This window comes from Streptomyces sp. NPDC127038, assembly GCF_042725875.1.
Lineage (GTDB): Bacteria > Actinomycetota > Actinomycetes > Streptomycetales > Streptomycetaceae > Streptomyces.
Genome location: NZ_JBHXDQ010000019.1, coordinates 1 through 115,343, shown reverse-complemented (window position 1 = coordinate 115,343; position 115,343 = coordinate 1). Strand labels below are relative to the sequence as shown.

The 115,343-nt window shown below is 72.4% G+C and carries 87 protein-coding genes and 2 pseudogenes (1 of these 89 running past the window's edge); 44 read left to right on the top strand and 45 right to left on the bottom strand.

From position 1 onward, the window contains the following. Window positions 1–2,245, bottom strand: the 5' portion of a protein-coding gene (locus ACFWI4_RS16500; RefSeq protein ID WP_387196241.1) for an MMPL family transporter. The gene continues 29 nt to the left of window position 1, outside the view; 2,245 of the gene's 2,274 nt are visible here — the first part of the coding sequence; it begins with the start codon at window positions 2,243–2,245; its stop codon lies beyond the left edge, outside the window. Window positions 2,246–2,543: 298 nt separating this feature from the next. Between ACFWI4_RS16500 and ACFWI4_RS16495 the strand changes: the two genes are divergently transcribed. The 3 genes from ACFWI4_RS16495 (at window position 2,544) to ACFWI4_RS16485 (ending at window position 4,236) form a co-directional block, all read left to right on the top strand. Further along, window positions 2,544–3,092, top strand: coding sequence for a DUF1697 domain-containing protein (locus tag ACFWI4_RS16495; protein ID WP_387196239.1), 549 nt, complete (start codon window positions 2,544–2,546; stop codon window positions 3,090–3,092). Beyond that, complete coding sequence (locus ACFWI4_RS16490) at window positions 3,085–3,492, top strand: DUF4440 domain-containing protein (protein ID WP_387196236.1); 408 nt, start codon at window positions 3,085–3,087, stop codon at window positions 3,490–3,492. The genes ACFWI4_RS16495 and ACFWI4_RS16490 overlap by 8 nt, the downstream gene beginning before the upstream one ends. Window positions 3,493–3,618: 126 nt before the next feature. Further along, window positions 3,619–4,236: a DsbA family protein gene (locus ACFWI4_RS16485; RefSeq protein WP_387196233.1), complete on the top strand. Its 618-nt coding sequence runs from the start codon at window positions 3,619–3,621 to the stop codon at window positions 4,234–4,236. Window positions 4,237–4,260: 24 nt separating this feature from the next. Here the strand turns inward: ACFWI4_RS16485 and ACFWI4_RS16480 are convergent, their stop codons facing one another. The 16 genes and pseudogenes from ACFWI4_RS16480 to ACFWI4_RS16405 form a co-directional block, all read right to left on the bottom strand. Continuing rightward, a complete protein-coding gene (locus ACFWI4_RS16480; RefSeq protein ID WP_385394483.1) occupies window positions 4,261–5,007 on the bottom strand; it encodes a sirohydrochlorin chelatase in 747 nt (248 codons plus the stop codon). A 7-nt stretch (window positions 5,008–5,014) separates the two neighbouring features. Further along, window positions 5,015–5,917 carry an ABC transporter permease gene (locus tag ACFWI4_RS16475; RefSeq protein ID WP_387196229.1) on the bottom strand — a complete coding sequence of 301 codons (903 nt, stop codon included), beginning with the start codon at window positions 5,915–5,917 and terminating at the stop codon, window positions 5,015–5,017. Continuing rightward, window positions 5,904–6,692: an ABC transporter ATP-binding protein gene (locus tag ACFWI4_RS16470; RefSeq protein ID WP_385394488.1), complete on the bottom strand. Its 789-nt coding sequence runs from the start codon at window positions 6,690–6,692 to the stop codon at window positions 5,904–5,906. The genes ACFWI4_RS16475 and ACFWI4_RS16470 overlap by 14 nt, the downstream gene beginning before the upstream one ends. Window positions 6,693–6,728: 36 nt before the next feature. Beyond that, entirely contained in the window at window positions 6,729–7,850 is a 1,122-nt protein-coding gene (locus tag ACFWI4_RS16465; protein WP_387196226.1) for an aliphatic sulfonate ABC transporter substrate-binding protein, read from the bottom strand. Between the two features lie 232 nt (window positions 7,851–8,082). Further along, the gene (locus tag ACFWI4_RS16460) at window positions 8,083–9,438 is read right to left on the bottom strand and encodes a GTP-binding protein (protein ID WP_339132176.1); all 1,356 of its coding nucleotides are present in this window, start codon (window positions 9,436–9,438) and stop codon (window positions 8,083–8,085) included. A 2-nt stretch (window positions 9,439–9,440) separates the two neighbouring features. Next, a complete protein-coding gene (gene cysD, locus ACFWI4_RS16455; RefSeq protein WP_339132177.1) occupies window positions 9,441–10,379 on the bottom strand; it encodes a sulfate adenylyltransferase subunit CysD in 939 nt (312 codons plus the stop codon). Further along, on the bottom strand, window positions 10,376–10,966 hold the full coding sequence (gene cysC, locus ACFWI4_RS16450) for an adenylyl-sulfate kinase (protein ID WP_387196221.1): 591 nt from the start codon (window positions 10,964–10,966) through the stop codon (window positions 10,376–10,378). Before cysC ends, cysD begins: the two co-directional genes overlap by 4 nt. After that, window positions 10,963–11,673: a phosphoadenylyl-sulfate reductase gene (locus ACFWI4_RS16445; RefSeq protein ID WP_387196218.1), complete on the bottom strand. Its 711-nt coding sequence runs from the start codon at window positions 11,671–11,673 to the stop codon at window positions 10,963–10,965. The genes cysC and ACFWI4_RS16445 overlap by 4 nt, the downstream gene beginning before the upstream one ends. After that, the gene (locus ACFWI4_RS16440; protein WP_339132180.1) at window positions 11,670–11,849 is read right to left on the bottom strand and encodes a hypothetical protein; all 180 of its coding nucleotides are present in this window, start codon (window positions 11,847–11,849) and stop codon (window positions 11,670–11,672) included. The genes ACFWI4_RS16445 and ACFWI4_RS16440 overlap by 4 nt, the downstream gene beginning before the upstream one ends. Further along, window positions 11,846–13,540, bottom strand: a complete 1,695-nt coding sequence (locus tag ACFWI4_RS16435; protein WP_387196215.1) for a nitrite/sulfite reductase — start codon at window positions 13,538–13,540, stop codon at window positions 11,846–11,848. Before ACFWI4_RS16435 ends, ACFWI4_RS16440 begins: the two co-directional genes overlap by 4 nt. A 136-nt stretch (window positions 13,541–13,676) precedes the next feature. Next, a complete protein-coding gene (locus ACFWI4_RS16430) occupies window positions 13,677–13,760 on the bottom strand; it encodes a putative leader peptide (RefSeq protein ID WP_309486338.1) in 84 nt (27 codons plus the stop codon). Between the two features lie 163 nt (window positions 13,761–13,923). Continuing rightward, on the bottom strand, window positions 13,924–14,496 hold the full coding sequence (locus ACFWI4_RS16425) for a GNAT family N-acetyltransferase (protein WP_387196212.1): 573 nt from the start codon (window positions 14,494–14,496) through the stop codon (window positions 13,924–13,926). A 160-nt stretch (window positions 14,497–14,656) separates the two neighbouring features. Beyond that, the gene (locus tag ACFWI4_RS16420) at window positions 14,657–16,003 is read right to left on the bottom strand and encodes a hypothetical protein (RefSeq protein ID WP_387196209.1); all 1,347 of its coding nucleotides are present in this window, start codon (window positions 16,001–16,003) and stop codon (window positions 14,657–14,659) included. A 160-nt stretch (window positions 16,004–16,163) separates the two neighbouring features. Next, window positions 16,164–17,459 (bottom strand): GAF domain-containing protein, encoded by a 1,296-nt coding sequence (locus ACFWI4_RS16415; protein ID WP_387196206.1) that lies wholly within the window; start codon window positions 17,457–17,459, stop codon window positions 16,164–16,166. 257 nt (window positions 17,460–17,716) lie between these two features. Continuing rightward, complete coding sequence (locus ACFWI4_RS16410; RefSeq protein WP_387196203.1) at window positions 17,717–19,351, bottom strand: acyl-CoA dehydrogenase family protein; 1,635 nt, start codon at window positions 19,349–19,351, stop codon at window positions 17,717–17,719. 677 nt (window positions 19,352–20,028) lie between these two features. Then, window positions 20,029–20,479: pseudogene (locus ACFWI4_RS16405) on the bottom strand (signal peptidase II). 266 nt (window positions 20,480–20,745) lie between these two features. Here ACFWI4_RS16405 and ACFWI4_RS16400 point away from each other — a divergent pair. After that, a complete protein-coding gene (locus ACFWI4_RS16400; protein WP_387196200.1) occupies window positions 20,746–21,192 on the top strand; it encodes a trypco2 family protein in 447 nt (148 codons plus the stop codon). After that, window positions 21,189–24,200, top strand: coding sequence for an FxSxx-COOH system tetratricopeptide repeat protein (gene fxsT, locus ACFWI4_RS16395; protein ID WP_387196198.1), 3,012 nt, complete (start codon window positions 21,189–21,191; stop codon window positions 24,198–24,200). Before ACFWI4_RS16400 ends, fxsT begins: the two co-directional genes overlap by 4 nt. A gap of 277 nt (window positions 24,201–24,477) precedes the next feature. Here the strand turns inward: fxsT and ACFWI4_RS16390 are convergent. From ACFWI4_RS16390 to ACFWI4_RS16380, 3 genes and pseudogenes are all read right to left on the bottom strand, one after another. Further along, window positions 24,478–25,223: pseudogene (locus tag ACFWI4_RS16390) on the bottom strand (IS5 family transposase); the annotation flags it as partial. 329 nt (window positions 25,224–25,552) lie between these two features. After that, entirely contained in the window at window positions 25,553–26,119 is a 567-nt protein-coding gene (locus tag ACFWI4_RS16385) for a hypothetical protein (RefSeq protein ID WP_387196196.1), read from the bottom strand. A gap of 671 nt (window positions 26,120–26,790) precedes the next feature. Next, complete coding sequence (locus ACFWI4_RS16380) at window positions 26,791–26,961, bottom strand: hypothetical protein (protein ID WP_387196193.1); 171 nt, start codon at window positions 26,959–26,961, stop codon at window positions 26,791–26,793. Window positions 26,962–27,141: 180 nt separating this feature from the next. Between ACFWI4_RS16380 and ACFWI4_RS16375 the strand changes: the two genes are divergently transcribed. From ACFWI4_RS16375 to ACFWI4_RS16360, 4 genes are all read left to right on the top strand, one after another. Then, window positions 27,142–30,078, top strand: a complete 2,937-nt coding sequence (locus ACFWI4_RS16375) for an NACHT domain-containing protein (protein ID WP_387196190.1) — start codon at window positions 27,142–27,144, stop codon at window positions 30,076–30,078. A gap of 737 nt (window positions 30,079–30,815) precedes the next feature. Further along, the gene (locus tag ACFWI4_RS16370) at window positions 30,816–32,030 is read left to right on the top strand and encodes an RNA-guided endonuclease InsQ/TnpB family protein (RefSeq protein ID WP_387196187.1); all 1,215 of its coding nucleotides are present in this window, start codon (window positions 30,816–30,818) and stop codon (window positions 32,028–32,030) included. A 54-nt stretch (window positions 32,031–32,084) separates the two neighbouring features. Then, complete coding sequence (locus ACFWI4_RS16365; RefSeq protein WP_385394514.1) at window positions 32,085–33,254, top strand: YihY/virulence factor BrkB family protein; 1,170 nt, start codon at window positions 32,085–32,087, stop codon at window positions 33,252–33,254. A gap of 51 nt (window positions 33,255–33,305) precedes the next feature. Further along, the gene (locus tag ACFWI4_RS16360) at window positions 33,306–34,022 is read left to right on the top strand and encodes a helix-turn-helix domain-containing protein (RefSeq protein ID WP_387196184.1); all 717 of its coding nucleotides are present in this window, start codon (window positions 33,306–33,308) and stop codon (window positions 34,020–34,022) included. A gap of 18 nt (window positions 34,023–34,040) precedes the next feature. Here the strand turns inward: ACFWI4_RS16360 and ACFWI4_RS16355 are convergent, their stop codons facing one another. Then, window positions 34,041–34,454, bottom strand: coding sequence for a VOC family protein (locus ACFWI4_RS16355; protein ID WP_387196182.1), 414 nt, complete (start codon window positions 34,452–34,454; stop codon window positions 34,041–34,043). A gap of 178 nt (window positions 34,455–34,632) precedes the next feature. Between ACFWI4_RS16355 and ACFWI4_RS16350 the strand changes: the two genes are divergently transcribed. Together ACFWI4_RS16350 and ACFWI4_RS16345 are read left to right on the top strand one after the other, a co-directional pair. Further along, window positions 34,633–35,346 (top strand): ThuA domain-containing protein, encoded by a 714-nt coding sequence (locus ACFWI4_RS16350; protein WP_387196179.1) that lies wholly within the window; start codon window positions 34,633–34,635, stop codon window positions 35,344–35,346. A 118-nt stretch (window positions 35,347–35,464) separates the two neighbouring features. After that, window positions 35,465–37,330 carry a carboxylesterase/lipase family protein gene (locus ACFWI4_RS16345; protein WP_387196176.1) on the top strand — a complete coding sequence of 622 codons (1,866 nt, stop codon included), beginning with the start codon at window positions 35,465–35,467 and terminating at the stop codon, window positions 37,328–37,330. 118 nt (window positions 37,331–37,448) lie between these two features. Here ACFWI4_RS16345 and mmuM read toward each other — a convergent pair whose 3' ends face one another. The 3 genes from mmuM to ACFWI4_RS16330 form a co-directional block, all read right to left on the bottom strand. Further along, a complete protein-coding gene (mmuM, locus tag ACFWI4_RS16340) occupies window positions 37,449–38,375 on the bottom strand; it encodes a homocysteine S-methyltransferase (protein WP_387196173.1) in 927 nt (308 codons plus the stop codon). Window positions 38,376–38,473: 98 nt separating this feature from the next. After that, on the bottom strand, window positions 38,474–41,020 hold the full coding sequence (locus ACFWI4_RS16335; RefSeq protein WP_387196170.1) for an Hsp70 family protein: 2,547 nt from the start codon (window positions 41,018–41,020) through the stop codon (window positions 38,474–38,476). Next, complete coding sequence (locus ACFWI4_RS16330) at window positions 41,013–41,411, bottom strand: hypothetical protein (protein WP_387196167.1); 399 nt, start codon at window positions 41,409–41,411, stop codon at window positions 41,013–41,015. The genes ACFWI4_RS16335 and ACFWI4_RS16330 overlap by 8 nt, the downstream gene beginning before the upstream one ends. A gap of 209 nt (window positions 41,412–41,620) precedes the next feature. On the opposite strand from ACFWI4_RS16330, the gene ACFWI4_RS16325 reads away from it, so the two are divergent. The 3 genes from ACFWI4_RS16325 to ACFWI4_RS16315 all read left to right on the top strand — a co-directional run bounded on the left by ACFWI4_RS16325 (window position 41,621) and on the right by ACFWI4_RS16315 (window position 44,903). Continuing rightward, window positions 41,621–43,444: a DUF2264 domain-containing protein gene (locus tag ACFWI4_RS16325; RefSeq protein WP_387196164.1), complete on the top strand. Its 1,824-nt coding sequence runs from the start codon at window positions 41,621–41,623 to the stop codon at window positions 43,442–43,444. A gap of 36 nt (window positions 43,445–43,480) precedes the next feature. After that, on the top strand, window positions 43,481–44,248 hold the full coding sequence (locus tag ACFWI4_RS16320; protein ID WP_387196160.1) for a rhomboid family intramembrane serine protease: 768 nt from the start codon (window positions 43,481–43,483) through the stop codon (window positions 44,246–44,248). 67 nt (window positions 44,249–44,315) lie between these two features. Next, window positions 44,316–44,903 carry a hypothetical protein gene (locus ACFWI4_RS16315; RefSeq protein ID WP_387196157.1) on the top strand — a complete coding sequence of 196 codons (588 nt, stop codon included), beginning with the start codon at window positions 44,316–44,318 and terminating at the stop codon, window positions 44,901–44,903. A gap of 29 nt (window positions 44,904–44,932) precedes the next feature. Here the strand turns inward: ACFWI4_RS16315 and ACFWI4_RS16310 are convergent, their stop codons facing one another. Continuing rightward, window positions 44,933–45,532, bottom strand: a complete 600-nt coding sequence (locus ACFWI4_RS16310; protein ID WP_387196154.1) for a TetR/AcrR family transcriptional regulator — start codon at window positions 45,530–45,532, stop codon at window positions 44,933–44,935. 247 nt (window positions 45,533–45,779) lie between these two features. Here ACFWI4_RS16310 and ACFWI4_RS16305 point away from each other — a divergent pair, with 247 nt between their 5' ends. Next, complete coding sequence (locus ACFWI4_RS16305) at window positions 45,780–47,495, top strand: PHP domain-containing protein (RefSeq protein WP_387196151.1); 1,716 nt, start codon at window positions 45,780–45,782, stop codon at window positions 47,493–47,495. Continuing rightward, the gene (locus tag ACFWI4_RS16300) at window positions 47,492–48,085 is read left to right on the top strand and encodes a hypothetical protein (protein WP_387196148.1); all 594 of its coding nucleotides are present in this window, start codon (window positions 47,492–47,494) and stop codon (window positions 48,083–48,085) included. Before ACFWI4_RS16305 ends, ACFWI4_RS16300 begins: the two co-directional genes overlap by 4 nt. A 54-nt stretch (window positions 48,086–48,139) precedes the next feature. On the opposite strand, the gene ACFWI4_RS16295 is transcribed toward ACFWI4_RS16300, so the two are convergent. The 3 genes from ACFWI4_RS16295 to ACFWI4_RS16285 all read right to left on the bottom strand — a co-directional run bounded on the left by ACFWI4_RS16295 (window position 48,140) and on the right by ACFWI4_RS16285 (window position 53,659). Further along, window positions 48,140–51,031 carry a glycoside hydrolase family 2 TIM barrel-domain containing protein gene (locus ACFWI4_RS16295; RefSeq protein ID WP_387196145.1) on the bottom strand — a complete coding sequence of 964 codons (2,892 nt, stop codon included), beginning with the start codon at window positions 51,029–51,031 and terminating at the stop codon, window positions 48,140–48,142. A 15-nt stretch (window positions 51,032–51,046) separates the two neighbouring features. Further along, window positions 51,047–52,294: an ROK family protein gene (locus tag ACFWI4_RS16290; RefSeq protein ID WP_387196142.1), complete on the bottom strand. Its 1,248-nt coding sequence runs from the start codon at window positions 52,292–52,294 to the stop codon at window positions 51,047–51,049. A gap of 114 nt (window positions 52,295–52,408) precedes the next feature. Continuing rightward, window positions 52,409–53,659, bottom strand: coding sequence for an FAD-binding protein (locus tag ACFWI4_RS16285; RefSeq protein WP_387196140.1), 1,251 nt, complete (start codon window positions 53,657–53,659; stop codon window positions 52,409–52,411). A gap of 260 nt (window positions 53,660–53,919) precedes the next feature. On the opposite strand from ACFWI4_RS16285, the gene ACFWI4_RS16280 reads away from it, so the two are divergent. Then, window positions 53,920–54,930: a hydroxyacid dehydrogenase gene (locus tag ACFWI4_RS16280; RefSeq protein ID WP_387196267.1), complete on the top strand. Its 1,011-nt coding sequence runs from the start codon at window positions 53,920–53,922 to the stop codon at window positions 54,928–54,930. Between the two features lie 97 nt (window positions 54,931–55,027). On the opposite strand, the gene ACFWI4_RS16275 is transcribed toward ACFWI4_RS16280, so the two are convergent. Then, window positions 55,028–55,876, bottom strand: coding sequence for an alpha/beta fold hydrolase (locus ACFWI4_RS16275; RefSeq protein WP_387196138.1), 849 nt, complete (start codon window positions 55,874–55,876; stop codon window positions 55,028–55,030). 163 nt (window positions 55,877–56,039) lie between these two features. On the opposite strand from ACFWI4_RS16275, the gene ACFWI4_RS16270 reads away from it, so the two are divergent. From ACFWI4_RS16270 to ACFWI4_RS16260, 3 genes are all read left to right on the top strand, one after another. After that, a complete protein-coding gene (locus ACFWI4_RS16270; RefSeq protein ID WP_387196136.1) occupies window positions 56,040–57,362 on the top strand; it encodes a radical SAM protein in 1,323 nt (440 codons plus the stop codon). Between the two features lie 406 nt (window positions 57,363–57,768). Further along, window positions 57,769–59,280, top strand: a complete 1,512-nt coding sequence (locus tag ACFWI4_RS16265; protein ID WP_387196133.1) for a cellulose binding domain-containing protein — start codon at window positions 57,769–57,771, stop codon at window positions 59,278–59,280. A gap of 209 nt (window positions 59,281–59,489) precedes the next feature. Continuing rightward, a complete protein-coding gene (locus ACFWI4_RS16260) occupies window positions 59,490–64,541 on the top strand; it encodes a hypothetical protein (RefSeq protein ID WP_387196130.1) in 5,052 nt (1,683 codons plus the stop codon). A gap of 10 nt (window positions 64,542–64,551) precedes the next feature. Here ACFWI4_RS16260 and ACFWI4_RS16255 read toward each other — a convergent pair whose 3' ends face one another. Beyond that, entirely contained in the window at window positions 64,552–64,977 is a 426-nt protein-coding gene (locus tag ACFWI4_RS16255) for a hypothetical protein (RefSeq protein ID WP_387196127.1), read from the bottom strand. 187 nt (window positions 64,978–65,164) lie between these two features. Between ACFWI4_RS16255 and ACFWI4_RS16250 the strand changes: the two genes are divergently transcribed. The 5 genes from ACFWI4_RS16250 to ACFWI4_RS16230 all read left to right on the top strand — a co-directional run bounded on the left by ACFWI4_RS16250 (window position 65,165) and on the right by ACFWI4_RS16230 (window position 72,663). Next, window positions 65,165–66,616, top strand: coding sequence for a hypothetical protein (locus ACFWI4_RS16250; RefSeq protein ID WP_387196124.1), 1,452 nt, complete (start codon window positions 65,165–65,167; stop codon window positions 66,614–66,616). Beyond that, window positions 66,613–68,094: an SAV_2336 N-terminal domain-related protein gene (locus ACFWI4_RS16245; RefSeq protein WP_387196121.1), complete on the top strand. Its 1,482-nt coding sequence runs from the start codon at window positions 66,613–66,615 to the stop codon at window positions 68,092–68,094. Before ACFWI4_RS16250 ends, ACFWI4_RS16245 begins: the two co-directional genes overlap by 4 nt. Before the next feature lie 307 nt (window positions 68,095–68,401). Continuing rightward, on the top strand, window positions 68,402–69,517 hold the full coding sequence (rsgA, locus tag ACFWI4_RS16240) for a ribosome small subunit-dependent GTPase A (RefSeq protein WP_387196118.1): 1,116 nt from the start codon (window positions 68,402–68,404) through the stop codon (window positions 69,515–69,517). 162 nt (window positions 69,518–69,679) lie between these two features. After that, window positions 69,680–71,173: a DNA-3-methyladenine glycosylase 2 family protein gene (locus ACFWI4_RS16235; protein WP_387196115.1), complete on the top strand. Its 1,494-nt coding sequence runs from the start codon at window positions 69,680–69,682 to the stop codon at window positions 71,171–71,173. Window positions 71,174–71,367: 194 nt separating this feature from the next. After that, window positions 71,368–72,663, top strand: a complete 1,296-nt coding sequence (locus ACFWI4_RS16230; RefSeq protein ID WP_387196264.1) for an SGNH/GDSL hydrolase family protein — start codon at window positions 71,368–71,370, stop codon at window positions 72,661–72,663. Here the strand turns inward: ACFWI4_RS16230 and ACFWI4_RS16225 are convergent. Together ACFWI4_RS16225 and ACFWI4_RS16220 are read right to left on the bottom strand one after the other, a co-directional pair. Then, on the bottom strand, window positions 72,660–73,142 hold the full coding sequence (locus tag ACFWI4_RS16225) for a DUF456 domain-containing protein (protein WP_385394568.1): 483 nt from the start codon (window positions 73,140–73,142) through the stop codon (window positions 72,660–72,662). The two genes, ACFWI4_RS16230 and ACFWI4_RS16225, sit on opposite strands and share 4 nt — an antisense overlap. Window positions 73,143–73,178: 36 nt before the next feature. Further along, the gene (locus ACFWI4_RS16220) at window positions 73,179–74,159 is read right to left on the bottom strand and encodes a helix-turn-helix transcriptional regulator (RefSeq protein ID WP_387196112.1); all 981 of its coding nucleotides are present in this window, start codon (window positions 74,157–74,159) and stop codon (window positions 73,179–73,181) included. A 1,617-nt stretch (window positions 74,160–75,776) separates the two neighbouring features. Here ACFWI4_RS16220 and ACFWI4_RS16215 point away from each other — a divergent pair. Beyond that, window positions 75,777–77,159 carry a protein phosphatase 2C domain-containing protein gene (locus tag ACFWI4_RS16215; RefSeq protein ID WP_387196261.1) on the top strand — a complete coding sequence of 461 codons (1,383 nt, stop codon included), beginning with the start codon at window positions 75,777–75,779 and terminating at the stop codon, window positions 77,157–77,159. Between the two features lie 100 nt (window positions 77,160–77,259). Beyond that, complete coding sequence (locus ACFWI4_RS16210; protein WP_387196109.1) at window positions 77,260–79,002, top strand: pyruvate dehydrogenase; 1,743 nt, start codon at window positions 77,260–77,262, stop codon at window positions 79,000–79,002. 27 nt (window positions 79,003–79,029) lie between these two features. Here ACFWI4_RS16210 and ACFWI4_RS16205 read toward each other — a convergent pair whose 3' ends face one another. Beyond that, on the bottom strand, window positions 79,030–80,442 hold the full coding sequence (locus ACFWI4_RS16205; RefSeq protein WP_387196106.1) for a helix-turn-helix domain-containing protein: 1,413 nt from the start codon (window positions 80,440–80,442) through the stop codon (window positions 79,030–79,032). A 200-nt stretch (window positions 80,443–80,642) separates the two neighbouring features. Here ACFWI4_RS16205 and ACFWI4_RS16200 point away from each other — a divergent pair, with 200 nt between their 5' ends. After that, window positions 80,643–81,134, top strand: coding sequence for a hypothetical protein (locus ACFWI4_RS16200; RefSeq protein ID WP_385394576.1), 492 nt, complete (start codon window positions 80,643–80,645; stop codon window positions 81,132–81,134). A 30-nt stretch (window positions 81,135–81,164) separates the two neighbouring features. On the opposite strand, the gene ACFWI4_RS16195 is transcribed toward ACFWI4_RS16200, so the two are convergent. Continuing rightward, complete coding sequence (locus tag ACFWI4_RS16195) at window positions 81,165–84,176, bottom strand: alpha-mannosidase (protein WP_387196103.1); 3,012 nt, start codon at window positions 84,174–84,176, stop codon at window positions 81,165–81,167. A 269-nt stretch (window positions 84,177–84,445) separates the two neighbouring features. Between ACFWI4_RS16195 and ACFWI4_RS16190 the strand changes: the two genes are divergently transcribed. Continuing rightward, complete coding sequence (locus tag ACFWI4_RS16190; protein ID WP_387196257.1) at window positions 84,446–84,844, top strand: ATP-binding protein; 399 nt, start codon at window positions 84,446–84,448, stop codon at window positions 84,842–84,844. A 90-nt stretch (window positions 84,845–84,934) separates the two neighbouring features. On the opposite strand, the gene ACFWI4_RS16185 is transcribed toward ACFWI4_RS16190, so the two are convergent. Further along, window positions 84,935–85,975: a DUF2637 domain-containing protein gene (locus tag ACFWI4_RS16185; protein ID WP_385394582.1), complete on the bottom strand. Its 1,041-nt coding sequence runs from the start codon at window positions 85,973–85,975 to the stop codon at window positions 84,935–84,937. Window positions 85,976–86,232: 257 nt separating this feature from the next. Further along, complete coding sequence (locus tag ACFWI4_RS16180; protein ID WP_387196100.1) at window positions 86,233–87,174, bottom strand: (2Fe-2S)-binding protein; 942 nt, start codon at window positions 87,172–87,174, stop codon at window positions 86,233–86,235. Between the two features lie 634 nt (window positions 87,175–87,808). Here ACFWI4_RS16180 and ACFWI4_RS16175 point away from each other — a divergent pair. Continuing rightward, window positions 87,809–88,516 (top strand): GntR family transcriptional regulator, encoded by a 708-nt coding sequence (locus ACFWI4_RS16175; protein ID WP_387196254.1) that lies wholly within the window; start codon window positions 87,809–87,811, stop codon window positions 88,514–88,516. Between the two features lie 31 nt (window positions 88,517–88,547). Here the strand turns inward: ACFWI4_RS16175 and ACFWI4_RS16170 are convergent, their stop codons facing one another. Further along, on the bottom strand, window positions 88,548–89,321 hold the full coding sequence (locus tag ACFWI4_RS16170; protein ID WP_385394587.1) for a hypothetical protein: 774 nt from the start codon (window positions 89,319–89,321) through the stop codon (window positions 88,548–88,550). Between the two features lie 136 nt (window positions 89,322–89,457). Then, window positions 89,458–91,131, bottom strand: coding sequence for a PucR family transcriptional regulator (locus ACFWI4_RS16165; protein ID WP_387196097.1), 1,674 nt, complete (start codon window positions 91,129–91,131; stop codon window positions 89,458–89,460). Between the two features lie 486 nt (window positions 91,132–91,617). Between ACFWI4_RS16165 and ACFWI4_RS16160 the strand changes: the two genes are divergently transcribed. The 6 genes from ACFWI4_RS16160 (at window position 91,618) to ACFWI4_RS16135 (ending at window position 99,807) form a co-directional block, all read left to right on the top strand. Then, window positions 91,618–92,508, top strand: coding sequence for an FAD binding domain-containing protein (locus ACFWI4_RS16160; protein WP_385394592.1), 891 nt, complete (start codon window positions 91,618–91,620; stop codon window positions 92,506–92,508). Further along, complete coding sequence (locus ACFWI4_RS16155; protein WP_387196094.1) at window positions 92,508–93,137, top strand: (2Fe-2S)-binding protein; 630 nt, start codon at window positions 92,508–92,510, stop codon at window positions 93,135–93,137. The genes ACFWI4_RS16160 and ACFWI4_RS16155 overlap by 1 nt, the downstream gene beginning before the upstream one ends. 2 nt (window positions 93,138–93,139) lie before the next feature. After that, window positions 93,140–95,527: a xanthine dehydrogenase family protein molybdopterin-binding subunit gene (locus tag ACFWI4_RS16150; protein WP_387196092.1), complete on the top strand. Its 2,388-nt coding sequence runs from the start codon at window positions 93,140–93,142 to the stop codon at window positions 95,525–95,527. A 199-nt stretch (window positions 95,528–95,726) separates the two neighbouring features. After that, on the top strand, window positions 95,727–97,184 hold the full coding sequence (locus ACFWI4_RS16145) for an NCS2 family permease (RefSeq protein ID WP_387196089.1): 1,458 nt from the start codon (window positions 95,727–95,729) through the stop codon (window positions 97,182–97,184). Window positions 97,185–97,227: 43 nt separating this feature from the next. Then, the gene (locus ACFWI4_RS16140; RefSeq protein ID WP_387196086.1) at window positions 97,228–98,382 is read left to right on the top strand and encodes an XdhC family protein; all 1,155 of its coding nucleotides are present in this window, start codon (window positions 97,228–97,230) and stop codon (window positions 98,380–98,382) included. A gap of 249 nt (window positions 98,383–98,631) precedes the next feature. Beyond that, window positions 98,632–99,807: a glycoside hydrolase family 6 protein gene (locus tag ACFWI4_RS16135; protein WP_387196083.1), complete on the top strand. Its 1,176-nt coding sequence runs from the start codon at window positions 98,632–98,634 to the stop codon at window positions 99,805–99,807. 25 nt (window positions 99,808–99,832) lie between these two features. On the opposite strand, the gene ACFWI4_RS16130 is transcribed toward ACFWI4_RS16135, so the two are convergent. The 3 genes from ACFWI4_RS16130 to ACFWI4_RS16120 all read right to left on the bottom strand — a co-directional run bounded on the left by ACFWI4_RS16130 (window position 99,833) and on the right by ACFWI4_RS16120 (window position 102,557). Then, window positions 99,833–100,270, bottom strand: coding sequence for an SRPBCC family protein (locus ACFWI4_RS16130; RefSeq protein WP_387196080.1), 438 nt, complete (start codon window positions 100,268–100,270; stop codon window positions 99,833–99,835). A gap of 174 nt (window positions 100,271–100,444) precedes the next feature. After that, window positions 100,445–101,830, bottom strand: a complete 1,386-nt coding sequence (locus ACFWI4_RS16125; protein ID WP_387196077.1) for a diacylglycerol/lipid kinase family protein — start codon at window positions 101,828–101,830, stop codon at window positions 100,445–100,447. 250 nt (window positions 101,831–102,080) lie between these two features. After that, window positions 102,081–102,557 (bottom strand): winged helix-turn-helix transcriptional regulator, encoded by a 477-nt coding sequence (locus ACFWI4_RS16120; RefSeq protein ID WP_387196074.1) that lies wholly within the window; start codon window positions 102,555–102,557, stop codon window positions 102,081–102,083. A gap of 101 nt (window positions 102,558–102,658) precedes the next feature. Here ACFWI4_RS16120 and ACFWI4_RS16115 point away from each other — a divergent pair, with 101 nt between their 5' ends. The 6 genes from ACFWI4_RS16115 (at window position 102,659) to ACFWI4_RS16090 (ending at window position 109,049) form a co-directional block, all read left to right on the top strand. Then, window positions 102,659–103,144, top strand: coding sequence for a PaaI family thioesterase (locus tag ACFWI4_RS16115; protein WP_387196071.1), 486 nt, complete (start codon window positions 102,659–102,661; stop codon window positions 103,142–103,144). A 55-nt stretch (window positions 103,145–103,199) separates the two neighbouring features. Next, window positions 103,200–103,847 carry a DUF1345 domain-containing protein gene (locus ACFWI4_RS16110; protein ID WP_387196068.1) on the top strand — a complete coding sequence of 216 codons (648 nt, stop codon included), beginning with the start codon at window positions 103,200–103,202 and terminating at the stop codon, window positions 103,845–103,847. Between the two features lie 119 nt (window positions 103,848–103,966). Then, window positions 103,967–105,007, top strand: a complete 1,041-nt coding sequence (locus ACFWI4_RS16105; RefSeq protein WP_387196065.1) for a Dyp-type peroxidase — start codon at window positions 103,967–103,969, stop codon at window positions 105,005–105,007. Beyond that, a complete protein-coding gene (locus ACFWI4_RS16100) occupies window positions 105,004–105,870 on the top strand; it encodes a family 1 encapsulin nanocompartment shell protein (protein ID WP_387196062.1) in 867 nt (288 codons plus the stop codon). The genes ACFWI4_RS16105 and ACFWI4_RS16100 overlap by 4 nt, the downstream gene beginning before the upstream one ends. A gap of 247 nt (window positions 105,871–106,117) precedes the next feature. Then, a complete protein-coding gene (locus tag ACFWI4_RS16095) occupies window positions 106,118–108,634 on the top strand; it encodes an ATP-dependent Clp protease ATP-binding subunit (protein ID WP_387196059.1) in 2,517 nt (838 codons plus the stop codon). Window positions 108,635–108,770: 136 nt separating this feature from the next. After that, complete coding sequence (locus ACFWI4_RS16090; protein ID WP_387196056.1) at window positions 108,771–109,049, top strand: hypothetical protein; 279 nt, start codon at window positions 108,771–108,773, stop codon at window positions 109,047–109,049. A gap of 60 nt (window positions 109,050–109,109) precedes the next feature. Here ACFWI4_RS16090 and ACFWI4_RS16085 read toward each other — a convergent pair whose 3' ends face one another. After that, on the bottom strand, window positions 109,110–109,574 hold the full coding sequence (locus ACFWI4_RS16085; RefSeq protein WP_387196053.1) for a GreA/GreB family elongation factor: 465 nt from the start codon (window positions 109,572–109,574) through the stop codon (window positions 109,110–109,112). A gap of 263 nt (window positions 109,575–109,837) precedes the next feature. Between ACFWI4_RS16085 and ACFWI4_RS16080 the strand changes: the two genes are divergently transcribed. After that, window positions 109,838–112,168 carry an FdhF/YdeP family oxidoreductase gene (locus ACFWI4_RS16080; protein WP_387196050.1) on the top strand — a complete coding sequence of 777 codons (2,331 nt, stop codon included), beginning with the start codon at window positions 109,838–109,840 and terminating at the stop codon, window positions 112,166–112,168. A 117-nt stretch (window positions 112,169–112,285) separates the two neighbouring features. Beyond that, the gene (locus ACFWI4_RS16075; protein WP_387196047.1) at window positions 112,286–113,044 is read left to right on the top strand and encodes a phosphatase PAP2 family protein; all 759 of its coding nucleotides are present in this window, start codon (window positions 112,286–112,288) and stop codon (window positions 113,042–113,044) included. A gap of 7 nt (window positions 113,045–113,051) precedes the next feature. Here the strand turns inward: ACFWI4_RS16075 and ACFWI4_RS16070 are convergent, their stop codons facing one another. From ACFWI4_RS16070 to ACFWI4_RS16060, 3 genes are all read right to left on the bottom strand, one after another. Beyond that, entirely contained in the window at window positions 113,052–114,377 is a 1,326-nt protein-coding gene (locus tag ACFWI4_RS16070; protein WP_387196044.1) for a glutamate-1-semialdehyde 2,1-aminomutase, read from the bottom strand. Window positions 114,378–114,384: 7 nt separating this feature from the next. Continuing rightward, window positions 114,385–114,936, bottom strand: a complete 552-nt coding sequence (locus tag ACFWI4_RS16065; RefSeq protein WP_385394640.1) for a dTDP-4-dehydrorhamnose 3,5-epimerase family protein — start codon at window positions 114,934–114,936, stop codon at window positions 114,385–114,387. Continuing rightward, window positions 114,933–115,343: polysaccharide pyruvyl transferase family protein (locus tag ACFWI4_RS16060; RefSeq protein WP_387196041.1), on the bottom strand; the 411-nt coding region annotated here is incomplete at its 5' end. The genes ACFWI4_RS16060 and ACFWI4_RS16065, both read right to left, overlap by 4 nt.

Here is a 115,343-nt window from a genome sequence, read left to right as displayed (position 1 = left end):
GCGGCGCGGACTCGGCCTCGGGGGCCTCGTCGTGCGTGAGGTCGGGCATCCGGTCCAGCCACTTCGGCAGGTACCAGTTGCGCTCGCCGAGCAGGGCCATCACGGCGGGGAGCAGGACGCCCCGGATGACCGTCGCGTCGATGAGCACCGCGGCCGCCAGGCCCACACCCATCTGCTTCATGGACTGCATGGACAGCGTGCCGAAGATCGCGAAGACGGCGACCATGATGACGGCGGCGCTGGTGACCACACCGGCCGTGGTGACCACCCCGTGCCGGATCGCGTCCTTGGTGCTGCGGCCCCGCATCCGCGCCTCACGGATCCGGGACACCACGAACACGTGGTAGTCCATCGAGAGCCCGAAGAGGATCACGAACAGGAACAGCGGCAGCCAGGTGACGATGGCGCCGACGCCCGCCGCGCCCACCAGGGACGCGCCCCAGCCGTGCTGGAAGACCGCGACCAGGATGCCGTAGGCGGCCGCGACCGAGAGGAGGTTGAGCAGGATGGAGGTGACCGCGATCGTCAGGGAGCGGAAGGAGAGCAGCATCAGGACGAAGGCGAACACGACCACGAAGGCGAACACCGGGGCCACCGAGCCGATGAGCTGGTCGTTGAAGTCGTGCGACCCCGCGACCTGGCCGGTGATGGGCGCCTGGAGACCGTCGACCTTGCCCAGGGTCCGCGGGCGCACCGTGTCGCGCAGCAGTTCCAGGCTCTTCTCCGCCTTGGCCTGGTCGGAACCGCCGACCAGCGGGACGAAGACGAACGCGACGTTGTCCTGCGCGTGCACCTTGATGTCGACCGGGCCGCGCGAGGCACCCGAAGTGACCGCCTCCGTGCGGAAGTCGGCGAGCGCGCTCTTGACCTCGGCGGCGTTGATGTCCCGCGCCCTGACGACCACCTCGGCCGGCTCGGAGCCGCCGGGGAAGGCCTGGTTGACCCGGTTGTAGGTGCCGACGATCGACAGCGAGTTGCCGAACTCCTTGTCCAGGGTGAGCTGCTGGGTCTTCATGCCGAGCGCCGGTGCGGCGATGGCGAGCAGTGCTCCGGTCGCGACGACCAGGGAGACGGCGGGGCGGGCGAGCACCACCCGCAGGACGGCGCCCCAGAACCGGCTGCCCTCGTCGGCCCGCCGGCGCTCGACCCCGCCCTCGCTCGCGGCACGCCGCTTGGACCGGTGCAGGAACGGAACGCGGCCCTTCTCCACCCGGTCGCCGAGCAGCGACAGCAGCGCGGGCAGCACGGTGACCGAGCCGACCATCGCGACGGCCACGACCATCAGCGAGGCCAGGCCCATCGCCTCGAACTGGGCGAGCCCGGTGAACAGCATGCCCGCCATCGCCACGCACACCGTGACCCCGGAGACGATGATCGCGCGGCCACTGGTCGCGGCGGCGATCCGCAGCGCCGTACCGGCGTCACGGCCCGCCTCGCGCTCCTCGCGCTCGCGCCGCAGATAGAACAGGCAGTAGTCGACGCCGACGGCCAGACCCACCAGCAGCATCACCGAGTTGGCCGTGTCGCTCATCGGCATCAGATGGCTGACCAGACCCATCAGGCCCATCGTCGCCATGATGGCCGTGACCGCGAGCGCCACCGGAAGCAGCGCCGCCACCAGCGCGCCGAACGCGATCAGCAGGATGCCCAGCGCCACGGGGACGGCGGACAGCTCGGCCTTCTGGAAGTCGTCGCCGAACGCGTCGTCGTACTGCTTCTTCATGCTCGCGCCGCCGATCTCCTCGATCCGCAGCCCGGCGTGGTCCTTCTGCACCCCCTTGACGGCGTCCAGCACGGGCGCGACGCGGTCGCCGGCCGTGTCCGCGTCGCCGCGCATGTCGAACTGGACGAGCGCGCTGCGCCCGTCCTTCGAGATCGTCCTCGTGTCGTAGGGCGAGGTCACGTCGGTGACCCTGCCGGTGGCGCCGACCGCGTCGACGACCGCCGAGACCGCGCTCCTGAACTCGGCGTCCGTGGCCTTGACGCCCGCGCCCCTCGCCTGGATCAGGACCGTCTCACTGGCCGGCTCCTTGATGCCGGCATCCTCGATGATCTTGGCGGCGGTGTGCGTCTCGCCCTTGAGCTGGTCGCTCTCGTTGACGTCGACACGGGCCGCCGCGGAGCCGGCGCCCATCGCCAGGACGACGAACAGCACCCAGATCCCGACGGCCGCCCATCGGTGGCGGGCGCTCCAGCCGCCTGCTCGCGCGGCGATGCCGCGCACCCGTGTGTTCGCTTTCCCCATGACGGGCCTGCCCCCTTGAGCACGGTGACAGCCCCCTGCCGCCACCTTCCGTATCGAAGGTAGGGGCCCGACGAGCCCGTCTCCTCGTACTGTCCGGTGAACCGTCGCGCCTCCCGCTCCTCCCCGCGGACCCCGCCTCCTCCGCACTGGGGAGGACAGAAGCCCCTTACACCTAACGGCACTTCTCGGGGACGGCGCTCAGGGGCCGGCCCGGACCTGGGCACCGGCCGGCGGCTCCCCGCGATACGGCCGTCGCGCCCACACCCTGGGGCACGGCGGCCCGGCCTATGGTGGGCGGATGACGACGACGTACGCGGCGCTGTTGCGCGGCATCAACGTGGGCGGCGCGAAGAAGGTGCCGATGGCCGAGCTGCGCACCCTGATGGAAGGGCTCGGGTACGGCGACGTCCGAACCTATCTCCAGAGCGGCAACGCGGTGTTCAGCAGCGCCGCCGGCGACGAGGAGTCCCTCGCGGAGGAGCTGTCCGCGGCCGTCGCCGGGCACTTCGGCTTCGAGGTCGGCGTACTGGTCCGCGACCACGCCTATCTGCGGGCCGTCCGGGAGGCCTGTCCGTTCCCGGCCGCCGAGCTGGAGGGCCGACAGCTGCACGTCACGTACTTCTCGCACCCCGTCGACGCCGAGCGCTTCGCCTCCGTCGAGCCCGCCGCCTTCCTGCCCGAGGAGTTCCGCCTCGGGGACCGCGCCCTCTACCTCTACGCGCCCGACGGCCTCGGCCGTTCCAGGCTGGCGGAGACCCTGGGCAAGGCCAGGCTGGTCAAGGGGCTCCTCGCCACCACACGGAACTGGAACACCGTCGTCAAACTGGAGGAGCTGACCGGTGCTTGAGCGCAATGCCGCCGTCGAGGCCGCCATCGAGGGCGAGCTGCGGCTGCTCGACCCGGCGGTGCGCCGTTCGGCCGACCTCGTCGCCGCGCTGCTGCACCCCGACTTCTACGAGTTCGGCGCGTCCGGCCGGATCTGGGACCGCGAGGCGACGGTCGCCCTGCTCGCCGCCGGGACGGAGGACGGCAGCCGCACCACGACCTCCCGTGTGAAGGGGGTGCAGCTCGCCCCCGACCTGGTCCATCTGACCTTCGACACCGACAACAACGGCCGCCGGGCGCATCGGAGTTCGCTGTGGCGGCTCCTCGGGGACGAGTGGCTCCTCTACTTCCACCAGGGCACCCCGTACGGTCCCGCCGACGCGGTGGCGTTCGTCCAGGAACCGTCCACCCCGGGCCCGTAGCGTGGACGCCGTGGACGAGGGGCGCGAGAACGTCGCGCGCCGGGTCCGAGCCACCCGAATTGGCCCACGTTTCCGGTGCGGAATTGGGCCGGGTTTCCGTGCCACCTCGCGACTAGCCTCGACGGTATGACAACCACCTCGCCCACCCGGGTCGACTTCTGGTTCGACCCCGCCTGCCCCTTCGCCTGGATCACCTCGCGCTGGATCCTGGAGGTCGAGCGGAGCCGCCCGCTCGACCTCCGGTTCCACGCCATGAGCCTGTACCTGCACAACATCGGCAACGAACTGCCCGACTGGTACCGGGATCTGGTCGACCGGTCCATCGGTCCGGTACGGGTCGCGGTGGCCGCGGCCGAGGCGCACGGCGAGAAGGTGCTGCGCGACCTCTACACCGCCTTCGGCACCCGCATCCACGAGCGCGGGGCGAAGGACTTCGACGCGGTGATCGCCGAGGGGCTCGCCGAGCTCGGACTCCCCGCCGCGCTCGCCGGCGCGGCCCACGACCCCGCGTACGACGAGGCGGTGCGTCGCAGCCATGACGCCGGGACCGAGGCGGACACGGGAACCTATGTCGGCACCCCCACCGTCCACGTCGACGGAACGGTGTGGTTCGGACCCGTGCTCCGGGCCGTCCCGCGCGGCGAGAAGGCCGCCGAACTCTTCGACAGCTTCCGTGTCCTCGCCGCCCACCCCGACTTCTTCGAGCTCAAGCGGACCCGCACCGGCGGACTCGCCTTCGACTGAGACCCTCGGGGTGCCGTGCGAAGGTCAGGCGCCGACCGCGGCGAGCGACGGCGTCCGCGCCTCGTCGTAGCGGTCCAGCAGGACCCGGGCGACCTCCGGCGCGGGACCGAGGACGTCGCCGAGCACGTCCGCGCCGGCGGCGCCCCGGGCGATGCGGTCCGGCAGGAAACCGGGGGCCAGGACGTAGGGGGCGACGGCGACGCGTTCGCAGCCGAGGGCCCGCAGCTCGTGGACGGCGTCCTCGGTGCGGGGAAGGGATGCGGAGGCGAACGCAGGCCGCACGGCGCACCAACCGGTGTGCCGCCACTCCCGCGCGATTTCTGCGATCACTGCGATCGCCTCCGGGTCGGTGGACCCGGCCGAGGCCAGTACGACCCCGGTCCGGGACTTGTCGGCGGGCGCGAGCCCGGCCTCGTACAGCCGCCGTTCGAGCGCGGCCGTCAGCAGCGGGGACGGACCGAGCACCTCCGCCTGCCGGATCCGCAGCCGCGACGGCGCCTCGCGCAGCACCGCCGGGATGTCCGACTTGGCGTGGAAGGCGCGGGTCAGCAGCAGCGGCAGCGCCACCACGTCACGCACCCCCTCGGCCGCGAGCGACGACAGCACCCCCTGCACGGAGGGGACGTTGAAGTCGAGGAACCCGGTCTCCACGCGCAGGCCCGGGCGCTGGGAACGCACCCTCCGCACCAGGGCGTGCACCGTCGCGGCGTGCCGCGGATCGCGGCTGCCGTGGGCGATGACGACGAGGACGGGACGCTCGGGCCTGTTCATGACGGGGTCAGCCCTTCACCAGGAGTCCGCGGCTGCGCAGCACCCACCGCTCCACCGGGCTGAAGACGATCAGGTCGATGGCGATGCCGACGAACAGGATGAGGAAGATGGCGAGGAAGACCATCGACATGGAGCTGGCGTTGCGGCCGTTCTCCAGCAGCTGGCCGAGGCCCACGCCGAGGTCGGGGGAGGAGGCGATGATCTCCGCGGCCATCAGGGAGCGCCAGGAGAACGCCCAGCCCTGCTTGAGACCGGCCAGATAGCCGGGCAGGGCGGCCGGCATCACGATGTGCCAGGTCCCCCTCAGGCCCGTCGCGCCCATCGTGCGGCCGGCCCGCAGGAACAGCGGCGGCACCTGGTCGACGCCCGACACCAGCCCGTTGGCGATCGAGGGGACCGCGCCGAGCAGGATCACGGCGTACATCATCGAGTTGTCCAGGCCGAGCCAGATCACGGCCGGCGGCACCCAGGCCACCGACGGCAGGGACTGGAGACCCGACAGGATCGGGCCGATCGCGGCGCGCACGAACTTGACCCGGGCCACGAGCAGGCCCAGCGGGGTCCCGATCACCAGGGCGAACAGGAAGCCGAGCAGACCGCGCGAGACGCTCGTCCAGATGTAGTCGAGCAGGGTGCCCTGGAGCCAGGCGTTCTTCACCTCGCCCCAGACGTCCGACGGCGAGGGCAGCTTGGTCGGGTCGTCGACGATCTTGAAGGTGATCAGTGCCTGCCAGGCGGCCAGGACGATCACGAACGCGACGAGCGGGGGCAGCACCTTCTGCCGGAACGTCGTGCCGAAGGAGCGCCGGCCGGCGACGGAGGACTCCAGAGCGTCGAGTCCCGCCTCCAGTCCGCCGAGCCCGTCGTTGTCCCGGACGGCCGCGTCGGACTTCGTCTCAGTGCTGGCCATGACGGCGGATCTCCCCACGCAGTTCTTCGGTGATCTCGATGGACAGTTCCGCCACGGGGGCGTCCTCGATGCGCCGCGGCTGCGGGATGTCCACCCTCCACTCGCGGGCGACCCGCCCCGGGCGGGAGGACAGCAGGACCACCCGCTGGGCGAGCCTGACGGCCTCGCGGACGTTGTGCGTGACGAACAGGACCGACAGTCCCGTCTCCCGCCAGATCCGCGTGAGTTCGTCGTGCAGCACGTCCCGGGTGATGGCGTCCAGCGCCGCGAACGGCTCGTCCATCAGCAGGATCTGGCTGTCCTGGGCGAGCGCCCTGGCCATCGCCACCCGCTGGCGCATACCGCCGGACAGCTCGTGCACCCGCTTGCCGTACGCGCCCTTGAGCCGGACGAGTTCGAGCAGTTCCTCGGCCCGTTCGCGCCGCTCCGCCTTCGGAACTCCCCTGAGCCTCAGGGCGAGTTCGATGTTCTTGCCCGCGGTCAGCCACGGGAAGAGGGCGTGCTCCTGGAACATCAGGGCCGGACGCCCGTGGGTCGTGATGGTGCCGGCCGAGGGCTTGTCGAGCCCCGCGACCAGGTTCAGCAGTGTGGACTTGCCGCACCCCGAGGCCCCCAGGAGGGTGACGAACTCGCCCGGCGCGACATCGAGGGTGATGTCGTCGAGGACGAGCTGGGGTCCCGCGGGTCCGGCGAAGGACTTCGAGACGTGCTCGATGCGGGCGGCGTACTCGGTCGTGGCGGCGCCGTCGGCGGCCTTGGCGAGCGTCGTTGCCATGGTCGTCACCTCCTGGGAACTCATCGGGATCGGGGGTTACTTGACGCCGAGACCGGCGTCGTCGACCTTGCTCTCACCCGCGGCGGCCAGGACCTTGTTCAGGAGCGTCAGGTCGTAGATGCCGGTCAGGTTCGGCTTGTCCAGGAGACCGGCCTTCACCGCGTGGTCCGCCTCGGTGGTCAGCGTGGAGGCCAGCGGGTCGTCGGTGATCTGGATGGACTTCCACGCCGGGTCGAGGACGTTCGCCGGCAGCGCCTTGCCCGAGTCGGCCTCCAGCTGCTTGTTCGCGGCGGCCTTGGCGTCGTCCGGGTTGGCGTTGATCCACTTGTTCGTCTCGACGGAGCCCTTCAGGACCGCCTCGACGACCTTCGGGTGTTCCTTGAGGAACTTCTGCGACACGATGATGTTCGTGATCACGAACTTCTTGCCGGGCCACAGGTCCGACTCGTCCAGGAGCACCTTGCCGCCCTCGGCGACAAGCTTGGACGCGGTCGGCTCCGGCACCCAGGCGCCGTCGATGGAACCGGACTTGTAGGCGTCCGGGGTGATCTTGTTGTCGGTGCGGACGACCGACACGTCACCCTTGCCGCTCTGCGCGTCGACCTTCCAGCCCTGCTCCGCGGCCCAGTTGAGGAACGCGACGTCCTGCGTGTTGCCGAGCTGCGGCGTCGCGATCTTCTTGCCCTTGACGTCCTTCAGGGACGTGATCTTCTTGGGGTTCACCACGAGCTTGACGCCGCCCGAGGCCGAACCGCCGATGATCCGCAGGTTCTTGCCGCCCGACTTGGTGAAGCCGTTGATGGACGGCGAGGGGCCGATCCAGCCGATGTCGATGGACCCCGAGTTGAGTGCCTCGATCTCGGAGGGCCCGGCGTTGAAGATCTGGTACTTCGCCTGGGTGGCGCCGAGCTCCTTCTGGAAGAAGCCCTTCTGGTTGCCGACCAGCGCGGTGGCGTGCGTCAGGTTGCCGAAGTAGCCGATCTTCACGGAGTCGAGTCCGTCGATCTTCTTCGAGCCGGCGGCGACCTTGGCCGCCGCGTTGTCGTCCTTGGCCTCGGAACCGTAGCTGCACGCGGCGAGCGCGAGCAGGGGGAGAGCGGTGACGAGGGCTATACCGCGGCCGAGCAGCTTGGTGCGCGTGGAGCGGATGGCAGGCACGGGAGGTTTTCCTCTCGGTGGCCCGGCGGTCACGCCTTTCTCAGGTCGTGGCCGGGAGGTCGGCAGGTCTTCGTCGTAACGGGGACGTCCGGTGGGGGGACGGGGCGCGCAAGCGGTGCGCGTACGTCATCGCGCACATCGCGCCACTCCGCCCTGCCCGCTGCCGAGGGCGCCGCTGCCGACGCGGCCGCCCTCCTTCGCGAACGTGGAGTAGATGTCGATGGGGTTCATGTCAGAAGTCCCAGCCGTCGTCGTCGGACTCGTCCTTGACCGGCTGCGGCGCGGCGAAGGACTCGCCGACCATGCCCGCGGTCAGCGTGGTGCCGTCGGCCGGGTCGATCAGGATGAACGCGCCGGTGCGGCGGGAGTCGGCGTAGGAGTCGACCGGGAGCGGCTCCGCGGTGCGGATCTTGACCCGGCCGATGTCGTTGGCGACCAGCCGGCCCGGGTGCGGGTGCAGCGAGAGGTCGTCGAGGGTCAGGCGGGAGGGGATGTCCTTGACGATCGCCTTGACGGTGCGGGTGCCGTGCTTGAGCAGCACCCGGTGGCCGACGGTGAGCGGCTCGTCGGCGACGTGGCAGACGGTCGCCTCGACGTCCTGCGTGGTCGCGGGCGCGTCCTTGCTCGGCACGAGCAGATCGCCGCGGGAGACGTCGATGTCGTCGGCCAGCAGGACGGTCACCGACTGGGTCGTCCAGGCCGCGTCGACCGGCTTGCCGAGCAGGTCGATGCCGGAGATCGTCGTCGTCCGTCCGGAGGGCAGCACCGTCACCTGCTCGCCGACGCGGAAGGTTCCGGCGGCGATCTGGCCCGCGTAGCCGCGGTAGTCGGGGTGCTCGGCGGTCTGCGGGCGGATCACGTACTGCACGGGCAGCCGCGCGTGGCAGTGCGCCAGGTCGTGGCTGACCGGCACCGTCTCCAGGTGCTCAAGGACGGTCGGGCCGCCGTACCAGTCCATGTTCGCGGACGGCTCCACCACGTTGTCGCCGGCCAGCGCGGAGATCGGGATCGCGGTGATCTCGGGGACGCCCAGCTCCGAGGCGTACGCCGTGAACTCCTCGGCGATCGCGGCGAACACCGACTCCTCGTACGCGACGAGGTCCATCTTGTTCACGGCGAGCACGACGTGCGGGACGCGCAGCAGCGCGGCGACGGCGGCGTGCCTGCGGGTCTGCTCGATGACGCCGTTGCGGGCGTCGACGAGCACGACGGCGAGGTCGGCGGTGGAGGCGCCGGTCACCATGTTGCGCGTGTACTGCACATGGCCGGGGGTGTCGGCGAGGATGAACCGGCGGCGCGCGGTGGCGAAGTAGCGGTACGCGACGTCGATGGTGATGCCCTGCTCGCGCTCGGCCCGCAGGCCGTCGGTGAGCAGCGCGAGGTCGGGGGTCTCCTGGCCGCGGCTGCGGGAGGCGTGCTCGACGGCCTCCAGCTGGTCGGTCAGGATCGACTTCGAGTCGTGCAGCAGTCGCCCGACGAGCGTGGACTTGCCGTCGTCGACGGAACCCGCGGTCGCGAAACGCAGCAGCGTGGTCGCCGAGAGCTGTTCGACCGACAGGGGCTCGGTGGGTTCGGTGGTGCTGGTCATGTCTAGAAGTACCCCTCGCGCTTGCGGTCTTCCATCGCGGCCTCGGACATCTTGTCGTCGGCGCGGGTCGCGCCGCGCTCGGTGAGCCGGGAGGCGGCGATCTCGGTGATGACGGCGTCCAGCGTGGTCGCGTCCGAGTCGACGGCGCCGGTGCAGGACATGTCACCCACGGTGCGGTAGCGGACGAGCCGCTTCTCGACGGTCTCGCCGTCCTTCGGGCCGCCCCACTCGCCGGCGGTCAGCCACATGTTCGACCGCTGGAAGACCTCACGCTCGTGCGCGAAGTAGATCTCGGGCAGCTCGATGCCCTCGCGGGCGATGTACTGCCACACGTCGAGCTCGGTCCAGTTGGACAGCGGGAACACCCGGACGTGCTCGCCGGGCGCGTGCCGGCCGTTGTACAGGTTCCACAGCTCGGGCCGCTGGCGGCGCGGGTCCCACTGCGAGAACTCGTCGCGCAGCGAGAACACCCGCTCCTTGGCCCGGGCCTTCTCCTCGTCACGGCGTCCGCCGCCGAACACGGCGTCGAAGCGCTCGGACTGGATCTTCTCCGTCAGCGGCAGCGTCTGGAGCGGATTGCGGGTGCCGTCGGGACGCTCGCGCAGCACACCGCGGTCGATGTAGTCCTGCACCGAGGCCACGTGCAGCCGCAGCCCGTGGCGCTCCACGGTCCGGTCGCGGTAGTCGAGGACCTCGGGGAAGTTGTGCCCGGTGTCCACGTGCAGCAGCGTGAAGGGCACCGCGGCCGGCGCGAACGCCTTCAGCGCCAGGTGCAGCATGACGATGGAGTCCTTGCCGCCGGAGAAGAGGATCACCGGCCGCTCGAACTCACCCGCCACCTCGCGGAAGATGTGGACGGCCTCGGACTCCAGGGCGTCCAGGTGCGACAGCGTGTAGGGGCTGCTCCCGGTCTCCTCGGAGACACTGGCGACGGTCGTCATGCGAGACCCTTCTCGGTGAGCAGCGCGTGCAGCGCGGCGGCGGACTCCTGGACGGTCTGGGTGTGCGACTCGATGCGCAGGTCGGGCGACTCGGGCGCCTCGTAGGGGTCGTCGACCCCGGTGAGCCCGGTCAGTTCGCCCGCGGCCTGCTTGGCGTACAGACCCTTCACATCGCGTACGGAGCACACCTCGACCGGGGTCGCCACGTGCACCTCCAGATACGTCGTGCCGTTCTCCCGGTGGCGCCCGCGCACGGCCTCGCGGCTGTCGGCGTAGGGCGCGATGACCGGGACGAGCGTCTTGACGCCGTTGCGGGCGAGCAGTTCGGCCAGGAAGCCGATGCGCTGCACGTTGGTGTGCCGGTCCTCGCGGCTGAAGCCGAGGCCCGCGGAGATGAACTCGCGGATCTCGTCGCCGTCGAGCACCTCGACGCGGTGGCCCTGCTCACGCAGCCGGCCCGCCAGCTCGTAGGCGATGGTCGTCTTGCCGGCGCTCGGCAGACCGGTGAGCCAGACGGTGGCTCCGCTCGTCACTTGCCGCTCCTGGGAGATCGTGGGGTCCGCGGCGGGCGCGGTGTTCGTCGTCATCCGTGCAGTCCGCACTCGGTCTTCGCGCGGCCCGCCCAGCGGCCGGCGCGCGCGTCCTCGCCCTCCAGCACCCGGCGGGTGCAGGGGGCGCAGCCGACGGAGGCGTAGCCGTCCGTCAGCAACGGGTTGGTCAGGACGCCGTGTTCGGCGACGTACGCGTCCACGTCGTCCTGCGTCCAGCGGGCGATCGGGGAGACCTTGACCTTGCGGCGCTTCTCGTCCCAGCCCACGACCGGGGTGTTCGCCCGGGTGGGGGACTCGTCGCGGCGCAGACCGGTCGCCCAGGCCTGATAGTCCGTCAGGCCCTCTTCCAGCGGCTGGACCTTGCGGAGCTTGCAGCACAGGTCCGGGTCGCGGTCGTGGAGCCGCGGCCCGTGCTCGGCGTCCTGCTCGGCGACGCTCCGACGCGGGGTCAGGGTGATGACGTTGACGTCCATCACCGCCTCGACCGCGTCCCGCGTGCCGATGGTCTCCGGGAAGTGGTAGCCGGTGTCGAGGAACACCACGTCCACACCGGGGCGGGCCCGCGAGGCGAGATGCGCGACCACGGCGTCCTCCATGGAGGAGGTCACGCAGAACTTCGCGCCGAAGGTGTCCGCGGCCCAGCGCAGGATCTCCAGCGCGGAGGCGTCCTCCAGGTCGCGCCCGGCCTGCTCGGCCAGGACCTTCAAGTCGTCGTCGGTGCGCTCGTGCTGAATGACCGTCATATCTCCGCCCCTCCACGCTCTTCCTGCTGCACGCCCCGGGACAGCAGTCCCAGGAACTTCAGCTGGAAGGCTCGGTTGCAGGCCGCGCATTCCCATGCGCCGTGGCCCTGTTCGCTGGGTCGCAGGTCCTCGTCCCCGCAGTAGGGGCAGTAGAACGGTGCCGCGCGCTCGCTCACGACAGGGCCTCCTCGGAGGCGCGCGTGGCCCAGACGGCGAAGCGCTCGCCGTCCTCGCGCTCCTCCTGGAAGCGCTTGAGGACACGCTCGATGTAGTCGGGCAGCTCGTCCGAAGTGACCTTCAGACCACGGACCTTGCGGCCGAACCCGGCCTCCAGGCCGAGCGCTCCGCCCAGGTGCACCTGGAAGCCCTCGACCTGCTCGCCCGCGTCGTTCAGCACCAGCTGGCCCTTGAGACCGATGTCCGCGACCTGGATACGGGCGCAGGCGTTGGGGCAGCCGTTGATGTTGATGGTGATGGGCTCGTCGAACTCGGGGATGCGGCGCTCGAGTTCGTCGATCAGCGAGGCACCGCGCGCCTTGGTCTCGACGATCGCGAGCTTGCAGTACTCGATGCCGGTGCAGGCCATCGTGCCGCGCCGGAACGTGGAGGGACGGGCGGTGAGGTCCAGCGCCTCCAGGCCCTCGACGAGCGAGTCGACCTGTCCCTCCTCGACGTCGAGGACGATCATCTTCTGCTCGACGGTGGTGCGCACCCGGCCCGAGCCGTGCGCCTCGGCCAGCTCGGCGATCTTCGTCAGGGTGGCGCCGTCGATGCGGCCGACGCGCGGGGCGAAGCCGACGTAGAAGCGGCCGTCCTGCTGCCGGTGCACGCCGACGTGGTCGCGCCAGCGGGCGACGGGCTGGTCGGGGGCGGGGCCGTCGACCAGCTTGCGCTCCAGGTACTCGTCCTCCAGGACCTGGCGGAACTTCTCCACGCCCCAGTCGGCGACCAGGAACTTCAGCCGGGCGCGGTTGCGCAGGCGCCGGTAGCCGTAGTCGCGGAAGATCGAGATGACGCCCTCGTAGACGTCCGCGACCTCGTCGAGCGGGACCCAGGCGCCCAGGCGCTGGCCGATCTTCGGGTTGGTGGACAGACCGCCGCCGACCCACAGGTCGAAGCCGGGCCCGTGCTCGGGGTGGTTCACCCCGACGAAGGCGACGTCGTTGATCTCGTGCGCCACGTCCAGCAGCGGCGAGCCGGAGATCGCCGACTTGAACTTGCGGGGCAGGTTCGAGAAGTCCTTGTTGCCGATGATCCGGCGCTGGATCTCCTCGACGGCCGGGGTGCCGTCGATGATCTCGTCCTCGGCGATGCCGGCGACGGGGGAGCCGAGGATGACACGGGGGGTGTCGCCGCAGGCCTCGGTCGTGGACAGACCCACGGCCTCCAGGCGCTCCCAGATCTCCGGGACGTCCTCGATGCGGATCCAGTGGTACTGGACGTTCTGACGGTCGGTGAGGTCGGCGGTGCCGCGCGCGAACTCCTGCGAGATCTCGCCGATCACGCGCAGCTGCTCGGTGGTCAGCCGGCCACCGTCGATGCGCACCCGCAGCATGAAGAACTTGTCGTCCAGCTCCTCCGGCTCCAGGATCGCGGTCTTGCCGCCGTCGATCCCGGGCTTGCGCTGGGTGTACAGACCCCACCAGCGCATCCGGCCGCGCAGGTCGTTGGGGTCGATCGAGTCGAATCCCCGCTTCGAGTAGATCGTCTCAATGCGTGTCCGCACATTGAGACCGTCGTCGTCCTTCTTGAACTGCTCGTTGCCGTTCAGCGGGGTGAAGTGACCTACGGCCCACTGGCCCTCACCGCGGTGACGGCTCACCTTGCGGCGGGGCGCGACGGCTGGATCCTGCGGGGTGGCGGCCATGGTTGTTACGTCCTTCGAGACTGCGGGGCAGGTCTGATCTGCGGCTCTGACCTGCGCATACGGGTGCATACGGAAGAATGGGCGCAGCACTGCGCAAGGGTCGCAAAAAGAGAGAGGGTCGGCGCTGCTGGGCTGGTCAGCTCGCCGGACAGATGGCGCTGGACATGCGGCCGAGGTCGACGTGCCGCCGACTCACCAAGGCAATTCCAGTTCCAGACATGACGGAAGCGTGTCACGGGGATCTGAGGGCAGTCCACCGTCATCCATCATGTGGACACCCTGGTCTCGAATCCCGAGACGAGGGTGTTGTCGATCACATGACCGGCCCTCCCGCGGTGCCGCCGGGAGGGCCGGGAGCCGTGGTCACCACGGTGCAAAACGGGTCAGACGGCGTACGCGCCCGGCCAGGGGCCCGGGGTGACGGCCTCCGCCTCCTCCTCGACCTTGGTGTCGAAGAGCCGGAAGCCGCGGCGCAGGTAGTTAACCATCGCGTGCTCGCCGTCCTTGCTGCACGTGTGCAGCCAGACCCGCTTGGTCTCGGCCCGCCCCGGCCAGCGTCCGGCCAGGTCCCAGGCGCGCGCGACACCGTACGACAGGAGGTGTCCGCCGATCCGGCGCCCGCGGAACGCGGGGACGAGCCCGAAGTAGGCGACCTCCACGACCCCGTCGTCCTGGGCGTCGAGTTCGATGTAGCCCGCGGGGGTGCCCCGGTCGTAGGCGACCCAGGTCTCCGCGCCCGGCCTGCCGAGGACCTCCTGCCACTGCGCGTACGTCCAGCCGAGCCGGTCCGTCCAGAGGATGTCCCCGCCGACCGAGGCGTAGAGGAAGCGGCTGAACTCGGGCGAGGGGATCTCGGCGCGGACGATCCGCAGCTCCCCCTCGGGCGCGCTCGCGGGGATCAGGTCGGCCGGGGCGGTCTGCTCCAGGGACCAGGTGGTCACACTGATGTTGCTCATGACGGCCAGGGAATCACGTGGCCGGGCGCCTCTCCAAAGGCGTCCACGCTTCGACCGCCGGACCCGCGAGCGGCCGGGGAGCCCGGCGGGCCGTCCGGGAAGCCCCGCACGGACCGCGCCGCCCGTGTCGCACCGCCCGGACCGCGCCCGGCGCCCCGCGCTAGCCGAGCGTGCCGTCGACCGAGGACAGCGGTACCGCGTAGAGCACCCTGCGGTCCGTCGCGTCGCTGAGGCTCCACAGTTCGCCGGTCCGCTGCCAGTAGGACAGCGACCCGCTGCCGAGGCCCCAGCAGGCGTGCGACTGGTCGGCGGTGCAGGTGGCGGCCCCCGATCCGTGCCCGCTCTGGCGCCACAGGGACCCGTGCCCGTCCCGGCTGTCGGACGGCCGTCCGATGTACCACTGGGCCTCGCGGGCGCCGGCGGACCGGTGCGAGAGGGCGCCGGAGATCGCGGATCCCCTGGTCGTGTAGGCCTCGGTCGCGTCCACGTGCCCCTGGGCGTCGGCCAGCAGCCCGGTGCGGTAGGCGGCGGTGCTGAACGCGTACCGCCAGACACGGGTGTGCTCGGGACGGCCGGAGGCGGCCTCCGTCGCCACCAGGCTGTCGGGAGCGGTCGTACGGTCCAGGGAGAGCGAGCCGAAACAGGGGACCGCGTCGTCGCGGCCGCGGGTGCACGAGCCGCCCTCCGGGTCGTACGAGCCGATCGCGGGGAGCACGTAGCGGTAGCCGGCCGCCGAGTACCCGCGGCCCACCCGGCCCACGGCGGGGCTGTCCACGTCGGTGCGCAGCAGCCGGTGCAGGTCGAACACGAGCAGGCCGTCGCCGTGCTCCGCGGTGACGATCAGCTTGTCCCGGTACCAGACCATGCCCCCGAGGCCGGTGCGGACCGGCGCGAAGTCCCGGCCGCCGGCGCGCGGGGCGACGAGCAGGACCCAGCGGTAGCGCAGGGCGTCCGGGTCGGTGGCGTCGACGAAGGCGATCCGGGCCAGTCCCTCGTCCCGGTCCTGCGCGGCCGCCCGCCCGTCGCGGTGGGTCCAGCCGGCCAGGATCACCTGGCGGGTGCCCCACGCGCCCTCGTCCTCGGCGTCGCCCGAGGTGGTCACCGAACGCGGACGCCAGCGCGCGCTCCGGGCGTCGGCGTCGCTCCAGCAGTAGGCACGGGTGGCCGTCGGCTCGACCGGCAGCGCGGACCGCTCGTCCCCCGTGCAGTCGGCGGTGTTGCGCATGGAGTGGTCGGTGTCGCTCAGGACCCCGTCGACGCCGACGTTGCCGCCCATGTTCCCGCTGAGCGTGTCGAGCGTCTCGCGGGAGGTGAGGTTCTCGTGGAGGCGCAGCTGTGAGGAGGCGCCGGCGCGCAGCGCGGTGAGCTCGCCGGGGCTGTTGGCTCCGGTGGCCTGGGAGGTGCTGATCAGCGTGGCGGCCGCGGTGAGCGCGAGCGCGGTTCCGGCCAGGGTGGCGCGCAGCGCCTGGCCCCTTCTTCGGCGACGGTGTCTGCCACGCTGCTTCATGCGTCCTCCCGGATAGGCCAACTGCCTCCCCCGCCGAGGGCGTTGACGGAGAGACGGGTGGGGTGGCCCGTGGAGGGGATGCTACGGCAGTGACCCCCCTGCCAGGACAAAGACCGCGGAAGACGCCCCCGAAATACGCTCGCTCCACCCGGCCCCGCCGTCACGAGGGCGCCGGTTCGGCCGGTGTGCGGGCTCCGAGCAGCGCGGGCGCGGTGGAGTGCGGCAGCAGGTCCCGGGGGTCGTCGGGCAGCAGCACCTCGACCTCCACCTCCTCGCGGAAGCGGTACGGCCGGTGGTCGAGCAGCCCGATGAGCCGGCGGCGTACGCGGGACAGTTCGGCGCGGACCGTCACCGTGCGGGTGGGGTCGCCGAAGAGGTCGACCGCGAGCTGGGCCGCGCTGCGTCCCTGCCGGTGCACGGCGAGGACGTAGAGCAGTTCCGCGTGCCGCGGGCTCAGGTCCTGGGCCCAGCTGCCGGCCGTACCCGAGACGGTGATGTGCGGGCGCCGGGGCTCGCCGAGGTCGAGGACGATCCGGCCGGCGCTGCCCAGGTCGTCGGCGCCGGTGACGCGCAGCAGCCAGCCGCCGGGCATCGGCTCGACGGCACAGGTGCCGAGGGAGGGCAGCCAGCTGTGGCCCGCGCCGAAGGAGTCGGGCAGCGGGACCCGGTCCACGGGCGGCATCCCGGTGACGGCGGCGAGCCAGCCGTGGGAGTCCACCACCAGCGCCGGACCGTCCAGCCGGGCCAGCAGGGGAGCGGCCACCGCGCGCAGCCGCTCGATGGCCGTCAGATGCGCGGCCCGCAGTTCGCTTTCGGCCAGTCTTGACACGGTGTCGACGAGGGCCAGGGTGGCCGGGTGGAAGGTGTTGCCGGGGCCGCTCACGTCGATGATCCCGAGCAGCCGTCCGTCGCGCGGGTCGTGGACGGGGGCGGCCGCGCAGGTCCAGTCGTGCAGGGCGCGCACGAAGTGCTCGGCGGAGTGCACCTGGAGGGGGACGTCCGCCGACAGGGCGGTGCCGATGGCGTTGGTGCCTGTCGTCTCCTCGCTCCAGGCGGCGCCTTCCTCCAGGCAGATGGCGTCGGCCCGGCGCAGCACGCCGGGGTTCCCCGAGCGCCACAGGACCCGGCCCTCGGCGTCGGTGACCACCATGATCTGGAGCGAGGCGTCGGCGACCGTCCCGAGTCCGCCGTGCAGGGTCGGCATCACATCGGCAAGTGCGGTGGACGTCCGGCGGTGTTCGAGTTCGTCCGGCTGGAGCAGGATGCTGTCCGTTCCCTGTTCGGGTTTGACGCCGAAACGTTTCACTCTTTGCCAGGACCGGTCGATCAGCGGACGCGGGGCGAAGACGCCCCGCTCGCCCCCGGCCGCCGCGGTCCAGGTCTCCTTGAGGTGCCCGGCCTTCTCGGACGCGTCGGACGGTGCGAAACGGGCTGGGTCGAACGATGTGGTCTTCACAGAGCACTCCCGAAACAAGGACCTCGTACGGGCCGCGGCACCGCCGTCATCACACATCGTGCCTGCTCTCCGGGCCCTCCGCCGGGGCTTCGCACAAGGTGCACAAGGAATGCAACGGTCTGCAACTCTCGCCAACGGTCACAAGGTTCCTCGAAACTGACAGCGACGCCGCCCGTGCGGTGTCCGAGCTCCTGAACGGGGCGAGCGGCGGGGGTGGTGCCGTGTCGGCGCAGCACCACCCCCGCGTCAGCGCTTCCTCAGGCGACCGGCCGGGCCCGCTCCACCACCGTGGCCAGATCCAGACTGTGCGGCAGAGTGCCGAACCCCGTGCCCCAGTCACCGCCCAGGCGCGAGGCGCAGAACGCGTCGGCGACCTCGGGGGGCGCGTACCGCACGAGCAGGGATCCCTGGAGCACCAGCGCGATCCGCTCGACCAGCCGGCGGGCGCGGGCCTCGATCCCGTCCAGGTCGGCGAGTTCGGTCAGCAGGTTCTTGATGGCCCCGTCCAGCCGGTGATCCGCGCCGCGCGCCAGGCCCACCTCCCGCAGATACGCGTCCAGGGCCCCGGGCTCCCGCTGGAGGGCGCGCAGGACGTCCAGCGCCTGCACGTTGCCGGCGCCCTCCCAGATGGAGTTGAGCGGAGACTCCCGCAGCAGTCGAGGCATGCCCGACTCCTCGACGTAGCCGTTGCCGCCCAGACACTCCAGCGCTTCCACCGCGACCGGCGTACACCGCTTGGTCACCCAGTACTTGGCGGCGGGCACCGCGAGCCGCAGGAACGCCCGCTCCTGCTCGCTCCCGTCGTCGTACGCCGCCGCCAGCCGCATCGCCAGCGTCGTCGCCGCCTCCGACTCCAGCGCCAGATCGGCGAGGACGTTGCGCATCAGCGGCTTGTCGACCAGACGGCCGCCGAACGCCTCGCGGTACGTGGAGTGGTGGATCGCCTGCGCGACCGCCTGCCGCATCAGCGACGCCGAGCCGAGCACGCAGTCGAGCCGGGTCGCCGCGACCATCTCGATGATGGTGCGCACCCCGCGCCCCTCGTCGCCCACCCGGCGCGCCCAGGTCCCGTCGAACTCGACCTCGCTCGACGCGTTGGACCTGTTGCCGAGCTTGTCCTTGAGCCGCTGGATCCGGAAGACGTTACGGGTGCCGTCCTCCAGGACCCGCGGCACCAGGAAGCAGGTCAGCCCGCCCGGGGCCTGAGCGAGCACGAGGAAACCGTCCGACATCGGCGCCGAGCAGAACCACTTGTGCCCGGTGAGCGCGTACGTCCCGTCCTCCGCGAGGGGCCTCGCCTCGGTCGTGTTGGCGCGGACGTCGCTGCCGCCCTGCTTCTCCGTCATGCCCATGCCGAAGAGCGCGCCAGCCTTCTGGGACGCGGGACGCAGTTCCTGGTCGTAGACGGCGGACGTCAGCCGCGGCACCCACTCGGCGGCGAGCGCCGGGTCGGTGCGCAGCGCGGGCACCGCCGCGTGGGTCATCGACAGCGGGCATCCGTTGCCCGCCTCGGCCTGCGTCCAGATCACGAAGCCCGCCGCGCGCCTGAGGTGTCCGCCGGGCCGGGTCCACGCCGAGGTCAGCCCCGCCGACACGCCCTTGCCGAGGAGCCGGTGCCAGGCCGGGTGGAACTCGACCTCGTCGATCCGGTTGCCGTAGCGGTCGTGGGTGCGCAGCTTCGGCGGGTTCTCGTTGGCCAGCGCACCCCATTCCTGAACCTGGGCGGAACCCGTCGTCCGCCCGAGCGAGGACAGTTCCTCACGCGCCTCCTGGAGAAGCTCCGGATCGAGATGCCGGTCGACCGCCTCGACGAGGGCCCGGTCGGCGGCGAATACGTCATATCCCACCAGGGGCGGAGCCTGGTTGGTCACGGTGTGGGTGCTGGCTGCCATGCCCTGATCCTCGCAGGGAATCCGGCCTTCAGGCCGGGCGGGAACGCGATCCTCTCGTGTCAGGCGTCACTCAGTCGTTCAGCATCTCATTCAGTATTTCAGTGGATGGGTGTCGGGCGTCAGAGGGTCTCCAGTGGAAGCCAGCTGCCTCCTTGACCTGTGGGTCCCATGTGAAGCAGGTCAGCCTGCGCAGGTCGTCTGAGTTCGGTGGCTCGCGAGACCTGTGTCGTCGTGCCCGATGGCGGCGCGCGCCCCGGTCCGCGATCCTGGCGGCGCTGATGGCCCCGTGGAAGGCAGGTTTGGGTTACCTCCTGGAACGAGGACGGAGGCCCTCCGAGGTCTGGGAACCCTGCGATCGGAACGAGAGGCCATAGGCCCTGTCCGACGTTCCCGACGGTGTCCGCGTCACCCAGGGCGGCCCCGGCGCCTCGCCGGACTGCTGGACGCCGCCTGGGCGCAGTCGGAGCGGCTCGGCGAACCGGCCCGTGTACGACTACGGCATGACCGTCACCCCGGAGCGGCAGTGGATCGGGCACGCCGACCCTGAGGACGACCCGCGCTGGCCCGTCGGGGACTGAAGTCCGTTCGGGCCGAAGGTGGTTCGGGGTTCGGGCTCGTTCAGGAGCCGTTGCCGGCGGTTTCGGCCTCCGGGGCGGTGTCGGTGGCGGTGGCAGGGGTCAGGCTCGGGAGGTGCCGCGGAAGGACAGGACGACGGCGAGGGCGCAGCCGCAGGTGATCGCCCAGTCAGCGAGGTTCATCATGCTGAAGTCGCGGACCGCGATGAAGTCGACCACCGCGCCCTGCGCGCCGCCGAGGAGCGGAACAGCCGGTCGGTGCGGTTGCCGAGGGCGCCGCCGAGCAGCAGGCCGAGCGAGAGCGCCCACGAGGTGCTGGCCAGACGGCGGGAGAGCCGGACCACCACGACGACGGCCGAGGCGACCAGGTGAAGACGATCGTCGCCGCCTCACCGATGGAACGCGGGTTGCGCTGCACCCGCAGTTCCAGCCAGCTGCCGATCAACTGCACGGACGAACGTCCCTCCAGTCGGGCGACCACCGCCAGCTTGCTGCCCAGGTTGACGACGTACGCGGCGGCGACCGCCCGTAGCAGCAACACCCACCGGAGCACGGTGGAGGCGTGGCCCTTCGTCGTGTCGTCCGGCGTCGGGTCGCTGGCGCGCTCTCCTCGCGCTCTCGGTCCCCGTGGGCTGCAGGCGGGGCCCTCCCCACAGGAACGTACCCGGAGCGATTTCCGCCCGTTGCCCCGGGCCGTTCGGTGTTCCGCGCGGTCCGTGCGGATCCGGGCGTTCCGGGTATGTCGGACGGGCGAGAAGGGCATGATCGGGTCCGGATGTGCCGGTTCGTCAGATGATCGGCTTGATCGGTGGGGGAGCAGTGGACCACAAGGACGACGTGGCGAGCGCGTTGGAGGACCTGCGGCTGCAGCTGTACCGGGCCCAGGACGAGGGCCGGCGGGAGCAGTTCCGGTTCGAGGTGGAGAAGGCCGAACTGCACCTGGAGGTGCAGGTCCGCAAGGACGCCACGGGCAAGGCGCAGCTGTCCATCGGCGCGGCCGGGGCCGAGGCTGGCGGGGCCGCAGGGCAGAGCCGCACTCACAAGCTGGTGCTCGTGCTGAACGTGCGGGACGACGCGGTGAACGGCCCGGTTGAGATCGATCGGGAGGAGTACCGGCCCGGCTCCGACTGGAACCTTGGCGGCGCGGGGGGCAACGACGCGGAGGGGGCGGCAGCACGGAACACCGAATGGGACGATCCCGCCGCACGCCGCCCGGGAGCGACGCGGAGTCGCGCACTGCCTGGTGAAGGTGACGCGCCCCGATGAACCTGACCGAGCAGGACCTGGCCCGGCTGACCCTGGTGAAGGTCAGCCGCAGGACCGGGTACGTGAGGTACGGCTCCGGTTGGCTCCTCGGGCCGTGCCTGGTGCTGACAGCACGCCACGTCGTCACCGACTCGGACGGCACCCCGCTGCCGGAGATCCAGGTGCAGGTGGGTGATCCGCGCACCGGCGCGCCCTCGCCGCCGCCTGTCCGGCGCAAGGCCCGGGTCTGCTGGTCCCGGCCCGGCCCCGTGCCCGGGGACGCCCCCGACGTGGCCCTGCTCCTGCTGGACGAGCCCGTGCCCACGGAAACCGCACCGCCGGTGCGCTGGGGCCGGATCAAAGGCATCACCACACTCCCGTACCAGGGCTTCGGGTTCCCCCGGTTCGCCGACCCCCGGGACCTGACGGGGCGCAGCCCGGTGAAGAACCCGGTCGAGCACCTCCGCGGGAAGCTCTCACCGGTTGCTACCGACGGCCTGGACGCCTTGGTCCTGGACACCAGCACCTGGCCACCCGAGTCGGCTGCCCCGAAGCAGCAGTGGTCGGGCGCCTCCGGCACCGCCGTGTTCTGCTACGGCCGCCTGGTCGGCGTCGTCAACGAGGCCTACGGCGGGCGCCGCCAGTACGCCTACCCCGTCCGCTTCCTGCTGGCGGACGACGGGTTCCTCGGGCTTGTCACGAAACACGGCGGCGGAGAGCCGTTCCTCGAAGACGTCAGCGACCGCCACCGGGATCCGCTGGCCCCGGAGGCGTCCTGGCCGGTGGTACTCGGACGCGCACCCGCCCTGGTGACCGCCTTCCAGCCGCGCGCCATCCTGCAGAAGCAGATCAACGAGGCCCGCTCGCGCACGAGGACGGTGGTGCTCACCCAGGTGCTCTCCGGTGGCGGCGGCGTCGGCAAGAGCCAACTGGCCGCCTCCTACGCAACCCACGCCATCAAAGAGGGCACCGACCTGGTGATGTGGGTGGACGCCACCGGACTGCAACAGGTTGTCACCCAGTACGCGCAGGCCGCGAAACGCCTCAAGCTTCCAGGTGCGCAGGGCGAGGACCCCGAGCACAACGCCCGGGTGTTCCTGGAATGGCTGGCCGCCACATCCAGCCGCTGGCTGCTGGTGCTCGACGACATCACCGACCCCGACGCGCTGCGCCCCTGGTGGCCGGTCAGCCTCACCGGCGCCGGCTGGGTGCTGGCCACCACCCGGCGGCGCGACGCCGAGGTCAACGAGAATGGCCGCACCGTCGTCTCCGTCGACGTCTACGAACCCGACGAGTCGGCCGCCTACCTCGACGCCCGGCTGGCCGCCGCCGACCGGGCCTACTTCCTCGACGGCCGGGCCCCCGCGCTCGCCGAGGCGCTGGGCCACCTCCCGCTCGCGCTGAGCCATGCCACCGCGTACATGATCCACGAAGAGCTCGGCTGCACCGCCTACCTGGAGGTCCTCGCCGCGCGACAGGCCCTCCTCGACCAGGTCCTCCCGCCCGCCCCGGACGACGAGGGCAACCTCCGCCGAATCACTGCCACCCTCCTGCTCTCCCTCGACGCCGTCCAGGCCCTCGACCCGCTGGCCACCCCCGTCTTGCGCCTGACCGCTCTCCTCGACCCGGCCGGCCACCCCCGGAGCCTGTGGGACACCGCACCGATCGCGGACGGACTCGTCGACCGCAGGCGCTGGGTGTTTCGCCGCCGCCCGCCCGCTCCCACCCCCGCCCAGGCCAACAGCGCCCTGAACCTCCTGCACCGCTACGCGCTGATCACCCGGGACGGGCGCGACGAGGCCCGCGCGGTGCGCATCCACGCCCTCACCGCCCGCGCGGTGCGCGAGAGCACCCCTCCCGCGGACCTGCCCCGCCTGGCCACCGCGGCCGCCGACGCCCTGACCGACGTCTGGCCCGACGCCGACCAGCCCCACCCCGAGCTCGCCGACGCACTGCGCACCAACACCGACACCCTCGCCCGCCACGTCGGCAACCATCTGTGGACGCCCCTTCCGCACCCAGTCCTGCAGCGGGCCGGAAACAGTCTCCTCGACAACGGCCTGGCCAGGCTCGCGATCCCCTACTGGCAGGCCCTGGCCGAGGACTGCGCCCGGCGGATCGGCCCCGGACACCGCCGCACACTCACCGCCCGGATCAACATCGCCACCGCCCACCAGCGGGCGGGGTTCCTCTACGAATCCATTGCGCTTCACCAGCACGCGGTGACCGACTGCGAACGGAACCTCCGCCCCGGCGACCCCTTCACCCTCACCGCCTACGCCAACCTTGCCACCACGCTCTACGAGGCGGGCCGCACCGACGAGGCGATCGCCATCGAAGAGCAGGTGCTCGCCCACTTCGAGCAGACCAAGGGCCCAGGACACCCCGACACCGTCAAAGCGCGCAGTCAACTCGCAGCCTCCTACGCTCAGGCTGGGCGCACCGCGGAGGCCGCCGCCCTCAACCGACGAACGGTGCCCGACCTCGAACGGATCAACGGCACGGACCACCCCGACACCCTCAACGCCCTCGGCAACGCCGCGTCCGATCTCTGGCGTAAGGGGGAGACCGAGAAAGCCCTCGAACTCCACCAGAAAGTCATGCTGAAGAGCGAGCAGATCCTCGGCCGGGACCACCCCGACACCCTCCGCCACCGAGAGAACGTCGCCACCTGCTACTGGCAGCTCGGACGCGCAGCCGAAGTCATCCCCCTCCAGGAAAAGATCCTCTCGGACAGTGAGCGGATCCTCGGCCCGACCCACCAAGCCACCAACACCACCCGCACCAACCTCGCCCTCTTCTACCACCAGGTGGGCCGCCTCGCCGAAGCCATAGCCCTGGCCGAACGGGCGCTCGCCGACGACGAACAAATCCGACCCAACCACCCCGTTACGACCAGCACTCGCAAATTTCTCGGTGTCCTGCTCGAACAAGCGGTCATCGAGCACACGCGGATCCACGGCCCCGACCATCCCGAGACCATCACCCTCCGTCGGAAGCTGGACGCCTGGCGGCGCTCCAGTTGGTGACTCGGAGCGGAGTAGTTTCGCCTGACCGGTAGGAGGATTCTTGAAACGTCAACAGACTGTTTAGGATCCTGGGATCGCATACTGCCTGATCAGGGAACCTCCGCATGTCCGTCACCGCCAAGCCGCCACGCTGGGAAGCCGCGCCTGGCACGCGACGCGCGCCGGTCGCCCTGCCATTGGGGCACTGCTGGTGCTGGTCGCGGTCGGCGTGGCCGTGCACCAGCCGGTGCTGATCCCGCCGCTGGCGGCCAGCGCCGCCCTGGCGCACGGCGCGCCCGTTGATGCACCGCTCGACGGTGTTGCGCTGCTTGTAGGCCTGGCGGTCGAAGGCGGGCGGCCTGCCTCCGCGGCTGCCGCGCCGCAGCCGGTTCGCCCGTTGGTCCGCCGGGACGGGGATCACTGTGCGGATGCGCCGTCTGCGCAGGTGGTCGCGGATGGCGTGCGAGGAGTACGCCTTGTCGGTCAGGACGACGTCGGGCCTGGTGCGCGGCCGTCCACGCGGCCGGGGGACGTGCAGACGGGCCGTCACCGTGGTGAAGGCGGGAGCGTCGCCCGGCTGGCCCGCGGTCAGCACGAAGGCCAACGGTCGGCACCGGCCGTCCGCGGCGAGGTGGATCTTCGTGGTCAGCCCGCTGCGGGAGCGTCCGATGGCGTGGTCGGCGGGCTCGCCGGCCGCGGCCCCTTTTTGCGGGCCCCTGCCGGGTGCTGGTGCGCGCGGACGATCGTGGAGTCCACCGACACGGCCCAGTCGAGGTCCTCGTCAGGGTTTGCCTGGGCCATGAGCGAGGTGAACACTCGCTCCCACGTGCCGTCGACGGCCCACATCCGCAGCCGGTTGTAGATACCCCGCCAGTTGCCGTACTTCGCCGGCAGGTGCACCCACTGCGAACCGGTCTGGAACTTGAAGGCGATCGCGTCGATCACCTCACGGTGATCACGCCACCGGCCACCGCGCTTAGGCGTCCGGTCCGGCAGCGACGGCTCAATCCGCACCCACTGCGCGTCAGTCAACGACACATCCAGACCAACGAGCAGAAGATCCAAACGAAACCGCCTAGCGGAACTCCGTCACCAAAGCCGTATGAATCGGCAGGACCGCGAAAGGTCAGTCGCACATCAGGCGGAGGCGCAGTCGGCAGCGTAGACAATGGGCGACCGGGTCGATGCTCGGACCCGCGTCACGGCATCACTGAGCCAGGTGCGACTGGAGGCCTTCGTCCTGGAAGCTGTACAGGGATCCTTCCTGGCGCAGGATGCCGCAGGTGTGCAGTACGTCGAGGCAGTTCCGTTCAGCAGTTCGAGCTTCAGGGGCTGTGAGCCTGGAAGTGACAGCAGTGCGGGATCGCCGCGTGTCAGCAGCAGGACGGTGGCATGTCATCGTCGATAGACTTGTCGATCTCTTCAAGAGCGGTGTCTTGGGCCTGACCGTCTCGCAACTCGTCGAGGCCATCGAGGATGAGGAACACCTCGTCACTGATCAGAAACTCGCGCAGCAGAGACTCGGGTGTAGGCAGGAGCTCGCGCAGACGCGGGAAGGTGGTGACGACTTGCCGTTCATGCCACTCGGGGAACGCCTCGTCGCGCGGGCTCCAGGATGCCAACGATAAGTGCAGGGGTACGCACCCGTCGCGCTTAGCGAGTCCGTAGTTGAGCACAATGGCGAAGGTTGTTTTGCCCGTCCCTCCCTCGTCGAAAATTATGGTTTTGCCGGGGGTCTGGCCACTCGTGAAGAGATCGGCGACCTTCTTGGCGTAGTCCTTTACCTCCCATACGCCGTAGTCCAACACCAGCGACGTGGTAGGAGTCGGCCCTGATGCGTGGGTCAACGTGACGGATGCGAGGGGTCTGCGATGCAGGCCGCGCTGCTTGCGCTCGCTGGACCAGTACCGCCTGACATCTGTATGGAGCTCGGGCAGCACATCCTTAAGCGTCTTTTGAGTCGGAGGGTTCTGGATCAGAGGTGATAAGAGGGTGATGACGAGCGCAAGTACCGAGGCCCAAGAATCGGCGCTAGGCAACCCCTGGGTGACGAAAGCCCGTGTCAGCCAGCCGCCGGCGGTCAGTTGGATCGCCCTCCTCAGTCAGTCCCGCCACGTAGCGTTCTGCAGCTTGTTCATGACACTCACGACGCGTCCACCTCCCGCATGCCATACATGTGGACGCCCCACATTGGGGCCTAAGTTCCTCGCACAGCTCAGCATCGGAAGCGCGCAGCACGCAAAGGGGCGCGCGTTGGAGGTCTACGCCCCCGATTGGCAATGATTCGTATGAACCAACGAAATAAGCCGCGCTGCCTGGTGGTGTGGGAGTTGTTTTGGTGTGCCTGTAATGGCGTGTGGTAATAGAGGTGTTGGGCGGGAGCGTCCGGTGTAGCCGCAAGTGGACGTCAGTGAGATGCGGTAATAGCCGGGCCGGATAAGGAGACCGCTACCGTGCCCGCTTGCCGGACGGGGCGGAGGGAGGAAGAGGGGGAAATCGTGCCGTTGACGAACTGCCGCGCTTGCATGGCTGCCGCCAGAGCCCACCATGGCCCACGGCGGAAAGCGACCCGCCCGGAGACACAGACGGCTGCCCCGGGCGCTCTTGGGGGTCACTTGCTGCCGCGGATGGCGCGGATGACCTCGGCGACGGCCCGCAGGATGGCGGGGCGGGCCGCCCCGTCCGTGTTCTTGACCGCCATGGCCACGATGCCCACGGCTGCGATGGCCACCACCACGACACCGCAGACGCCCAGTACCACGATCCAGATCTCAAGGTTCATTACGCTGATTCCTCCCCGGGAGGGCCACCGCCCAGGTTGGCGGCGTCCGAGAGACAGGGTCTGGAGTCACACCGTGGGTGTCTGCGGTTGCTGGACCCGCTGGACGAGTTCGTTGAACTCCCTGATCACGCTGATTCCAGAGGTCCGTCCGGATGGACTGAATGGACTGGTGGACGGCCGATGAGCGAGGCGGGAAGCAATCTGAGCCCGGGGCGCGAGCAGCTGAGGAACGCTCTGGGGGATCTGCAACAAGAGGCAATTCGCATCAGGGCGGGGTGCGCTTGCAAACCTCCGAAGAGGCACCAGTGGACGCGCACCCATGCGCTTGAGGTCGCCTTCGAGAGGCGAGGACAATACACCCAGCCAGATCTGAAGCGCGCCGTAAAAAAGGCCAGCAACTGGTTCCGGCAGGGTGTCCCAGCCAAGGATTTCCTCGACCTGTGGGCACTGGTCGAGGTGCTTCTGGAGTGGTCCGGGAGTATCCCGGCCTCTGCCTCCAGCCGCCCCGCGGCGCGGCAGATCGAAGCCGCGAGGAGGCGGCAAAGGGAATGGAAGGACCATTGGTCCCAGGCTCAGAAGGAGTCTGGGGGAAAGACTGACACACGGCTGCTGGAAAACTACCTGAAAGCCGCCGCGCGGGCTGCCCGGGAACACCCCTACCCCGGCCTCACTGGCGAGACGGAACCGCCGCCGTTGGCCCAGGTCTATGTGTGTCAGCAGACTCACCCCCATGGCATCGGCCCCGACCAATATCTCGTGTCCACCGGGTCGGACGCTCCGCCGCGCTCCGCGGACCCTGCGCCAACGCCTGCCGGGGAAGTCTTCGCCGCAGCCAGCAGGGTATGTCTGCTGTTGGGTGGTCCCGGCGGCGGTAAATCCAGCCTGCTGCGTATCCACCTTGCCCACGCGGCCGAGTCCGGGATTCGCAAAGCTCCTGTGCCGGTCCTGGTCAACGCCTCCGCTTTGAGCGGTCCTGCACTTCTGCCAGCGGCGCTTGCCATCACAGCCCGCGCTCACCTCAAGAAGTACGGGCTGGTGGAGCTGGCCGAGGACTTCTTCCTCACGCCCCCACACGCTGGGGTGCCCTGGCTGGTGATGGTCGATGGCCTCGACGAACTCGCCAACAGTGACCAGCGCCGCACCGTTTTGAAGACCCTGATCCACGCCGCTGAGACCGCCCCCGAGCTGTACCGGTTCGTGGTAGCCACCCGCCCCCTCCCTGGCACCGAACTGGGCATTCCCGATGACGTGGCGCGATTCGAACTCCTGCCCTTCACCCCCGGCGACCTCGTCACCTATGCCGAGGCCTGGTTCAGCGGCCTGGACGACCCAGCCAGCCACGCCACTGCATTCCGCACCGCCGTCTGGGCTTCCCGCCTGCACGAGCTGGCCCGCATCCCGCTGATGGCCACGATGCTCTGCCAGCTCTACGCCGCCGACCCCTCCCGACCTCTGCCCCAGGGCCGCACGTCCGCCTACAAGGCGTTCACCGACCTGATCTACCGCAACAACAACTCCAAGCACATCGCGATCACTCAAACCGAGGCGATCAACCGCCTCGGGGAGATCTCCCAGGTCCTTCCAGACCGCCAGGCCATCACCCATGCCGCCGTTCAGGCACGAGACCACCTGCCCGACCTGATCAACCACCTGGCCCACCAACGCTTCCACGGCGACTCTCGGCCAGCCGCCGCTATCATCGCCACCCACCGCCGCAGTCGGCGCCCCGAAGCGCTGGACGAAGCACGCTGGTACCACTTTCTCGGCGACCTGCTCCGCCCTACCGGCCTGCTCACCGGGCACGCCGGCGACTACGTTTTCCTCCACCAGACCTTCCTGGAGTACTACGCCGCTCGCCACGCAGCCCGCACCGAGGAAATCCGCGCAGAGCTCCTTGACACTCTCTTGCCACCCGGGGACGTAGCCGGAGGCAACTGGAGACGACCGGGCGGAGACGCGTCCTTTTTCGGCTTTCTCCTGGACCAACTCCTCAGTCAGCAGGACTCCGCAGCCCCTACTGTCCAGCGTCTGCACGAACTCGCCGCCCAGGCAGACGAGCAGGCGTGTGAGTTCATCTGCGAGCAGGTGCGGCTGGGCACTGCCCTGCCCGCGGCCTCTACCGTCACCTGGCTCAGCCGCTTCGCTCGCGACTCTTCCCTGTACGGCTCCTGTCGTGTGAGGGCGGCCCAGTTGCTAGCCGATGTGGGTGAGCGGGATCTGGCGGTGGAAGCGCTGGACGATCTGACCTACGACTCTTCGACGTATGGCTCGCATCGCACAGCCGCAGCCGATTTGTTGGCCAAAATGGGTGAGCGGGATCGGGCGGCGGAAGCGCTGGAACGGCTAGCCGACGACTCCTCTATGGATGGCTCGGATCGTGTGGACGCGGCGTGTTCGCTGGACCGTATTGGTGAACGGGATCGGGCGTTGGCGGCGTGGAGCCATCTGGTCAACGACTTCGCTGTACGGGGCTCGGCTCGTGCGGCAGCTGCCCGGGAACTGGCATACCTGGGTAAGGAGGCCGGGCTGACGGAAGTGCTGCTTGGTGTGGTCAACGATCCCTACCAGCCCGAATCGGATCGTGTGGATGCGGCCCGGGCACTGGCTGAGATGGGAAGTTGGGAGGCCGGGGTGGAGGCCGCGAAGGTGCTGGAACGGTTGGTCGACGACCGCACCGTTTACGGGTTCGATCGTGTGGATGCGGCCCGGGCGCTGGTCGAGGTGGGTGAGGGGATTGATGCGCTGGTCACCTTGGCCAACGACTCCATGCTGCACGGCTCATACCGCGTGGACGCCGCCCGGTCATTCGTTGATGAGGCGGTGGAGGAACTGAGGCGGCTGGCCGACTACCGCACTGTGTACTCCTCGGATTGCGTGGAGGCGGTCCTGGCGCGCGTTGACGAGGCGTTGGACGCACTGAGCCGGCTGGTCGACGACTGCACCGTGGACGACTCGGATCGTGCGGATGCGGCCCGGACGCTGACTGGTATAGGTGACCGGAAGGAGCTGGCAGATGCACTCGAAAAGCTGGCCAACGACCCCACCCTGGAAGTCGAGCAGCGTGAAAACGCAGCCCGAACGCTGAACTCCATTTGCCATGGCCGACACCCCGAATGAACGTCGGGAGCATCCAACAGCGGACTCGCCGACGAGGACGACTGAAGCTTTTCAGACCCGCCATCCTCAGCTGTGCCCGGCGATCGGATGGCTGGTCGCACTGGCATTCGAGCTGGACTGGTCACCCGCCAAGGAGGTGCACCCCTGAGGGCTTCTGCGAGAGGATTTCGCGGCCGTGCTGTCGATCTCGCTGGTGACTACGATGCCGGGCGGTCTGGTGGCCGTCCTGGCCCCGTGCTGCTGGCTGCACAGACGGTTCGGGTTGGCGTTCGAGATGGTAGGTGGCGCAGTGCGTCGCTATGAGGTGTTCTTCCTGGGCTCGAGGCGCCGGTTGCCGTTCCGTCTGATGGTGTTCCTAGGCTGGGCGTGTGAAGCGGGACTACGTCAGCCCGGCCTGCCTTTTTCTACCCCGCGAACTCCAGCAGTGGCCGACTAAACTATCCCAAATAGGGCGGCTCTTAAGTGGTCCTGTGACGGAGGCGGACGAATATTGCCAGAAGCCGGTCAGTAAACACGAGCCTGTGATTCGCAGTGGCACCGACCGTGCGCGAACTCATTTAGACGATTCCGTAGCAGAGGGACGTCTCCTTATTCGGCAATACGTGACGAACACCAAGTGGGCGTAAAAGTTGTGGATTGCATCATTTTCTCACTTCATATGAGGATCTAGTTCTCGATGGAGTGAGATCCGCTGAGACAGTAGGCTCGAGCGAGCTCGACTTGAGGGGGTGGGCTGGATGATCCGTGCATACAAATTTCTGCTGCGGCCCACCGTCCGCCAGGGTCAGGCGTTGGGCGAGATGCTGCGGGATCACTGCTCCCTCTACAACGGGGCCCTGCAGGAACGCCGCGATGCCTACCGGCACGTGTCGAAGACCACCGTCAAGTACGGAGTGCAGTCCGCGCAGCTCAAGGAGATCAGGGCGTTCGACCCGGAGTGCCAGGGCCGCTGGTCCTTCAGCTCGCAGCAGGCCACTCTGCGCCGCCTGGACAAGGCGATGCAGGCGTTCTTCCGCCGCGTCAGATCCGGTGACACCCCGGGCTACCCCCGCTTTCGTGGGGTGAACCGGTTCGACACGGTGGAGTTCCCGAAGGACGGTGACGGCTGCCGCTGGGACTCCACGCCTCACGACCCGGTCACCCGCGTCCGCCTCCAGGGCGTCGGCCATGTCAGGGTCCACCGGCACCGCCCGGTGGCAGGCAGGGTCAAGACAGTGTCGGTCAAACGCGAGGGCCGTAAGTGGTTCGTTGTGCTCACCGCGGAGCAGGAAAGGCCTCAGCCGCTGCCCGCGACCGGCAGCGTGGCCGGGATCGACCTGGGCATCGTGAACTTCCTCGCCGACTCGAACGACGCCTTCGTACCCAACCCGCGCCACGGCCGCCGTGCGACCGCGAAACTCCAGGCCGCGCAGCAGGCCCTGTCCAGGTTCCCCCGTTGCAGGGCCAAGGACCGCACCGCCAATCACCAGCGGGCCGTGGAGAAGGTCGCCGAGCTGCACGGCAAGGTCCGGCGTCGGCGGCTTGATCACGCGCACAAGACCGCGCTCGACCTGGTCCGCGCGCACGACGTCATCGCGCACGAAGACCTCAAGATCCGCAATATGAGCAGGTCCCCCGCACCGAAACCCGACCCTGATCAGGCAGGCGTGTTCCTGCCGAACGGGGCCACCGCCAAGGCCGGGCTCAACCGCAGCATCGCTGACGCCGGATGGGGGGTGTTCCTGATGATCCTGCACGCCAAGGCTGAAAGCGCCGGACGGGAAGTGATCGCCGTGGACCCCCGCAACACTTCCCGCACCTGCCCCCGATGTGGGCACACCGCCGAGGAGAACCGGCCCGCACAGGAAAAGTTCCACTGCGTCGCCTGCGGTCACACCGCGCACGCCGACACGGTCGGAGCCATCAACGTTCTACGGGCCGGGCTGGTCCGTCGCGACGCCGACCTGGCGTAACGAGAAGCCCCCCGGCTTCAACGGGGGGAGGAGTCACACCGCTACCGTATGGACGTGCACCAGGCAAAAGAAACACCTGAACGGCCTCGCCCGGGCCGCTTCCACCGCGCTCGCGCGCTCTACCGGGACGTTTCCAAGCGCAGGACCGCCTGGCTGCTGATCAAGGACACCGTCAACTCGTGCATGGAGTACCGGATCCTCGGACTGGCGGCCGAGGCGGCCTTCTTCACGCTCCTGTCCGTCCCGCCGCTGCTGCTCAGCCTGATCGGACTGCTCGGCTACGTGGACGCCTGGACCGGCGCCGACACCATCGCCAGCCTGGAAGCGAACATCCTCAACGCCTCCCGCACGGTGCTCACCGACAAGGGCGTCCACCAGATCGCCGAGCCGATCCTGCACGACGTGATGAAGGGCGGACGGCCCGACATCATCTCCCTCGGCTTCCTGTTCGCCCTGTGGTCCGGCTCGCGCGCGGTGAACGTCTTCGTCGACACCATCACCGTGATGTACGGCCTCGACGGCACCCGGGGCATCGTCAAGACCCGGATGATGTCCTTCCTGCTGTTCATCGTGGCGCTGCTGATCGGCTCCGTCGCGCTCCCGCTGATGGTGGCGGGCCCGGACGCCGTGGTGAGCGTGGTGCCGTGGTCGACGACCCTCGTGCAGGTCCTGTACTGGCCGGTCGTCATCGTGCTGTCGGTCGCCTTCCTGACGACCCTGTACCACGTGTCCGTGCCCGTCCGTTCCCCCTGGGTCGAGGACGTGCCGGGCGCCCTGGTCGCCCTCGCCATGTGGGTCCTCGGAAGCTTCCTGCTGCGCATCTACCTGACGAACACCATCGAGGGCCCCACCATCTACGGCTCGCTCGCCGCGCCCGTGGCCGTCCTGCTGTGGATCGGGGTCGCCGCCTTCGCCGTCCTGGTCGGCGCGGCCGTCAACGCCGCCATCGACCGGGTCTGGCCGGCCGCCGCCACCGCCGCGGCCCGTGCCGCCAACGAACGGATGCGCGAGGCCCAGGCCGCCGAGTACGTGGCCCGCGCCGCCGCGCACCGCTCGTACGACGCCGACCCCGACGACCCGGACATGCCCTCCGAGTTCCCCGAACGCTGGTCGCGCTTCCTGCCCCCGGAGGACGTGACCTCCCGGCTGCGCACCCACGCCAAGAACACCCACCACACCCACCGCGCCCCCAAGAACGGCGAGGAGCACCCGCCGGAGGACTGACGGCCCCGGTTCCGCGGGAGCACCGGGGCCGCCCGGCGTAGCCTGGCGGGCATGTACGCGGAACGGGTGTCCCGGCTGCCGGGCGCCGTGCTCTGGAGCCGGACACCGGACGCCCCCGCGTCCGACGGCGGGGCCGCACCGGGCGGCGTGCGGGGCGCGGTGCTGCCCGACGGCTGCATGGATCTGCTGTGGACCGAGGGCAGACTGCTCGTCGCCGGTCCCGACACCGGACCCCACGTCCCGGAGGAGGCGCCCGGCGGCTGGGCGGGCGTCCGCTTCCACCCGGGGACCGCACCCGTACGGCTGGGCGTACCGGCGTACGAGCTCCGCGACCGGCGCGTGGAGCTGACCGACCTGTGGCCCGCCGCCGAGGTGCGTCGCCTCACCGCCCGGATCGACGCCGCCGCCGACCCGGTGGACGCCCTCGAAGAGGTCGCGCTGCTCCGGGCCGCGGAGGCCCCGCCCCCCGATCCACTGCTCCTGGACGTGGTCGCCGCCCTGGACGCGGGCCGCCCGGTCGCCGAGACGGCCGACCGGCTCGGCCTGGGGGCACGCCGGCTGCACCGCCGCTCGCTCGCCGCCTTCGGCTACGGCCCCAAGACCCTGGCCCGGATCCTCCGGCTCCAGCGCGCGCTCGCCCTGGCCCGCCGCGGCGTGCCCTTCGCGGAGACCGCGCTGCGCGCCGGATTCGCCGACCAGGCCCATCTGGCACGGGACGTACGGGAGCTGACGGGGGCCACGCTCGGCGAACTCGTCGGTCGCCGGTGACCAGTGCCGCGACAGGCACTAGCGTGAGGCGTCCGGTTCCGCGGGCAGCGGGGCGAACAGGTCGACGCCGTTGCCGTCCGGGTCGTGCACGACGGCGTACCGCATGCCCCAGAAGGCGTCCCACGGCTTGAGCTCACCGTGGTGGCCCGCGCCGACGAGCTCCTCGTAGACGGAGTCGACCTCGGCGGGGCTCTCGCAGCGGAAGGCGAGCGAGGCCCGCCCGCCGCCGCTCGGGGGCCGCCACCCGCTGTGGAACGAACGGATGGTGGCCTCCGTGTCCAGCGCGAGGCGCAGCCCGCCGGGCAGTTCGGCCTCGACGTGCGGCTCGTCGTGGGCGCCCTCGGGGAAGACGAGCCCGAGACGGCCGTAGAAGGCGACGGAGGCGGCCATGTCGGAGACGGCCAGCCCGATCACATCGAATCGTGGAGTCATACGGCCACCGTAGGCAGGCCGCGGGCGCCGGTCTTGAAGAAAACGGACACCCCCTTCGGACGCCCCTTCGGACACCCCCGTCGGACACCCCCGTCGGACGCGCCCGGCGCCCGCCCGGCCCCGTCGTGTTCGCCCGCGGGTCTGGGGCGGGGCCCGGACCGGCCCTAGGCTCCGGGGCATGGTCTTCCGCGTTCTCGTGTACACCCGTACGACCGGCTACCGGCACGACTCCATCCCGGCCGCCGTCGGCGCCGTGCGCGCCCTCGGCCGCGAGCACGGCTTCGAGGCCGACGCCACCGAGGACCCCGCGGTCCTGGAGGCCTCCCTCGACCCGTACGCGGCCGTCGTCTTCCTGTCGACGAGCGGCGAGGTGCTGACCCCGCGGGGCCGCGACCGGCTCGCGGCCCACGTCGAGGCCGGCGGCGGCTTCGTCGGGGTGCACGCCGCCGCCTGCACCGAGTACGACTGGCCCCACTACGGCGCACTGCTCGGCGCCCGCTTCGAGCGGCACCCGGACCTCCAGCCGGGCCGGGTCCTCGTCGAGGACCACGGGCACCCCGCGACCCGGCACCTGCCACCGGTCTGGGAGTTCACGGACGAGTGGTACGACTTCCGCTCCAACCCGCGCGAGGCGGCCGGCGTGCGCGTGCTCGCCTGTGCCGACGAGGCCTCCTACCTGGGCGGGGGCATGGGCGCCGACCACCCCCTCGTCTGGTGCCGGGAACAGGGCGCCGGCCGGGTCTTCTACACCGCGCTCGGCCACACCACGGAGGCCTACGAGGACCCGGACTTCCGCCGGCACCTGCTCGGCGGGATCCTGTGGGCGGCCCGGGCCTCGGAGCCCGCTCCCGACCGGGACCGCCGGCCCGCGTCCGGGCCGGGCCCGTCCTGACCCCGGCGGCCCGTGCCGCACACCGGTGTCGGCCGTCCGGGGGACCTCCGCAGGAATACCGGGACGCCCTGTGGTGCTCTGATCTCTACAGCGCGCGACGGTGAGGAGCTGGTCCCGGATGGCGGTGGACACGGTGGATCCGGTGGCGGAGACGAAGGACCCGGTGGTCTCCACCCCCTACGGAGCGGTGCGCGGCCGGTACGAGAACGGGATAGCCGTGTTCCGCGGCGTCCCCTACGCCGCCCCGCCCTTCGGCGCCCGCCGCTTCCGCCCGCCCGTCCCGCCCGAGCCCTGGGACGGCGTCCGGGACGCCGGCGCGTTCGGGCCGACCCCGCCGAAGCCGCCGTACTCCGAGGCGTTCTCCCGGCTCCTCGCCGACCCCGTCGTGCCCGGCGACGACTGCCTCAACCTCAACGTGTGGACCCCCGCGCCCGACCCCGCCGCCCGCCTGCCCGTCATGGTGTGGATCCACGGCGGGGCGCTGACCCGCGGCTCCTCGGCCGTGCCCGTGTACGACGGGCACGCCTTCGCCCGCGACGGCGTGGTCCTCGTGTCCATCAACTACCGCCTGGGAGTGGAGGGGTACGGGCTGTTCCCGGACGCGCCCGCCAACCCCGGACTGCGCGACCAGCTCGCCGCGCTGGAGTGGGTGCGGGAGTCCATCACCCGCTTCGGCGGGGACCCCGGCCGGGTGACCGTCTTCGGCGAGTCCGCCGGAGCCATCAGCATCGGCGCGCTGCTCGCCAGCCCCCGCGCCCGGGGCCTGTTCCGGCGGGCCGTGCTCCAGAGCGGGCCGCCCGAGGCGAGCGACCGGGACAAGGTCCGCCGCATGGTCCGCAGGATGGCCACCCGGCTGAAGATCCCCGCCACGGCGGAGGCCTTCGCCGCCGTGGACCGCGACCTGCTGCTGCGCACCCAGGCCGACGTGGGGCGGCTCAGCAGCCCGGTGCTCGGCGGACCCGCCTTCGGCATCGTCGTCGACGGCGACCTCGTACCGCGGGACCCGATGGAGGCCCTGGCCGAGGGCGCCGCGGCGGACGTCGGCCTGCTGCTCGGCTGGACCCGTGACGAGTACCGGCTGTGGCTCGTACCGGGCGGGCTCCTGGAGCGTGTCGACCGGCTCGGACCGGTCGCCCTGGCCGGCGCGATGGCCCGCTGCCACTGCGGCCACGAGGTGCCCCGCGGCTACCGCGCCCTCCACCCGCAGGACGGCACCGCCGATCTCGTCGGCCAGATGATCACCGACCATCTCCTGAGGGTGCCGCTGCACCGCCTCGCCGACGCGCGGAGCGGCACGGCCGGCGGCTCCTCCGGCCCGGACGCCCCCGGCGGGGACCGGGCGCCCGCGCACGTCTACGAGTTCGCCTGGCCCTCGAACGTGCCCGGTCTCGGCGCCTGCCACGCCCTGGAGCTGGGCTTCGTCTTCGACACGGCCGGGGTGCCGGAGGCGGCGAAGCTCGCGGGCGAGGGCGCTCCGCAGGAACTGGCGGACGCCCTGCACGGCGCGTGGGTCCGGTTCGCGGTCGACGGAGACCCGGGGTGGGCCGCCTGGGACGCCTCGCACCCCGTCCGGATCTTCGGGGCCGGCGACCCGCACACCGTGAACGGGCCGCGCGACCGCGAACTCGCCCTGTGGGAGGCGGAATCGGCCAGAGCCGCGGCCAGGCCCGCGGCCGGCGCCACCCGCAGGCACACCGGCAGGTCGACGGTGGGCGCCCTGGGCGCGCCGGTCCTCGCGTCCACCGCACAGCCCCCGGCCGACCCGGACCCCGTCGGTGTCCAAGCCCCGGCCCCGGCCGCTCCCGCCGCCTCCGGTCCCGCGGCTCCCGCATCCGGTCCCGCCGATCCCGTGGGCGGTCCGCCCGGGGCCGCGGAGGACCCGCCCGCGGCGGCACCTCCCGGCGTGGGCACGCCCGTACGCATCCCGACGCCGCTGGCGGTCGTACGCCGCTTCCGCCGCCCGGGCTCAGCGGGCCGCCACTGAGCCCGGGCGGACGGGGGGCACGCGGTGTTCCCCGAGCCCGGACCCGGACCCGGCGGGACCGAACCGGGGGGTGCGGACACCGAGGCTCTCAGTGGGTGCGGCGGCCGTGCGCCCGGGGTCAGGCGGCCCGCAGGGCCGAGCTGATGCCCGTGATCGCCTCCGGGCCCACCCGGCAGCAGCCGCCGATCAGCCGGGCCCCGGCCCGTTCCCATCCGTCGACCTGGGCGGCCGTGAACGTGGAGGCGCCGGTCCAGGCGCGGGCCGCCGCGTCCCAGGCCTCGCCGCTGTTCGGGTAGACCACGACCGGCTTCCCGGTCACGCGCGCGGCCGTGACCACGGCCGGCTCGACGTCCTCGGGGGCGCAGCAGTTGACCCCGACCGCGACGACCTCCTCCGCCTCGGCGGCCAGGGCGAACGCCTCCTCCAGCGGCTGCCCGGCCCGCGTGCGGTCACCGGCGACGCTGTACGACAGCCACGCCGGTACGCCGAGCCCGCGTATCCCCCGGAGCAGCGCCCGGGCCTCGTCGGCGTCCGGGACCGTCTCCAGGGCCAGTACGTCGGGCCCGGCGGCGGCCAGCACCTCGAGGCGCGGCGCGTGGAACCGCTCCAGTTCCGCGACGCTCAGCCCGTACCGCCCCCGGTACTCGGAGCCGTCCGCGAGCATCGCCCCGTACGGGCCCACCGACGCGGCGACCCACAGGGGCCGCGCCGCGCCCTTGGCGTGCGCGCGCCGGGCGGCCTCGCGGGCCGCCTCGACGCTGAGGCCGAGCAGCTCGGCGACCCGCTCGCGCGGGATGCCGCGCCGGGCGAAGCATTCGAAGGTGGCCTGGTAGCTGGAGGTGATCGCCACGTCCGCGCCCGCCTCGTAGTAGGCGAGATGCGCCTCGACGACCGCCTCGGGCCGGTCCGCGAGCAGCCGCGCCGACCACAGCGCGTCACTGAGGTCGTGTCCGGCCGCTTCGAGCTGGTTGGACATGCCTCCGTCGAGCACGACCGTGCCGGAGGACAGTGCGGCGGCGAGGGTGAGGGCGTTGTCACTGGCCATGACATGACGCTAGCCGAAACGGAGCACGGAGCCCCGTCCGGTCCGAGGGGCGGTCGTCCGTACCGCGGAATGAGACGAGCAGGACGGGCGGCCGCCGGTCAGGAGCCGTGCCCCGGCCGGCCGCCGTGGACCCGGGTCAGGGTCTTGCGGGGGTCGGAATCCCGGGTCAGGGCGTGGGCCGCGCTGTGGCGGTCCAGCAGCACCGTCAGCTCCCTGCCGGTGCCGAGGTCCCTGGCCGCGAGACGGGCCACGTTGTCGGTGCCGATGCCGAAGGTCACCTCGATCCGGGGAACACCGCGCGGGGCCGGGGGCAGCGGAAGGTCGAGGACGGCGAGCTTCGTGTTCTGCGCGGCGGTCTCGCGGCTGCCCTGGTAGACGTTGATCTCGGTGTGGGACTGCCCGTCCTCGACGGTGGTGAAGACCGCGCCGCGTTCCGTCGGGATCGTGGTGTCCCCGTCGACGACCACGGCCATGGTGCCGTCCTCCGTCTCCACGCCGAGCGGCAGCGAGGTCACGTCCAGCAGCAGCTCGTCGTGCGACTGGCCGGTCAGTACGGCACTCTGGAGCGCGGCGCCGATCACCACCCCCTCGGGGACGGCGGCCCGGACCGGTTCACGGCCGCCCGCCAGCTTCCCGACGAGCGCTGCGATCGCCGGCATCCGGGTGGCACCGCCGACCAGGAGGAAGTGGCCGACGTCCGCGGCCCCCTCGACACCCCGGGCGGCCTCCAGCGCCCGCCGCACCGGCTGGGCGCAGCGCTCCAGCAGGTCCTTCGTCAGCCCCTCCAGCTGCGCGCGCGTCAGCGTGACGTCCAGGTGCACCGGTCCGGACGGCGAGACCGCGATGTCGGGCAGGGCGACGGTGGTGGCCGTGGCCTGCGACAGCTCGATCTTCGCGGCCTCCGCCGCCTCGGCCACCCGCCGGAGTGCGGCCCGGTCGGTGAGCCGGACGCCCCGGCGGATGGCGAGGTCCCGTACGAGACGGTCGACGATCCGGTCGTCCCAGTCGCTTCCCCCGAGCCTGCTGTCGCCGTCGGTGGCCAGCGTCTCGACGACCCCGTCGCGGATGCCGAGCAGGGACACGTCCAGGGTGCCCCCGCCCAGGTCGAACACCATGACGGTCTCCTCGCCCCGGCCAAGGCCGTACGAAAGTGCCGCCGCGGTCGGCTCGTTGAGCATCCCGACCGTCTCGATGCCCGCCAGGGCCGCCGCGTGCGCGAGCGCCGCGCGCTGGACGTGGGTGAAGTGGGCGGGCACGGTGAGGACCGCCCGGTCCGCCGTCTCGCCGAGGTGGGCTTCCGCGCCGCGGCGCAGGTCGGCGAGGATCCAGGAGGCGACCTCCTCGGCGGAGTGCCGCTCGACCCCCTGCCGATGGGTCCAGCCGGTGCCCAGCTCCAGCTTGATCCGGTGGATGCCACCGCCCGGAACGCGCGCGGCGCGCTCCTTCGCTGCCCTGCCCACCAGCAGGGTCCCGTCCTCGGCGAACGCCACGACGCTCGGTGTCGTGAGCTCTCCGTGGCGGTTCGGGAGGACCCGCGCCCGGCCGTCCAGGAAGACGGCCACCGCGGAGTCGGTCGTCCCGAAGTCGATGCCGAGGATCCGCGACCCGGCCGCGACCGGCCGGGTGACCGGGGAGGCGGCCACCGGGGTCCCGGGCGGCGGTTCGCCGAGGCCCTGGCCGCGCCGGAGCCGCTCGGCCCGGGCGCCGACCCGCGGGTCGCTGTCCTCGACCAGCAGGGCCAGCGCCTCCAGAGCGGCCTCGCGGACCGGGCCGCTCCCGTCGCCGAGCAGCCGCTCCACCTCGTGCAGGGCGCCGAGCCGCTGCCACACGGCCCCCGTGTGGATCGCGGCGCGGAGCGTGCCGGGAAGCCCCGGGCCCCCGGGCGCGGCGGCCCGGGGGCCGCCGGGGCTGCGCGTCAGATGGAGGATGCCCACGGCGCTGTCGACGCTGCGCGTCGGGGTCTGGCCGGGCAGCCGGCTGCGTACGCGGTCGTGGACGAAGGAATACAGCTCCTCGACCGACACGTAGCCGTCCCCGTCGAGGTCGGCCGAACCGTCCCGCAGCCCCTCGACCACGGCGGCGGTGAAGACGGACGGCTCGGCCCGTTCCCTGCTGGTCAGTCCGCTCTCGTGGCTGTACTGGAGGGCGGTCGAGGAGGTGATGACGACACGGCCCCGCCCGGAGAAGGGCTCCGCCACGTCGACGGAGGGCGCGGGCCCGCGGGTCCTCATCCCCTTCGTGAACGCCCCGCTGAAGCAGCAGTCCAGCAGGACGACCGCCCGGCGGCAGAGACTCTGCTCCAGCTGGTCCGCGACGAACCGGGAGGAGACGGCGGTCGCGTCCAGGTAGGCCTTCTCGGTGTCCGAGGCGATGAAGTGCAGCCGGCCCCGCGCGTCCTTGAGTCCGTGGCAGGAGAGGTGGAGCAGGAGCAGGTCCTGGCCGCGCGCCCCGGCGAAGAACGACTGGACCGCCTTGCGGATCTCCACCGCCGTGCCGTTCTCGACGACGGTGACCTCGAACTCCCCGATGGCCGGGTCACCGAGCACGGCGGCGAGGCGTTCGGCGTCCGCCGCGGCCCCCGGCAGCTCGTCGAAACACCCGTCCGCGTAATGCTGGTTGACGACCAGGAGCGCCGCCTTACGCATCGGGTGCGTCCGTCTCCCGCGGCGCGTGCCTGGCGACGAACAGCTCGACGGCGCGCCGCTGGTCCGCGCGGGAGACCGACGTCAGACGCAGCTCCTCGCCGTTCACCGTGATGTCGATCGAGCCCGAGTTGCGGCGGGCGAGCCAGTCCTGGACCAGCGCGACGACGGCCCGCAGCGTCGGCGCGCCCGTCGCGCCGACGAGGAGCGCCGTGAGGACCGTCGTGTCCCCGGCCCGTGTGCCGGCGGGGGCCGGGCCGCCCGACGGGCGCCGCACGAAGGACAGCTCCAGCAGGGACAGTTCCTCGGCCAGGAGGGACACGGCGTCCTCCGCGCCGTCGGGGTCCGCCTCGTCGGTGAACGCCAGCACGGCCTCGTATCGCGGATCGCTCAAGACGCCCTCCCCGTGGTCACCGGGCCCCCACCCGGACGGGGCCAGTGTGGCAGCGCGGAGTCGGCCTTCGGGCGGAATGGGGCGAATGCGCCCCCTTCGTCGGCGCGCTGTGTAGGGTGCCGCCCCCGCGCCGTGATCGGGCCGCCCTCTAGAAAGCGTTTGCTGAACGGCGGTACCGTCGGGCCCGGTCCAGGACAGGAAGGCCAGAGATGCCCGCCGAGCCAGCCGAGGACAGGTCCCTCAGTCCGTACACCGGCCGCACCCGCGCCCACTGGGAGGCGGCCGCCGATACCCTGCTCGCCGCCGTCGCCCCGTACGCCACCGACGACCAGGCCCTCTACCACCTCCCCGGAGACCGCACGAGCAGCGCCGGCCGGCTCTCCGACGGTCTGGAGGGCTATGCCCGCACCCTGCTCCTGGCCGGCTTCCGGCGGGACGAGAAGGTCCTGGAGCGCTACGCGCGGGGGCTGGCCGCCGGACCCGGGGGCGTGTGGCCCCGGATCGAGGACCGCAGCCAGCCGCTCGTCGAGGCCGCCTCGATCGCGCTCGCCCTGCGGCTCACCCGCCCGCTGCTGTGGGACCGTCTGGACGACGGTGTGCGACAGCGGGCCGCCGCCTGGCTGGGTGACGCGCTGACGGCCGAACCCTGGCCCTGCAACTGGGAGTTGTTCCCGGTGACGGTCGGCGGTTTCCTCCAGGAGATCGGGTACGAGCCCGAGGCGTCGCGCGCCGCGGTCGAGCGGGGGCTTCAACGCATCGAGGAGTGGTACCTCGGCGAGGGCTGGTACACCGACGGCCACGGCCGCAAGTTCGACTACTACAACGGCTGGGCGATGCACTTCTACCCGGTGCTGCACGCGTGGCTGGCCGGCGACGCCCCGCTCCTCGACCTGTACGCCGGCCGTCTGGAGGCCCATCTCGGCGACTACGCCCGCCTGTTCGGCGGTGACGGCGCGCCGATGCTCCAGGGCCGCTCGCTCACCTACCGCTTCGCGGCCACCGCGCCGCTGTGGCTCGGCGCTCTCACCGGCCGCACCCCCCTGTCCCCAGGAGAGACGCGCCGCCTCGCCTCGGGCGCCCTACGACACTTCCTCGACCGGGGCGCCGTGGACGCCGACGGCCTGCTCACCCTCGGCTGGCACGGCCCCGACGAGAGGTTCCTCCAGCACTATTCGGGCCCCGCCTCGCCGTACTGGGCGAGCAAGGCCTTCGTCGCCCTGCTGCTGCCCCCCGAGCACGAGGTGTGGACGGCGGCCGAGGAACCGGGCCCGGCGGAGCGCGCCGACGCCGTCACCCCGCTCGGGCCGCCCAACTGGCTTCTCCAGTCGACGCGTTCGGACGGTCTGGTCCGTCTGCACAACCACGGCAGCGAGGACGTCCGCTACGACCCCTTCTACACGCGGCTCGCCTACTCGACGGCGACCGAGCCCTCGCCCTCGTACGACAACAGCGTGATCGTCGGCGGGGACGCGAGCCGTACGGGGATCGTGCCCCTGGGGGCCGGCGAGGGCTGGGCGGCCTCCCGCCACACCGTCTCGGCGGGGGTCGAGGCCGTCTCCCTCGTGGTCGCGCGGGGTGCCGTGGAGGTGCGGGCCCATCTGGTGTCCGGCGCCGCCCCGGGTACGCCGGTACGGGTCACCGGGTGGGCCGGGCGCGGTGACGCGCGCTCCGAACTCCTGCCCGCGCACGGCCTGTCGGAGCCGGAGCCGGAGCAGGAGCAGGAACCGGCTGCGGGGGCGGTGGCGGGGCCGGGATCGGGATCGGAGTCGGGGGACGGCCTCGTCGGTGTCGTCGGGGCCGCGCCTTCCCTGTTCGTCGCCCTCGTCCGCCTCACCGCCGACCGGGACCCCCTTCCGCTCGGGGACCTGGTGTCCGTGCGGGTGACGGCGCCCGAGGACGCGGCGCCCGGGGCCCGGGACCTCGCGGTGACCTGGACCGGGGGAGGGACGGCGGGCTTCCGGTTCGACGGCGCCGGGGGGATCGTCCACCTGCGCGAAGACGTCCTCCCGGCCGTTCCTTACAGTTCGGGGTGAGGCGGAAACGGGTCCGCCGGGGCAGGGGGGTGTGTCATGGGCGCTTCGGACGAGGGCCGGGGCCTGCTGGGCCGCGTCGGCGGTCGAGGCCGCACCGGTGGTCCCGCCGGCCGGGCGGGAGGCGGTCCGGCCGACGCGGAGCGGATGATCGCGGAGGCGCGGAAGGCGTTCTTCGTGATGTTCGGCTTCGTCGCGGTCGTCTGGCTGGTCCAACTGGCCAACTTCGCCGACAACTACGCCCTCTCCCGGGACCTCGGCCTGGTGTCCGGCGATGTCACGACCCTGCCCGATGTCGTCACCGCGCCCTTCCTGCACTGGAGTTGGGCACACATCGAGAGCAACTCCGGCCCGCTGTTCGTCTTCGGGTTCCTCGCCGCCTACCGGGGAGTCGCCCGCTTCCTCGGGCTGAGCCTGCTGGTGGCCGTGACCAGCGGGCTCGTCGTGTGGTTCTTCGAACGAGGGGACGTGGAGACGGTGGGCGCCAGCGGCCTGATCTTCGGCTACTTCGGCTACGTCGTGGTCCGCGGGATCTTCGACCGGCATCTGATCGACACGCTGATCGGTGTCGTGATGGCGGCCTCCTTCGCCTACATGCTCACCGTCGCCGTACCCGGGACGCCCGGGGTGAGCTGGCTCGGCCACCTCGGAGGGCTGATCGGCGGCCTGGCGGGCGCCTGGATCTTCCGGGACCGCCGCCCCCGCGCCCTCCCGGCCGCCGGCCCCGGCACCCCCGCCGGGCCCCGGGATCCCGCCGACCCGCGCGCGGACCTGCACAAGGAACTGGGCGACCTGGGGCTGCTGTAGGACCCTGGTGCTCGTGGCAGGGAGCGGGACGGTCCTGCCGGGGGAGCCGCCGACTATCCTGGCCGACGTGTACGACGACTGGTTCGAGGACGACGAACTCGACGGCTCTCAGGCGGTGTTCGTGGACGTCGTGAGGGCCTCCGCCCGGTCCTGGCCCCAGTGCCCGCCCGCCGCCACCGCCGTTCTCGTCTTCGGGCCGGACGAGGACGACGAGAGCGACGAGGTCGACATCGTCGGGTCCGCGCGGGAGGGCGTCTGGGTGCCCCCGGCCGAGCACGCGGTCTACCACGCCGCCCTGGACGAGGCGCTGGACCGGGGTGACACGGTGGTCACGCTGATCGCGGACCTGCGCGACACCGAGAAGAGGGTGATCTTCAGGACGCTCGGCGCGACCGTCATCGGCGACCGGCTCTTCTGCAGCGAGCGGCACAGCCAGAACTACCAGAGTCCGGAGCCGGTCGGGGACATCGAACCGGTCTGCGCGTCGGGGCCTCCCGAACACCTCGGCCAGGTCGCCGCCGCCTGGTTCGAGGAGATCATGAACCGTCTCGCGATCTCCCGCCACGTGCTGTGGGCTCCCGCCTTCGTCCCGCGGGGCACCCCGCTGCCGCCCGGGTACCGCTGGGCGCGCAACGGCCCTGCCCCCTGCGCCTGACACCGTCCGGCCAGGTGGGGCGCGGACGGTCAGCCGGGTGGCCCGTCCCCGGCGCGCGGCCAGTTCTCCAGGGCCACGTGGAGCGCGTCCAGCGCGTGTCTCCATGACGTCTCCACGGAGCGCGCGGCCCCGAACCCGCCGATGGCCTCCAGGGTGCAGTACCCGTGGAACGTACTGCGCAACAGGCGTACGGCATCGGTCAGTTCCGGCTCGGACAGCCCGTAGGCGCGGAGCATTCCGTAGGTGACCTCGGCGGTGGCCTCGGCCGTACGGCGGTACTCCGCCCGCTCCGCGACCAGGGCCGGGTCCGGCTGGGTGTGGGTGGCCCGGTAGCGGCCGGGCCGCTCCAGCGCGTACGCGCGATAGGCGTCGGCGAACGCGACGAGCGCGTCCTTGCCGGCGCGCCCGGCCACCGCGGACGCGATCCTGTCGATCATCTCGCCGGCCGCGAGCAGCGCGACGCGCTCGCGCAGTTCCCGCAGGTTCCTCACGTGCGCGTACAGGCTGGCGTCCTTCACGCCGAACCGCCGGGCCAGCGCGGCCACGGTGACGTTCTCGAAGCCGGTCTCGTCCGCGAGATCGGCCGCCGCCAGCACGACCCGCTCGGTCGTCAGCCCGGCCCGAGCCATGAGGACCACCTCCGCGCCACGACACATTTCCTGGGGAACCCAGGCAGAAGCCTAGTACCCCTCGGTCGGCGACTCCGTGGAATTCATGCCGCAACGGACAAGCGGAATGCCAATACCCCTACAGATATGGCCAGTTGACCGATTCAGGTCGTCCCACGAACACGAGGGAGCCGTCCGCCGTTCATGCTCCGCCCCGAATCTCCTCATGACGCGCCCGCAGGGGCGGGGCTGGACTCAGGAGGCGGTCATGGGCCACACGCACGGACACGAGCACGGGCACGGGCACCACCATCACCACGGGCACGGCCAGGAGGGATCGGACACCGCGCTGCCCGCCGCCTTCGACACCGCGGTGCCCGACGAGGCCCTCACCCCCGAGCAGCGCTCGCGCCGCTCGCTGCTGCGCCGCGCGGGCCTGCTCGGCGCCGGCCTCGCCGCCGGAGGCGTCCTCGCGCAGGGGGCCGCCACCCCCGCGTACGCCTCGACGGGCGGCCGGAGAAAGCACGGCTACCTCTGGCTGGCCGGTGACCACCACATCCACACCCAGTACAGCAGCGACGGCAAGTACCGCGTCGGCGACCAGGTCCGTCAGGGTGCCGCGCACGGCCTGGACTGGATGGTCATCACCGACCACGGCAGCGGCACCCACGCCAGGATCGGCGTGGACAAGGTCAACCCGGACATCCGGGAGGCCCGCGACGCCCACGAGGACACCCTCGTCTTCCAGGGCCTCGAATGGAACATCCCGGCCGCCGAGCACGGCACGGTCTTCGTCCACCCGGGCCGCAACGAGGTCGCCGTCCTCAAGCAGTTCGAGACCGACTACGACGGCAGCGTCAAGGGCGCCACCGACTCGACGCCCGCCAACGAGGCCCTCGCCATCGCGGGGCTCGACTTCCTCTCCGAGCAGGTCCGCAGCCGCCGCGTCAAGGACGCCCTGATGCTGGCCAACCACCCCGCCCGCAAGGGACTCGACTCCCCGCACGAGATCCGCGCCTGGCGCGACGCGACCCCCGCGTCCCACCAGATCGCCGTCGGCTTCGAGGGCGCCCCCGGCCACCAGGCGGGCGGCATCGAGAAGACGTACGGCATGGGCGTGGCCCGCGGTCTGTACGACAACAGCCCGAGCGCCAACTCCTTCGCCGGCTACCCGCTGGAGAGCTACCGCACCTGGGGCGGCTTCGACTGGATGACCGCCACCGTCGGCGGTCTGTGGGACAGCCTGCTCGCCGAGGGCAAGCCCTGGTGGATCACCGCCAACTCCGACTCCCACCAGGTCTACACGGACACCGCCGTGCGCGGCGGACCGGACAGCGACTTCGACCTCAACGGCCGGCACACCGACCCGGTCTACGGCGGGAAGATCGACACCACCCAGGGCGACTACTGGCCCGGCCAGTACAGCCGTACGCACGTCGGCTCCGACGGATTCTCCTACGCGGCCGTGATGGACGGCATCCGCGCCGGCCGGGTCTGGGTCGACCACGGACAGCTCCTCGGCGGTCTCGACGCGCGGGTCTCCGGCGGCGGCCGCTGGGCCACCCTCGGCGGCGCCCTGCACGTGCGCAAGGGCACCCGGGTCACGCTGACCGTGGACCTCGGACTGGCCGGCGGTGCCAACTGGGCCGGATTCGTTCCCAAGCTGGCCCGCGTCGACGTCATCCAGGGCGATGTGACGGGCGCGGCCTCCGACCGGGACACGCTCACCGCCCCCACCGCCCGGGTCGCCAGGTCCTACGAGGTGAACAAGTCCGCCGGCACGGTCCGTCTCAGCTACGACCTCGGTGCCGTCGACCGCCCGGTGTACGTCCGTCTGCGCGGCACCGACGGCAACCGGTCCGCCGTCGGCCTCAGGGGCGCGGCGGTCGACCCGGCGGGCCCGGCCATGGACGTCCTCGGTGACGCCGACCCGTGGTCGGACCTGTGGTTCTACTCCAACCCGGTGTGGGTCCTGCCCTCGTGAACGAGCGCCATGTCGTCGGGGTCGACACCGGTCACGCCGGAACCCTGCGCGAGGCCGACCACCTGCTGCGGGAACTCGCCGCGGAACTCGGCCTGGACGCGGACGTACCGGGCTGCACGCACCACGTACGGGACGGGCTGCGGCCGCACACGGCGCTGTCCTTCGCCCTGCCGTCGGAGCGCGCGGCCCGGGCGGTCCGGCAGCGGCTCACCGGGAACGGCTCCGGCGAACGCCTGGGCGTCGCCCACGGTGAGGACCGGTACGGTCCCGGCGAGCTCGCGGCCGGAGCCGCCCACGCGGCGGCCGAACACGGGGCCCGCACCGGCGGCCGTGCCGTCCTGTACCCGGGCTCCGGCGCCGTCACCGGCGTGCTGACCGTGGCACGGCTGCTTGAGGTCTCCGCGGTGGAGCGGGTCGTCGTGCTCGGCTCGCCCGGGGAGCCCTCCCCGGAGGCGGAGCTGGTCACCCGCGGGCACGTACGCCCGGAGTGGCGCGAGGGCCGGCTGGTCCTCGCGGTGATGCCGGCCGCGGGCGGGATCCTGGTGCCCTTCGAGGTGCCGGACCCGACACCCTGCTGCGCCGGTCACTGACGGGCACGGCCGGACGGCCGGGGAGAGCCGTCCGGCCGCGCTCCCGCGCGGGCCTCAGTCCGGGAGTTCGGTGAACACGAACGAGAACTCCGCGGGTGCGGCCCGCAGTTGATATCGCGGGAGGGCGCCGGGACCGCAGGACTGCGAGCCGATGCCCTGCTGCCCGTGGTCGAGATTGACCCAGACCGTGTCACCGGGGCGCAGCTCCGTCCGGTGGTCCGCCGCGTCCAGCTGCTCGGTCGTCCAGCGGCGCGCGGTGAACCAGAAGGCCGGGTCGCCCTCGATCCGCAGCCCGCCGATCTCGGCCCGGCGCACGTCCGGCCGGGCGCCGTTCTCCTGCGGGCGTACGTACGGCGTCTGGAGGGCGTCGACCGTCGACTCCCAACGCCCGTCCATACAGGCGGACCTGGTGTCCGGGTATCCCTCTCCGGGGCCGCCGCCGAGCCAGCTCACCCGGTCCGCGGAGCCCGCGAGCCCGAGCCGGACGCCGAGCCGGGGCAGGGGCAGCGTCCACCGGCCCTCCGGCGTCACGGACACGGTCAGCCGCAGCCGGGTGCCGTCGGAGGTCCAGCGGTACACCGTGCGCAGTGCGAGCTCTCGGGCCGCGGGCGCCACTCGGGTGCGTACGGCCAGGGAGTTCCCGCCGGGTTCCACGGCGTCCAGGCGGTGCCGCATCCGGTGCAGGCCCAGGGCGCGCCACAGGGGCCCGTGCCGGGCGTCCGGCTGCCAGGGCGCGCCGTTGTCGTTGTCGGTCGGCGCGCGCCACACGTCCAGGCGGGGGCCGGTGACCCCGGTCCCGCCGACGGCGAGCAGCGCGCCGGTGCGGGCGTCGAAGGTGCCCGGGCCGAGGGTGACGGTCCGCCCGGTGAGGAGCGGTACCGCGGAGGGGGTGAAGCCGGGCCGTTCCGGCTCGGCCGCGCGCAGTTGCGTCCAGGCCACGACATGGCCGCGCTCCGCCCACCCCGTCCCCTCGGCCAGTGTCGCCCGTACGGTCCATCGTGCCCCGGCGCCCCGCGGATCCACGGGGGGCGCCGGCAGCCGGAGTTCGGCGGACTCGCCCGGAGCCAGTGCGGGCACCACGAGCGGTCCCGACGCGACGCTCTCGCCGTCCACCTCGTACGACCACGCGAAGGCCAGATGGGAAAGGTCCGCGAAGTCGTAGCCGTTGGTGACGCGTACGGTGCCGTCCGGGCCCGAGCCGTCGATGCGGACGGGCTCGATCACCTTCTTGTACTCGACTAGTCCGGGGGACGGCGTCCGGTCGGGGAAGAGGAGTCCGTCGCAGACGAAGTTCCCGTCGTGCAGTTCCTCGCCGAAGTCCCCGCCGTAGGCGTACCCGTGGCGCTCGTCCGCGACGCCGTGGTCGATCCACTCCCAGACGAAGCCGCCCTGGAGGCGCTCGTACGAGGTGAACAGACGCTGGTAGTCGGCCAGGCCTCCGGGGCCGTTGCCCATCGCGTGCGCGTATTCGCACAGGATGAAGGGCAGTCGACGTCGTTTCAGGCTTCCGCCGTCCTGGCGCCGGCCGATGCGTTCGACCTCGGCGTGGTCGGCGTACATACGGGAATAGACGTCCGTGTCACGGCAGTCGTGGTCGCCCTCGTAGTGGATGAGCCGTGAACCGTCGCGGGCGCGGATCCACGCGGCCATCGCGGTGAGGCCGCGCCCGGTGCCGGCCTCGTTGCCCAGGGACCACAGGACGACCGAGGGGTGGTTCTTGTCGCGTTCGACCGTGCGCGCGGCCCGGTCGAGCAGCGCCGGGGTCCAGCGGTCGTCGTCGACGGGATTGTCGCGCCAGGCCTGTTCGGTGAAGCCGTGGGTCTCCAGGTCGCACTCGTCGACGACCCACAGGCCGTGGGTGTCGCACAGGTCGAGGAAGGCGGGGTGCGGCGGATAGTGCGAGGTGCGCACGGCGTTGATGTTGTGCCTCTTCATCAGCAGCACGTCGGCGAGCATGGTCTCCGGGTCCAGGGCGCGGCCCTTCTCCGGGTGCCACTCGTGCCGGTTGACGCCCCTGAACAGGACGGCCCGGCCGTTCACCTCGATCAGGCCGTCCCGGAGCGCGACCGTGCGGAAGCCGACGCGCAGCGGCACGCGCTCGCTGCCGGTGACCAGTTCACCGTCGTACAGCCGGGGCGTCTCGGCCGTCCAGGGCCGCACGGGGACGGTGACCGGTGTCCCGGTCCCGGTGTCGATGTCCAGCGCGGGCACGAGGACCCGCCCGTCGACGTCGGAGTCGACGCGCAGGGTCCCCAGGCCGCGGTGGTGGTCGTAGGAGGCGTGCACGAAGAAGTCCCGCACGCTGCCCGGCGGGCGGTGCAGCAGGGTGACGTCCCGGAAGATGCCCGGCAGCCACCACTGGTCCTGGTCCTCCAGATAGGAACCCGCCGACCACTGGTGCACCCGGACGGCGAGCACGTTCCCGCCGGGCCTGAGCAGCCGGCCCACCGCGAACTCGTGGGGGAGCCGGGAGCCCTTGAACTCGCCGAGTTCCGTGCCGTTCAGCCAGACCCGGGCGCAGGACTCGACCCCGTCGAAGCGCAGGAGCGTACCGCCGTCCGCGGGCCAGTCCGGGGGCAGGCCGAACCGGCGCAGATGGTCGCCGGTGGGGTTCTCGGTCGGTACCCGCGGCGGATCGACCGGGAACGGGTAGCGCTGGTTGGTGTACGCCGGTGATCCATGGCCCTGCATCACCCAGTGGCCGGGGACCTGGACCTCGGCCCAGCCGCGGGGCTCGAAGCCCTCGGCCGCGAAGGAGTCGTCCTCGGCGTCGGCGGTGGGCGAGAGCCGGAAGCTCCAGTCGCCGTTCAGAGAGAGGGTCCGGGCGTCCGAGGCCGCGTACCAGGCGCGGGGCGGAAGGGCGCCGCTGCCGGGGGAGACGTTCTCGACGTAGTCGGTGGTGGACGGTTCGGAGGCCGGCAGGCCGGGAGAGGTGCGGAAATCCATGCGTCTCCTCGTTGTTCACGTCCGAGGTGCTGTACGGCTCCTGGCGAGGTCGGTCCGCCCGGCGGGCCGTCGGCCGACCGACCGGAGCGCCCCTTCGAGGGCGAAGGTGGCGGCGCCCAGGCAGACCGGGTCGGTCGGTACGGGGGACAGGACGATCTCCGTGGCCGCGAGCGGGCGCCGCAGCGCGTGCCGGGCGACGGCCGCGCGCACCTCGCGCAGCAGCGGTTCCCCGAGCGTGGCCGCGACCCAACTGCTCAGCACGACCACCTCCGGGTTGAGCAGGTTGACCAGGTCGGCGACGGCCGCGCCGAGGTAGCGGGCCGTGTCGCGTACGGTCTCGACGGCCACCGGGTCCCCCGCGGCCACGCCCGACGCGAGCGCGTCGATGGTCGCGGTCTGGTCCTCCGGGTGCAGCAGGGCGCTCCCGGGGCTGAGTTCGCGCAGGTTCTGCATGATGCCGGGTGCCCCGACATAGGTCTCCACGCAGCCGTGGTGGCCGCAGTGGCAGGGACGGCCGTCTAGGACGAGGGTGGTGTGGCCCCATTCGCCCGCGCTGTTGCTGACGCCCCGGTGCAGTCCGCCGCCGAACGCGAGACCCGCGCCCACGCCCGTGCCCAGATTGACCACGACGGCGTCGCCGCGGCCGCGGGCGGCGCCGAACCACAGCTCGGCGACCGTGCAGGCGCGCAGCGGGTTGTCGAGGTGGACCGGGTGGGCGATGCGCCGTGCGAGCAGATCGCCCAACGGCACGTCGTGCCAGTCCCAGTTGGGCGCGTACTCGGCGGTCCCGGTGTCGCGGTCGACCTGTCCGGGGACGCTGACGCCCACGCCCAGGACCCGCCCGCTCTCCACTCCGGCCCGTTCGATCACGGTGTCGACGGCCGCCGCGACCCGGGCGGCCACCTGCTCCGGGCGGCTCTCGCCGGGACGCATCTCCTCGTCGGCGCGGGCGAGCACGTCCAGGGCGAGGTCGAACAGCTCGACCCGGACGTACGTCTCCGCGATGTCCACGCCGATCAGGGCGCCCCCGGCAGCGTCGACGGCGACCAGCCCGCGGGGACGGCCGCCCGCCGAGTCCTCGAACCCGACCTCGGTGAGCATCCCGAGGCCGAGCAGCTCACCGACGAGCGTGGCGACCGTGGCCAGACTGAGCCCGGTCGCCGCGGCCAGCTCCTGCCGGGAGGTGGGGGAGGCGGCGATGATCTGGCGCAGCACCTCGTACCGGTTGGCGGTGCGGATGTCGCGTGACGTACCGCGCTTCATGCAACTCCCCTCGCGCCGGGTGCCCGCTGCACCGTCCAGGCTAGGGTCCGCCGCCGAGGTTCGACAAGGGGTTGGGAAATGGGGTGGAGGAAGGGGGTGCGGGGGCTGAGGGGGTCAGCCGGCCGGGTGCAGGAAGTCCCGTACGAAGGCGTTGGTGAACGTGCCTGCCGGGTCGAGTTCGCCGGCCAGCGCCCTGAACTCGTCCAGCCGGGGCGACCGTTCGCGCAGCACCGCGTGCGGCACGGTGAACACCTTGCCCCAGTGCGGCCGCGGCCCGAACGGGTCCAGCGCCCGCTCGACCCGCCGGACCACCGGCAGGACGGCCTCCGTGTCCGCGACCCAGGTGAAGTGCAGCGCCACCGTGTCCCGGCCGTACGAGGGGCTGAGCCACTGCTCGTCCGCGGCCACCGTCCGCACCTCGCAGATCTGGAGCACCGGCGCGATCGTCTCCCGGATCGCGTCCAGGGCGTGCAGCGCCGCCATCGCGTCCGAACGCGCCAGCAGGTACTCCGACTGGAGCTCGGCCCCGCTGCTCGGGGTGAACTCGGCCCGGAAGTGCGGCAGTCGCTCGTGCCAGGTGCCCGGGACCCCCAGCTGCTCGGTGCAGTTGCGGGCCGGCATGCCCGGCACCGGATGCAGCGCCTCGGTCGCGGGCTCGGCCCAGGGGAAGTCGGGCGCGGGCCGGTCCGTGCGGCGCTTGAGCCACACCTGCCGGAAGCCGGGGCGCCGCCAGTCGGTGAACAGGCTCACGCTGTACGCGGCGGCCGCGACCGTCTCGAAGTCGATCCCCTCCAGCGGCAGTTCGGTGAAGACCTGCTGGCTCACCTCGAAGTCCGGTTCCAGGTCGAGGGTGAGCGCGGTGACCACACCGAGCGCCCCGAGCGCGGTCACGGCGCCGCCGAACCGCTCCTCGCCCCGGCCGATCACCAGGGTGGAGCCGTCCGCCGTGATCAGCTCGACCTCGCGGACCGCGGCGGCCAGGGACCCGTTCGTGACCCCGGACCCGTGGGTGCCGGTGGCGACCGATCCGGCCACCGAGATGTGCGGGAGCGAGGCCATGTTGTGCAGCGCGAGTCCGTGCTCGTGCACCCGGCGGGCGAGTTCGGCGTACCGGACGCCGCCCGAGACCCGTACCGTACGGGCCGTCGTGTCGACGTCCACCGAGGGCGGCAGCCCGGTCAGCGACAGCAGGACACCGCCGGGGCCTGGTTGGGCGAGCTCGTTGAACGAGTGCCCGCTGCCCAGCACCCGGACCCGGGAGCTGCCGGCGACCAGGGCGCGCAGCGCGTCGGGCGAGGAGGGCCGGTGCAGTTCCCCGGCCGTGTACGTGATGTTGCCGGCCCAGTTGGTCAGGGTCCGAGTCATCCCTGCGTCCCTCCCCGGGAAGTCGCTGTGGGTGGCCCGTGCGATGACCACCCGGGGGAACGTACCCCCAGGTCGTGTCCGCAAAGTCTCGCCTGCCCGGCGGGCGGACGACGCGACTTTACGGACACGACCTAGGTCGGCCACGGTGGCCGACCGGTCCGTTGACCCTCTCACGTGGCGCGATCTACCGTAGAGAGCGGTTGCTGTCGTCGGCGTCACCGAACCGGAAGGTCACCCCCTTGCCCGAGCGCGCTGCGGCGATGCCGTCCGGACGGCCCGTGGCGTTGTTCGCCATGACCGCGGAGAACGTGCCGCGGATCTTCCCTCCGGACGTCCTCGCCCGGCTGCGCGAACAACTGGACGTCGATCCCTCGTTCGTGGCGGGCGACTTCGCCGATCCGCGGGTACGGGCCCGGCTCGCCGAGACCGAGATCCTGATCACCGGCTGGGGCTGCCCGGTGCTCGACGCCGGCACGCTCGACGCGGCCCCGCGACTGCGGGCCGTCCTGCACGCCGCCGGTTCCGTGAAGGGCTTCGCCACCCCGGCGGTGTGGGAGCGCGGGATCCTCGTCTCCTCGGCCGCCGCCGCGAACGCGCTGCCCGTCGCCGAGTACACGCTCGCCATGATCCTGCTCACGGGCAAGAACGTCTTCGCGCACCGGGAACGCATGCGCTCCGAGCGGACCTTCCCCCACGACGGGACGCTTCCCGGCACGGGCAACTTCGGCCGCCGGGTCGGCGTCGTGGGCGCCTCCCGCATCGGCCGGCGCCTGATCGAGCTGCTCCGGCCCTTCGACCTGGCCGTGAGCCTCACCGACCCCTATGTCGACGAGGCCGGGGCCGCCGCCCTCGGTGTTCCCCTGCTGCCGCTGGACGAGTTGCTCGCCGGCAGTGACGTCGTCACGGTCCACGCCCCGCAGACCCCGGAGACCCGTCATCTGATCGGCCGCCGCGAGCTCGCACTGATGCCCGCCGGGTCCGTGCTGATCAACACCGCGCGCGGCTCTCTGGTCGACCACGAGGCCCTGGCCGAGGCGCTGCGCGCGGGGCACGTCAGCGCGATCCTCGACGTCACCGACCCCGAGCCGCTCCCGGCCGACTCCCCGCTCCACGACCTCCCGAACGCCTTCGTCACCCCGCACCTGGCCGGCTCCCAGGGCAACGAGGTCGCCCGTCTGGGCCTGACGGTCCTGGCCGAGACACGGCGCCTGCTGTCCGGAGAACCCCTCGCACACCGGATCACAGCGAAGGACCTGCACCGAACGGCGTGACGGCCTGCTCCGGCCGGCTGACGGCCCGGTCCGGCCGGGCCTCGACGCGGAAAGCCTCCGCCGTCAGCGACCGGACCCGTCAGGAACGCCTCCGCCGTCAGCGTCCGGACCCCGCCAGGAACGCCTCCGTCGTCGCCACGAACCCTTCCGGGTCGTCGAGCCACGGGAAGTGTCCGGCCCCGGGCCGCACGACCAGCTCCGCGTCCGGGAAGAGGGCGGCGACCTCGGCCATCGCCGGGGGCGGGGAATTCAGATCGGTCTCCCCGGCCAGCACCAGCACCGGGGAGTCCAGCCGGGCCAGCGCCGCCCGGGTGGCGTCCGGGGCGAAGGCGCCGTCGGCGAAGCGGGCCGCGGCCTCGTGGTTCCTGTGCTTGTCCCCGGCGTCCCGGTGGGCCCGCGCGACCCCGTCCCAACGTCCGTACCAGAAGGGCGCGATGGCCCGGAACGCGTCGGCGTTCCCGTTCCCGGCGACGATCGCCTCCAGGGCCGTGAACGCCTCGGGGAACCAGGGCTCGTCCCGGCGCAGCAGCGCCGTCGCCCGTCTCGCCTCGCCGGTGACCTCCACCCCGACGGCGTGGACGCTCGGGGTGATCAGCGCGAGGCGCCCGACACGCTCCGGGTGGCGCTGGGCGAACAGCAGGGCCAGATTCGTCCCGGCGGAGTGCGCCAGCAGGTCCATCCGGTCGAGACCGAGACGCTCGCGCAGGGCCTCGACGTCGTCGACGAGCCGGTCGCAGCGGTACGAGCCGGGGTCCGCCGGGATCGCGGAGCCGCCGGTGCCGCGCGGGTCCATCATGATCAGCCGTCGGTGCGCGGACAGTCCGCCCAGGTCACCGAGGTAGTCGCAGTCCTGCATGGGGCCGCCGGGCAGACACACCAGGGGAGGGCCGTCGCCGACGGTGCCGTAGGCCAGCTCGGTCCCGTCGTACGCGCTGAAGGCAGGCATGGCGACGACTCTCGCAGTGGTGTCCGGACGGGGCAAGCGAGATCCCGGGCCGGAGGCGGTCCGGCGTGGCACGGGGGACCCGGCACCGCCGGCGGGCGGGCGGGGGCATACCGTGAGGAGTCGAACACGACAGACGAAGCAGGTCGGGAGCGAGGAGAACGGGATGGGCAGCCGCACCGCGCTGGTCGAGGATCTGATGGAGCGGTTCCCGCACGTGCCGCGCGAAGCCGTCATCAAGGAGGACCTGCTCCGCGGGGGCGTGGCCTTCGACGCGTCCGCGCTCAGCGACAACGAGGGCGGCGAGGTCAAGCCGAAGTCGTACTTCATCTTCTCCTTCGACCACGGCACCCTGCCCGAGCTGGGCGAGGCCGCCCTGCGGCGCCCGCCCGAGGAGATCATCCTCACCGGTGGCCCGTACGACCTGCGCCGCACCGTCGTCTCCGTGCGGGTCAACCCCGCCTCGCCGTACCGCGTGGCCGCCGACGACGAGGGCGTCCTCGGCCTGTACCTCGACGGGAAGCGGATCTCCGACGTCGGCGTGCCGCCGATGCCCGAGTACTACCGGCACAAGCTCTCCAACGGGAAGTCCGTGATGGAGGTGGCCCCGACGATCCAGTGGGGCTACCTGATCTACCTCACGGTGTTCCGCGTCTGCCAGTACTTCGGCGCCAAGGAGGAGTGCCAGTACTGCGACATCAACCACAACTGGCGCCAGCACAAGGCGGCGGGCCGTCCCTACACCGGGGTCAAGGACGTCGAGGAGGTCCTGGAGGCCCTGGAGATCATCGACCGCTACGACACCGCGAAGGCGTCGACGGCGTACACCCTCACCGGTGGCGCGATCACCAGGACGGTCGCCGGACGCGACGAGGCCGACTTCTACGGCCACTACGCCAAGGCCATCGAGGAGCGGTTCCCCGGGCGCTGGATCGGCAAGGTGGTGGCCCAGGCCCTGCCCCGCGACGACGTCCAGCGGTTCAAGGACCACGGCGTGCAGATCTACCACCCCAACTACGAGGTGTGGGACGAGTACCTGTTCAAGATGTACTGCCCCGGCAAGGAGCGTTACGTCGGCCGCGACGAGTGGCACAAGCGCATCCTGGACTCCGCCGAGATCTTCGGCGCGCGCAACGTGATCCCGAACTTCGTCGCGGGCGTGGAGATGGCCGAGCCCTTCGGCTTCACCAGTGTCGACGAGGCGATCGCCTCGACCACCGAGGGCCTGCGGTTCTTCATGTCGCACGGCATCACGCCCCGCTTCACCACCTGGTGCCCCGAGCCGACCACCCCGCTGGGCAAGGCCAACCCGAACGGCGCCCCGCTGGAGTACCACATCCGTCTGCTGGAGGCCTACCGCGCCACGATGGACGACTTCGGGCTCCAGTCCCCGCCCGGATACGGCGAGCCCGGCCCCGGCCGCGCGGTCTTCTCCGTCAGCTCCTTCATGGACAGCCTCCCCGCGCAGGAGCCCGCCTCCCAGGCGTGAGCCGACGCCCTCGCGGCCTGGCTCGTACGGTCCTCGCGCCGAGCTCGTACGGTCCCCGCGCCGCCCTCCTCTCCCACGGCCCGGACGTCACACCGACGTCCGGGCCGTGGGCTTTCGTCCGCGCCGGGACGGGGGCGGCGGGGAGTTCCCGGAGGGGCGGGTCCTGTGAAGGTCGGAGCGATCGGCTCCCCTCGGGTCCGTACCGCGTCGACACTCTGGCCACGGGAGTCCCACCGGCCGTCCTGTGATCGCGCGAACGCATGATGTGACTACGCCGCTTGTCAGTTGTGTCGATCGCGTGAAAAGCTCTGGCCCGTCGTCGAAGCAGCCCCCAACTCCCACGCGAAAAAGGTGAGTTGGGCGTTCTGTGACCTTGCACGTGAAGCAGTGGATGCAGGAGCCCCCCATGCCAGACCTGCCTACCCCCCAGGACGCCGCCGAGGCCGCGCTGTTCTCGGAATGCTGGGACGCCGTCCTGTCGTACGCCGATCTGTGCACCTCCGGCTCCGCCGCGGCCACCCAACTGGCCACCGAGGCCTTCACCCACGGCATCGACGAAGCGCGCTCGGCCACGGCCCGTACGAAGACCACCGGCCGCAGGAACCCCCGGCTGCCGCGGATCCCCCTGCTGCTGAACGCGGTCCGCACCACCGCCGCCGCCTGGGAGGCGCACGGCCAGGGGCACCGGCTCGACCCGGACCTCAGGCTGTGGCTCAACTCCGAGAAGGCCGCCCGCTACACGGGGCCGCCCCTGCACCGCCCGGTCGCGCTGCGCGGTCTGAAGGACCTCCAGGAACCCGACGCCGCCCTGCTGTGGCTGGTCGAGGTGGAGGCGCTGCCGCTGCCCGCGGTGGCCCGGCGGCTCGGCCTCGACCCGGTGGCCGCCGCCGAGGAACTCGGCCAGGTGCGGACGCTGTTCAGGGACCGGTGCCACCGCAACCACCTCGACACACCGATGGACGCCGACTGCCGCAGCTACGCCCGGCTCCTCGACGCGGTCACCCGCTCGCCGGGAGCCGAGACGCCCGAGGACCTCTCCCGGCACCTCGCCCGCTGTGTCGAGTGCGCGGAGGCCGCGGCCTGCCTGCGGCTGCACGGCGGCGGACTGCCCGCCGCGCTCGCCGGCGGGGTGATCGGCTGGGGCGGTCTCGCCTATCTGGAACGCAGGCGCCGCGCCGCCGAGGCGGGGCTGGCCGGGGGCCGTACGGACGCGGCCGCGGACACCGGACTCGCCGTGGTCAAGGAGGCCGCGCCCCGGATCGGCCGCACCGGACTGCTCGTCGCCGCCGTGATCGTCTCCGGACTCGCGCTCACCGTCTCCCTGATGCCCTTCGGTGCGAAGAACGACGGGGCCGTCTCCGCGTCCGGCGACGCGGCCGACGGCCGGCCGGTGGCCGACCCGGGCGTGTCGTCCCCGCCGGCGACGAAACGCGCCGAGGGTTCGCTCGTGTCGCCCGAACCGGTGGGCCTCAGCGCCGGCACCGGCGCCAAGTCCGGCCCCGAACCCCGGGGCACGGCCTCGTCCCCGGACCGGGCCACCCGTGCCGCGACCCCGGGGTCGAAGACCTCCCCGAAGCCGTCCGGCTCTCCGCAGGGCCCCGCGTCCTGCACGGTGAAGTACGACGTCGTCGACCAGTGGGCGGACGGCTTCCAGGTGAACGTCACCGTCACCTCCGCCGAGGCCCTCGACTCCTGGCAGGTCGGCTGGACCTTCGCCGACGGCCAGCGGATCACCCAGATGTGGGACGGCGTCCTCTCCCAGAGCGGCTCCCGGGTGACCGCCTCGGCCGAGCAGTACAACGGGTCGGTCGCGGCGGGCGGTTCCTTCACCTTCGGCTTCCTCGGCTCCTGGCACGACGGGAACGCTTCCCCGGCCACCTTCAGCCTCGACGGCGGCCGGTGCGCGAACGCTCATTGACCGTCCCGTACAGGCCTGTTGGTGCATGAAAGTGCACGCGAATTGACCGAGTCCGACCGGTTGGAGGGGGCGCGCCGCGAATCCGTGCCCGCCGTCGCGCGATGCGACCCCACGGGTGTGCCGCGTCGCTACACTCTCGCACTGGTACGCAGGCATCACGAGGCGCCATGAACGGGCGTGCGCCGCTTCCTGATGCACCGGGGGTGTCCATGAGTTGGCAGGTGGCGTTCGCGCCCGGCTGCGGCATCGACACGGCCGACGAGGACGAGATCAAGGACGCTCTCCTGGACGTCGCCGTCGGTGACGGCGAGTCCGAGGCGGCCTGCGCCCAGGAGGGGACCTGGCCGAAGAACGTCCGCACGGTCCGCGTCCTGCGCAGGCTCGCCGGCGGACGCAGCGGGTCGGAGGTCCTGGAGATCGAGGTGGCGCGGCCCGCCGCGACGTCCTTACAGGTCGCGAAGCTGATGCCCTACCCGGACGCGGTCAAGGAGTGGGCCGCCTACCGCGAACTGGCCACGACCCTCGACTCCACCCTGTTCGTGCCGATCGTCGCGGTGAGCGCCTCGGTGCGCGACCCGCAGCTCGCCACGACGTTCGACCGCCACGTCGTCATCTACTCCCACGTCCGCGACCGTGACCCCGACCCCGGAGGAGTCGTACGGTCCCTGGAGGACCTGTGGACGGAGGCGCTGCGGGACCCGCAGCGGTTCGAGGAAGCGGTCCCCGTGGTCTCCGCGTTCATGGGCACACTCACCCGCAAGCTCTACCGCGACCGGGTCCCCGGGGACGGTGACCTGACGGAGGAGAACGCGCGGCTGGGCTGCGATCTGTCGCTCACCGTGGACGACATCGGCGAGACCGCCGACGGGCTGGTGCCGCTGGTCGACGGCAACCCCGCCGAGGACGAGATGCGGGGCGACGTCCTGAAGTCGGGCCGCGTACTGCGCGCCTCGACCGCGCCGCCGGGTGCCGCCCGCTCCCTCGCCGTCGGCAACCGCGCCCGGCTGCGGCTGGACGAGGTCAAGGTGGCGGGGGTGACGGTCTCCGGGAAGTTCAAGTCCACCCGGGTACGCGTCGCCCTCACGGGCAAGGCGGTCGCCGGCAACAGGCCGTCACGTGAGATCAAGCCCGGTTCCGCTCTCGACGTCTTCGGACGGGTGGCGTCCGTACGGTCCGAGGAATGGTCGAAGCTGCTGGCGGACGCCTTCTCGGGCGGCACCGGGTTCCGCGAGGGAGAGGACAGCCTGGTCTACGAGGGGGTCGCCGCGGACCACCCCCTGAGACTGCTCCACGACACCCTCGACAGCGAGTCGGCCGAACGGACCCGCTCGGCCGTCCACGGAGACCTCAACCCGCGCAACATCCTCTTCTGCGGGCCGAATCCGTACCTCATCGACTTCGCCTCGTTCCGGACGGACGCCTACACCCTCTCCGACACCGCGTGGATGGAGGTCTGCGTCCTGCGGGACTGCGTGGCGAGCCTGCTGTCGTGGAAGGACCTGATCCGACTCCAGCGCTGTCTCGGCCTGTTGACGGTGGCGCTGCCGCTGTGGGGGCAGGAGGCCACCGACCGCGCCGAGCAGGATCTCGCGGCCCGCCACCGGGACACGGCCCCCGAACTCGCCCGCTGCCTCTCCCTGTTGTGGGCCCTGCGCCGCGGGGTCTGGCAGTGCGTGCCGGACGAGACCCGGGCCACGTTCCCGGCGCACTACTTCCAGCACCTCATGCTGGCGGCCTGCCGCACCTTCAAGTGGGAGGCCACCCCCGAGGACTTCCCCCGGGTGATCGCCGCGACCGCCGCGGCGGCCGTCGCGTGCGAGAGCCTGTCGCCGCGGTGCGGCGACCTGTTCGCCCGCTGGGGCGAGGCAGAGATGCGGACCGCGTGCGAGGTGCTGCTGGAACACGGCGACGGCGACGACTGGGGCAGCGGCGATCTGCTGTCGGCCGCGGTCCTCGCGGCCGACAAGGCCGGCAACCAGGAACAGATCGCCTCCTGGCGGGAGTCGGCCGCGCGGTGCCTGGCGGCCGGACCGCTCACCGAAGCCGTCTCGACCCTGCGACGCTGCTGCCAGGACGCGGACTGCCAGGACTCCCAGTGCGAGGGCGGACCGGACGCGGGCTTCGTCTACATCCCCCTCGAAGGCCACGCGCTCGCCCCCGGCGAACCGTTCGTCCAGCAGGGACAGGGCGCCCTGTCCGCCGCCTCCCGGGACAGCCTCGAACTCCTCGGCGCGCAGGAGGCCGTCGTCCTGCTCGGCGAGTCCGGCTCCGGAACGACCGTGGTGGCACGGCAGTTGCGCAAACAGCTGCTGACCTCGCGGGCGGCGGCCGGCCGGCCCACGGGAAGCGGCACGGCCGGCTGCCGGCTGCCGCTGCTCGTCAGCGCCCCGCGGCTCAGCCGGCTGCTGGCCGACGGGCTCCCGACCGCGGCGGTCCTGAGGGAGGCGTCGGGACTCGCGGACTCCCTGTCCGAGGAGCGGCTCGGCCGGCTGATGGCGCTCGGCGTCGTACACCTCACCGTGGACGGCCTGCACAAGGTCGACCCGCGCTGGCGCGGCGACGTCTTCCAGTGGCTCAAGGACCTGCGGATCGAGGCGCCCCATGTGAAGGTCGTGGTCTGCCAGCGCGGCCACAGCTACGATCCGCAGGCGCTGGGCTGGCCCGCCGTCGCCCTGCACAAGGTGCGCGAGGGCGCGGCGCGCCGCTTCCTGTCCGACGTGCTCCGCGCGCGGGCGCCGCACGACTGGGAGAAGAAGCTCGACCAGCTCCAGGAGAGACTCTTCCAGGACCCCGATTCGGCCGCCCTGCGTGACCTCGCGGGAAAACCGCAGTTCCTGTACATGCTGGTCGAGCACTTCGCCAAGACGGGCGACATACCCGCGAACCCCGGCGTGCTCGCCCACAAGTTCCTGTTGAGACAACTGCAGTCGAGCAACCACGCCACGGAGGTCGAGCGGAAGCTGAGGCTGCTGTGCGAACTCGTCACCCGGCTGGGCGACTCGGGGGCGCTCAGCAGACAGGAGGCCCTCGCAGTCCTCACGGACCGGGGCGACGGAGACGCGGAGGCCACGCTGAACTCACTGCTGACGACCAGCGTGATCAACGAGGAGTCGTCGCGCATCACCTTCTGCAATCCCCTCGTACAGGCCTACTGCGCCGCCTCCGTGCTCCAGCAGTACGCGGAGGACGAGGTGGACGAGGTGACGTCCCGGATCCTGAAGCACTCCTGGCGGGACGCGGCACAGATGCTCGTCGCCGACCCGCAGACCCGCCCGGAGGTCGTGGCCGCCGTCGTGGAGAAGGGCGCGGCCGCCAACTCCCTCTACGGGGCCATGCTGTTGCAGGCGGCCCCCGAGGACGCGGTGGGCGGCGCCCGCGACGAGTTCCTCCGGCGCCAGAAGGAGGTCCTGCACGCGGCGAACAGCGGCCTGCCCGCGTGGCGGCGCTCCGCCTACGCGCTGGCGAAGTACGGCTCCCAGTCCGCCCTCGACGTCCTGGAGGCCGCGGGACTCCAGCGCGACGGCGCCCCGGAAGCCGTCGAGGCCGCGCTCGACGGCCTGGTGATGATGCAGCAGTGGTTCGTCCCCACCGCGACCGCCCGCCTCGAAAAGGTCCTGATCCGGCTGCTCGACCCGCCCTCCGAGGTGTCCGTCGACGAACGCGTGGTGGCGCGCTCGGTCCGCTCCGTCCAGGTCACCGGCCTCAACAGCCTGGTCACGCACGTCCTGTCGCGGGTGGTCCCCGGCGCGGGCTGGCCCGTCGTCTCCCAGGCGTGGGAGGCCCTGCGGCACCTGAACATCCAGCCGACCCGCGCCCTGCGCCGTACGTACGGCGACGCCTGCGCGGGCCGGCTGAGACAGGTGGACGAGGCGCTGAGGACGACCGCCGGCACGGAGGCCGCGTCCGCCCTCAACGACGAGCGGATGGCCCTGCTCGAACTGCTCGCGGCGGAGGGGCGCATCGAGACCCTCCTCGCCTACCGCTTCCGCATGGGCCTGGCCGAACACCCCGGCTGGCGGCGGCTGTTGCGCACCGCGGCGCGTGAACAGCAGAAGCAGTCCCCGACCAACGTGCTGGCCGCCGCGGTGCTCGACGAGTACGAAGAGGGCTCACGGCCGGGCCCGGAACGCTGGCGGGCGCTGCTGCTCCGCGAGAACGAGCAGCTCTCGGTCATCGCCGGTCACCACATCCTCGCCGAGGGACTGCGGCTGGACGTCGCCGATCTGCGGCGGATACTCCAACGGCACTCACCCGCACGGCTGTCCCTGGTGGCGGCGGCGGTCTCCTGCCTCCCACCGGAGCAGCACGCGGCCCTGGACGACCTGCTGGAGCCGTTCCTCGCCTCCCTCACCTCCGAGTACGTCGACGCCGTCGCGAGTTTCGTCACCGCCGCGATCGCACTGGACCAGGGGACGGGACTGCGGCTCGCCCTGCGGGTGCACGACGTCATGGCCAAGCCCGGACTCGACCAGGACGCACTCCACTGGCCGTGGGCCATGACCTGGCGGCGGGCGCTTCCGCCGCGCGCCGAGATGCGGTTCTTCCTGCGCGAGCAGGAGTTCGACGCGGAGGCCCGGATCTCCCTCCTCGGCAGCGTCGACGTGCTGCTCGACGCCCCCTGCGTGCAGCCCGCCGCCCTGACCCCGCAGGAACAGCGTGAGCTGATGAAACTGGCACCCGCGAGCCCGGACGGAGTGGCCGCCCACCAGTTCGTCCTGCTGGCGGCCAGCGCGGGACTGCACCAGGCGCTGCCGTTCGCCCGGGAGGTCGCCGAGAGCGAGTACAACATCAACACGCTCATCACCCACTCGCACGGGCGGCACGGGGTCGTCGAGGTGACGCTCGCCGCGCACGCCGTCACGGCGATCGGCTACCTCGGCCGGCTGGCCCTGATGGAGGACTCCCTCGCGCTGATCGCGAAGGAGGCCGAGAGCACGCTGCGGATCATGGCCCAGGAGACCCTCTCGATGCACCCCAGCATGGAGCGGGCCCGGCTGATCGGCCTCGGCTACTGGGGCCACTGGGACGAACTGCTCGCCTCGCTCAAGGACGCGGACCCGGTCCTGCTGACCGCGGCGCGCAACGTGTTCGGCCAGTGGCTTCCCGGGCCCCGCGAGAACGGCACCGACGAGTACTTCGCCCTGATCGCCCAGTCCATCTCCCGCAAGCTGGACGCGGGCGACTGCACCGCCGCCGTCCAGGCCACGCTGACAGACATCCGCGACGGCATCGAGGACAGGTTGGGACGCTATGTGCTCTGAACGCAGCGCTTCACAGCCCCATTTCGCGCTTCGCCGCCTCCACGACCCGCCGCCGGCAGCGAGCCGCCTCCACCAGAGCCAGCTCCCGCTGCGGGCCGGCCGGAGCGTCCTGAGCGGCGCGCTGACTGCGCAGGAGCTGCTCGCCGACCTCAAGAACCCCCGTGGAGGCCAGCAGCCGCAGCCGCGTGAGCTGACTGCGCATCTCGGCGTAGTGCTCCTGGGACGTCCCGGCCCCGTTCGGCTGGTCGCCCGACAGGGCCTTGACCGTGTCGGAATGGGCCCAACTGGCCTCCAGGAAGGCCACGAACGCGTCCGTCAGCGCGTCGCGCGCCCATCTGCGCTGCTCACGCTGTCCTCCCACCACAGTGGTCACGACCAGCGTCGCCATGCTGGTCACCGCCGCCGCCCAGGCCGCCCACAGGCTCATGTCCCCCACGGCCTCATTCTCGCGCCTCCCGCTGAGTCGGGCACGGGGTATCGGACGTATCTGTCCGGCAGAGCACGAAGTTCAGCGCGAAATCTCCTTGGCCTAACCGGATACGGAGATGGACAGTCATGTCGGGAACGCAACACGCTGGACCCTCGCGCCGACGGGCCGAGGGTGTGCGCAGGGGGGCGCGGTCATGGGACTAGCTAGTTCGCGCGGCCCACTGGCCGCGGCCGCCGCCAGTTCCCTGCTCTCCGCCATGGCCGACGTCCTCAACCGGTCGCCGCACTTCGCGACACCCTCCAACCGCCAGGATCTCGTGCGCTACCTGGTGCGCACCCTGGAGGAACCATTCACCGGCAAGGACCTCGTCCCGGCGCGCTCCTTCGACCACTTCACGCACATCGTGAGCGAGTGCACCCGGCACAGCGAGGGCACCGACGTCCTGGCCGAAGCCGTGGCCTCACTGGACGGCGACCGCCGCACGGCCCTGGCGATGCGGCTGCTCGCCGACCAGTGGACGGCACGCGACCAGCTGACGGAGGACGACCTCAGCCTCCTCGACGGACTGCTCGGCCGGCTGAGCATCGAGCACGACGTCCGGGCCGTCGCCCGGGCCAGCATGCAGCCCGTCTCGGCGCCCCTGCCCGCCCACTGCACGGACGCGCGCAGCATCCTGCTCTATCTGCTGCGCCGCAACGCGCGGCCCGACGGACTGCCGCCGTTCCTGGCCTTCCTGGAGTTCCTCGCCGCGGCCGCGAAGGACCCGGTCACCACGTCCTTGCGGGAGTGGACCGAGCAACGGGCCCGCAGGCACGCCCTGCTGCCCGCGCTGCAATCGTGCCGGGCACGTGCCGAGGCCACACAGGTCGTTCCCTCCAAGGAGCGGCGGATGATGCTGGTCCTGCTCCCGGACGGCCTGGAGGACGACTACTTCGCCCTGCGCGTGTGGCACCAGGACGACGCCCAGCACCGCACACCCGCCCTGCGGGACAACGACGCCCGGGTGCGTGGCGCCGACCTGGAGCGCGCCATCCGCGGCCGGCTCCGTGAGGCGACCGGCAGCCGCGACAACGGCGCGCCCCTGACCATCGAGTTCTGGCTGCCGCTGTCCCTGATCAACCTGCCCGTCGACGACTGGTGCGTGCCGCGCGATCCGGCCGAGCCCGGTGACGTCCGGGTCGTCGTGCGCAGCCTCGACCGGATGCAGACCTCCGCCTCCCACCGCTCCTCCTGGCGCGAGCGCTGGACCCGGATGGTGGGCCCCGCCGCCGACAACGGCAAGGAGGACCAGCCCGGGGGACCGGCGGAACGGCGGCAGGAGGTGCCGTGCGTGCTCACCGCGCCACCGGACTGCGACGAGGGCCGGGTCCAGCTCCTGGAGGCGATCAACTCCGGTGTGCCCGTGGTGCTGTGGCACCGGCACGACTGCACGTCCACGGCGTTCCGGACCACGGTGGACGGCCTGCTGAGCCACGGTCCGGTCGCCGAACTGCCGGAGCGCATCGGCAGGATGCGGGTCGCGTACGGGATCGGTGAGGCGCAGTCGGACGTGGTGCGCGGCCTGACCCTCATGTGGGACGACCCCGACCGCTCCCTCCCCGCGCTCAACCCCCTGGTCGCACCGGACGAGGTAGCGGCGCCGTGACCCCGCCCGACGCCCGGGCGTGGCTGATCACGGCGGCCCCCACCCCGGCCACGCTCCCGGCCTGGCGGCACGGCCACCGCCATCTCTCGCGGCACGAGCCCGTGTTCGCCGAGGCCCCCGAGGGCTGGCCCGCGCCCCTGCCGACGCCGGCGGCGGAGACCTCCGCCGCCGCCCTGCACAGCCTCGTCCGGCTCCAGCCCGAGGCCGCCGGCCTCGTCGGACACATCGCCGACGCCTACACCGTCCCGGACGGGCCGCCCGGCCCGCGCGGCCCGGCCCGGACCCGTGGCGCCCGGTGGGAACTGGTCCTGGTCGTCGACACCGGGGTGTCCATGGCCGCCTGGTACCCGACCGTGAACGCCTTCGCCGCCGCCGTCCGCGATCTGCCGCTCTTCAGCGACACCCATGTCGTGAAACTGCGCACCCACCGGCCCGCGACCCCGTACGGCCTCTTCGACCGGGATCTGCTGAGCGCCATCGGCCTGGGGCCCGGCGGCTCGGGCGCGCGCAAGATGGTCCTCGTCCTGACGGACGGGGTGGGCGCGGCCTGGAACCGGCGGCTGCTGTGGCCCGACCTGCGGACCTGGGCGAGCAACCACACGGTGGCCATTCTCAACGTGCTGCCGCACTACGACTGGCACCTGTCCGGAATCCACACCCGCGCGCTCCGCCTGCGCACGGACGATCCCGGGTGCGCCAACAGCGCCCTGCTCGCGGAGCCGTCGAACGCCCCGTCCCTCCCCGACGCGTCCGAGCCCGCGCGGAACACGAGCCTCTACATCCCCGTGCTGGAGATACGCAAGCGGTGGGTGGACCAGTGGGTGCGCCTGCTGATGTCCCAGCGCCTTCCGGTTCACCAGCAGGTGCTGGAGATCCCCGCGGACGGCGCCGACGAGGCCGTCATCCCCGCCCCCGCGGCGGCCAGCGACCTGGAGGCCGACCCGGACCGGCGCATCGACGAGTTCCGTACGGCCGCCTCGAAGAACTCCTTCGCGCTGGCCGTGCATCTGGCGGCGGCACCGCTGAACCGGCACGTCATGCAGCTGATCGCCGCGACGATGCTGCCCGAGGCGGACTCGGGCGACCTCGCGGCGATCCTCACCAGCGGCCTGCTCACCACCGTCGACGGCATCCCCGAACACCACGACCCGGTCGACGCGGTGACGTTCGACTTCCTTCCGGGCATCCGGCAGAGGCTCCTGTCCCTCGGCGAGAAACGCACGACCCGCAAGGTCGCCGGCCTCCTCGACACCTACCTCGGCCCGCACGTTCCCGCCGTACGCGGGATCGCCCAGCGCATGCGAACGCCCGACCCGGCCGTCACGCCCGTACCCACGCACGGCAACCACCGGTACTCGCGCGTCGAACTGGCCCTGCTCACCGCGCTGTCCGGAGACTCCCCGGCGCACCGGGACGCGGCACAGGCCCTCCGGATCCAGCTGTCGGCCGTGCAGGCCGCCGAACCGGTGGTGAGATGAGCGGCCTCCCGGGGGAGCGGGCGCGGGCCCGCGCGGGCGGCCGGCCGAACGTTCCGGCACCGGGGAGACAAAACCGTTGGCGTCCCGCCGGGACGCGACGCTAGGCTTTCGCACGTACAGACGGTGGCCGCCGGGCCGCCGTCGTCGGACGAGCAGGACCGGGAGGTGTGACCGATGGCTGTCTTCGTGATGGGCGCTGCCCGCATCCAGAAGTGCATCAAGTCCACCCCCGTGGCCGCCGGCTGACCTTCCTCCTTCTTCGCGCCGCAGTGCGCGTCGCCGGGGCCGCCCTTGTGAAGGGTCTCCCTTGACTTCCAGCTCCGCTTTCCCGAACCCGTCCGTCTCCCTCGGGCTCTCCGCGCTCGTCCCGTACGGCTGGGACGACGCCTGGGCGGACGAGTTCGCCCCCTACGCCGCCGAAGGCTTCGTCGCCGGACGCGTGATCCGGGTCGACCGCGGTCAGTGCGACGTCGCCACCGCCGACGGCGTCATCCGCGCCGACACGGCCTTCGTGACCCCGCACGACCCGATGCGGGTCGTGTGCACCGGTGACTGGGTCGCCGTCGAACCCGCCGGCAACCCGCGTTATGTGAAGGCATATCTGCCGCGCCGTACGGCCTTCGTGCGCTCCACCTCCTCCAAGCGGTCCGAGGGGCAGATCCTCGCCGCCAACGTCGACCACGCCGTCGTGGCCGTCTCGCTCGCCGTCGAACTCGACCTGGGCCGCGTCGAACGCTTCCTCGCGCTGGCCTGGGAGTCCGGCGCCCAGCCCGTGGTCGTCCTCAGCAAGGCCGACCTGGTCCCGGAGGCCGCGACCCTCGCGCACCTCGTCCAGGACGTGGAGACCAGCGCGCCCGGGGTCCCCGTGCTCGCCGTCAGCTCCGCGACGGGCGAGGGCCTCGACGTCCTCGAAGCCGTGCTCGCCGGCGGCACCGCCGTCCTGCTCGGGCAGTCCGGAGCGGGCAAGTCGACCCTGGCCAACGCGCTGCTCGGCGAGGACGTCATGGACGTACGGGCGACCCGCGACATGGACGGCAAGGGCCGGCACACCACGACGACCCGCAATCTGCTCGCGCTGCCGGGCGGGGGTGTCCTCATCGACACGCCGGGGCTGCGCGGGGTCGGGCTCTGGGACGCCGAGAGCGGGGTCGGGCTGGTGTTCTCCGAGATCGAGGAGTTCGCCGCCGACTGCCGTTTCCAGGACTGCGCCCATGTCGCCGAACCCGGGTGCGCGGTGCTCGCGGCCGTCGACTCCGGCGAGCTGCCGGAGCGGCGGCTGGACAGCTACCGCAAGCTGCTCCGCGAGAACCAGCGGATCGTCGCCAAGACGGACGCGCGGGTACGGGCCGAGATCCGCCGTGACTGGAAGCGGAAGGGGGCGGAGGGCCGCGCGGCCATGGAGGCCAAGCGCGGCCGCTGGTAGCCGCGGGCCGCGGTGGTCGTGGGCGGGGGCGGTCGTGGGTCGTGGCGCCTCGGGTACGGGGTGGAGGGCGGGGGATCTCCTGAGTCTCCGCCCCGGCCCGGCCCCGGGTGCCGTGTCCGATTCCCGCCAGCCCCGGGGTGCGGGCGGGGCGACACTGGAGGGGTGAACGACGAGGACACCAGGTACGAGGCCGTACGGAGCCGGGACGCCCGGTTCGACGGGGAGTTCTTCTTCGCCGTGCGGACGACCGGGATCTACTGCCGCCCCAGCTGCCCCGCGGTGACGCCGAAGCGGCACAACGTGCGGTTCTACGCGACGGCCGCCGCCGCCCAGGGCTCGGGTTTCCGGGCCTGCCGCAGATGCCGTCCGGACGCGGTCCCGGGCTCGGCGGCCTGGAACGTACGGGCCGATGTCGTCGGCCGGGCCATGCGTCTGATCGGCGACGGAGTGGTGGACCGCGAGGGCGTCGGAGGCCTCGCGGCCCGGCTCGGCTACAGCACCCGCCAGGTCCAGCGGCAGCTCACCGCCGAGGTCGGCGCCGGCCCGGTCGCGCTCGCCAGGGCCCAGCGGGCGCACACCGCGCGGATCCTCCTCCAGACCACCGAACTCCCCGTCACCCAGGTCGCGTTCGCGGCCGGGTTCGCCAGCGTGCGCCAGTTCAACGACACGATCCGTACGGTCTACGCCGCGACGCCCAGCCAGGTGCGTGCCGCGGCGCCGCGCACCGGCCCGGCCGACCGGAGCGCCGCCACGCCCGCCGCCGGGGTCCCGCTCCGGCTCGCGTACCGGGGTCCCTACCAGTCCACCGACGTCTTCGACCTGCTGGCCGCGGAGGCGGTGCCGGGCGTCGAGGCCGTCGAGGGCGTCCGCGGCGAGCGCACGTACCGCAGGACGCTCCGGCTCCCGTACGGCACCGGGGTCGTGGGCGTCGAGGAGCGGTCGGCCACCGGCGCGGGCCGCCTGCGTACGGGTGGGACGGGCCGCGCCGGGCGGACACCCGGCCCCGGCGACGCCGCCCACCCCGGCGGCTGGCTGGACGCCCGGCTGCACCTCACCGATCTGCGGGACCTGACCACCGCCGTGCAGAGGCTGCGGCGGCTCTTCGACCTCGACGCCGATCCCTACGCCGTCGACGAGCGGCTCGGCGCGGACGCGCGGCTGGGGCCGCTGGTCGCGGCGCGTCCCGGCCTGCGGTCGCCGGGTGCCGCCGATCCCGACGAACTGGCCGTACGCGCGCTCGTCGGGGAGGCGGAGGCCGAGCGGCTGGTACGGCGGTACGGGAAGACGCTGGACGCCGGATGCGGGACGCTCACCCGGCTCTTCCCCGAGGCCGCCGTGCTCGCGGAGGCCGAGCCCGGCGGCCCGCTCGGCGCGCTGACCGCGGCCCTCGCGGAAGGCTCCCTGCGGCTCGACCCGGGCGCGGACCGAGAGGAGGCCAGGGCGGCGCTCCTGGCACTGCCCGGACTCGGCGAGGACACCGCGGCCGTCATCCTCACCCGGGCCCTCGGCGACCCGGACGTGGCACCGCCGGACGTGGACGCCCCGGACACCTGGAGACCATGGCGCTCGTACGCCGTCCGGCATCTGAGGGCGGCGGGAGGGGAAGTGTCCGCGCGGGTCCTCGCGGGTCCCGTTCGGGCGCGTCCGACGGTGTGATGATGTGATGCCGGCCGGGTCGGGCGGGGAATCGATCGCCCATGCCCCGCGCGATCGTGTTCCGGCGTCTTCTCGTCCCCCTGGCGGCCGCCCTGGTCCTGACCTCGGTGGGTGCGATCGCCGAAGCGCGGCCCGCGTCCGGCCCGAGCCGCCCGCTCCCGACCCGCGCCGCGCCCCGGTCGGCCGTTACGGGGATGGCTGCGCCCCGGACGGCCGTGACCCGCGCGGCCGCGCCCCGGTCGGCCGCGCCCCGGTCGGCCGTTACCCCGGCGCCCGTGACCCCGGCGGCCGCGCCCCGGTCGGCCGTGACCAGGACGGCCGCGACCCGGGCCGGAGCCTGGACCGGGACCTGGACCGGGACCTGGGAGGCCGCGGCCTCCGGTACGGCGCCCGCGCTGCCCGGCGCCACCATCCGCAATGTCGTGCACACCAGCGTCGGCGGCCCGGCCGCCCGCGTCCGTCTCTCCAACCGCCTCGGCACCGCACCCCTCCGGCTCGGTTCCGTGACACTGGCACTGCAACGTCCGGGCGAACCGGACAGCCCCCGGGCCGTGGCCGGCTCCGTGCGCGCCCTCACCTTCGCGGGCGCCGCGTCGGTCACCGTCCCCGCCGGCCGCGACCTGGTCAGCGACCCCGTCGCCCTGCCCGTCCCCGCCGACGCCAACCTGCTGGTCTCCGTCCACACCCCGGCCGATTCGGGCCCGGCGACCTACCACCGCTCGGCGCTCCAGCCCGGCTTCGTCGCCCCCGCCGGGGACCGCACCGCCGAGGAGGGCGGCGCCGGCTACACCGTCACCGTCGGCAGCTGGTACTACGTGACCGGCGTCGACGTCCTCGGCACCGCCCCGGCCGCCGGCAGCGTCGTCGCCCTCGGCGACTCGATCACCGACGGCACCGGCTCCTCACCCGGCGCCAACCACCGCTGGCCCGACTTCCTCGCCGCCCGGCTGCGCGGGCTGCCCGCGCACCGCAGGCCCGGCGTCCTCAACGCGGGCATCTCCGGGAACCGGCTCCTGCTCGACGGGGTGGGCCCCAGTGCGCCGAGCAGGCTGGACGCCGACGTCTTCTCCCGCGCGGGCGTCCGCACCCTGATCGTGCTGGAGGGCATCAACGACATCAAGGGAACCCCGGAGCAGAGCGACCCGCGCGCCCTGGAGGACGCGTACCGGCTCGTCGTGCGCCGCGCCCACGCCCACGGCATCAGGGTCGTCGGCGGCACCATCACCCCGTACGGCGGTCATGGCGCGTACACCCCGGCCCGGGAAGCCGTACGGCAGGCCGTCAACACCGCCATCCGCACCCACCGGATCTTCGACGCCGTCGCCGACCTCGACGCGGCCGTCCGCGACCCGGCCCGCCCGGACCGGATCCTGCCCGCCTACGACCCCGGAGACCATCTGCACTTCGACGACGCCGGCATGCGCGCCCTGGCCGCGGCGATCGACCTGCGCTCCCTGCTGACACCGCCCGCCGCGGGGCACAGGCCCTAGCCCCAGATGACCGCTCCCAGCCACGCGCCCATGATCAGCAGGCAGGCGAAGAGCTCCGTGAGCACGCTCCAGCCGCCCGCCCGCATCGCGGTGCGCACCGAGGCCTTCGCCGGGCCGTGGCCGCCCAGGCGCAGCCGCTCGCAGAGGTAGATCCCGCCGATGAAACCGGGCACGGCGCCGACCACCGGGACCAGGAAGAAGCCGAGGAACGCCCCGGCACCCGCGTACACCGCCATCCGGGTGGTGGCGCCGCTCTCGCGCAGCCGCCGGGGCGGCAGCATCCAGCGGACGGCCCGGGAGAGCAGCAGGACCGCGGTCGAGGCCACCAGCACGGCCCAGGACAGCGTCCGTGGAAAGCTCAGCGCCCACCACAGCACCGCGGCCCAGACGAGCCACGAACCCGGCAGACCGGGCACCAGTACTCCGACCAGGCCGAGCAGAATCACCACGCCGACCAGCAGGAGTTCCCACACTCCCATCTGCCCAGCCTGCCCGAGCCGACGGGAGACCGCAGGTCAGCCCCGGGCCACCCAGCCGCGCTCGTAGGCGTGCCAGCCCAGTTGCAGCCGGGTCGTCACGCCCGTCAGCTCCATCAGGCGCTTGACCCGGCGCTGCACCGTCCGAAGGCCCAGGTCGAGCTGTTTGGCCACGCTCGCGTCGGTCAGCCCCGCCAGGAGCAGGGAGAGGATCTCCAGGTCGGCGGTGTCCGGCCCGTCCGGCTCCTGCTCCAGCACGCCCCGGCTGCCCAGCCGCAGCGGCAGCGCGTCCCGCCACACCGACTCGAACAGTCCCGACAGCAGCTCCAGGAGTCCGCTCGCGTGGACGACCAGCGCGGCCGGTTCCGCCGTGTGCGAGGTGAGCGGGACCATCGCGAGCGCCCGGTCGGCGATCACCAGCTTCGTCGGCACCCGGTCCACCACCCGGACCTGTTCGTCGCGGCCGAGCGCGGCGGACAGCTCGGTGATACCGGTGGGCTGGTCGAGCACGGCCCGCTCGACGACCACGCGATAGCCCACTCCGCGGCCCGCGGCCTGTTCCTCGGCGTCGTTGTCCGTGCCGGAGACCACCATCGGGGTGCCGGTGACCAGCGCGCACACCTCGTCGCTCGCGCCCAGCTGGAGCTGGAGGAAACGCTGCGAGACGGCCGCGGCGCCGGTCACCACCTCGACCAGGTCGTGGACGGCGGGCTCGCCCGCCGCGCCCCGGTACTCCTCGGCCAGCAGCGCGGCCGCCAGTTCCGCCTTCTCCAGTTCGTGGCGCTGCTGGGTGAGCAGCGCGCCGAGGGCGACCCCGGGCGGCGCCGCGACCCAGCGCCCCGGCCGCGCCGAGGACTGCGCGGCCAGACCGCTCAGCTCCAGCCGGCGCAGGGCGCGCTCCGTCTCGTGCTCGCCGAGCGTGAGTCTGCGCGCGAGATCGGGTACCTCGGCGGCGCCCACGGACACCAGCGCGCGGTACGCCGACTCGTGGGTCTCGTCCAGACCTATCGCTCCCAGCATGCGGCGACGTCCCTCCCGTGGCTGCGTTCCGTCCGGGCGGCCGAACCGTGGCGGAAACCGGCCACGGCGCAAACCCGCCCTGGCACATCATCGCCGTACCCCCCGCCCCTCTGACAAGCTCACGTCACCGAGGTGCCAACCGGCGTCCGCGATCCGCCGGTTGGATCCGGCCGCGGGGAAGCGGCTGTGCGCGAGTGTCGAACGTGGCCATTCCAGCGGCCACTTGACCCTGTGGACCGTGATCCGGGGCCGTGCGGCGGGTCGTTCGCGCCAGGCGAGGGCCCCCGGTCGCCCAGGCGCCGCCGGGCGGGTCTCCCGTGGGGGGTGGGCCCGCCCGGCGGTCGGTCGGCCGGGCTCCCCGGTCCGCATCCCTGTTCGACGGCCCGTTCGGCAGGGCGTTCGACGGCACGCACCTTGGCCGGTTTTTCCGGATGCCCCGTTTTCAACCGGCTCTCTCGGTGGACAATCGGGGGCATGAGCCAGCAGGGGGAGAAGCCCACCGGTCACGAGGACGACTGGTGGCGGCAGTTGTACGACGACTCCACCGAGGACACGGGGCCCGCGGCCGTGGCCGATTCCCTCGACGACCGGTTCGCGTCGGCGTCCGGGACCCTCGGGGACGGTCTCGACGGCCCCGAAGCGGGGGCGGGCGGCCGGCCCGCACCGGAGCGTGCCTCAGGGCCCGGAGCCCGGCCCCCGTCGGCGCGGCGGCCGCGGCCCGGTGCCGGATCCGCGCCGGAGCCGCCACCGCTCCCGGAGCAGAGGCCGACCCCACCCACCTCCGAACGAACGCCCGCGTCCGAGCGAGGACCCGAGTCCGGGCGGGGGGCCGCGTCCGAGCCGTGGCCCGGGTCCGGGCGAGGCTCTGCGTCCGAGCAGTGGCCAGGCGCTGACCGGGGTTCCGCGTCTGACCTGGGTTCGGCGTCGAGGCGGAGTTCCGGCTCTGGGGGTTCTGCGTCCGAGCCATGGCCGGGGGCTGAGCGGGGTTCCGCGTCTGACCTGGGTTCGGCGTCGAGGCGGAGTTCCGGCTCTGACCGGGGTTCTGCGTCCGAGCCGCGGCCAGGGGCTGAGCGGGGGTCAGCGTCTGACCAGGGTTCCGCGTCGAGGCGGGGCTCTGGGTCCGAGCGGGGTTCCGCGTCCGAGCCGTGGCCTTCGGTGGCGGGTGGCTCGGGGGCCGGGGCCGATCCGAGGTCCGGGGTGGACCCGGCGTCCGCCCCCGGGCACGCGGAGGCCCGGAGGCCCGGCGCACCCGGGTCCGACGGTCCGCCGCGCCCCGAACGGCCTCCCGCCGCACCGGAAACGGCGCCTTCCGGGCGGGGAGCGCAAGCGCCGCCCCCGCCGACCGGGCCTCCCGCCGGACCGGCCGGGTATCAGGCCGACGGCACGCCGGCCGACGAGCCGGCGTCCCGGCCGGGCCGCTGGGAGCGGGGCCCTGTGCGGGGAGCCGCCGCGGACGCGGGTCCGCCCGGCCGTGAGGCGCCCGCGTCCGAACCCGCGTCCTGGGAGCCCACCCCGTGGGAGCCCACGCCCTGGGAGCCCCCGTCCTGGGAACTCCCGGCCCCCGGCCGCGCCCAGGCCGCCCCTCCGGCGTCAGCGCCCCCCGGTCCGGCACCGGCCCTGCCGCCCGGCCCGAAGCCGCCGGGGTTCACTCCGCAGGAGCCCGGCCCGGACGCGTCCCGGGACACCGGGAACGACACGTCCGCAGACCGGCCCGTGCCCGGGGCGAGGACGCCGTCCGACGTCCCGCCGAAACCCGCTTCGGCTCCCGCCGGACCCACGAGCGCCACGCCCGCCGGACCCACCGGCACCGGACCCCGCAGGCCCGCTTCCCCCGTACCCCTGAGCGCCGCGCCCCCCGTACAGCCGAGCGGCGCCGGTTCCCCCGTGCCGTCGGGCGCCGTAACCCCCGTACCCCTCGCGGAAGCCCTGCCGAGTACCACCGGGGGGTTCCATACGCCTCCGACCGTGGTGGAACCCGAGGATCCGGCCGGCGGCGGGGAGCGGGAGGCGGTGCTGTCCGTCGTCGAGCCGCCGCCCCCGGCCGCGCACGTCGGGTCGGGACCGCCCACCTATCACTCCGAACCGACCGCGCTGCCTTCCGTCGAGCCCGACGAACTCGGCGACCTGGTCGCCGACACCGTGCTGGACGGCGCGCGGTACGGGACGAGCACGCTGCGGGCCGTGTCCGTGCGCGGGGACTCCGCCCGCTACCGGGGCGAACCGCGCCGGGACGCACTGCTCACCGCCCGGTTCGGGACGGGCGAGGGGGCGCTCGTCCTGGTCGCGATGGCGACCGGCGCACGCGCCACCTCCGGTGCGCACCGGGCCGCGGCGGAGGCCTGCCGGTGGATCGGCCAGGCGGTCGGGCGCAGCCACGAACGGCTCGCGGACGACATCAGGGCCGCCCGCCGCGGCGAGCTGAAGTCGGGACTGCACCGCCTGACCGACCGCAGCCTCGGCAAGCTGCGGGCGAGCGCCGCCGAGCAGGGCGTCGATCCCGAGGAGTACACCGCGGGCCTGCGCTGTCTGCTGCTGCCGGCCGATCCCCAGTGCCGTACCCGGGTGTTCTTCGGCGTCGGCGCGGGCGGTCTGTTCCGGCTCCGCGACGGCGAGTGGCAGGACATCGAACCGCGGGTCGCCGCCACGACGGGGGAGGCCGTCGTCGGCTTCGGATCACCGCCCCACGAGACCCCCGAAGGCGACCGGCTCACCATGGACCTGGGCATCACGACACCGCCGAGCCCGTACGAACCCGCTCCCCGGCCGCCGCACGCGTCCTTCCGGTTCCGCGCCTCCGTAGCCCGCCCGGGTGACACGCTCCTGCTGTGCACGGGCGGCCTCGCGGAGCCGCTGCGCGGCGAACCCGAACTGTCCGACTATCTGACGACCCGGTGGTCGGCGGGGGAGCCGCCCGGTCTCGCCACGTTCCTGGCGGACGCCTCGGTGCGGGTCAAGGGGTACGCGGACGACCGGACGGCCGCCGCCGTGTGGGAGGCGTAACCGCGCGCCGTGTGAATTCATGGAACCCAGGGACGAGACCGGCGACCGGGGGACCCGCCGGGCCCGAGGGCTCCGAGGATCACGAAGAGGTGGGTGCGGCATGGCCAAGCAGAACGTCGCCGAGCAGTTCGTCGACATCCTCGTGCGCGCGGGCGTCGAGCGGCTGTACGGGGTCGTGGGCGACAGTCTCAACCCGGTGGTGGACGCGATCCGGCGCAACGCGGCCATCGACTGGATCCAGGTCCGCCACGAGGAGACGGCAGCGTTCGCCGCGGGCGCCGAGGCCCAGATCACGGGCAGGCTCGCGGCCTGCGCCGGCTCCTGCGGACCGGGCAACCTCCACCTGATCAACGGCCTGTACGACGCGCACCGCTCCATGGCTCCGGTGCTGGCCCTCGCCTCGCAGATCCCCTCCGGCGAGATCGGCCTCGGCTACTTCCAGGAGACCCATCCCGACCAGCTCTTCCGTGAGTGCAGTCACTACAGCGAACTCATCTCCAGTCCGAAGCAGATGCCGCGGCTGCTCCAGACCGCCATCCAGCACGCGGTGGGCCGCTCCGGTGTCAGCGTGGTGTCGCTGCCCGGTGACATCGCCTCCGAGCCCGCCCCTGACAAGCCCGTCGAGACCGCCCTCGTGACCTCACGGCCGACCGTACGGCCGGGCGACGCCGAGATCGAGAAGCTCGTCGCGATGATCGACGAGGCGGAGAAGGTCACCCTGTTCTGCGGCAGCGGCACGGCGGGCGCGCACGCCGAGGTCATGCAGTTCGCCGAGAAGATCAAGTCCCCGGTGGGACACGCGCTGCGCGGCAAGGAATGGATTCAGTACGACAATCCTTTCGACGTCGGGATGAGCGGGCTCCTCGGCTACGGCGCCGCCTACGAGGCCACCCACGAGTGCGACCTGCTCATCCTGCTGGGCACCGACTTCCCGTACAACGCCTTCCTGCCCGACGACGTCAAGATCGTCCAGGTGGATGTGCGTCCCGAGCACCTGGGGCGCAGGTCGAAGCTGGATCTGGCCGTGTGGGGCGACGTGCGGGAGACGCTGCGCTGTCTGATCCCGAGGGTGCGGCCGAAGGGGAACAGGCGATTTCTCGACAAAATGCTGAAGAAACACGCGGACGCCCTCGAAGGGGTGGTCAAGGCGTACACCCGCAAGGTCGACCGGCACGTCCCGATCCACCCCGAGTACGTCGCCTCGGTGCTCGACGAACTCGCGGCCGAGGACGCGGTGTTCACGGTCGACACCGGGATGTGCAACGTCTGGGCGGCCCGGTACATCTCGCCCAACGGCAGCCGCCGGGTGATCGGTTCGTTCTCGCACGGGTCGATGGCGAACGCGCTGCCGATGGCGATCGGCGCCCAGTTCACCGACCGGAGGCGCCAGGTCGTGTCGATGTCCGGCGACGGCGGATTCTCCATGCTGATGGGCGACTTCCTCACCCTCGTGCAGTACGACCTGCCGGTGAAGGTCGTGCTCTTCAACAACTCCTCCTTGAGCATGGTCGAGTTGGAGATGCTGGTCGCCGGTCTGCCCTCGTACGGCACCACCAACAAGAACCCCGACTTCGCCGCGGTCGCCCGTGCCTGCGGGGCGTTCGGTGTCCGGGTCGAGAAGCCCAAGCATCTCGCCGGAGCCCTGAAGGACGCGTTCCGGCACAAGGGTCCGGCCCTCGTCGACGTCGTCACCGACCCGAACGCGCTCTCCATCCCGCCGAAGATCAGCGCGGACATGGTGACGGGCTTCGCGCTCTCGGCGTCGAAGATCGTGCTGGACGGCGGTGTCGGCCGGATGGTGCAGCTGGCCCGCTCCAACCTGCGCAACGTGCCCCGCCCGTGAGGTCCGTCCGGGCGGGGCGCGTTCGGCTCAGCTCGCCTCGGGGACCCAGGCGCCGTTCGTGTACCAGTAGCGCGGCAGGCCCTTGATGCCGCTCGTGCGGAACGGCCGGCCGTGGTCGTCGATCCGTACGGTGCCGGTGCGGCCCTGCGAGGACCAGTCGAGCTCCAGGACCCAGCTGCAGTCGCAGTCCTCGGTCTGCGCGTCGACCGTCAGCACCTCGGGATCCGCCGCGGACACCCGGTAGGGCAGGTGCCTGGCGGGGGTCGTCGTCCCGCCCTCGTAGTTCGCGACCGGACGGGCGATCGGCCGGTCGACGTCCAGGTCGACCTTGAACGAGCCGGGGGCGAGGTCGCCGCCGCAGCCCTGGCCCGTGAAGTAGTCCGTACCCTTCAGCGGGGCCGAACGGCCGACGACACGGACCCGCAGCGCCTCCAGGACGACGGCCGTGTCCGTCCGCCCCTGCACGGAGATGTCCATCAGTGTCTGGCCGCCGTGCACCGCGTTCTGTGTCCGCGCCCAGGGGGCGGCGTCCTGCGGGGCCGGGGGCGGCGGCACCTGGTCGGGTGCCTTGTCGATGACGTAGTCGTGATCGCAACCGGTCGCCCAGAGCTGGGAGTTCACGGTCCAGGCGATGGGGGTGCCGGCGGAGCCGGCCCCGGGGGAGGGGCTCGCGGTCGCGCCGGACGAGGCCCCGTCGCCGCCGGACGTGTCCGGGGCCGGGGTACCCGTCTTCCGGCCGTGCGGGGCCGAGGGGGAGGCGGAGGGTGTCGCCGACCCGCGCCGGGCACCGCCCGCCCGTGCGCCGGACACCCGGTCACCCGCGTCGTCCGTGTGGCCCGCACCGCCCGTGGAGTGTCCGGACGGCAGCGTGGACAGACCGCCCAGCGTGGCGAGCAGCGCGGTCACGACCACCGCGGCGACGACCGCGCGCCGCCGGTACCAGGGCGTGGATCCGGGCCCAGGGGAAGGGACTTCGGACTCGGTGGCCGGCGGGGGTTCGGCGGGCCCGGGTTCGGCGGGGGCTTCGGCCGCGGTGACGGCTTCGGGCGCGTCGACGGCCACGGGTTCGTGGTCGGTGACCGGCGGGCGCGCGGTGGCGGGTTCGCGCTCGGGGACCGGGGCGGGCCCGGTGGCCGGGGCGGGTTCGACGGTGGCTTCGGGGGCCGCGGCCGGTGTCGGGCGGGGCCTCTGGCGGGCCGCCACCGCGAGGATCCACAGGCGGTGGAGTTCGACCCGTTCGGCCGGGCTCGCCCCGCACATCGCGGCGAAGCGTTCCACGGGCGCGAACCCGAGCGGCACGGCCTCCCCGGAGCAATACCGGTGCAGCGTCGAGGCGTTCATGTCGAGACGGCGGGCGAGGGCGGCGTAACTCCGGTCGGTGCGCCCCTTCAAACGGCGCAGCAGCGCCGCGAATTCCTCGACGTCGTCCTCGGATGGCACCGGCTTCCCTCACTTCCCGTCCCAGGACGGCATCCCAGGCACTCCCCATAAAGAGAGGTCAACGGGGCTGGGACGGTTCCACCCTTGCGGATGGGCCGCCGTCCGTTGTGCCCGGACCGGGGGACCCCGGAAGCTCCTGGTGTCGCCGAAAGCGGCGGCACGACGCACTCCGCACCGACCGAAATCGGGGAAACACACGCATGAACAGCAACACGACCACCCGCAAGCACGTCCGCCGCACCGCGATCGTCGCCGGCCTCGTCGCCGCCGTGGCCCTGCCGCTCGGGCTCACCGCGTCGGCACAGGCGACCCCGGTGAAGACGGTCGCGGCCTCCGCCGCGCAGCGGACGGTCACCGGCCGGCTGTCGGACAACCTGACCCTGGTCGCCGACTTCTACGGCGCCTACATCGACGCCCACACCGACTCGCCCAACGGCCGGCTGGCCACGGACCTGCGCACGTTCTACATCGGGTCCGGCTACCGCCGTCAGCTGGCGGCGTGGGAGGACCGCAACCACGCGGACGGCGTCCTGCGCGCCCAGAACATCCCGGTGCAGTGGACGGTCAAGGACCTGGGCGCCGCCGGGCACGCGAAGATCGGCGTCACCCTGACCTGGAGCGCCGGCCGGTCCACCCGGCTCGTCGTCGGCCTGGACCGCCACCACAAGATCGTCCGCATCGACGGCAACTGAGCGGCGCCGAGTCCCCGGGGCGGATGCGCCCTAGCGGGCAGGTCGCAGGCGCAGGGTCAGGATCTGGAACGGCCGCAGCTCGATCTCCGGCGGAGCCTCGTGCAGCGGCCGTTCCAGCAGGTCCGTCACCTCGGCCCGGGCCACCGGGAACCCGGCGGTCAGCCGTGCGCGGGCCCGGCCGCCCCGTGACTCGTACAGGCGCACCACCACATCGCCGCCCCGGTCCTCCGCGAGCTTGACCGACTCGACGGTGACCGCCGGGTCGTCGACGCTCACCAGGGGACCGAGCGCCGGCACCGCGGCCCGCCGCAGCGGCAGATTGAGGGCCAGCCCTTCCGCCACGGCGTCCCCCACCCCGGCCCCGGGCAGCAGCGCGTAGGTGAACCTGTGCGTGCCGAGATCGGTCTCCGGGTCCGGGCTGTGCGGGGCGCGCAGCAGGGTCAGCCGTACGGTGGTGCCGAGGCCGTCGGCGTGCGGCGTGCGGGTCACGTCGTGGCCGTACGTCGAGTCGTTGAGCACCGCGACGCCGTACGACTCCTCGGCGACCCGCAGCCAGCGGTGGGCGCAGATCTCGAAGCGGGCCGCGTCCCAGCCGGTGTTGACGTGGGTGGGACGGTGGACGTGCCCGAACTGGATCTCGGCGGCCGACCGTTCGGCCTGGACGTCCAGCGGGAAGGCGGCCTTGAGGACCTTCTCCGACTCCCGCCAGTCGACGTCGGTCACGATGTCCACCCGGCGGCTCGCGGCCGTCAGCCGGATCTCCTGGACGATCCGGGAGGAGCCGAAGGCCCGGGTGACGCGCACGGTGGCCCGAAGCGGGCCGCTCTCCACCAGCTCCACGGACTCGGCCTCCGTCAGGTCCGTGTGCGTGCGCCGGTAGTGCCGGTCGATGTCCCAGGCGTCCCAGGCGTTGGGATGGTCGGGATGGAGCTGGAGCAGATTGCCGGGACCGCACAGCACCTCCCGGCCGTGCGCGAGATCCCGTACGGAGGCCAGCAGTCCGTCGGCGTCGATCCGTACCCGCAGCCGGTCGTTCTCCAGGACCACGGCGCCGTCGCGCTCCTCGGCCCGCACGGTGGCCGCGGGCCCGGCGGCCAGCGCGGCTGTGCCCAGACCCGGGACCGTCACCAGCGTGTCCCCGACCGCCTCGGTCCGCTCGTAGGGCGAGGAGTTGAGCACCGCGGGCGCGCCGGAGCCCAGGGCCCGTACCGCCTCCGCCGTGATCTCCTCCAGTTCCGCGAGGACCCGCGCGTAGGTCGCGCGTGCCTCCCGGTGCACCCAGGCGATCGAGGAGCCGGGCAGGATGTCGTGGAACTGGTGCAGCAGCACCGTCTTCCAGATCCGGTCCAGCGCGTCGTACGGGTAGGAGTACGACGGATCGCGCACGGCGGCCGTGGCGCACCACAACTCGGCCTCGCGCAGCGCGTGTTCACTGCGGCGGTTGCCCTGCTTGGTCTTGGCCTGGGTGGTGTAGGTGGCCCGGTGCAGCTCCAGGTACAGCTCGCCCGACCACACCGGCGCCCGGGCCCCGTACTCCTCCTCGGCGGCGGCGAAGAACGCCTCCGGCTTCTCGATCCGGACCGCGGGCGAGCCCTCCAGGGAGCGCAGCCTGCGGGCCTTCTCCAGCATCTCGCGGGTCGGGCCGCCTCCTCCGTCGCCCCAGCCGAACGGGACGAGCGAGCGGGTGGCCAGACCCTTCTCCGCGAAGTTGCGTTCCGCGTGGGCGAGTTCACGGCCGTGGAACTGGGAGTTGTAGGTGTCCACGGGAGGGAAGTGGGTGAAGACGCGGGTGCCGTCGATGCCCTCCCACCAGAAGGTGTGGTGGGGCATCCTGTTGCTCTGGTTCCAGCTCAGCTTCTGGGTGAGGAACCAGCGGACGCCGGCGAGCTTCGCCAGCTGCGGGAACGCGGCCGTGTAGCCGAAGGAGTCCGGCAGCCAGATCTCCTCGGTCTCGACGCCCAGTTCCTCCCGGAAGAACCGCTTGCCGTGCACGATCTGCCGGGCCAGCGCCTCGCCGCCGGGCATGTTGGCGTCCGACTCCACCCACATCGAGCCCACCGGCGCCCAATTGCCCTGCTCCACGGCCTTCTTGATGCGTTCCCAGATGTGCGGCTGGTGCTCCTTGACCCAGGCGTACTGCTGGGCCTGGGAGCAGGAGAAGACGAGCTCCGGATAGTCGAGGGCGAGCGCGGTGACGTTGGCGAAGGTGCGGGAGGCCTTGCGGACCGTCTCGCGCAGCGGCCACAGCCACGCCGAGTCGATGTGCGCGTGCCCGGTCGCCGAGACGCGGTGCGCGCTGGCCGACGCGGGCCGGGACAGCACCTCCGTCAGCTCGGCCCGTGCCGCCGCGGCCGTGCCGGACACGTCGTGCAGATCGAGGGCGTCGAGCATGCTTTCCAGGGCGCGCAGGATCTCGTGCCGTCGCGGCCGCTGCGCGTCCAGTTCGTACATCAGCTCCGAGAGGACCTCGATGTCGAGGACGAGATGCCACACCTCCTCGTCGAGTACGGCGAGATCGGCAGACGCGAATCGGTAGATCGGCCCATCGCCGGCGGTCAGCACGTCTCCCAGGCGCGTGGGCTCGAAGCCGTGCAGGACGGCGGGGTTCGCCGCCGCCTCCAGGAGCAGGGCGATCTCCTCGCCGCCATCCGCCGGGGCGCCGACCGTCAGGTGGCGGTTGCGCGGGTGGATGCCCTTGACGGGGATGCCCGAGGCGTCGTACAGCAGCCCCTCCGCCTGGAAGCCGGGTCCGTCCCCGGTGAACCCGGGGTCGATCACCGCTTCCACCGGACGGCCCGCCCACGCCTCGGGCACCCGGCCCTCGATGCGGAACCAGCTCGTCGACCAGGGCTTTCCCCAGGCGGTGCCGGTGGTGAAGGGCTCGTAGGCGGCCGTGAGGGCCTCCGCGACGGGTACCGGCTCGCCCGGCACGTGCCAGACGGAGAGCGTGAGCGGCACCCGTTCCCCGTACTGGGCGGGGCGCAGGAACTGCCGCAGGGCGCGCTCCAGCCGGGCCTCCACCAGCGAACGGTCGTCGTGCACGGCGGCTCCTCGGCGCTCGGACGGCTCTGTCGGATCCTTCACTTCCCCGTGCGGCCGTCGCGCACCCGTGTCCGTACGGCGACCGGCTGACGATTCGGCATGACTGTCACGATCCCGAAGAGGGCATGGATCCCGTGAACGTGTTCGAGCAGAGGGGACCCGACATCGGCACGCAGGCGGGGGTCATGAAACGGCAGGCACCAGGAGGTGGTCCCATGACCAAGGGGGCCTTCTCCACCGATCCAGTGGAGGAAGCGTCCGAGGGGGCGATGCAGGGACCGGGCGGCGCGCAGCTCAGGCGCCGGCTGGGCAAGGCGGATCTGAGGGCGGTGCCCGAGGCGCGCAGGGCGCTGAGGGAGCACTTACGGCACTGGGGGAAACCGGGAAGGGCCGAGACGGCGGAGCTCCTGACCAGCGAGCTCGTCACCAACGCGCTGATCCACACGGACGACGACGCCGTCCTGACGGCGACCATCGGACCGGGCGGACTGCGCGTGGAGGTCCGGGACTTCGTGGGGCGCAGGCCCAGACTGTGCGTACCGAACGCCGACGACGGTACGCACGGCAGGGGACTCGTCCTCGTCCAGTCCCTGGCGGACGCGTGGGGCGTACGGTCCCACGGCGTGGGCAAGGCGGTGTGGTTCGAACTGAACGGCGACGCGGTGTAGGCACACCACGTCGCCGCTGTCGTGTCACGGCCCGTCCGGAACACCGGACGGGCCGTCGGGCTGATACCGGAGCCGGACCCCCGCGGGGGCTCAGCCGAACTGCTGCTCCAGGTCCTTGAGCTTGCGCTCCAGCGAGTCGAGCCGGGGCAGGGCCATCGTGTCGTCCTCCGTGGTGAGGTCGACGGTGATCGGCTCAGTGCTCTTGCGGACGGGGGTGAGGGAGGGCCGCGATCGTACGGGCAGCTGCTCCGCGGTGGATATGGCAGGCTCCGTGGAGGCACCGGCGGGCGCGCGCTCCACGGTCGTGGTCTCCAGCTCCCGGGCGGCACCGCGCCCGGGGAAGCCGCGGTGACCCCGGCTCAGCGCCTTGAGGTGGGCACGCTCGACCCGCTCCTCGTTGCGGCGGCGCAGCCGGGTCTGCTCCTTCTGGCGCCGGTCCTCACGCACCTCGTCCACGGCCTCGTCCAGGGACCGGACGTTCTCCAGGAGCATCAGCGACCACGCGCTGTACGTCTCCCGGGGCGCGCGCAGCCAGCGGACGATCCGGATCTGCGGCAGCGGACGCGGCACCAGACCCTGCTCGCGCAGAGCGGCCCGGCGGGTCTGCTTCAGGGCCCGGTCGAACAGGACGGCGGCCGACAGGGACATGCCGGCGAAGAACTGCGGGGCCCCGGCGTGGTCGACGCCCCGGGGCGCGTGCACCCAGTTGAACCAGGCGGCGGCACCGGCGAAGGTCCACACGAGTATGCGGGAGCCGAGCGCCGCGTCACCGTGGCTGGCCTCGCGCACCGCGAGCACGGAGCAGAACATCGCCGCGCCGTCCAGGCCGAACGGGACGAGGTACTCCCAGCCGCCGGAGAGGCCGAGGTTCTGCTGGCCGAAGCCGACCAGGCCGTGGAAGGAGAGCGCCGCCGCGACGGCGGCACAGCAGAACAGCAGGACGTAGGAAGCCGTGCCGTAGACGGCCTCCTTGCGCCTGCGGCGCTCCTCGGTGCGCTCCCACGAGTCGTCGCTGCTCGCGCTGTCCCCGGACCGCTTGCCGCGTGCCAGCACCGCCACCGCCGCCAGCAGGCCCAGGAGCAGAACGGCGCCCGGAAGCAGCCAGTTCAGCGATATGTCGGTCAGTCTCATCGGGGGTCCCTTGCATGGGGAGAGGGCGTAACGCCCGCCATAGTGGCCCAATCACATCGGCCCTCAGGGGGTTTCGGGGCAAGAGGCCGCCAAGGAAGTGCAAGAAGGTGCGCAGGGCGACTTTCTGCTCGAACTGCCGCGCGAGGGACGGGAGTTGAGTACGAATAAGACTACCCATACGGATGGTTCCGCGGAGAGTTCCCGTGACAAGTGAGGAATTCGTGAAGCAGCTGTGATCTGACGCCGCCGTGCGCGTCTCAGCCCGCCGCGGCGGCCGTGAGCCGGGCGACGCGGTCCGCGTCGCAGGTGCGGGGGCAGGTGACGCAGGTGTCGGCCGGGCGCACGGTGTAGAAGAGGCAGCAGCTCACCCGGTCGCGGGTCGGCAGGGGTTCTCCGCCGGGTCCGGTCAGTTCGCGGAAGGCCGCCGAACCGGCGTACGGGAGGGTCGAGCCCGGCAGCAGCAGTTCCAGCTCGCGCGTCGCGCGCCGCTCCTCGCCGAACAGCTCGGCGACGTACCAGAGGCCCTCGACGATCTCGTCGGTCGCCATGCCCCACAGGGCGCGGCCGCGCCGGCGCATCCGCGGGCCGAATCCGCCGAGGACGGGTTCGAGGTGCTCGGCGACCGCGGCCCGCACCTCCGCGCGCAGCGCGTCCTCGTCCGGTACGACCCGGGCGCCGGGCAGGGCGGCGGCGGGGTCGTCGGGCAGACAGGCGAACGTGGTGACCCGGACGGCCATCCGGCCGAGCTCGCGATGGAATGTGACGTCCTCCACAGGGAGGCGCGGCCCCCGGCGCAGGAGGAACCACGGCACGGTGATCAGCAGACAGGCCGGCCACGCGTACCGGTGCAGTCCGAAGCCGGCCACGACGTCGGGCCGCGCCCGCTCGCCGTGGTCCCTGACCACCTGGGCCTCGTCCCAGGCGAGGAAGGCGTCGAGCTCCGGCCCGCCCTCGGCGAGCCGGGCGGCGGCCGCCCAACCCGCGCCCCGCGGCGCCGCTTCCGCCGCTCCCAGTTCCGTGACGCCCAGCCCGGGGAAGACCTCGCCGAGCCGCGCGTAGGCCTCCGCCACGGGTGACACGGCCGGCGGAGCGGCGGGTGACACGGTGGCCGGCGCGCCCGGGGCGACGGCATCGGCCGTGGGCGCGACGGCGCGTGCGGCGCGGGTGGCGTCCTCGGCGGGCAGGGTGGGAACGGACATGCGGAACCATCGCTTCACGATCGTTAGCAGGTAAGCCTTACCTTACCCCGCCGTCCGGGTGTTTGAACTGAGCCCATGTGCGCCTATCGTGCTTGACGGACGGGTAACAACCGCCCCCGTCGCCCCCGGCGATGACCCCGAGCAGCACCGACCCCAGCAGCGCCGACCCGGTGCCACCGACCCAGTACCGCCGACCCAGTACCGCCGATCCGGAGGAGGAACCGTGGAGCAGGCCGGTCCGCGCAGCGCGCACGTCCCCGCCGGGCCGTGGGTCCCGGACGCCCGCGCCGGTGTCCCGAGGGTCCCGCGGCAGGCGGGGCCCGTGGACGCGGGACGGGCCGGAACCGTGCCCGCAGGTGTGGTGGGCGATGGCCTCCTCCGCGGCCCGGGTGCGGGGCCGGACGGCGCCACCCCGGTGGCCCGGGCGTCGGCACGCGGCGAGCACACGCACAGCGAGGCCCCGATCCCGCTCCCGCGCACCGAGGGCCCGCGTCCCGCCGTGCGCACCGAGGACTCCCATCCCGCCGTACGCACCGAGGACTCCCGTCCCGCCGTACGCACCGAGGGCCAGCGTCCCGCCGTACGCACCGATGGTCCCCGCCCGGCCGCCGGCCCCGGTAGCGCCGGGAACCCCATGGCCCCGGGAGGTCCCGGGAACGCGCGTCCCGTGCACGCCGAGGCGGCCCGCCCCGCGCTGCGCGCGGAGGGCGCCCGGCCCGTCGTGCAGCGCGCCTCCGTGCGCGGGCAGATCCTCGACGCCCTGCGCACCGCGCTCGTCTCCGGTGAACTCGCCCCCGGCGAGGTGTACTCGGCGCCCGCGCTCGGCGACCGCTTCGGGGTGTCGGCGACGCCCGTCCGGGAGGCGATGCAGCAGCTCGCCCTGGAGGGCGCCGTCGAGGTCGTCCCCAACCGGGGCTTCCGCGTCATCGCGCGCGGCACCCGGGAACTGGCCGAACTGGCCGAGATCCGGGGCCTGATCGAGGTCCCGGTGATGCTCCGGCTCGCCCGTACCGTGCCCGCCGCCCGCTGGGCCGAGCTGCGCCCCCTCGCCGAGGCCACCGTGCGGGCCGCCACCTCGGGCTGCCGCGCGACCTACGCCGAGTCCGACCGGACCTTCCACCGGGCGGTGCTCGCCCTCGCCGGCAACGAGCAACTGGTGCGCATCGCCGACGATCTGCACCGCCGCGCCCAGTGGCCCCTCGTCGGCGGTCCCGTCTCCCGGGGCCGCGCCGACCTGGTGGCCGACGCGGCCGAACACACGGCCCTGCTGGACGCGTTGATCGCCGAGGACCTGACGGTCGTCCAGGAACTCGTACGGGAGCACTTCGCCGGGTCGTCCTGACCCACCGGGGCGGAGCGTCCGCCCCCGCGGCTCAGGCCGTCGCGGCGGGCGGGGACAACTGGTCCGCCAGCCAGAGGGGAACGCCGCCGAGCAGCCGGAACAGCCGTCCCGCCTCCGCCCGGAGCCGCGAGGCCTCCGGTTCGGTCTCGGCGTCGGCGAGCGAGGCCAGCGCCGGCGCCGTACCGACGAGATAGCCCAGCTCTTCCCGGATCCGCAGGGACTCGGCGAAGCCGTGCCGGGCCTCCGCCAACTCCCCCTCGCGCAGGGCGATCCCGGCGAGGTGCCGCCAGGTGAAGGACAGCAGCAGCGCGTCGTTCTGGGCGGTCGCTCCCGCGTGCGCCCTCCGGTACGCGGCACGGGCCGCCTGCGGGGCGTGCGCGAGGTTCTCCGCGAGCAGCCCGCGCCGGAAGTCCAGCAGGGCCCTGCCCGGCGCGCCCGGGGCGAGCAGAGCGGCGGCCCGGCCGAGCGCCGCACGCGCCTCGTCCGCCCGGTCGCGCACCCTCAACAGGGTTGCCGCGTAAGCGAGTTGGCCGCGCTCGCAGGCCGCGGCGCCGCGCTCGTCGTCGCTGTGCGCCAGCGCCTCGGCGGTGCGCAGCGCGTCCTCCGCCTCGGCCCAGCCCTGCTCGGTGTAGAGACAGCGTTCGACCAGCAGGGACGCTCTCTGCAGCGCCGGCCCCGCCGTGTGCGGCTGGATCAGCGCCGCCGCGTCGGCCCAGCAGGCACGCGAGCGCAGCCGCCATACCGCGGTCTGGAGTGGATCGTCCCCAGCAGTCGTTCCGGTACCAGACATGGCGGAATGCGCCACGTTGCCCTCCCCGAGCACACCATTGAGCTGTCGAGTGGTGGCATCTCAGCACGGATCACCGGGCCCGGCCAAGAGGGTGGGTGAAGGATTTCACAAAGTCATTGGTCCCGCGCGGGGCCGCCCGGGGCCCCGCGGGTCAGCTCATCCGCAGTGCCAGGAAGAAGTCCAACTTGTCTTCCAGGCGCGACAGATCACGACTCGTCAACTGCTCGATCCGCCCGACGCGGTAGCGCAGCGTGTTGACGTGCAGGTGCAGCCGGGCGGCGCAGCGCGTCCAGGAGCCGTCGCAGTCAAGGAACGCCTCCAGGGTCGGGATCAGCTCCGCGCGGTGCCGCCCGTCGTACTCGCGCAGCGGGTCGAGCAGCCGGGCCGTGAAGGCGCGGCGCACGTCGTCCGGGACGAACGGCAGCAGCAGGACGTGCGAGGCCAGTTCCTGGTGCCCGGCCGCGCAGACCCGTCCCGGGCGCGCGGCGGCGACCCGGCGGGCGTGCCTGGCCTCCTCCAGGGCGCCGCGCAGGCCCTCGGCCGAGTGGACGGCCGCGCTGACGCCGATGGTCAGCCGGCCGTCGCCGTTCAGACCGGCCGACAGCGGCTCCCGTACGGCCGCGAGCAGGGCGTCGGCGTGCAGCCCGGGCTCGGAGCCGTCCTCCTCGGCGGGAACAGCCGGAAGGGGTACGAGCGCGACGGCCTCGTCCCCCGTGTGGGCGACGGCGATCCGGTCGGAGTGCTCGGGTCCCGGGGACAGCGGGTCGACGAGGATCTCCTCCAGGAGCGCCTGGGCGACCGGGCCGCACTCGACCTCGCCGCCGTCCCACTCGACCCGCGCCACCACGACCTGCCAGTGCGGGGCGGCGCCCAGGCCCGGCAGCAGCACCGGCGCGGCGACCCGCAGCCGGGCCGCGATCTCGGCGGGCGCTGCCCCCGTCTGGACGAGTTCGAGGACCTCCTGGGCGAGCCGCCTGCGCACCGTGCGCGCCGCGTCCCGCCGCTCCCGCTCCACCGCGATCAACTGGGTGACGCCCTGGAGCAGGTCGAGCCGCTCCTCGGGCCAGTCCCCGGCGTCGGCCTCGACCGCGAGCAGCCAGTCGGAGAGCACCGTCTCGCGGACGTCCCGGAAGGCGCCCGTGGCCCGCCCGGGGGAGCGGACGGGGAAGAGCGAGTACGTCGCCTGGCCCACGGTCACCCGGTGCGGTCCCCGGCGCCCGGTGCGGGCCGCCGCGAGATGGGCGGCGGCCAGTTCGGCGCGGGTGCTCGCGGGCAGCGCGCCGCCCGCGAGCTTCGAGCCGGCGATGGCCCGTCCGGCGGGGGACAGGACCCATGCGCGCAGGTCGAGGTCGGTTCCGAGCAGGTCCAGGACCACGTCGGGGCCGCCGCCCGCCGGGCCCGAGGTCATCATCCGCCGGTGCCGCTCCACCACGGCGGCCAGATCACCGGCGCGTTCGCCGGACACCTGGCGCACGACGTGCTCGGTGATGGTGGCGAACGCGACGGACTCGTTCACGGCGAACAGCGGCAGCCGGTGCCGGGCGCAGGCCACGACCAGGTCGTCGGGGATGTCGCCGAGCTCGGCCTCGCCCGCGGCCAGGGCCGCGACCCCGGCGCCCGCGAGGATCCGGACGAAGGGCTCGGAGTCCTCGGCGTCGTGCCGCCAGGCGAGGCCGGTGAGGACCAGCTCGCCGCCCGAGAGATAGCGGCTCGGGTCCTTGAGGTCGGTGGTCATCACACCGCGTACGGTGCGGTCGAGCTCGTCCTCGCCGCCGAGCAGCCGCAGCCCCAGCGCGTCCGTCTCCAGCAGTGCGCGCAGCCGCATTCTCGTCGCCGCCGTTCCTTGTCTAGAAATCTACGATGGATTCGGTACGAGGTCCGTCGCCGTCCCCGGTTCCGCGGAGCGGGCCGCGGGTCCGGAACCCGGCGGCACCGGCCCCCGGGCCTTCCGCCGCCGGAGGGCCGTGTCCCCGCTCCCGGCAGGGCCGCGCCCGTTCCCACGGGACCGTGGCGCCGCCTCCGGAGGACCGGATCCCTGTTTCCGGAGGGCAGGAGTCCTGTTTCCGGAGGACCGGATCCCTGTTTCCGGAGGAAAGCGAAGAGGTTGCCGATGACCTCGGTTCATACGAATCTACAAGATGCGCGCGCTGGCCAGCGAACTCCTTCATGGTTTCGGTGACTGACCCCGGCGCGGGACCCGGCTGTCTACTGGCCCCACTCCGCTGTTGAGACCTCCATGAACGAGCCGGGGACGCCGCACCCGATCTGGCTTGATCACAACGTCCCACGACACGATTGAAGAGAGCCACTCATGGACTTCCTTCGCCCCGCCAGTTGGGAGGAGGCGCTCGCCGCCAAGGCCGAGCACCCCACCGCCGTGCCGATCGCGGGTGGCACCGATGTGATGGTCGAGATCAACTTCGATCACCGCAGGCCCGAGTACCTCCTCGACCTGAACCGCATCGGAGAGCTGAGCGAGTGGGAGGCCGGCGAGGGCAGCGTGCGCCTGGGCGCCTCCGTCCCGTACACCCGGATCATGGAGCACCTGCGCCGTGAGCTTCCCGGGCTGGCCCTCGCCTCCCACACCGTGGCCTCGCCGCAGATCCGCAACCGCGGCGGCGTCGGCGGCAACCTCGGCACCGCCTCCCCGGCCGGCGACGCCCACCCCGCCCTCCTCGCGGCCGGCGCCGAGGTCGAGGCCGAGTCGGTGCGCGGTTCGCGGCTGATCCCGATCGACGACTTCTACACCGGCGTGAAGCGCAACGCGCTCGCGCCCGACGAGCTGATCCGCGCCGTCCACGTCAAGAACGCGGACGGACCGCAGCAGTACTCCAAGGTCGGCACCCGCAACGCCATGGTGATCGCGGTGTGCGCCTTCGGACTGGCCCTGCACCCCGAGACCCGTACGGTCCGTACCGGGATCGGCTCGGCCGCGCCGACCCCGGTCCGCGCGAGGACGGCCGAGGAGTTCCTGAACGCGGCGCTGGAGGAGGGCGGCTTCTGGGACAACGGGAAGATCATCACCCCGTCGGTGGCCAAGCAGTTCGCCGCGCTGTGCTCCGCCGCCTGCAACCCGATCGACGACGTCCGCGGCACGGCGAGCTACCGCCGCCACGCCGTCGGTGTCATGGCCCGCCGCACCCTGATGTGGACCTGGGAGTCCTACCGCGGCACCGCCGCCCGCACGGAGGGAGTCGCGTAATGCGTGTCAGCTTCACGGTCAACGGCCGCCGGCAGGAGGCCGACGACGTCTGGGAGGGCGAGAGCCTCCTGTACGTCCTGCGCGAGCGCCTCGGCCTGCCCGGCTCCAAGAACGCCTGCGAGCAAGGCGAGTGCGGTTCCTGCACCGTCCGCCTGGACGGGGTGCCCGTCTGTTCCTGTCTGGTCGCCGCGGGCCAGGCCGAGGGACGCGAGGTCGTCACCGTCGAGGGACTGGCCGACTTCGCCAGGCAGCGCGCGGAACACGCCGGTTGTGCGGCGGGTGCGGGCAACACGTCCGGAGCGGCGGGCGTTTCGTTCGACGAGGCCCGGCTGGGGGCACCCCCGGGCGAAGCCTGGGGGAGGGGGGCCAAGGGCCAGGACTCGCAGACCGGCGAGGGCGCCGAACTCTCGCCCGTGCAGCAGGCGTTCATCGACGCCGGAGCCGTGCAGTGCGGCTTCTGCACCCCGGGTCTGCTGATCGCGGCGGACGAGATGCTGGAGCGCACCCCGAACCCGAGCGACGCGGACATCCGCGAGGCGCTCTCGGGCAACCTGTGCCGCTGCACCGGCTACGAGAAGATCATGGACGCGGTCCGCCTCGCGGCCGCCCGGCAGTCCGAGGCGGTCTGACCATGGGAACGACCGGCACACCCACGAACATCACCCAGGGCACCGGGACCAGGGGCGGCATCGGCGAGTCCACGCTCCGCCCGGACGGCACCCTGAAGGTCACCGGCGAGTTCGCGTACTCCTCCGACATGTGGCACGAGGACATGCTGTGGGGCCAGATCCTGCGCTCCACGGTCGCCCACGCCGAGATCGTGTCCATCGACACCGGCGAGGCCCTCGCCACCCCCGGCGTGTACGCCGTCCTGACGTACGACGACCTGCCCACCGAGGTGCGGAACTACGGCCTGGAGATCCAGGACACCCCGGTCCTCGCGCACGGCAAGGTGCGCCACCACGGCGAGCCCGTCGCGATCGTCGCCGCCGACCACCCGGAGACCGCGCGCCGCGCCGCCGCCAAGATCAAGGTGGAGTACCGCGAGCTGCCGGTCATCACCGACGAGGCGTCCGCGACCGCGCCCGACGCGGTCCTCGTCCACGAGGGCCGCACCGACCACCACATCGGCCACGTCCCGCACCCCAACATCGTGCACCGCCAGCCGATCGTCCGCGGCGACGCCGAACGGGCCGCGGCCGGAGCCGACTTCGTCGTCCGGGGCGAGTACACCTTCGGCATGCAGGACCAGGCCTTCCTCGGCCCCGAGTCCGGCCTCGCCGTGCCCTGCGAGGACGGCGGGGTCGAGCTGTACATCGCCACCCAGTGGCTGCACTCCGACCTGCGCCAGATCGCCCCCGTGCTCGGCCTGCCCGAGGACAAGGTCCGGATGACGCTCTCCGGGGTCGGCGGCGCGTTCGGCGGCCGCGAGGACCTGTCGATGCAGATCCACGCGTGTCTGCTGGCGCTGCGCACAGGCAAGCCCGTCAAGATCGTCTACAACCGCTTCGAGTCCTTCTTCGGTCACGTCCACCGCCACCCCGCGAAGCTGTACTACGAGCACGGGGCGACCAAGGACGGCAAGCTGACCCACGTCAAGGCGCGGATCGTCCTCGACGGCGGCGCGTACGCCTCGGCGTCCCCGGCGGTCGTCGGCAACGCCTCCTCGCTCGGCGTCGGCCCGTACGTGGTCGACGACGTCGACATCGAGGCCGTCGCGCTCTACACCAACAACCCGCCCTGCGGCGCGATGCGCGGCTTCGGCGCGGTCCAGGCGTGCTTCGCGTACGAGGCGCAGATGGACAAGCTCGCCGACGCGGTCGGCATGGACAGAGTCGCGTTCCGCCAGCTCAACGCGATGGAACAGGGCTCGCTGCTGCCGACCGGACAGCGCGTCGACTCCCCGGCCCCGGTCGCCGAACTCCTGCGCCGGGTCAAGGCGATGCCCCTGCCGCCCGAGCGGCAGTGGCTGTCCGCGGGCGAGGACGCGGACGTACGGCAGCTGCCCGGCGGTCTGTCCAACACCACGCACGGCGAGGGCGTCGTCCGCGGGATCGGGTACGCCGTCGGCATCAAGAACGTCGGCTTCTCCGAGGGGTTCGACGACTACTCGACCGCCCGGGTCCGCATGGAGGTCGTCGGCGGAGTTCCCGTCGCCACCGTGCACACCGCGATGGCCGAGGTCGGCCAGGGCGGCGTCACCGTCCACGCGCAGATCGCCCGCACCGAACTCGGCGTCGCCCAGGTGACCATCCAGCCGGCCGACACCCGGGTGGGCAGCGCCGGTTCGACGTCCGCCTCCCGCCAGACCTACGTCACAGGCGGCGCCGTCAAGAACTCCTGCGAGCTCGTCCGCGAGAAGGTCCTGGAGCTCGGGCGCCGCAGGTTCGGCACGTACCACCCCGCCTGGGCCACCGCCGAACTCCTCCTGGAGGGCGGCAAGGTCGTCACCGACGGCGGCGAGGTCCTCGCGGACATCGCCGACGTGCTGGAGGACGAGGCCGTCGAGGTCGAGGCCGAGTGGCGGCACCGCCCGACCGAACCGTTCGACCTGCGCACCGGACAGGGCGACGGCCACGTCCAGTACTCCTTCGCCGCCCACCGCGCCGTCGTCGAGGTGGACACCGAGCTCGGCCTGGTCAAGGTCGTCGAACTGGCCTGCGCCCAGGACGTCGGCAAGGCGCTCAACCCGCTGTCCGTCGTCGGCCAGATCCAGGGTGGAACCACTCAGGGTCTGGGCATCGCGGTCATGGAGGAGATCATCGTCGACCCGAGGACCGCGAAGGTGCGCAACCCCTCCTTCACGGACTATCTGATCCCCACGATCCTCGACACACCGACCATCCCCGTCGATGTGCTCGAACTCGCCGACGACCACGCCCCGTACGGGCTCCGTGGCATCGGCGAGGCCCCGACCCTGTCGTCCACCCCGGCCGTCCTCGCGGCGATCCGGAACGCGACGGGTCTGGAGCTCGACCGGACCCCCGTCCGCCCCGAACACCTCACGGGCAACGCGTAGTTCCGGCAGGTTCTCCGCCCGCGGCGCCGGGAGAGGGTCCACCCCTCCCGCGCCGCACGGAGACCATCACGTCCGTCCCGGGCCGTCCCCCGGGCCGTGCCGTCGAAGCACCTTCCCAAATCCCTCAGCCGCACAGGCGGCTGACCAGCCGTCAGGACGGCTGTACGGGTGCCCCTTTGAACCTTGGGAGCAGGCCCACATGACCCAGCAGTCACTGGAGCCGAAGACCACCGCGCAGGACGCGGGCGCGGGCAGCCGCGTTCCGGCGGGACGGTCTTGGCTCGACCGGTACTTCCACATCTCCCGGCGGGAGAGCTCGATCGCGCGTGAGGTGCGCGGCGGCGTCACCACCTTCATGGCGATGGCGTACATCCTGCTGCTCAACCCCCTCATCCTGTCCGGCAAGGACGTGGCGGGGGACACGCTCGGCCAGAAGGCGCTGATCACCGCGACCGCGTTCGCGGCGGCCTTCACCACCCTCCTCATGGGCTTCGTCGGCAAGGTGCCGCTCGCCCTCGCGGCCGGACTCTCGGTGTCCGGGGTGCTCTCCTCGCAGGTCGTCCCGCAGATGACCTGGCCCCAGGCCATGGGGATGTGCGTGATGTACGGCGTGGTGATCATGCTCCTGGTCGTCACCGGGCTGCGTGAGATGATCATGAACGCGATCCCGCTGGCGCTCAAGCACGCCATCACCATGGGCATCGGCCTGTTCATCGCGCTGATCGGCCTGGTCAAGGCCGGCTTCGTGCACCAGGGCAAGGCGACCCCCCTCACCCTCGGCCCCACCGGCGAACTCGCCGGCTGGCCGGTGCTGCTGTTCGCCGCCACCCTGCTGCTGATCTTCGCGCTCCAGGCGCGCGGGGTGCCCGGCGCGATCCTCATCGGCATCGTCTCCGGCACGGTCGTGTCCGTCGTCCTCGACGTCACCGGCGTCGTCGCCCCGGGGCAGTGGGCCGGGGGCGCCCCCGAACTGCACGGCAGCGCCGTCTCGATGCCCGACTTCTCGCTCTTCGGCAAGGTCGAGTTCGGCGGCTGGAGCCATGTCGGCGCCATGACGGTCGGCATGATCGTCTTCACTCTGGTGCTCGCCGGCTTCTTCGACGCGATGGCCACGATCATCGGCGTCGGCACCGAGGCCGGACTGGCCGACGACCGGGGCCGGATGCCCGGCCTGTCGAAGGCGCTGTTCATCGACGGAGCCGGCGGAGCGGTCGGGGGAGTGGCCGGAGCCTCCGGCCAGACGGTCTTCGTCGAGTCCGCCACCGGCGTCGGCGAGGGAGCCCGTACCGGCCTGTCCTCCGTCGTCACCGGCGTCCTCTTCGCCGCCTGCCTGTTCTTCACCCCGCTCACGGCGATCGTCCCGGGCGAGATCGCCGCGGCCGCCCTGGTGGTGATCGGCGCCATGATGATGACGAACGCGCGCCACGTCGACTGGGCCGACCGCGCCACCGCCGTCCCGGTCTTCCTGACGGTCGTGATCATGCCGTTCACCTATTCGATCACCGCGGGCGTGGCGGCCGGTGTGATCAGTTACGTCGTCATCAGGATCGCCCAGGGCAGGGCCCGGGAGATCGGGGCCTTCATGTGGGGACTGACGGCCGTCTTCTTCGTCTACTTCGCGCTCCACCCGATCGAGGGCTGGCTGGGCGTCCGCTGACCCCGAGCCCCCTCCTCCCGACCGCTCGCAAGGAGACCGAGACATGCTGGACATCGCCGAAGAACTGCACCGGTGGGTCGAGCAGGGCCGCGACTTCGCCGTCGCCACCGTGGTGGCGGTCGGCGGCAGCGCGCCCCGCAGGCCCGGAGCCGCGCTCGCCGTCGACTCCGAGGGCACGGCGATCGGCTCGGTCTCGGGCGGTTGCGTGGAAGGGGCGGTCTACGACCTGTGCGTCCAGGCGCTGGAGGACGGCGTGACCGTCCTCGAACGCTTCGGCTACAGCGACGACGACGCCTTCGCGGTCGGCCTGACCTGCGGCGGCGTCATCGACATCCTGATCACCCCGGTCCGCTCGCGGGACGCCGCCCGCCGCACGGTGTTCGCGGCGGCCCTGGCCGCCGCCGCGGGCGGTGAGGCGGCGGCCCTCGCCCGGGTCGTGGGCGGACCCGCCGAACTGATGGGCCGGGCCCTCCTCGTGCGGGCCGACGGTTCCCACGAGGGCGGCTTCGGCGCCCACCCCGGGCTCGACCGCACGGTGCTCGGCGAGACGGCGGCCCTGCTCGACGCCGGCCGCACCGCCACCGTGGAGATCGGAGAGCAGGGCTCTCGTTGCGGAGCGCCGCTCACGGTCCTGGTGGAGTCCTCGGTCCCGCCCCCGCGCATGATCGTCTTCGGTGCCATCGACTTCGCCTCGGCACTGGTCCGCGTGGGCAAGTTCCTCGGCTACCGGGTGACGGTCTGCGACGCCCGCCCGGTCTTCGCGACGGCGGCCCGCTTCCCCGACGCGGACGACATCGTCGTGGACTGGCCCCACCGCTACCTGGAGCGCACCGAGGTCGACTCCCGCACGGTCCTGTGCGTCCTCACCCACGACGCCAAGTTCGACGTCCCGCTGCTGCGGCTCGCGCTGCGGCTGCCGGTCGCGTACGTCGGTGCCATGGGCTCGCGCCGCACCCATCTGGACCGCAACGAACGGCTGCGCGAGGTCGGCGTCACCGAGATCGAGCTGGCCCGCCTGAGGTCGCCGATCGGGCTCGACCTGGGAGCGCGTACCCCCGAGGAGACGGCCCTGTCGATCGCCGCGGAGATCGTGGCCGACCGGCGCGGAGGAAGCGGGGTCTCCCTCACCGGGGCACACACCCCCATCCACCACGACACACCCTCGGCCCCGGCCCGGCGGATCGGGTCGGTGGCCTGAGCGGGCTCACGCGCTTCCGGGCTTACGCGCTTACGTGCCTACGTACTTACGCGGTTACGGGCTTCCGGGCTTCCGGGCCGCTCCGGCGGACGCGCGCGGGCGCCCCCGCCGTGTCCCCGCTCCCGTCTCGTCGCTTCCGTCTCGTTTCTTCGGTGTCCCGTATTGACGTGGACGCGCCGCTGGGCGAGTCTCCTGTGGGAGCGCTCCCGCAAGTCCCTCGTGACCGTTGCGACCCCGGAGTGAAACCGTATGAGACGACGCACGCCCACCTGGCTCGCCGCTCTGTCCGTCGGCCTGGCCGCCCTGTTCGCCGTACCGCCGGCGCACGCGGCCGAGGCCGCCGGCCGCGGACCGTCGCTGTACGTCCCGGACGCCAACCCGGCCGCGTACCAGCAGGTCCGGAGCCTGGCCCGAGCCGGCCGGCTGCGCGACGCGGCGGACATCCTGGCGATGGTGAACACCCCGCAGTCCGTGTGGTTCGGCGACGAGACCCCCGCCGAGGTGGAGCAGAAGGTCCGCGCGGTGGTGCGGGCCGCGGGCCGCGAGCACGCCGTCCCCTCGCTGGCGCTGTACGACATCCCCGGCCGGGACTGCTCCAACTACTCGGCGGGCGGCGCCGCGGACAGCGCGCAGTACGAGGCGTGGATCGACGCCGTGGCGCGCGGGATCGGGCACGGCGACGCCATCGTCACGCTCGAACCCGACGCCCTAGCCCTGCTGCCCTCCGACTGCGGCCAGGACGACGCGCAGGGCACGAAGACCGCCGCGCGCTACGCCGAGGTCAACTACGCGGTCGACGCCCTGGAGCCGCTGCGCGGGACCCGGGTCTACCTCGACACCGGGCACCCGGGCTGGCACTCCGTCAACGACATCGTGCCCCGGCTGATCGAGGGCGGCGTGGACCGGGCCTCCGGCTTCTACACCAACGCCTCGAACTACAACACCGACGACGCCAACTCCTGGTACGGCAAGCTCATTTCGTCCTGCCTGGCGTATGCGGACGGCGGTGGCGACGCGGCCCAGTGCCCCAACCAGTACTGGCCGCGCGCCGACGCGCAGAGCTGGCTCGACGCACACGTGACGACCCCGCCGTCCCGGATGAAGCACTTCGTCACGGACTCCAGCCGCAACGGCCGGGGCACCTGGACCCCGCCGGCGGGCAAGTACAGCGACGCGCAGGACTGGTGCAACCCGCCGGACCGCGGCCTCGGCGCCCGGCCCACGCTGCGCACCGGCGACCCGCTCCAGGACGCCCGGCTGTGGATCAAGACACCCGGCGAGTCGGACGGCCTCTGTCTGCGCGGAACCGCGGGGCCCGAGGACCCCGAACGCGGCACGGTCGACCCGAAGGCGGGCGACTGGTTCCCGCAACAGGCCCTGGAACTGGCCCGGTTGGCGCAGCCCCCGCTGCTCCCGGGGCACTGACCCGGCGGGTCCACGCCCGGCCGGCCTAGCCGGCCAGCAGCCCGTCCACCGCCCGCCCGAACATCCACCGCGCCGACCACCCCAGCGGGCGGTCGGCGCGGCCGGGCAGCAGACGCACGCTCAGGTCCTCCCGCCAGACCACCCGTGAACCGCCGCCGTCCGCGGGGTGCACCTCGAACTCGGCCCAGCCCGTGACGAACGTGCCGCGCTTGACCAGGCGGCACGTTCCCGGGGTTCCGGCGCCGGGCGGCTGCCAGGCGACGACCTCCATCGGGTCGTCGAAGGCGAGCGGCCCGACTCCCGACCGGGCCACGAACACCGTCCCCTCCCGGGTCGGTGCCGGAGTGCGCACGGTGATCCGGGTCAGCGGGACGACGTCCGCGTGCCGGGGCCAGTCGGTCAGCCTGCGCCAGCTCTCGGCGACGGAGTGCCGGGACACGCGTTCCAGGACGAAGAGGACCACGTCATGATCGTAGGCGGGTGAAGGTCTCGGCGGCGGGAGGGGTCCTCAGGCGGCCGGTCGGGGGACGCCGGGTTCGGCAGGCCTCCCGTCCGTGAGGGGGAGCCGGGTCGGGTCGGGAGCGAGCTCGGACGCGGTCTTCGGCAGGCTCCGGCAGCGGCCGGTCCCCTCCGGTGGTCACGGCGTGCCGGACCGCTCCTGCGGCCGGCGTTCGTGTCCCGGTCCGTGGCCCGGGCGGTGGACGCCCGCCGTGCGGCCCACGAGCAGGGCCATGGCCAGCAGCCGGCGCCAGTCCAGGGCGGGCTGGGCCGCCGGGACGCCCGGCCGCTTCCGCGGCACCCGGACCCGCAGCACGCCCGGTGCGAGCCGGCAGACCACCGGCGTGGGCAGGACCATGGCCTCGCCGTCGATGCCCGCCTCCAGTTCGCCCGCGTCGGCCGTCACGACCACCTCCCGCGCGGTCAGGACCGACAGGCCGTGCGGGGCCGGGGCGAGCAGCAGTGCGGCGGCCTCGACCGCGCTGTCCACCTTCACGCCGAGGACGCCGAGCAGCCCCGAGTCCAGCCGCTCGCGCCGGCCGAGACCCGCGGGGTCGTCGGTGCGGTAGGGGTTGTTGCTGACCAGCACCGCCTGCGGCGCGTCGAGCGTCGTGCCGGCGGCGTGGGCGGTCAGCTCGGGTCCGCGCTGGCGGGTGAGCAGGTCGGGAAGGAGCTCCAGGATCGTGCCGATCTTGTCGTCGCGGTAGGCGGGATCCTGGACGACCGCCGCGTACGCGCCGAACGAGGCGTTGTTGACGAACGGGTGGTCACCGGCGAAGCCGAGGTCCACCCGCAGTTCGACCCCGTCGGTCAGCGCGTCGAGGCAGGTGGCGGGGTCGTCGCGGTCGAGTCCGAGATCCAGGGCGAAGTGGTTGCGGGTGCCGGCCGAGACGACGAGGAAGGGCAGCCCGTGTTCGGCGGCGACGGCCGCGACGAGAGCCTGCGTCCCGTCGCCGCCCGCCACGCCCAGCAGGTCCGCCCCGTCCGCGACCGCCTGCCGGGCCAGCTCGGTGACGTCCTGGTGCCGCTCCGGATCGAGGAGCACGACACGCGCGCCCAGGCGTTCGGCCTTCTCCACGAGGGAGAACCGTTCCACCTTGCCGCCGCCGGACCGGGGGTTCATGAGGAAGAACGGCCGCCGGGGCGGCGGGGTGCGGTGCTCCTTCATCGGCCGGGACCGGCCGCGGGCGCCGCGCAGCGCGTAACGGCCGCACCACACGGCGACGATCCACAGCAGCGGGGACAGCAGCAGGGTCCACAGCAGCGTGATCGCGAGGACCACGAGGGCGGCGAGGGGGAGGACGACCGCGAGGAGGCCCGCGATCCAGCGCACCGGGCCGCGCCGGGACAGGGCCCACCACAGGGCGGCCGCCGCGACGGCCAGGGCGGCGAGGGCGGCGAGCAGGAACAGCAGGCCGCGGATCCCGCCGGAGAAGAGCGGCAGCGCCACCGCGAGCGCGGCCGACACCAGCGCGGCTCTGGCCGCCCACCGTTCGCGGGCCGACGGCCCCGTCTGCGCGCTCATCGTTCCTCCACCGCTCGGTCCGTCGAGCACCGCGGCCCGCCGTCCCAGGGGCGCCCGCCGTGCCGGTCACGCGGACCGGATGCCCGTACGGCGGACGTCCATGTCCGGGGTGCCGGGACAGCCCTTCCGTACCGGGACATGTGGGGCGGGACGGCCCCTCATGGGGTCACGCTGTCACGAGCGGGGCTCCGGCACCACGAGGCGGCCTGTGTCACCGTCTTTTTCCTCCCCGGAACCCCTCGGGGCACCGTCAGCCGGCGGGGTCCGCCCGCCGCGCCGAGGGGCCGGGACGGGTGCGTGCCTCCGGCGGGATCAGCGCGCCGTGGCCGCCGGAGCACACGACCGCCGCGCGCACCGGCTCGCCGCAGTCCGCGTGCACGACCTCCAGCGGCGGCCCGTCGGGATCGGCGGTGTAGCGGTCGCCCCACTGCTTGAGGGCGATCATGACGGGCCACAGGTCCCAGCCCTTGCGGGTGAGCCGGTAAGCGTTCCGGGTGCGGCTGCCGGGCTCGCTGTACGGCACGGTGTCCAGGATCCCGGCGGCGACCAGCTTGCGCAGCCGGTCCGCCAGCACGCTCTCGGACAGCCCGACGTGCCGCCGGAAGTCCTCGAAGCGCCGTACGCCGTTCATCGCGTCCCGCAGGACCAGCATCGACCACTTCTCGCCGATCAGGTCAAGCGTCCGCTGCACCGTGCAGTTCTCGGTGCTGGTGTCGAGCCACGTCATGCGCCCCATCGTAGGCTGACTGTGAGATTGACAGCCAGGTGTGCGACCACCTAGCTTCGAAAAACAGAGTCAGCTGGCCTCGGCGGGAGAGTGGAACGGTCATGGGCAGGTCTCGTACGTACGACTGGGAGGACCCGGCCGTCTCCGCGGCCGCCGTCGCCCGCTTCACCGGCCTCGAATTCCTCCGCGAGATCCAGGCGGGACGGCTTCCCGCGCCGCCGGTCGCCGCGACCCTCGGCATGACCCTCGACGAGGTCGAGCACGGCCGGGTCGTCTTCACGCTGGTTCCGGGGGAGGAGCACTACAACCCGATCGGCAGCGTCCACGGAGGCGTCTTCGCCACCCTGCTGGACTCCGCGGCGGGCTGCGCCGTGCAGTCCGTACTGCCCCGCGGCACCGGGTACACCTCGCTCGACCTGAACGTGAAGTTCCTGCGGCCCGTCACCGTGGACACCGGGAGGATCAGCGCGGTCGGCACCGTCCTCAACAGCGGCCGCCGCACGGCCCTCGCGCAGGCGGAGCTCCTCGACGCCACCGGCCGGCTGCTCGCCCACACCACCAGCAGCTGTCTGCTGTTCCCCGTCTGACCCGCCCGCGGGTTCCTCCGGGCCGGGCGGCGCTCCCGGGGATAGCGTGCCGCCCATGAGGAGCAGCCTGCCCAGGAGCCTGTCCCTGGACGCCGTACCGCGCCTGGCCGTCGCCGTGGCCTTCGGCGCCGTCGTGGGCGTGGTCGTCGGACTCGCGAACGACGTCTTCCTCGGTCTGCTGTCCGGGATCGCCGCGACGGAGCTGTTCTTCGTCCTCGTGGGCTGGGCGGTGCTGTGGCCGATGACGGCCACGGCCACCCGCGACAACGCGCGGCGCGAGGACTTCCGCCCCCTGACCGACGAACTCGTCGTGGTCGCGGTCGCGCTGTGCGGCCTGTTCGCCATCGTGCTGCTGCTCCTGCGCGGCGGCCGGTCCGACCACGGCCACGCGGCGGCCGTGACCGCCCTGTGCGGGGTGTTCCTGGCCTGGGCCGCCCTGCACCTGATGTACGCCACCCGCTACGCCTACGTGTTCTACGACGCCGGCGGCGGCATCGACTTCAACACGGACGACCCGCCCGCGTACCGCGACTTCTTCTACTTCAGCTACAACCTCGGGATGACCTACCAGGTCTCCGACACCGGTGTCTCCAGCGCGCAGATCCGCTCGATCGTGCTCAGACACTGCCTCCTGTCGTACGTGTTCGGCACCAGCATCCTCGCAACGGCCATCAACGTCGTCGTCGGACTCGTGAGCCGCTGACGCCCTCCCGGGGCCGATCCGTTCTGGTGCGGTTTGCCCCCGGACCCAGCAGGATGGGAGACGGAACCGACCGGTCCGCGTGCGACCGGCACCTTCGCGTCCCACGAGGAGGCCGACCCTTGGCCGAGCCACAGGCTGTGATCTCCCGACCGGCAGGCGCCGCCGTGTTCCTCGTGGTCACCGTGACGCCGGGGCACGAGGACACGGTCCGCGGTCTGCTGGAGGACGTCTCCGGACTGCGCCGGTCGGTCTCCTTCCGGGCACCGGGCGACGGACTCGGCTGTGTCGTCGGCATCGGCTCGGCGGCCTGGGACCGCCTGTTCAGCGGCCCCCGGCCCCAAGACCTGCACCCGTTCGTGGAGTTGACCGGCCGGCGCCACCGTGCCCCCTCCACGCCGGGCGACCTGCTGTTCCACATCCGGGCCCGCCGGGCGGACCTCTGTTTCGAACTCGCCCGGCTGATCATGGAACGGCTGGAGGGCGCGGTCACCGTGGCCGACGAGGTCCATGGATTCAAGTACTTCGACGACCGTGACCTGCTCGGCTTCGTCGACGGCAGCGAGAACCCCGAAGGCCCCGCGGCCGACGACGCCGTCCTCGTCGGCGACGAGGACCCCGCCTTCGCGGGCGGCAGTTACGTGATCGTCCAGAAGTACCTGCACGACCTGCGGACCTGGAACGCGCTGCCGCCCGATGAGCAGGAGCGGGTCATCGGGCGCACGAAGCTCGCCAACGTCGAACTCCCCGACGACGTCAAACCCGCCGACTCCCACGTCGCGCGCAACACCGTCACCGACGAGAACGGCGACGAACGCAAGATCGTGCGGGAGAACATGCCCTTCGGCACCCTGGGCGAGGGCGAGTTCGGCACCTACTTCATCGGCTACGCCCGCACCCCCGAGGTGACCGAGCAGATGCTCCGCAACATGTTCCTCGGAGACGCCCGGGCCTCGCACGACCGCATCCTCGACTTCTCGACCGCCATCACGGGCTGCCTCTTCCACGTGCCGGCCGCCGGCTTCCTCGACGACCTCCCCGCCGCCCCGGGCGAGCGGGAGGAGCACGACGCGCCCGCGCCCGACGCGCCCGCCACCGCCGGTGGGCGCCCGGCGGCGGACGGCTCACTGGGGATCGGCAGCCTCAAAGGAGTCCGCACATGACGACCGCACCCGACGCCACCCCCTCAGGAACCGCCGGGACCGGCAACCTGCACCGCGAACTCGCGCCCATCACCCCCGCCGCGTGGAACGAGATCGAGGACGAGGCGCGCCGCACGTTCCGGCGCAATCTCGCCGGCCGCCGCGTCGTGGACGTCTCGGGCCCGGACGGTCCCGTGCTCGCCGCCGTCGGGACGGGCCATCTGTCCCGCATCGACGGGCCGTCGCCCGGGGTCGCGGCCCGGCTGCGCCAGGTCCAGCCCCTGGTGGAACTGACGGTGCCGTTCCGGGTGAGCCGTGACGCCGTCGACGACGTGGACCGGGGCGCCCAGGACTCCGACTGGCAGCCGGTCAAGGACGCGGCCCGCACCATGGCGTTCGCCGAGGACCAGACCGTCTTCAACGGCTACACGGCGGGCCACGTCGAAGGCCTGCGCGCCCGCACCTCCAACCCCGTGCTCCGTCTCCCCGCCGAGCCGCGCGACTTCCCCGACGCCGTCAGCCACGCCCTGAGCACCCTGCGGCTGGCCGGTGTGCAGGGCCCGTACGCGCTGCTGCTGGGCGCGGAGGCGTACACGGCGGTCAGCGAGACCTCCGACCACGGCTATCCCGTCTCCGCCCACCTGGGCCGGCTGCTCGACGGCCGGCTGGTCTGGGCGCCCGCCGTGGAGGGCGCCTTCCTGCTCTCCACCCGGGGCGGCGACTACGAACTGCGCCTCGGCGAGGATCTCGCCATCGGCTACACGGGCCACGACGCCGACGGCATCGACCTGTACTTCCGGCAGACCCTCACCTTCCTCGTCCACACCGACGAGGCCGTGGTGGCGCTCGACCCGTGGACCGGGGCGGGTGCGGACACGGCCTGAGCCCGCCGCGGGCACGGGCCCCGGGCGGACGGGTGCGCGGCCTTCCCCGGGCGGGACGGCCCCGCGGACCCGTCCGCACCCCCGTTTTCCGCCGCTCCCCAACGTTCCACCGCCCCGGGCGAGTTCGGCCCGTTCCGGGAAGAAGACGCAGGCCAGGGCCGTCGCGCCACGGACGTCCGCTCCGGTTGCGGAGCAATAGGCGCCGCGAAATGGTGGAAAGGACTCGTCGTCGCACCGGGAGCTGTCCATGTCGATGTCGTCCTACGGTTTCGGCTCGTCCGACCCCTTCGGTGAACTGCTGAACCGCTTCTTCGGGATGTCACCCGCGTCCTCCCCGCCGGCGGTGCAGCGGGTGCCCATCGGACGCCTGCTGACGGAGTCCTCGCAGGAACTCCTGAACCTGGCCGCGCAGCGGGCCCAGCAGGACGGGACCTCCGACCTCGACACCGAGCACCTGTTGTGGGCCGCGACGAAGGTGGAACCCTCGCGCTCGCTGCTGGCCCGCGCCGAGCTGGACCCCGACGCCCTCGCCGACCAGCTGGCCGAGGTCCTCCCCCGGGAGAGCAGCGAACCGTCCTCGGAGCCGGGCCTGACCCCGGCCGCCAAACGGACCCTCGCCGCCGCGTACGCCCGCTCCCAGGCGGCCGGTGTGTCCTACATCGGACCCGAGCACGTCCTCGCCGCCCTGCTCGGCGACGCCGACACCGGTGCCGCCCAGCTGCTGCGCGCCGACGGACAGGACGCGCAGAAGCTGGCGGGTCTCACGGAGCGGACGGCCCGTCCCGAAGGCCGTCCCGCCGAGCCCGACAAGCCCGCCACCACCCTCGACGAGTACGGCCGTGACCTGACGGAGGAGGCCAAGGCGGGCCGGCTCGACCCGGTCGTCGGACGCGCCGAGCAGATCGAGCAGACCATCGAGATCCTCTCCCGGCGCTCCAAGAACAACCCGGTGCTCATCGGCGAACCCGGTGTCGGCAAGACCGCGATCGTCGAGGGACTCGCCCAGCGCATCGTCTCCGGCGACGTCCCCGACACCCTCAAGGGCAAGCGGGTCGTCTCGCTCGACCTGTCCGGCATGGTGGCCGGGGCCCAGTACCGCGGACAGTTCGAGGAGCGCCTGAAGAAGGTCATCGAGGACGTCCAGGCGTCGGACGGGGAGATCGTCCTGTTCATCGACGAGCTGCACACGGTCGTCGGGGCGGGCGCGACCGGCGAGGGCTCGATGGACGCGGGCAACATGCTCAAGCCCGCCCTGGCCCGCGGCGAACTGCACGTCGTCGGCGCGACGACCATCGACGAGTACCGCAAGTACGTCGAGAAGGACGCCGCCCTCGAACGCCGCTTCCAGCCGGTGATGGTCCCCGAACCGACGGTCGAGGAGACCGTGCAGATCCTGGAGGGCCTGCGGGACGCGTACGAGGCGCACCACCAGGTCCGCTTCGCCGACGGCGCCCTGGCCGCGGCGGCGGAACTGTCCGACCGCTACATCAGCGACCGGTTCCTGCCCGACAAGGCGATCGACGTGATGGACCAGGCGGGGGCCCGGGTGCGGCTGCGCAGCGCGAGCCGTTCGACCGAGGTCGCCGAACGCGAGGACCGCATCGCGAAGCTGCGCCGTGAACGCGATCAGGCCGTCGCCGCCGAGGACTTCGAGCGCGCGGGACAGCTCAAGGGCCGGATCGCCGAGGCCGAGGGCGAACTCGCCGGCATCGAGGAGCGGCGCGCCGGCGTCGTCTCGGTGACCGCGCGTGACATCGCGGACATCGTCTCCCGGCGCACCGGCATCCCGGTGTCCCAGCTCACCGCCAGCGAGAAGGAGAAGCTCCTCAAGCTGGAGGAGGAGATGCACTCCCGGATCGTCGGCCAGGACGAGGCGGTCACCGCCGTCTCGCAGGCCGTGCGCCGGAACAGGGCGGGCATGGGCGACCCGAACCGCCCCGTGGGCTCCTTCCTCTTCCTCGGCCCCACCGGAGTGGGCAAGACCGAGCTGGCCAAGACCCTCGCCGAGCAGCTGTTCGGCGACGAGAACCGCATGATCCGCTTCGACATGAGCGAGTTCCAGGAGAAGCACACGGTGGCCCGTCTCGTCGGCGCGCCTCCGGGATACGTCGGGTACGACGAGGCCGGGCAGCTGACCGAGAAGGTGCGCAGGCAGCCGTACAGCGTCGTGCTGTTCGACGAGGTGGAGAAGGCGCACCCCGATGTCTTCAACACGCTGCTCCAGATCCTCGACGACGGCCGTCTGACGGACGGCCAGGGCCGTACCGTCGACTTCCGGCACTGCGTCGTGATCATGACGTCCAACATCGGCGCGCACCGGATCCTGGACCACAAGGGCGATGTGTCCGAGCTCAAGGACGCGTTGATGGACGAGCTGCGGACCCGGTTCCTGCCCGAGTTCCTCAACCGCATCGACGACATCATCATCTTCCACGGTCTGGGCGAGGACGACCTGGCCGAGATCGTCGAGCACCTCCTGGGCCGGAGCGAGCGCCGGGTGCACGCGCAGGGCATGAAGCTGGAGGTGTCCGACGCGGCCAAGAAGCTGCTGGTCGCCCACGGTCATCAACCCGAGTTCGGCGCCCGCCCGTTGAGGCGGACGATCCAGACGGAACTGGACAACGGCATCGCGGAGCTGCTGCTGGGCGGCGAGGCCGAACCCGGCGACACGATCGTCGCCGACGACCGGGACGGCTCGGTGGTGTGCACCGTGCGCAAGGGCGTCCAGGACGGCGGCGGCGCGGAGGCGGAGCCAGGGAGCTGAGCGGGGGAGCCGAGCACCCTCCGCGGACACACGGAACGAGTTTCGGCGTACGACGAAGGACGGGACGGAGGACTCCTGACACCGAGGACCTGCCCGGACGCGCGAGACGCCGGGCAGCCGTTTGAGGAGGCTGCGCATGACGCACCACAAGTCCAACCGGGCTGTCGAAGGCGATCCGGAGCACGCCCACAACAGGGGAATGCCCCTGCGGTGCGACGACGACGAGCTCCACGCACGGACGATCCGCGAGCGGCGGGAAGCCGGTCTGCTCGGCGGGCCCATGGACGATCCCGGGGCCGCCTACCGGCGGGAGCGCGTGGAGATCGACCTGGAGGTGGGAGCGGGACGGATCCCGACGGGCGACCTCACCCGGCGGAACCGGGCCCCCTACCCGCCCTCCAGCTACGGGGACTGAACTCACCCCGATCAACGCCCCCGTTGGACCCCCGGGTCGCGGGCCCGGGCCGGACACGACCTACCGGTCCAGGGAGACCACGACCGCGCTCCGGGGGCCTTCGGGTGCCTCGAAACTCACGGTGTCCCCGGCGCGACGCCCGAGGAGCGCGCGGCCGAGCGGACTGTCGGCCGTCACCAGGGTCCGGTCCAGCACCGCGGCGCCCTCGCCGATCTGAACGGTGTCCGTCGAGCCGTCGGAGAACCGGACGGTGACCGTGCTGCCCACGCCGACCTCGTCGGTGGGCGGCGGACCCGCCAGGTCCGCCTGGGCGAGCCGGGTGGTGATCCGCTCGATCCGGTCGTCCAGGCGCCGCAGGTCGTCCGCGCGCTGCAACTCGTCGGCGGCGTCGGCCTGGTCACCCACCTCCGCGTCGGAGTCCCGCAGTGTCGCCGCGACCGTTCCGCGTTCGGTGCGCAGGTCGGCGAGCTCCTGCTCCAGTGCCTGCCGGGCGGCCTCGCTGATCGGTGCCGGTTCGCTGGACATGCCTGCTCCTCGGGGTGCGAGAGTCGGGTCGAATCGTGGCGTCATCAGCATATCCGGGTGCTTTGTCGGCTTCCGGGCCGGATCGCGGCGGTATGTGATCTGTGGAATCGTGGGTCACCTGAGTCCAGGACGCCCCCGTGCCGTCCTGCGAGTGCGAGTGAGGGAGGTTCCCATGTCCTCGAAGCGACGCCGGAAGAAGAAGGGCCGCCGCAAGCACGCCGCCAACCACGGACGACGCCCCCAGTGCTAGCTCGGTGAGACTCTTGAACGCATCCCAGGACGGACAGAACGGACAGGGCGGACGCGACGGCCGGGAACCCCATGTGGGGCCCGACCCGAGGGGCGAACCCGAATTCCATCCGTACCACCACCCGGCCGCCGGCTGGGGTGCGGCCAAGAGCGTGGGGCAGTTCCTGGTGCGCGAACGCACCCTCGTGGACGGCCCCCGCGCGATCATGCGCATGAACCACGAGAGAACCGGCTTCGACTGTCCCGGCTGCGCCTGGCCCGACGACACCAAGGGCCTGCACCTGGACATCTGCGAGAACGGCATCAAGCACGTCACCTGGGAGATGACCGGCAAGCGGGTCGGCGGCGAGTTCTTCGCCGCGCACTCGGTGACGGAACTGTCCGGCTGGAGCGACTTCGACCTGGAGGACCAGGGCCGGCTCACCGAACCGATGGTCTACGACCCGGAGTCGGACCACTACGTCCCGGTCAGCTGGCGCGACGCCTTCGAACTCGTCGGACGCACCCTGCGCGAACTCGACGACCCCGGCCAGGCCTCCTTCTACACCTCGGGCCGGCTGGGCAACGAGGCCACCTTCCTCTACCAGCTGCTCGCCAGGGAACTGGGCACCAACAACCTGCCCGACTGCTCGAACATGTGCCACGAGGCCAGCGGCCGGGCCCTCCAGGCCTCGCTCGGCACCGGCAAGGGAACCGCCGACCTCAAGGACTGGGAGACCACCGACGCCCTGTTCATCATGGGCGTCAACGCGGCCTCCAACGCGCCCAGGATGCTCACCGCCCTGGCCGAGGCCTACCATCGCGGCGCCCAGATCGTGCACATCAACCCCCTGGTCGAGGCGGCCGCCACCCGGACCATCGTCCCGCACGACTTCACGGACATGGCCGTGTTCAAGTCCACCCGGACCAGCACCCTGAACCTCCAGCCGCGCATCGGCGGCGACATGGCGCTGATCCGGGGCATGGCGAAGGCGATCCTGGAGCAGTCCGAGACCGATCCCAAGGCCCTGGACCAGGAGTTCATCGACCGGCACACCGCGTACTTCGACAAGTACCGCGCGGTGTGCGAGGCGACCTCCTGGGACGCGATCGAGCTCCAGTCCGGGATCGGCCGGGACGGCATCCTCAAGGCGGCACGGGTGTACCGCGACGCGGACCGCTCCATCATCAGCTGGTGCCTCGGCGTCACCCAGCACGAACACGGCGTCGACACCGTACGGGAGATCGTCAACCTCCTTCTGCTGCGCGGCAATCTGGGCCGCGAGGGCGCCGGACCCTCCCCGGTGCGCGGCCACAGCAACGTCCAGGGCAACCGGACCTGCGGCATCGACCACCGGCCGTCCGAGGAGTTCCTGGACCGGCTCGGCGAGGTCTGCGGGATCGACCCGCCCCGCGAGCACGGCATGGACACCGTGGCCACCATCCGGGCCATGCACCGCGGCGACGTGAAGGTGTTCGTCGGCATGGGCGGCAACTTCGCCCTCGCCGCGCCCGACACCCCGTACACCTACGCGGCCCTGCGCAACTGCGAGCTGACGGTCCAGGTGAGCACCAAGCTCAACCGCAGCCATCTCGTGCACGGCCGCCGGGCACTCATCCTCCCGTGCCTGGGCCGGACCGAGAAGGACCACCAGCGCGGCGGGGTCCAGAGCACCTCGGTCGAGGACTCGATGAGCATGGTGCACCTGTCCGTCGGCATGAAGCGACCGGCGTCGCGGCAGCTGCTGTCCGAGCCCGCGATCATCGCCGGCATCGCGCGCGCCGCCCTCCCGGACAGCGGCACCCCCTGGGAGTGGTACATCGAGGACTACGACCGCATCCGCGACACGATGGCCCGGGTCCTCGACGGGTTCGAGGACTGCAACCGGCGGGTACGCCTGCCGCTCGGGTTCCGCATCAAGCAGCCCGCCCGCGAACTGGTCTTCCTCACCCCCTCGGGCCTGGCCGAGTTCTCCGCCGCCCCGCTGCCCGACGTCGTCCCCGCCCCCGGCACCCTCGCGCTCGGCACCATGCGGTCCCACGACCAGTGGAACACCACGATCTACTCGGACAACGACCGCTACCGGGGCATCAAGAACCTGCGCACGCTCGTCTTCATGAACGAGGACGACATGCGCGAACGCGGTATCTCCGAGTTCACGCCGGTCCATGTCGTCAGCACCGCCAAGGACGGCACCCACCGCGGTCTCGACGGCTACCTGGCCATCCCGTACGACATCCCGCGCGGCTGCGCGGCCGGCTACATGCCGGAGATGAACGTCCTCTGCGCGATCGGCGACTACAGCCTCCAGAGCGACCAGCCGTTGATGAAACACGTCAACGTGACGATCACTCCCTGCAGTTGAGATTTCGCGAACTGTTGACCCGCGGACCGGGCGACGGCGGTGTTGCCCGCCCGCTTCGACGGCTAGGGTGACAAAGACTCGTGGGCGGGCCGAATCGGACACAACGGGGGTACGGCAGTGGGGAGTTGGCGTCGGGCGCAAGCCGCCGCGGTGCCCCCGGGGCTGCGCACGCCGCTCGGGTCGACCGCCGTCATCGCCGCCCTGGTGGTCCTCGCGCTCGGGATCCTGTACACCGGCCGCAGCGCGCCCGGCACCCTGGACGCGCGCCTCGGGACGGATGCCTACGGAGTCGGATCCCCGTGGCACGACGTCGCCCTGACGCTGGACTTCCTGGGGGAGCCGGCCGGCTCGGTGGCGCTGGTCACCGCCCTCGTGGCCGGCTTCTCGCTGCGCGGGCTTCCGCGCTCGGCGTTACTCGTCGTCGCCGGCCCCGCCCTCGCGGTGGGGACGGCGACGCTGCTCAAGTCCCTGGTGGGACGCACCATCCACGGCGACAACCTGTCCTACCCGAGCGGGCACACCGCCTTCGCCACCACGATCGCCCTCGTGGTGGCGCTGGCCGCGGCCGGCCGTCCCGGCCGCGGCAGAGCGGCCGCCCTTTCCCTGATCCTCGCGTCGGCGCTCGCCGCCGGGGCCGCCATGGGCTGGGCGGAGGTGGCCCTGGGCGCGCACTACCCGACCGACGCCCTGGGCGGCTGGTGCACCGGTCTCGCGGTCCTGCCGGCCACCGCGTGGCTGGTCGACCGCACGGCCGACCGGTTCACCGGCCGCACCGACGGCCGACGGGCCGAACACCCGTCGGACCGGACACCGGACGGCGGGGCCGGGCGCATCGCCGAACGCATGGCCGACGCCGGCCGCGGGGAACGGGGTTGACGCCGTGTCAGGCAGAGCGGCGGAACACGGGCTTCACCGGCCGTCCGGCCAGCCAGGGCGTGGGGTCACCCGCGTCCAGGGCCTTGCGGTACACCGCGCAGGCCTCGGCCACCACGTCCACCGTACGGTCGATGTCGGCGTCGTCGAGCGCGCTGCTCACCACGAACGACGGGGCCAGCACCCCGCCCGCGAGGAGCCGGCGCAGGAACAGGGTGCGGTACTCCTGCGACGGCTGCCCCTTCTCGTCGAGCGTGGCGAAGACCAGATTGCTGGCCCGGCCCCGGACGACGACATGGTCGCCGACACCCATGGTGGCCGCGGCCTCGCGGACCCCGGCGGCCAGCCGCTCGCCCAGGGCGTGCAGCCGCGCGGTGACGCCCTCCTCGACATAGGTCGTGAGCACGGCCATCGCGGCCGCCAGGGAGTGCGTCTCCGCGCCGTGCGTGGTCGAGAGCAGGAACACCCGGTCGCCCGAGTGGCGCAGCCCGCCCAGCTCCATGAGCTCGCGGCGCCCGGCCAGCGCGGACACGGCGAACCCGTTGCCCAGCGCTTTGCCGAACGTCGAGAGGTCGGGCACGACGCCGTACAGACCCTGGGCGCCCGCCTCGGACCAGCGGAATCCGGTGATCATCTCGTCGAAGACCAGCACACAGCCGTAGCGGTCGGCCAGCTCGCGCAGACCGGCGAGATATCCGGGCGGCGGGTCGCTGTGGGTGGCGGGTTCCAGGACCAGACAGGCGATGTCGTCCGGGTACCGGGCGAGCAGCTCCTCCGTGGCCGCCAGATCCCCGTACGGGAACGTCAGGGTCAGCTCGTTGGTCGCCGCCGGAATGCCGGCGGACATCGGCGTGGTGCCGATGAACCAGTCGTCGACCGAGAAGAACGGATGGTCGGCGCACAGTGCCACCCGGGTGCGCCCGGTGGCGGCGCGGGCCAGGCGCACGGCCGCGGTGGTGGCGTCCGAGCCGTTCTTCGCGAACTTCACCATGTCGGCGGTCGGCACCGTGGCGAGGAAGCGTTCCGCGGCCTCGACCTCCAGGATGGACGGCCGGACGAAGTTGCTGCCCCGGTCCAGTTCCCGCCGCACCGCCTCGACCACGCGCGGGTGGGCGTGACCGAGGCTGACCGACCGCAGGCCGGATCCGTACTCGATGTAGCGGTTGCCGTCGACGTCCCACACGTGGGCACCGCTGCCGTGGCTGATGACCGGGGCCAGGTTGTCGGGGTACTGGTCGTCGCCCTTGGCGTACGTGTGCGCGCCACCCGGGATCATGGCGTGCAGTCGCTCGTTCGCCCTCCGCGACAGGGGCAGGGTGAGCTCTTCGGTGTCCACGCGGACCTCAACTCTCTTCGTGCTTCAGGACCTCGGCGAGGCTCGGTGCCTCCCGGTCCCTTTTTGACATCGATGTGACCGGCAGCGGCCAGGGAACGGCGAGCTCCGGATCGTCGAAGGCGATCGTCACGTCCTCGGCCGGGTCGTGCGGGCGGTCGATCCGGTACGAGGTGTCGGCGGTCTCGGTCAGCGCCTGGAAGCCGTGCGCGCACCCCGCCGGGATGTACAGCGTCACCTGTGTCTCGCCCGACAGCTCGAACGTGGCCACGTTGCGGTACGTCGGAGAATCCGCCCGCAGGTCCACGACGACGTCGAAGATCCTGCCGTACGAGCACCGCACGAGCTTGGCCTCGCCGGCGCCGGAGCGCAGGTGCAGACCGCGCAGCACGCCCCCGGCCGAGCGGGACATGCTGTCCTGGACGAAGGCGTACGGGTCGAGACCCACGGAGCGGACCACGTCGATGTCGAACGTGCGGCAGAAGAAGCCGCGTTCGTCGGCGTACGGGGTCGGCTCGAACAGGTACGCGCCGGCGATCGCCGGGACCTCGGTGGCTTTCATGGAGTCTCCCGCGGGGCGTGGGCGTGGGCGTGGGCGTGGCCGGTCGCCGGGAACAGGGCCGCGCTCAGGGCGGTGAACTGGTGGTCGAGGCGCCGGACGGCGTCCTCGTTCCGCTCGGTGAGGGTCTGCCGGACGTCCGCCGCGTTCTTCTCCAGCGTCCGGAACTGTTCGAGCAGCCGGTCGGCGTCGACCTCGCGGGCCGGATGGGAGTAGGCGGCGAGCCCCATCAGGTCCATGAGCGCGTCGCTCTTGGCCGCGTAGCTGAGCGCGATGGTCGGGGTGCCGGCCTTCAGCGCGCAGATGAGGTTGTGGTACCGGGTCGCCACGACGCTGTCGGCGGCCGCCATCTCCTTCATCACCTCGGCGAGCGAGGCCGCCTCGGCGACGCCGACCAGCGGCGAGTCCAC

Coding starts and splice junctions, on each gene's coding strand:
- ACFWI4_RS16495 (WP_387196239.1), top strand. CDS start 2,544: ATGACGACGACGTACGCGGCGCTGTTGCGCGGCATCAACGTGGGCGGC.
- ACFWI4_RS16485 (WP_387196233.1), top strand. CDS start 3,619: ATGACAACCACCTCGCCCACCCGGGTCGACTTCTGGTTCGACCCCGCC.
- ACFWI4_RS16480 (WP_385394483.1), bottom strand. CDS start 5,007: ATGAACAGGCCCGAGCGTCCCGTCCTCGTCGTCATCGCCCACGGCAGC.
- ACFWI4_RS16475 (WP_387196229.1), bottom strand. CDS start 5,917: ATGGCCAGCACTGAGACGAAGTCCGACGCGGCCGTCCGGGACAACGAC.
- ACFWI4_RS16470 (WP_385394488.1), bottom strand. CDS start 6,692: ATGGCAACGACGCTCGCCAAGGCCGCCGACGGCGCCGCCACGACCGAG.
- ACFWI4_RS16460 (WP_339132176.1), bottom strand. CDS start 9,438: ATGACCAGCACCACCGAACCCACCGAGCCCCTGTCGGTCGAACAGCTC.
- cysD (WP_339132177.1), bottom strand. CDS start 10,379: ATGACGACCGTCGCCAGTGTCTCCGAGGAGACCGGGAGCAGCCCCTAC.
- cysC (WP_387196221.1), bottom strand. CDS start 10,966: ATGACGACGAACACCGCGCCCGCCGCGGACCCCACGATCTCCCAGGAG.
- ACFWI4_RS16445 (WP_387196218.1), bottom strand. CDS start 11,673: ATGACGGTCATTCAGCACGAGCGCACCGACGACGACTTGAAGGTCCTG.
- ACFWI4_RS16435 (WP_387196215.1), bottom strand. CDS start 13,540: ATGGCCGCCACCCCGCAGGATCCAGCCGTCGCGCCCCGCCGCAAGGTG.
- ACFWI4_RS16430 (WP_309486338.1), bottom strand. CDS start 13,760: ATGTCTGGAACTGGAATTGCCTTGGTGAGTCGGCGGCACGTCGACCTC.
- ACFWI4_RS16425 (WP_387196212.1), bottom strand. CDS start 14,496: ATGAGCAACATCAGTGTGACCACCTGGTCCCTGGAGCAGACCGCCCCG.
- ACFWI4_RS16420 (WP_387196209.1), bottom strand. CDS start 16,003: ATGAAGCAGCGTGGCAGACACCGTCGCCGAAGAAGGGGCCAGGCGCTG.
- ACFWI4_RS16410 (WP_387196203.1), bottom strand. CDS start 19,351: ATGGCAGCCAGCACCCACACCGTGACCAACCAGGCTCCGCCCCTGGTG.
- fxsT (WP_387196198.1), top strand. CDS start 21,189: ATGAACCTGACCGAGCAGGACCTGGCCCGGCTGACCCTGGTGAAGGTC.
- ACFWI4_RS16380 (WP_387196193.1), bottom strand. CDS start 26,961: ATGAACCTTGAGATCTGGATCGTGGTACTGGGCGTCTGCGGTGTCGTG.
- ACFWI4_RS16375 (WP_387196190.1), top strand. CDS start 27,142: ATGAGCGAGGCGGGAAGCAATCTGAGCCCGGGGCGCGAGCAGCTGAGG.
- ACFWI4_RS16370 (WP_387196187.1), top strand. CDS start 30,816: ATGATCCGTGCATACAAATTTCTGCTGCGGCCCACCGTCCGCCAGGGT.
- ACFWI4_RS16360 (WP_387196184.1), top strand. CDS start 33,306: ATGTACGCGGAACGGGTGTCCCGGCTGCCGGGCGCCGTGCTCTGGAGC.
- ACFWI4_RS16355 (WP_387196182.1), bottom strand. CDS start 34,454: ATGACTCCACGATTCGATGTGATCGGGCTGGCCGTCTCCGACATGGCC.
- ACFWI4_RS16350 (WP_387196179.1), top strand. CDS start 34,633: ATGGTCTTCCGCGTTCTCGTGTACACCCGTACGACCGGCTACCGGCAC.
- ACFWI4_RS16345 (WP_387196176.1), top strand. CDS start 35,465: ATGGCGGTGGACACGGTGGATCCGGTGGCGGAGACGAAGGACCCGGTG.
- mmuM (WP_387196173.1), bottom strand. CDS start 38,375: ATGGCCAGTGACAACGCCCTCACCCTCGCCGCCGCACTGTCCTCCGGC.
- ACFWI4_RS16335 (WP_387196170.1), bottom strand. CDS start 41,020: ATGCGTAAGGCGGCGCTCCTGGTCGTCAACCAGCATTACGCGGACGGG.
- ACFWI4_RS16325 (WP_387196164.1), top strand. CDS start 41,621: ATGCCCGCCGAGCCAGCCGAGGACAGGTCCCTCAGTCCGTACACCGGC.
- ACFWI4_RS16320 (WP_387196160.1), top strand. CDS start 43,481: ATGGGCGCTTCGGACGAGGGCCGGGGCCTGCTGGGCCGCGTCGGCGGT.
- ACFWI4_RS16310 (WP_387196154.1), bottom strand. CDS start 45,532: ATGGCTCGGGCCGGGCTGACGACCGAGCGGGTCGTGCTGGCGGCGGCC.
- ACFWI4_RS16305 (WP_387196151.1), top strand. CDS start 45,780: ATGGGCCACACGCACGGACACGAGCACGGGCACGGGCACCACCATCAC.
- ACFWI4_RS16295 (WP_387196145.1), bottom strand. CDS start 51,031: ATGGATTTCCGCACCTCTCCCGGCCTGCCGGCCTCCGAACCGTCCACC.
- ACFWI4_RS16290 (WP_387196142.1), bottom strand. CDS start 52,294: ATGAAGCGCGGTACGTCACGCGACATCCGCACCGCCAACCGGTACGAG.
- ACFWI4_RS16285 (WP_387196140.1), bottom strand. CDS start 53,659: ATGACTCGGACCCTGACCAACTGGGCCGGCAACATCACGTACACGGCC.
- ACFWI4_RS16280 (WP_387196267.1), top strand. CDS start 53,920: ATGCCGTCCGGACGGCCCGTGGCGTTGTTCGCCATGACCGCGGAGAAC.
- ACFWI4_RS16275 (WP_387196138.1), bottom strand. CDS start 55,876: ATGCCTGCCTTCAGCGCGTACGACGGGACCGAGCTGGCCTACGGCACC.
- ACFWI4_RS16270 (WP_387196136.1), top strand. CDS start 56,040: ATGGGCAGCCGCACCGCGCTGGTCGAGGATCTGATGGAGCGGTTCCCG.
- ACFWI4_RS16265 (WP_387196133.1), top strand. CDS start 57,769: ATGCCAGACCTGCCTACCCCCCAGGACGCCGCCGAGGCCGCGCTGTTC.
- ACFWI4_RS16260 (WP_387196130.1), top strand. CDS start 59,490: ATGAGTTGGCAGGTGGCGTTCGCGCCCGGCTGCGGCATCGACACGGCC.
- ACFWI4_RS16250 (WP_387196124.1), top strand. CDS start 65,165: ATGGGACTAGCTAGTTCGCGCGGCCCACTGGCCGCGGCCGCCGCCAGT.
- ACFWI4_RS16230 (WP_387196264.1), top strand. CDS start 71,368: ATGGCTGCGCCCCGGACGGCCGTGACCCGCGCGGCCGCGCCCCGGTCG.
- ACFWI4_RS16225 (WP_385394568.1), bottom strand. CDS start 73,142: ATGGGAGTGTGGGAACTCCTGCTGGTCGGCGTGGTGATTCTGCTCGGC.
- ACFWI4_RS16220 (WP_387196112.1), bottom strand. CDS start 74,159: ATGCTGGGAGCGATAGGTCTGGACGAGACCCACGAGTCGGCGTACCGC.
- ACFWI4_RS16210 (WP_387196109.1), top strand. CDS start 77,260: ATGGCCAAGCAGAACGTCGCCGAGCAGTTCGTCGACATCCTCGTGCGC.
- ACFWI4_RS16200 (WP_385394576.1), top strand. CDS start 80,643: ATGAACAGCAACACGACCACCCGCAAGCACGTCCGCCGCACCGCGATC.
- ACFWI4_RS16190 (WP_387196257.1), top strand. CDS start 84,446: ATGCAGGGACCGGGCGGCGCGCAGCTCAGGCGCCGGCTGGGCAAGGCG.
- ACFWI4_RS16185 (WP_385394582.1), bottom strand. CDS start 85,975: ATGAGACTGACCGACATATCGCTGAACTGGCTGCTTCCGGGCGCCGTT.
- ACFWI4_RS16180 (WP_387196100.1), bottom strand. CDS start 87,174: ATGTCCGTTCCCACCCTGCCCGCCGAGGACGCCACCCGCGCCGCACGC.
- ACFWI4_RS16175 (WP_387196254.1), top strand. CDS start 87,809: ATGGCCCCGGGAGGTCCCGGGAACGCGCGTCCCGTGCACGCCGAGGCG.
- ACFWI4_RS16165 (WP_387196097.1), bottom strand. CDS start 91,131: ATGCGGCTGCGCGCACTGCTGGAGACGGACGCGCTGGGGCTGCGGCTG.
- ACFWI4_RS16160 (WP_385394592.1), top strand. CDS start 91,618: ATGGACTTCCTTCGCCCCGCCAGTTGGGAGGAGGCGCTCGCCGCCAAG.
- ACFWI4_RS16155 (WP_387196094.1), top strand. CDS start 92,508: ATGCGTGTCAGCTTCACGGTCAACGGCCGCCGGCAGGAGGCCGACGAC.
- ACFWI4_RS16150 (WP_387196092.1), top strand. CDS start 93,140: ATGGGAACGACCGGCACACCCACGAACATCACCCAGGGCACCGGGACC.
- ACFWI4_RS16145 (WP_387196089.1), top strand. CDS start 95,727: ATGACCCAGCAGTCACTGGAGCCGAAGACCACCGCGCAGGACGCGGGC.
- ACFWI4_RS16140 (WP_387196086.1), top strand. CDS start 97,228: ATGCTGGACATCGCCGAAGAACTGCACCGGTGGGTCGAGCAGGGCCGC.
- ACFWI4_RS16135 (WP_387196083.1), top strand. CDS start 98,632: ATGAGACGACGCACGCCCACCTGGCTCGCCGCTCTGTCCGTCGGCCTG.
- ACFWI4_RS16125 (WP_387196077.1), bottom strand. CDS start 101,830: ATGAGCGCGCAGACGGGGCCGTCGGCCCGCGAACGGTGGGCGGCCAGA.
- ACFWI4_RS16120 (WP_387196074.1), bottom strand. CDS start 102,557: ATGACGTGGCTCGACACCAGCACCGAGAACTGCACGGTGCAGCGGACG.
- ACFWI4_RS16115 (WP_387196071.1), top strand. CDS start 102,659: ATGGGCAGGTCTCGTACGTACGACTGGGAGGACCCGGCCGTCTCCGCG.
- ACFWI4_RS16110 (WP_387196068.1), top strand. CDS start 103,200: ATGAGGAGCAGCCTGCCCAGGAGCCTGTCCCTGGACGCCGTACCGCGC.
- ACFWI4_RS16100 (WP_387196062.1), top strand. CDS start 105,004: ATGACGACCGCACCCGACGCCACCCCCTCAGGAACCGCCGGGACCGGC.
- ACFWI4_RS16095 (WP_387196059.1), top strand. CDS start 106,118: ATGTCGATGTCGTCCTACGGTTTCGGCTCGTCCGACCCCTTCGGTGAA.
- ACFWI4_RS16090 (WP_387196056.1), top strand. CDS start 108,771: ATGACGCACCACAAGTCCAACCGGGCTGTCGAAGGCGATCCGGAGCAC.
- ACFWI4_RS16085 (WP_387196053.1), bottom strand. CDS start 109,574: ATGTCCAGCGAACCGGCACCGATCAGCGAGGCCGCCCGGCAGGCACTG.
- ACFWI4_RS16065 (WP_385394640.1), bottom strand. CDS start 114,936: ATGAAAGCCACCGAGGTCCCGGCGATCGCCGGCGCGTACCTGTTCGAG.